Source organism: Paraburkholderia sp., from assembly GCF_050742655.1.
GTDB lineage: Bacteria > Pseudomonadota > Gammaproteobacteria > Burkholderiales > Burkholderiaceae > Paraburkholderia.
Window position 1 is genome coordinate 1 of sequence record NZ_JBOIGG010000018.1, and the last position, 109,263, is coordinate 109,263.

Here is a 109,263-nt window from a genome sequence, read left to right on the forward strand (position 1 = left end):
GCCAGGGGACCTGCGCAGGGCAGGTGCCGGGGCAGTCCAACAACTGTCGTCAATGGTCGGCGATGCTGAAGTACGACGCCGCGTCGTTCGGCGTGGCCGCGGCCTATGACGAACAGCGCGGCGGCGCCTCGGCGGCGGCGAACTTCTTCGACGGCGTGACGCCGTTCCCGCTGACAAGTGGCGCCGACAAGGACGTGCGCATGCAGCTGAACGGCTGGGCGAATGTGTTCGGCGTACATCTGGGTGGGGGCTGGCTCGGACGCATGGTCGAGGCCGACGCATCGGGCGGGCCCGACGTGCGCTCGAACATGTTCTACCTCGGCGCGTCGTATCCGATCACGCCGGCGTTCACGCTCGACGGCGAGGTCTACCGGATCACCAACCGCGAACAGGATGCGCGCGCGACGATGAGCACGCTGCGCGGCACGTACTCGCTGTCGAAGGCGACGGCGGTGTATCTGCAGGCCGCCTATCTGTCGAACAGCGCGCATGGCCGCTATACGGTCAGCTCCGGTGGCGGCGGCACCACGCCGAATGCAGGCGAAGGGCAGACCGGGGTGATGGCCGGTATCCGGCACCTGTTCTGATAGATGAGGGAGCTTCGAAGCTCACCGGGGCGAACCTGTTCCCGGCCATCTTTTGAAGAACCAATGCATGCGTCTATACAAGCCTCGTCGGCATTGCATGCATCGAGCCGGCGTGCCAACACTATGGAAAAGATATGACAGGGAATCCGGCAGTCAACGTTCAAACGTTCCTTAACGAGCATCGGTTCTCCAGGTTTCAATGGCTGATCTTCGCGATGTGTTTTGTCATTGTCCTGCTCGACGGATTCGATACGGCCGCGATCGGGTTCATTGCGCCGTCGTTGATCTCCGAATGGAACATCGGCAGGTCGGCGCTCGCGCCGGTTCTAAGCGCCGCGCTATTCGGGCTCGCATTCGGAGCGATTTTCGCCGGTCCGCTGTCCGATCGCCTTGGGCGTCGCGCGTTGCTGATTGCGTCGGTGGTGGTCTTCGGTGTTGCGTGCTTCGCGTCGGCCTTCTCCGCCGATCTCACGCAGCTGACCGCGCTGCGCTTCATCACCGGCCTCGGGCTCGGTGCCGCGATGCCGAATGCCGTTACGATCATGAGCGAGTTTTGCCCCGATCGCCGGCGCGCTACCGTGATCAACCTGATGTTTTGCGGCTTTCCGCTGGGCGCGGCATTCGGCGGATTTCTCGCGGCGTGGCTGATTCCGAACTTCGGCTGGCGGAGCGTCCTGTTGTTCGGCGGGACGATGCCTCTGCTGCTCGTCATCGTGCTGCTGGTTGCGCTTCCGGAGTCGGTTCGCTATCGGGTCGCGCATGCGCATCCCGTCGAAAAGATCCGCGCCACGTTGAGCCGCATCGATCGCAGTGCGGTCGACGCCGGTTCCTTCGTGATGACGGAGCAGGGTCACGTGGATTCGACGAAGAGCGATGTCGCGGTCGTGCTGTCGCGCAGGCATATCGTGGGATCGATCATGCTGTGGCTGGCGTACTTCATGGGGCTCGTGATTTTCTACTCGTCGATCAACTGGATGCCGATCCTGCTGAAGGAAGCAGGCTTGAGCGCGCAGCGCGCGACGCTGGTCTCAGCATTCTTTCCGCTCGGCGGCGTGGGCGCCGTGTTGTGCGGCGTGCTGATGGACCGATTCAATGCCGACCGGATCGTCGCGGTGTGCTACGGGTTGACCGCGATCAGCGTGTACCTGATCGGGCATGCGGTCGACAGTATCGGCTTGCTGATCCTCGCTGTGTTCGCTGCGGGCGTATTGATGAACACTGCGCAGTCATCGATGCCTGCGTTGGCAGCCGCGTTCTATCCGACCCGCGGTCGCGGCACAGGTGTTGCATGGATGCTCGGGATCGGCCGCTTCGGCGGGATCGGCGGATCGTTTCTGGTTGCTGAACTGGCCCGCCGGCATTTTTCGTTCGCGGGCATCTTCGCTGTTGTCGCCGTGGCCGGTGTGATCGCGTGCATCGCGTTGCTGGTCAAGCAGGGATTTTATCCGCGGCGCGACGTTTCCCAGATCAGCGGTGCGCTCCGCGACAACCAGGTCAAATGACAGGTTAGTCTTTCCGCGAACGTCCTTGTGAGAGGAGGTCTGTCTGGAGCGGTAAGCGGTTTCCAGTAGAGCAGGTGGTGCGCGATGCCGGAGCGGGCAAAACCGGATGCGGCGGTATCGGATCTAGTCCCACGGCTTCCCGCAACCTCCAGCTCAGGCACTATCCGGATTCTGCATATTGATTATCCGCGTTCGCGAGATGGCTCTTTCATTCAAGCGCTCATAGACTTCCAGTGGGCAATCGAACAATCGCATCTCCCGACAGATGGAAGCCCGTTTGCGCATGACCGTCTGGACCAGAAGTATTGATATTAATAAGTCATCCAGAATAAATAAAATTTATTTGGCATTGAATGTGTCGTTCTGGAAGACCGTCCTCGGGGTCGATTCTCGCGACAGCCTGACCACCTCGATTTTCAGTTCACTTTGGAGAGAGACAGTGAATTCACAAAGAACCTATCCGTTCGTACGTACTACTGCGGCCGGAATCGCACTGATGTGCGGAGCGACGCTCGCTTTCGGCCAGTCGGCATCCGGATTGCCAAAATGCGAGAGCCTCGTGTCGCTTTCTCCCTTGGCGAACAATCCTGCCGTGTACAGCGCAACGGCGGCAACGACGACGACAGCGGCTCCGAACTCGGTCGCCTACTGCATGGTCAACGTCGTATGGCGCGATCCTCGAGAAGTCGGTGCGACGGCGGGGTACGCGGCCGGCAAACCGCCGACCGTCGACACCTTCCAGACGATCCGCCTCGGCATTGCTTTGCCGCTCAATACGCAGACCGGCAATGCGGCCTGGGGTGGCCGGCTGATCATGACCGCAGGCGGTGGAGATCAGGGGAGCGTTCCGGATCTCAGCGACATGATCAACATGACGCCTCCGGAGATTGGCGGCGGCAGCGATTCAGGGCATGGCGATGCGAACAGCGGTGCCGGCGACAGCTACGGCATTATCCAGGGGCAGCGACTCAACTACGGCAAGATCAAGGACTGGGCGGGCGGCCGTGCGAATGGCGTCACGGTGAAGCTCGCCAAACAGCTCGCGGACGTTTACTACGGACGCGCGCCGAAACGCACGTACTGGAACGCATGCTCCGGCGGCGGCCACATGGGGTGGGCGCAGGTCGAAAACTATCCCGGCGAGTATGACGGCGCGCTGATCGGCGCACCCGCGCACAACTGGCAGGAGTTCCGCCTGGCGGATGGATGGGATGCCATCGTGCGGAGGAAAGTGGCGCAGCAGACCACGGCGATTACGCAGGCGCAAATGGACGCGGCCAACGCTGCCGCGAATACGGCGTGCGCGGCAAAGGACGGCGTCACGGTGAACGGCGTTGCGATCATGAACGATCCGCGAGCCTGCACGTGGAGTGCCACCAACAACATTTGCGGCGCCAAAGGCGCTCCGGCTGCTCCTGACTGCCTCAACAAGATCCAGGCGGCCGGCATCGATCTGGCCTGGGCCGGTCCGCACAACGGGTTCGGCAAGCGCATCTGGGGGCCTTACGATCGAGGTATCAATCACGGCGTAGCCACGGCATCGACGATGAGCACACCGCAAGTGCTGCACTACAACCACTTCGACGAGAATTTCGATATCAGCAATCTCTATCTCGACCAGCAGTCGATCAACCTCGCCGCAGCGGGAGGGGCCGATGTGAGAAAGGCAATCGTCTACGAGAACGAAGCTGTGCTGGGGTCCGTGCGAACCGCCGATTACATCGACGATAACGATCCATCTCGACTTGAAACCGCGCGCCGGAACGGCATGAAGATCATGGTCTATCACGGCTTGCAGGACCCGGCGATCCAGTTCCGCAACGACATCGATTTTTACATCCGCGTCGCTTCGTACTTTGCCAACGGCGGTGGCAACGGGTACGGGGCGCCAGGATTGAACTCCGCCGGCGGCAACACGCCGGATTTCGACAAACTCAAGTCGTGGTATCGCCTCTTCCTGGTTCCCAACGCCGGGCACTGCCCGACGGTACCCGAGGCGATGCCTGCACTGATCAACTGGGTTGAGAACGACGTCCCACCGGATTCACTGGTGGAACCCGCCGTGAGCGGCGCCAGTTCGACTGGTGGTGCGGCTGGCGGTAACGGCTCATTCGGTTCCGGTGGCACATCGATATTCGGTGGCGGCCCGACCACAACCATTCCGCTGCTCTGCCCGTTCCCGCAAAAGGCGATCTATCAGGGCGGAGCGACCGACGACGCAAGCAGCTATCGCTGCGGGGGCAATCTGCAGACTGCAGCTGTGATCTGCGATGGCCTGCGTACGGTGTACAAGCGCGAGAACGGGGACCAGGTTCAGTCCTATGGGAGCTATAACCCATCCATATGCGGGAAGTCGGGGAATTGACGGCAAATTCCTGTGCTAGCGGGGGCCGGTCGCCCCGCTAGCCGAGCCGCCAGTGCGCGGGCCAAGGCAACGCATACGCGCGATGCAGCCACACGTGCGCGCCGACGACCCACGCGGCACCCCACGACGCGCCCACGATCAGCAGATCGCAGCGTCCGCTATTCCACCAGTTCAGCGAATGACGTCCCGCGATCCACGGCACGCCGAGTGGATTCGGCCAGTCGGCGAGCAGGTGCATCAGGCCGCCGCATGCGAAGCCGAACGCCGCGGCGCCGAGCGGATGATGCGCGGCGTGCCACGACACGACGAGCAATACGAGCCAGCCGATACCCCAGTGCGTGACCGTGCGATGCGTGACCCACAGGCGGCGCGAGCGTGACCACCACGCGACTTCGAGCCAGTCGGGCGCGGTCGCGCCCGCGACGCCGGCGACGAACGCCAGCAGCGCATATAGATGGAATGGGCCGCCCGCGCCCGCCTGTTGCACGAGCGCGGCGCCGATCACGCCGGCGGCCCAGCCGGTCGCGTGATGCGCGTGGCTGGAAGCCATATCGCAGAGAATGAAGTTAAACGCGGTCAGGCGCGGTCAGGTCGCGCAGCGCGCGATGTCGAAGCGCATTTCCTCTTCGGGGGGATCGTCCGGTGCGCCGTCCGGATGTACGACCTTGATCACCGTGCCGCCATGCGACGGCGTCAGCCAGACGTAGTAGGAGCTGTGCGAGCGCGAACCGATCGAGAGCGTGGTGACGCCGTTTTCATTCGACGTCTGTACACGCGACAGACGATCGCCGAGACAGCTCGCGATGTCGTCGGGTTGACGAGCCGACGACACGTACACCAGCGGCGGCAGCGAGGCCGCTTCCTGCGGCGGCAGCACAGGCGACGAACCGCAGGCGGCGAGAACAACGGCGGGAGCAAGCAGGAGGAATCGTTTCATCATCGGACGTCGGCTGGCGGCCGCGAACGGGGTTCGGTGCAGCGGCGCATGCGTGCGGCGCGCGACGAAAACGCATGCGCACCTCGCGAAGCCACTGAATTTCCGGACGCCGTCTGCAGCGCGAATTCTGTCATTCGGTCGGCCGAACGATGCGCACGGACGCGCGTCGCGGCGAAGAGGCCGGCTTGCGCGCGCACGACGCGAGAAGCGTGCGCGATGGCAGGACGGCTGACGGGCAGTATACCCGCGCGATCCGCAACCGATTCGCACAGAAAACTTTAGCAACAAAAAAACGCGTGCACGACACAAGGTCGTGCACGCGTGGCTTCTTCCTGCAAGATCCGAACCGGTCAGAGACGTGCGGACCGGTTCACATCGCCAATTAGAAGCGGTGACGCAGGCCCACAGCCACGGCCGTCTGGTTCGCGGTCGACGAAGGCGTCAGCGTGTTGATCGACGCGACGTTCGCACCGAAGTTGCCGAGTTCGCCCGACGCGTGCTGGTACACGCCTTCGAGGTACACGTCGGTCCGCTTGCTGAGCGAGTAGTCGCCCTGCAGCGAAACCGTGTGCCACTTCGGATCGCCCGAACCGTTCGAGCCCGACACCTTGCCGTTCGTGAACGTGTACGCGGCCGCGAGGCTCAGTGCCGGCGTCAGTGCGTAACGGCCGTTCACTTCGTAGTTGTCCAGGTGCAGGTTGGTGCCCGAGAGGCCGCCGATGAACGTGCCACCGACGTTGGCGCTCTGCAGGTTGTCGAGCTGCGTATGCGTGTACACGAGGCCGACCGTCGCCGGGCCGTACGTGTAGTTAGCACCGATGCCATACGTGCGCTGCAGTTGCGCCGCGAGCTGCGCGCTGCCGTCGCCCGACGACACCGCGCCGCCGGTGTTGCTGCTGCCCGAGTTGTTCAGCTGCAGGTAGGCGGCGGCGACGCTGAACGGTCCGTTGTCATACGACGCGCCTGCGCTCCATGCGCGGTTGTTCGAGAACTGACCCGCAGCGTTGCTGAAGCCATACAGGCCGCCGAAGCGCAGGCCCGCATAGTTCGTGCTCGTGTACTTGACCGCGTTCTTGATCGAGAACGAGTTGTCGAGGTTGTCGTTGTCGAACGGGTGAGCGGCGAGGTTGTTACCGTAGCCCGAACCGGCTGCCGACAGCGGCGCCAGATAGTCGACGACCGAGTCGTACTGACGACCGAGCGTCAGCGTGCCGAAGCGGTCGCTTTGCAGACCGACGTAGGCCTGACGGTTGAAGATCGTGTTGTCTTCCGAGAATTTTCCGTTGTTCAGGTTGAAGCCGCTTTCCAACGTGAAGATCGCGTGCAGACCGCCACCGAGATCTTCGTTGCCGCGCAGGCCGAAGTACGTGTTCGATACCGAGCCGCTGCCTTGCTGGTAGTTGCTGTGGCCGCCCTGGTTGTTCGAATAGACCAGGCCGGCGTCGAGCGTGCCGTACAGCGTCACGCTGCTCTGTGCGTGCGCGGCGGCTGCGAAGCTGCCCAGAATGCCCGCGACGATAAGGGTTTTTTTCATATTTCCAACTCCGAGAACAGTGCATGGGGAATCGCACTCCAGCGCATACCGCGGGTGCCGCCGGTTGCCTGACGATTCGGAGCGAAGTGTATTCTTAACAGACCAATCTTTAATCTCGAGTTGCGCAACAATGCATTCCGCTATTGGGAATAGCTGGATTGAAAGTCGTAAACCCCGATGAATAAAGAGATTTCCGTATTGCCTCCCGGAGTGAATGGCGGCTGTCAATGAAAGCGTTGTTGCGGCCTCGCGACGCTCGTGGGAGTTCCTCAACGGACAAGGCGCACCGGTTACGGATCATTACCTGAATTCAGGCCATTTTAAGCAAGTCACTGTTCCTGTTTATGAGGTCGAAGATAGTGTGTCGACGCACTACAATTCGTCTTGCCCCTTTGACCAAGGGTGGTCTTTTTTCATCTTTGATACGCGGCTTTCGAGCCGCGTTTTTTTATGCGCAATTAAAGATGTCTTATAAGTTCACTATAAATTCTCCAATAACAATGCAATAGATTTTTTCGGAAAACGGAATGAACGCCGCGACAGGCCGCGAGGTCCTGGCCGATCGTCAGAGGGGACGGGCGCGCATCGCTGCGCGGGTAGAATGACCGGTTTGCATACCTGCGATACCTTTTACGCGAGCTAGCCGGATGACCGACAAACCCGACACTTCTGACACGCCCCACGAGACCCCCGACGAGCAGTTCGACGCGCGCCTGTGGCGCACCAACGGCTGGACCGCACGCGTGATCAAGAACGAAGACGACGATGGCTGGGCCGTCGAGATGATCAAGGACGGCGAAGCCGAGCCCGCGCTCGTCGGCCCGTGGACGATGGGCCGCGACAAGAAGAACCCGAAGCCGCTCGATACGTCGGCGTTCAACACGCTGGTCAAGACCGCATCGGAAGTGCTGCGGCGTCACGAGCAGCAGCGGCACGCACAGTTGCACAAACGCGTGACCGTCGATTCGCCCGACGGCGAGATCGTCGTCACGCTCGACATCGTGCCCGACGAGGACGATCCCTACGCGCTGCTGACCGCTTTCGACGCGCTGGGCGAGCAGCTCGCGCAGGCGAAGGTGTCGGCCGGTTTCAAGCTTGCGCGTGCCAATGCCGAGGCATGGGTGGAGGGCGGTTTCGGTCGGCCGAGGTGATGTCTGGATGAGGTCCGGATGACGGGTTGCCAATGGCATCCCGGCTGAAATATTAATAAAGCCTGTCAATATACTTTCATATTCATTTCATAGAATCCTCGCGTCATAGCGGCGCGAGCGAAGAGTCATGTCGTCTCCGGCCCGGGCCGGCTATGCGCGTACCCCACACGCAAACCATAACCCCGGACTCGACCCATGGCAGAGCAGCTCGACCCTTCCCGCCGCAAGGCCCTGAAAATCCTCGTCGGCGCGCCGATGCTGCCGCTCGGCTTCGCTTCGTCGGCGCTGCTCGCCGGCTGCGGCGGCAGTGACGACCTGAACCCGACGACGCTCGTGAAACCGGTCGCGAACTTCACCGCGGCGGCGTTTGCCGCGATGGCCGCGCCGACGCTCGCCGACCCGGCCGCGATGGCGCGGACGTCGGTCGCATCGTCGCTGACCGCGCAGTTCAGCGACGGCAGCAGCCGCACGTGGAAGCTCGCGTACCAGCCGTTCTTCGTCACCGGCGACAGGGTGGCGGACACGAAGGGCGGCACGATCCTCGCCGGTGGCTATTTCGATATCTCGAACCAGCCGATCGTCGATCGCTCGGTGGCGGGTAACGAGCGCCAGTTCTTCTCCGACTGTCCGGACGGCAGCTCGCTGATCCGGCTCGACCAGCCGACCGTAAAAGGCGTGAAGGGCAACACGGTGTTCGCGGTCGTGCAATTCGAATACGCGACGCGCGACCAGAGCCTTGCATCGATGTACGGCCAGTTGCCGTCGCCGATCGCGGTGCTCACGCTCGATCAGGATCCGGCCACCGGCAAGCTGACGCTCGTCAGCTATTCGAACGTCGATACGTCGAGCGCGCATGGGTTGTGGATCACGTGCGGCGCAAGTCTGTCGCCGTGGAACACGCATCTGTCGAGCGAGGAGTACGAGCCGGACGCGACGACCGTCGCGACCAGCAGCCAGTTCAAGGGCTTCAGCCGCAACCTGTACGGCGACGAGACGAAGGCGAACCCCTATCACTACGGCCATCTGCCCGAAGTGACGGTGAATCCCGACGGCACCGGCACGATCCGCAAGCACTATTGCCTCGGCCGCATCTCGCACGAGCTCGTGCAGGTGATGCCCGACCGGCGCACCGTGCTGATGGGCGACGACGCGACCAATGGCGGCCTCTTCATGTTCATCGCGGATCGCGAAGCCGATCTGTCGGCGGGCACGCTGTACGTCGCGAAGTGGACGCAGACGGCGTCGGCGGGCGCGGGCGCCGCGACGCTGTCGTGGATCAACCTCGGCCACGCGACCAGCGACGAAATCGAAGCGCTCGCGAACAGCCTCACCGCGGCCGACATCCTCGACGTCGCGACGAAAGACCCGGTGGACGCGAGCTACACGAAGATCAACTTCAACGGCACGTTCAACTGGATTCGCATCAAGCCCGGCATGACGAAGGCGGCCACGTTCCTCGAGACGCATCGCTACGCGGCGCTCGCGGGCGGCAGCATGGGCTTCACGAAGCTCGAAGGCACGACGGTCAATGCGAAGGACAAGGTGCTGTATTCGGCGATGTCGCGGATCGAGAAGTCGATGGTGCGCGGCAATGCCGCATCGACCGATGTCGCCGTCGACAAGACGATCAACGCGGGCGCCGTGTACGCGCTGAACCTGACCGGCGGCCAGCGCGACCGGGCCGGCACGGCGATCGCGAGCGACTGGGTGCCGGTGGACATGAGCGCGCCGGCGGCGCTCGTCGGCGAGGACCTCGCATCGGCGGACGCGCTCGGCAACACCGCGAACGCCGGGAAGATCGCGAACCCCGACAACCTCAAGTATTCGGAGAAGCTGCGCACGCTGTTCATCGGCGAGGACAGTGGGATGCACGTGAACAACTTCCTGTGGGCGTATCACGTCGACACGAAGACGCTCGCACGCGTGCTGTCGTGCCCGGCCGGCGCGGAATCGACGGGGCTGCATGCCGTCGACGAGATCAACGGCTGGACGTATGTGATGAGCAACTTCCAGCACGTCGGCGACTGGGAAAGCCCGTTGCACGACAAGGTGAAGGCGACGCTCGATCCGCTCGTGCGTGCGAACTACAAGGATCGCTTTGGCGCGTCGGTCGGCTATCTGACCGCCGATCCGTCGGGGCTCAAGCTGTGAGACGCACGAGGTGCACGTGACCGTTTGACCGATGGATTCATCGCGTGGCACTTTGATGGCGGGGGGCCCTGCCGCCGCCCCTCTACGGAGGGGTTTTTTTCGTCCGTAGCGGGCGCTGGCTTTTTAGAACCGGCGGCGGCACGTGCGGCGCTATGCCGCGCAACGACGCATGCGCAGACCTAGTTGCGCTTGCAGAAGATCGCCGTGACGAATGGCGCGACATGATGAACGATCGCAGTGCTGCCGGCCTGGGTGACGGCGGCCTGCACTTTCTCCGTACCGCCGAATACGACCGCGCCGTACGCGGATTGCGCGACAGGTTCGCCGTCGCCGGTGCGGAACATCGGGTCGTCTTTCTCGTATCCGACGATCGCCACAACGCTGAACCCGTACGCGGTCAGATCGGCGCCTTTCGCGGGGCTGAATGCGTTGATCGAATTGCTCTCGACCCGGTTCGGCGCGGGGTCGATTAACTGCTGCGCGGCGAGGTCGGCGATGAAGCGATGAGCCGACTCATTGCACGCGAGCGGGTCGTCCAGCGCAGTGGCGCGGGCGCTGAGCGGAGCGGCAACGAACAGCGCGACGAATAACGGGAGAAGAACGCTTTTCATAAGGGTTCGGCGACACGTTCGCCGCAACGGTGCATCGGAAAAACGGCACTGTACCTGCGTTCTGGACTTTGTGCTTTCTTTCCGTTTTGTGCCAAAGGTCGGTCCCGGTTTTGCGACAGAGTTTTTGCGAAAAAACACGCGGGCAAAACAGCAAGATCTTACAAACCCGTATATATTTCCGCGTTATGACTTCACGACCGCAATCCCCAAAGAACGTTCCTGCGCCCAGAACATGGGATGCTCGCGTTGCCCGTCGGCTGGTCACGCCGCTGGTCGACACCTGGATCACGCCGAACCATCTGACCACCGTCCGTCTCGCGATCGGACTCGCCGGCGCGCTGTGTCTTGCGCGCGGTGGCTTCGCGTGGACCAATGTCGGCACACTGCTGATCGTTCTCTCGAATTTCGTTGACCACACCGACGGCGAGCTCGCGCGTATCAGCGGGAAATCGAGCCGCATCGGTCATTTTTACGATCTCGCGTGCGATGCGATCGTCACGGTGCTGCTGTTCGTGGGCTTCGGTTTCGCAGTGGCCGCATCGGGCGGATCAAGCAGCATCGCGGTGTCGCCGGTGCTGATGGGCGGCGTCGCGGGCGTCGCGGTCGCGTTGATTTTCTTCCTTCGGATGCGCATCGAGGACAAGGAAGGCAAGACCGGAACGAAGCAGGCGTTCGCCATCGGCTTCGAGACAGAAGACGTGCTGTATCTGCTGCCGATCGTCACGCTGACGGGCGGCATCGTACCGTTCCTCGTGGCCGCCGCGATCGGCGCGCCGCTGTTCGCCGTATGGGTCGCGGTGGACTACTTCCGCGTGATGCGCCGCGTGCAATCTGCTGTGCAGCCCGGTAAGGAAGCCAGCCAGGCGTGGGTGGGCCGATGAGTACACCCGTCGACGCACCTGTCGCGTCGGACGCGACCCGCGCAATGCCGACCGGCCTCCCGCCGCATCCTTCCGTTTCCGCTCCCAGCCCCGATCCCGACCGCGCGGTAGCCGGTCGCACGCGCCAGTTCGACAACCCGCAGCTGCGCAAGGCGTTCGTCGATCAGGGCGCGTTCCTGTATCTGGAAGACTTCCTCGCGCCCGACGTCACCGCGCAGCTGGCGCAGAGTGCCCGCGCGCTGCTCGGCGAGGTCAACCGCAATTACCTGCCGGGCCACAAGCAGGGCGGCAGCGTGAGCCGTCATACGATCGACCGGCTCGCGCCGTTCATCGCGCAGCTGTATCGCTCGAAAGAGCTGATCGGCTGGCTCGAGCAGATGTCCGGCGACCGCCTTCAGCTATCGCCCGCCGACGACCCGCATGCGTACGCGCTCTACTACTACACGCGGCCGGGCGATCACATCGGCTGGCATTACGACACGTCGTACTACGACGGCCGCCGCTACACGCTGCTGCTCGGCGTGATCGACGAATCGTCGTGCCGCCTCGACTACGAACTGCATACGCGCAACCCCGACGTCGCCGACCTGCCGGGCTCGGTGCAGATTCCACCCGGCGGTCTCGTGTTCTTCGACGGCGACAAGCTGCGTCACCGCATCTCGCCGGCCGGCGAGAACGAAATGCGCGTGTCGCTGACGTTCGAGTACGTCACCGATCCGAACATGCGGCCGTGGCGGCGCTTCATCTCGAACATGAAGGACGCGATTGCGTACTTCGGCTTCCGTCAGGTGTTCCGCCAGTTGATGAAGCGCAGCGGGGATTCCGCGTGACCCGCGCCGCCATGGTCCTGCTGTCGATCGGAGCAGCGCTGTTCGTCGCGCTGCTCGCGTGGCAGGGACTCGGCTCGGTCACGTCGACGCTGTTCGCCGCCGGCTGGGGCCTCGCGCTCGTTGCCGCGTTCCACGTGGTGCCGCTGGTGCTCGACGCCAGGGCGATTTCCGTGCTGTTCGACCGGCGTCGCGATGGCGTGACCGAACGCGATGCGCTGGTCGCGCGATGGATCGGCGAATCGGTGAACAGCCTGCTGCCCGCCGGACAGATCGGCGGTCCGGTCGTGATGGTGCGCCAGCTCGCGCAGCGCGGCATGCGCATGCGCGACGCGGCGGCCGCGATTACCGTCAGCACCACGCTGCAGGCGCTCGCACAAATACTCTTCGCGCTGCTCGGCCTCGGCCTGTTCGGTGCGTACGCGGCGCACGGCGCGCTGCAGGATCTGCGCACCGCGGCGATCGTCGCGACGGGGGTGCTCGGCGGGATGATCGTGATGTTCTACATCGCGCAGCGGCGCGGTCTGTTCGGGAGGATGCTGCGCGTCGTGTCGAAGATATTCGGCAAGCGCGACTGGTCGTCGCTGACGACCCGCGCCGACGCCGTCGATGCCGCCGTGCACGATCTGTATCGCAATCGCGCGCGCGTGGCCGCGAGTTTCGCGTTGAGCCTGGCGGGCTGGATCGTCGGTACCGTCGAAGTGTGGCTCGCGCTGCGTTTTCTCGGCCACCCGGTCGACTGGATCGACGCGCTGCTGCTCGAAAGCGTCGGTCAGGCGATCCGCGGCGCGGCGTTCGCGATTCCCGGTTCGCTCGGCGTGCAGGAGGGCGGCTATCTGTTGCTCGCGCCGCTCGTGGGCCTGCCGCCGGATGCGGCGCTCGCGCTGTCGCTCGCGAAGCGCGCACGCGAATTGTTGCTCGGCCTGCCGGGCCTGCTCTATCTTCACTTCAGCGAACGAAGCTGGCAACGGCGGCGCGCGACACGCGTGCCGGCCGTCGACTGATACTTTTAAAAGGACCGCCCATGCGCGCCATCATTCTTGCAGCGGGTCTCGGCCTGCGTCTCCAGCAGCCGGCGGGCGAGCAGTTTCCGAAATGCCTGCTGCGCTTCGACGGCATGACGCTGCTCGAACGCCATCTGCAGATGCTCGACGCCGCCGGTGTCGACGACGTCGTGCTCGCACTCGGCTTCCAGCCCGAAACCGTCGAGAAGGAACTGCAGCGGATCAACTGGCCGCACAAGGTCGAGATCGTGCTGAATCCGCGCTTCGACCTCGGCAGCGTGCTGACCGTGCACACCGTCGCCGATGCGCTGACGCGCGGCGGCGACGTGCTGCTGATGGACGCCGACGTGCTGTACGACGAACGCATCCTGAGCGCGCTCGTAGCGGGTGAGACGACCAACCGTCTGCTGATCGACCGCGACTTCGAAACCGGCGACGAACCGGTCAAGCTGTGCCTGAAGGATGGCGTGCCGGTCGAACTGCGCAAGCAGCTGGCGGTGAATCTCGAGTACGACACGATCGGCGAATCGGTGGGTTTCTTCCGCTTTCGCGAAGAAACCGCGCGCCGCTTCGCGCAGATCGTCGCGGGCTACATCGACAGCGGCCGCGCGAACCTGCCGCACGAAGAAGCGGTGCGCGACCTGCTGCTCGAGCGCAGCCAGGTGTTCGATACCGCCGACGTGACCGGCGCGCCGTGGATCGAGATCGACTTCCAGAACGACGTCGATCGCGCGACCCGCGAAATCCTGCCGCAGCTGCAACCGATCGTCAGCGCGTCGCGCTGAAGCGGGGTTGAGTTGTACTGCGTGGGATGGTTGTTGAAGTCGCCTGATCTGTTCTAATCCTTTCTGATCGTCCAGCGTTGCCTCGCTACACCAGTCGAGGCGACGCTGGTCTTCTCATACTGGCGGCCCTGTCAGGCCGTCTTCCTCGCTCCGATGCCGCTTGCCCTTGGCGCTTTTATCGTCCCCCTGATCGTCGCGTGCGCGATGTTCATGGAGAACGTCGACTCCACCGTCCTCGTCACGTCGCTTCCGGTACTTGCTCGCGATCTCGGACAAGACCCGATCACGCTGAAGCTCGCCATCACTGCGTACGTGATCGGCCTCGGGGTGTTCATTCCGGTGTGCGGCTGGGTCGCCGACCGCTTCGGTTCGCGTACCGTGTTCCGCACCGCGATCGGCGTCTTCATCGCCGGCTCGCTGATGTGCGCGGCGTCGGGATCGCTCGGCATGTTCATCTTCGCGCGCTTCGTGCAGGGCATCGGCGGTGCGATGATGGTGCCGGTGGGCCGCATCATCATCTTTCGCTCGGTGCCGAAGTCGGACTTCATCCGCGCGGTGAACTACCTGACGGTGCCCGCACTGCTCGGGCCGGTCGTGGGGCCGCCGCTCGGCGGTTTCATCACGACCTATCTGCACTGGCGCCTGATTTTCTTCATCAACATTCCGATCGGCGTGCTCGGCATCTGGCTCGCGAACAAGTACATCGCGAACGTGCGCGAAGCGCACCCTGGCCCGCTCGACTGGATCGGCTTCGTGCTGTCGGCGGGCGGCGCGTCGCTGTTCATGCTGGGGCTGTCGCTCGTCGGCGGCGAGCTGATCTCGAACGCGTGGTCGGTCGGCATGTGCGCGGTGGGCGCTGTGCTGCTCGTGCTGTACTGGTGGTACGCACAGCAGGTGGAACGGCCGGTGCTCGATCTGCGCCTGCTGCGCATTCCGAGTTTTCACGCGAGCGTCGCGGGTGGTTCGCTGTTTCGCATCGGCCTGGGCGCGGTACCGTTCCTGCTGCCGCTCGCTTTGCAGGAAGGGCTCGGGATGACCGCGTTCACGTCCGGGTCGATTACCTGCGCGTCGGCGTTCGGCTCGATGTTCATGAAGGGCATCGCGCAGCGCGTGCTGCATCGCTACGGCTTTCGCTCGGTGCTGATGGTCAACGCGGTCTTCGCGGGCGCGGCGATCGCGGTGTATGGACTGTTCTTTCCGGGCACGCCGCACTGGCTGATCTGGTGTGTCGTGCTGCTCGGCGGCTTCTTTCCATCGCTGCAGTTCACGAGCCTGAATTCGCTCGCGTATGCGGATATCCCAAGCGCGGATGTCGGACGCGCGACCAGCGTCTCGAGTGTGATCCAGCAGATTTCGCTCGGCCTTGGCGTGACGATCGCGGGCATCGTGCTGCAGCTGTCGCGCGATCTGCATGGGCATACGACGGTTGCCCAGTCGGATTTCTGGCCCGCCTTTCTCGTCGTGGGCCTGTTCGCGATCGCATCGATTCCGGTGACTGCGCGGCTGCCGCACGACGCCGGCGACGAACTCGCGCGCGGTGGCCGCAGCAGCGGTGCTAGCAGGGCCGCGCACTGACGCGCTGAAGCCTGGATGGTTGCCGGATCGGCTGGTCAGTCGTATAGCGAGCCCAGCGGGTCCGCCGAGTCCAGCGACTCGTGTTGCACGACCGATTCGGCACGATTCCGACCACGCTCTTTCGCGTGATAGAGCGCACGGTCCGCCGTTTCGACGATCTGATGCGGAGCCTGCATGTCGGGCGCTCCCGATACCGCGATCCCGATGCTCACCGTCACGAAATTGCCCAACGACGTTTCATTGCGGATGCGGAGCACGCTGACCGCTTCCAGCATGTTGTCGGCGACGACCTGTGCATAGTCCGCGTAGGCTGCCGGCATGATTGCCGCGAATTCCTCGCCTCCGTAGCGCGCGAGCAGGTTGCCGCGCGGCAGCATCGATTGCAATGCGCCCGCCACTGCAACGAGACACTGGTCCCCCGCCGGGTGGCCGTAGCGGTCGTTGAGTTGCTTGAAGTAGTCGATATCGATCAGAAGCAGGCTCAGCGGTACCTGATCGCGAACCGCGCGTTCCCATTCGATGGCCAGCGTCTGGTCGAAGCAGCGACGGTTGGCCGTTTGGGTTAGCGCATCGGTGAGCGCCATTTCCTCGAGGATGTCCCGGGCCCGGCTCAACGCCTGCTGAGTCTCGAAGAGCCGGCTTTGCAGCGCCGTCGTTCGCAACATGTACACGAGCAGCGCGGTGAAAACGCCGACGACGCCGATCTCGAAATGATCGTGTATCAACACGACGCTCAATATGAGCAGGGCGATCGTATAGAAGACCGAGGTACCGTTTTCGATGACGACGGCGAGAGGCCGCTTGTTCTCCGCGGCGTTGGCGTCGATCTGTTGCGCCGGCCGCATCAGGCACGCGATGCCCAGTAAAAGAAACGGCACGTCGACGATGATGTCGAGCACGATGCGACCGCCGGAAGAAGTGGCCGCCCAGTTGTTGTAGACAGCGGCGATGACGGCGTAGATCCACAGATAGCCGCACAGGATCACGTAGAAGGCGCGGTCCTTTCCGCGCGGCTGAACCAGCAGACGCAACGTTGCCGCGATCGCGAGAACGACGTTCTCGACGTTATAGGTCAGCACCAGCGACGAGACCGGGATCGGCTCGAGCGCATGGTCGGAAAACGGCGCAACCGAAAAGATGACCATGTACGCGAGGTAGCCGGTCAAAACGGCCTGGGCTGCGTCGATCCACACGAAGAACGGGATCTGCCGTTCATTGGGGCCGAACGAAATGGCGAGGAGTATCGGCACGCCATAGAGGAAGAAGCTGAAATCGGAGAACCACGTCACATTCGGCGGAAGCTGCTGGACCAGATCCTCCCACGCGCTGAGCGCAATGCCGCAGATCCACAGGAACATGCCGGCGCCGAGCAGCACCCACAATGTCCGCGATTGTCGTTCTTCCGCGCGGGCGCGCCAGCAGCAGCCCGCCAGTGCCAGCGATGGCGCAAGCACCAGAAAGAGATAGCTCACTGAAGTTGCCGACGAGCGAAGCGTCGCGATGCAGATCGCGTGCGCACCCAGAAACAACAACGCGAGCAATGCGAGCCGGGTCGGCTTTGGCGAGCTGCGCAAGGTCTCCCCCGAGGCTTGAGCGAGGCAGGTGAAAGCCATCATGGGCCGGATGGCGGGTCGGTTTCCCGTGCCTTGTGGATACCGTCGATATCGACGTATCTTAGCTGACCGCACACGAAGCGAAAGCCTGGAAGCGATCGGGTGGGTCAGGGTACCGGGCGAGGACCTCGCGCGCAGCCGGATTTTGACAATCCATAATCGTGCCCACTCATCATGAGGGAGCCTTCATGCAACGACGCCGTTTCTTCGCTTCGCTCGGTCTTCTGACAACCGCCGTGTCCACGAAAAGCATGCAGGCCGACGCGGCGCGGCCCCTGCATGAATCGACTTCACCCGAGACCGCGGCCGGCGCACTGCGCCACTACCTGACCCGGATCGCCGCGCTCGATCGCCGTGGCCCGCGGTTGAACAGCATCATCGAACTGAATCCCGATGCATCGGCGATTGCCCGTACGCTCGACGCGGAACGCCGCGCGGGGCAGGTGCGCGGACCGCTGCACGGCGCGATCGTCGTCGTGAAAGACAACATCGCGACCGGCGACCGCATGTCGACGAGCGCGGGCTCGCTGGCGCTCGACGGCGTGCACGCGACGCGCGATGCGGCACTGATCGGTCGACTGCGCGACGCCGGCGTCGTGATCGCGGGCAAGACGAATCTGAGCGAATGGGCGAACATCCGCTCGACCCATGCGACGAGCGGGTGGAGCGCGCGCGGCGGCCTCACGCGTAACCCGTATGCGCTCGACCGCAACACGAGCGGCTCGAGTTCGGGCTCGGCGGTCGCCGTCGCCGCAGGTCTCGCCGACATGGCGGTCGGCACCGAGACCGACGGATCGATCGTGTCGCCCGCGTCGATCAATGGTGTGGTCGGACTCAAGCCGACGGTCGGCCGCGTCAGCCGCGATGGCGTCGTGCCGATCTCGCACACGCAGGACACAGCGGGGCCGATTGCGCGCACGGTGACCGATGCCGCGCGACTGCTGCAGGCGCTGGCCGGCACGGACCCGCGCGATCCCGCGACGCTCGATGCGCCCGCCCCCGACGACTACGTGGCCGCGCTCGATCCGCACGCGTTGCGCGGCGCGCGGATCGGCGTAGCGCGCCAGTTTTTCACGGGCCGCGACGAAGTCGACCGGCAGATCGAGCGTGCGCTCGCGCAACTCGTCGTGCTCGGTGCCGAACTCGTCGATCCGGTCGACCTGCCCAAGGTGCACTACGACACCGACGAGCATGTGGTGCTGCTGGTTGAGTTCAAGCACAATCTGCCGCTGTGGCTCGGGACGTTTGCGCCTCATGCCCCGGTCCGCACGCTCGCCGACGTGATCGCGTTCAACGACGCGCATCGCGGGCAGGAGATGCCGTACTTCGGTCAGGAGCTGTTCACGGAGGCGCAGGCGCTCGGCGGTCTCGACAGCGACGCCTATCTGAAGGCGCTCGCGGCATGCCGCAAAGGAGCGCGCGATGACGGCCTGGCACGCGTGCTGCGCGACGACCGGCTCGATGCGATCGTCGCGCCGACGGGCGGCACCGCATGGCTGACCGATATCCTCAGAGGCGACGGCGGCGGCGACGACGGATTTTCGACGCCTGCCGCGGTCGCTGGTTATCCGCATCTGACCGTGCCGGCCGGCACAGTGCGCGGTTTGCCGATCGGGGTGTCGTTCGTCGGCGCCCCGTGGAGCGAAGCGCGGCTGCTCGCGCTCGGCTATGCGTTCGAGCAGGCGACGCAATGGCGCAGCGAGCCGCGCTTTATCGCACGCACTGCGATGCCGCCGTTAGTGGGCTGAGGTTAAGGCCGAAGCCGTCAACCTCAAACCGCTTCGCGCACCGCGCGCAGAAACTGCCGCGTGCGTTCATGCTCCGGCGCCGAGAAGAACTGCTGCGGCGCCCCCTGCTCGATGATCTTGCCCTGCGAGAAAAAGCACACGCGGTCCGCGAATTCGCGCGCGAAGCCCATCTGGTGCGTGACCATCAGCATGGTCAGGTTGTGCTCGGCGCCGAGCCGGCGAATCACGTTCAGCACCTCGCCGCACAGTTCGGGGTCGAGCGCCGACGTTACTTCGTCGAACAGCATCACCTTCGGCCGCATCGCGAGCGCACGCGCGATCGCAACGCGCTGCTGCTGCCCGCCCGACAGTTGCGACGGATAGTGATTGCACTTGTCCTCGAGCCCGACAAGCGACAGCAGTTCGCGCGCGCGTTCGTTCGCCTCCTTGCGTGTGAGGCCGAGCACGCGCATCGGTGCCTCGATCGTGTTCGCGAGCGCGGTCATGTGCGGGAACAGGTTGAAGCTCTGGAACACCATGCCGATCTTGCTACGCACGCGTCGCAGGTGTGCGGCTGACGCGGGCACCAGCGTGCCGTTCTTCATCATGTGCGTGAGCGGTTCGCCGTCGACGTCGATGTGTCCGCCGGTCAGCGGATCGAGCGTCATCAGTACGCGCAGCAGCGTCGACTTGCCGGAGCCGCTCGGTCCGATGATCGCCACCTTTTCGTTCGGTGCGATCTCGAGGTCGAGCTCGTCGAGCACCGTCAGCGCGCCGTAGCGTTTCGTCACGCCGCTGAAGCGCACCATCGGAGCAGATGATGCATCTGCGGCAGCGCCGAAGGCAGGTACAGGATCTCGCTTCATCGGGGGCTCCATCACGGGGGATTCGGTAGGGCGGTCAGGTGAAGTCATGGCAGTCTCAGACCGATTTCGAGGCGCCGCACGAGCTGCGCGAACGTCACGCTGATGACGAGAAAGAACAGCCCCGCGAGCGTAATCGGCTCGAGATAACGGAACGTCTCGGAGCCGATGTTCTTCGCCTGCTGCATCAACTCGACGACGGTGATCGCCGACAGCACCGGCGTGTCCTTGAACATCGCGACAAGGTAGTTGCCGAGCGCGGGAATCATCGGGCGGATCGCCTGCGGCAGGATCACGCCGCTATACGTGCGCCAGGGCGACAGCGACAGCGCGCAGGCTGCTTCCCACTGACCGCGCGCGACACCGTTCAGCCCCGCGCGATAGACCTCGGACGTGTAGCACGCGTAGTGCACCGCGATGCCGACTGTGCCCGCCGCCAGCGCGGACATCGTGACGCCGTACAGCGGCATCACGTAGAACAGCACGTACACCTGGATCAGCAGCGGCGTGCTGCGCACGAACTCGACGAAGAAGCCGACCGCCCGAGCAAGCGGTTTTATCGGACTGCGCCGCAGTATCGCGAGCGCGAGGCCGAGCACCAGCGCGATCGCGAAGCCGACCAGCGTGATCAGAATCGTGTACACCGACGCGCGCAGCAGGTCGGGCAGGATGTGCAGCGCGTAGGGCACGTCGAAGAAATGGTTCATCGCGCGGCCCTCCGTGCGGAATCGCCCGATATGCCATGCGCGACGCGCCGCTCGAAATGGCGCATCACCGTGGCGAGAATCTGCGCGAGCACGAAATAGATGACGAGCGTGAGCGCAAAAATCTCGGCGGTCTTGAAGGTCGCCTCGTCGAGCTGGCGCGCACGGAACGTCAGGTCCGACAGCGTGATCAGCGACACGAGCGACGTGCCCTTCAGCAGTTCGATCATCAGGTTCGTCGCGGGCGGCAGCGCGTTGATCATCGCCTGCGGCAGGATGATGCGGCGCATCCGCGTGAGCGGCGACAGGTTTAGCGCAAGCGCCGCTTCGAACTGGCCGCCGGGCACCGAGCGCAACGCGCCGCGCAGGATCTCCGAACCATAGGCGCCGTAGTGCAGACCAAGCCCGACGATCGCGACGGTGAACGGCGTGAGTTCGACCCGGAACGGCGGCAGCGGCAGCACGAAGAACAACCAGAACAGCTGCACGAGCAGCGATGTGCCGCGAAACACCTCCACATACACGTTGCCGATCCAGTGCAGCGGCGTCCACGGCGCGAGCCTCGCCGCCGTCGCGACGAACGCCATCGCGATCGCGATCAGCGTGCCGCACACCGCGATCTCGATCGTGACGAGCGTGCCTTGCAGCAGCAGCGGAAACAGTTCTTGCATGGCGGCTCCCTGCTTTCAGATGAAGACGCCGACCCGAGGCCGACGCATACGGCTTACTTCCCGCAGATCTCCGCAGCCGTCTTCGTCGTCACGTTCGACTTGTCGAAGCCGAATGGCCCGACCGTCTGCAGATGATCCGGCGTGCCGAGCCACGCATGCAATTGCTTGTTCACCGCGTCACGCAGATCGGTGTCTTCCGGGCGGAATGCAAGCGCGCCGTAACCCGTGTGCTTCGGATCGTCGGTGAAACTGCCGATCGCTTCGATCTGGTCCGCGTCCTTCGACGCAAGGCCCTTCATCGTCAGCGCCGTGCCGGCCGCGGCGTCGGCGCGATGCGCGCGTACCGCCTGCAATTGCGCGGTCGTGTCGGGCACCTGCATCAGCTGCGCATCTTTCACGCCTGCTTCGCGCGAGTAGCCGAGTTCGACCGCGCCAGCCATCACCGCGAGCTTTACGTCAGGCTGCTTTGCCACGTCGGCGTAGCTGTGCAGATTTTTCGGGTTGCCTTTGAGCACCAGCAGCGTGTCCTGGATCTGGTACTGCGGATCGGCGAACGCGACCTGCTTGCAGCGCTCGGGCGTCACGTACATGCCGGCGGCGATCACGTCGAAGCGGCCCGCGCGTAAACCCGGAATCAGCGAGCCCCATTCGGTCAGCACCGCGTCGACCTTCTTCACGCCGAGCTTCGCGAAAATCTTGCGCGAGATTTCCGGCGATTCGCCGGTCACCTTGCCGTCGGGCGTCGTGTACGCGAACGGTGTTTCGTTCGCGTAGCCGATACGGACTTCACCGGTGCGCTGGATGCGCTGCAGCGTGGTTTCCGCCGCAGCGGGCAGGGTGAACAGGGCCGCCGCCGCTGCCGCGAGGCAGAAGGCGCCGGACATGGCGGTCGTGCGCGTCGATATCATGTCGATCCCGTGTCGTGGCAGGTGGATGGCGCAGCGCATTACGCGCCGCCCGCAGGCGAAATACCGTCGCAACACGCCGCGCGCGGATGTCGTGGCACACCGCCATGAACGCAGCATACAAAGCCATATTTTTGTTTCGAATTGATCTAGGACAATAATTTTCCCGTACCGTTTTGCCGCACTATAAACGCCGGACATGGGAGGTACCCGGTGATCGAGCAGTGGCGAGACGCGGTGCGCGCGGTACACGGCGCCGAATCGAAATACAAGCGGTTGGTGAAAGCGATCGCGGGCGACATCGAAAGCGGGGTGCTGCGCTCGGGCGCGCGGCTGCCGCCGCAGCGCGACGTCGCGGCCGAGCTGTCGATCAGCGTGCAGACCGTCACGAACGCGTACAAGGAACTTGAAAGGCAAGGGCTGATCCGCTGCGAAGTGGGGCGCGGCAGCTTCGTCGCCGCGCGCGTCACCGAAACGATGTCGAACTACATGCTCGACACCGCCGAGCGTTCGGTGGTCGATTTTTCGATCGCGCGGATCATCCACACCGCGGAGCACGACGCGATGTGGCGTAAGGTCTGTGCGTCGCTCGCCGCGCTCGACGACCAGCCGTGGATCCGCGCGTTTCGCCCGATCGCGGGCTTCGAGCATCATCGGCAGGCGGGTATCGCGTGGCTCGCATCGCTTGGCATGCCCGCGTCGCCCGACACGCTGCTGGTGACGAACGGCGCCGCGCACGGCATCTTCCTCGCGCTGGCGTCGCTGGTCGGCCCCGGCGATACCGTGCTGTGCGAAAGCCTCACGGACCACGGCGTGATCGGCTCGGCGAACGTGCTCGGCTTTACGCTGAAAGGGCTGGAGATCGACGAGTTCGGCATCCACCCCGAGCACTTCGAAGAGATGTGCGACAGCGAGCGGATCACCGCGCTCGTCTGCACGCCGACGCTGAACAATCCGACCGTCGCGCTGATGCCCGATTCGCGCCGCCGCGCGATCGCGCGGATCGCCGAGCGCTACGGCGTCTATGTGATCGAGGACGACGTGTACGGCCCGCTCGTCGCTTCAGGTGGCAAATCCGGCGGCAACTCAGGTGGCCATTCCGCCGGCAAGTCCGCGGCGCCCATTTCGAGCCTGATTCCGGAGCTGTCGTTCTACTGCACGAGCATGACGAAGTCGGTGCTGACCGGCCTGCGCATCGGCTATATGACCACGCCGCGCCGCCTCGCGCTGCGCGCCGAGAGCGTGCTGCGTGTCAGCAGCTGGATGGCGACGTCGCCGATGGCCGAAGTCGCGACCCGCTGGATCGTCGACGGCACCGCCGCGCGGCTCGTCGAAGTGCAGCGTGAACGGCTCGAGAAGCGCCAGGCGGTGCTGCAGCAGGTACTCGGTACGCACGTGCTGGGCGCGCATCCACATGCACTGTCCGCGTGGCTGCGCGTGCCGGATCACTGGCAGGCCGACCGGCTCGTGCGCGAGCTGCGCAACCGCGACATCGCGGTGACGTCGCCGGACCCGTTCCTCGTGCGTGGCGCCGAGCGGCCGAACGCGGTCCGCGTGTGCGTCGGGGCGGAGGTCGGCGAGGACGTCTACCGCGAAGCGCTCGAGACGATGCGCGACGTGTTCGACCAGTACCCACAGGTGCACGATTTCAACTGAGTCGGCGTAGGTCGATCTGAAATGAACTAGGACAATAAAAAACATTTTTTAGGACATTAGACTGGGCCGCATCGAAACACGGAAACGTTGGAGTGCCGATGCGGACCCGGTAACGGACGACCCGCCGCGGCCCCGCTGGTTCACGCCGCCCTGCGCAGGTCCCGCCATGTCCGAACTCTCGCTTGTCGATGTCTACCATGCTCGCCGCCGCATCGAAGGCCGGGTCTGCCGGACGCCGCTCGTCGAATCGCCCGCGCTGTCCGCCCTCGCGCATACCCCCGTCTATCTGAAACTCGAAACCGTGCAGCCAACCGGCAGCTTCAAGCTGCGCGGCGCGACCAACGCGCTCGCGCTGCTCGCAGAAGAACGCGGCGTGCGCGTCGTCACTGCATCGACCGGCAACCACGGCCGCGCGGTCGCCCATGCGGCGCGCGCGTTGGGCCTCGAGGCGACGGTATGCATGTCGTCGCTGGTGCCGGGCAACAAGGTCGACGCGGTACGCGGGCTCGGCGCGCGCGTGCGGATCGTCGGGCGCAGCCAGGACGACGCGGAGCGCGAGGCGCTGCGTCTCGTGCACGAAGAGGGCTACGCGTACGTGCCGCCATTCGACGATCTGCGCGTGATCGCCGGCCAGGCGACGATCGGCCTCGAGATCGTCGAGGCGCTGCCGGACGTCGCGAACATCGTCGTGCCGTTGTCGGGTGGAGGGCTGTTCGCAGGTGTCGCGTTCGCGGCGAAGCGCGTGAACCAGGGCATCGGTATGACCGGCGTGACGATGGCGCGCGGCGCTGCGATGCACGCGAGCCTCGCGGCCGGCAAGCCGGTGCTGATCGAAGAACAGGAGTCGCTCGCGGATTCGCTCGGCGGCGGCATCGGCCTCGACAACCGCCATACGTTCGCGATGACGCGCGAGCTTGCCGACGAAATCGTGCTGCTCGACGAGGCGTCGATCGCGCGCGGCATCGTGCATGCGTACCGGCACGAACGGCTGGTCGTCGAAGGTGCGGCGGCGGTCGGCATCGCCGCGTTGCTCGACGGCGCGCTGCCCGTGCAGCGGCTGCAGCGCGGACCGCTGGTGCTCGTCGTCACCGGCGCGAACATCGATACCGATCAGCATCGCCGTCTCGTCGACGCGGCTTAACGTGACATGAGGTGACGCGACATGAAAGCCCGACCCACGAACATCGACCACTCATGAACCCAGTGATTCTTCTCGGCGAAGCACAGCTTCGCGAACTCGTGCCTCTCGATCTCGCGGCCATCGACCAGGTGGAAGCCGCGTTCGTTGCGCTCGCGACGGAAGCAGTCGCGATGCCGCCGATCCTGCGCCTCGACCTGCCCGCACAGCGCGGCGAGGTCGACGTGAAGACCGCGTGGCTGCCGCGCTTCGACAGCTTCGCGATCAAGGTCAGCCCCGGCTTCTTCGACAACCCGTCGCTCGGACTGCCGAGTCTCAACGGGCTGATGCTCGTGCTGTCCGCGAAAACCGGCCTCACCGAGGCGGTGTTGCTCGACAACGGCTACCTGACATCGGTGCGGACCGCGGCGGCGGGCGCGGTCGCTGCGCGCACGCTCGCGAGGGCCGCGACGCCGCACGTCGCGATCCTCGGTGCGGGCGAGCAGGCGCGGCTGCAACTGCAGGCGCTGACGCTCGTGCGCCGCATCGAGCGCGTGAGCGTATGGGCGCGGCGACGCGAAGAGGCCGAGCGTTTCGCGGCCGACGTGAGCGCGTGTTTCGATCTGCGCTGCGACGTTGCGGCCGATCCGCATCGCGCGCTCGCCGACGCAGACCTCGCGGTGACGACCACACCGTCGACGACACCGCTGATCGACGCCGCCGATCTGCATCCGGGCCTGCACATCACCGCGATGGGATCGGACGCGGAGCACAAGAACGAAATCGCGCCGGCCGCGCTCGCGGCCGTGCGCTACATCGCCGATCGCGTGCAGCAGACGCGCGTGCTCGGCGAACTGCATCACGCGATCGAGGCGGGCGTGGTGCGTGCCGACGCGTCGTTCGCCGAGCTGGGCCAGGTGATCGCCAGGCAGCGGCTAGGCCGTGAGCGCGACACCGATATCACGCTGTGCGACCTGACCGGCACCGGCGCGCAGGACACCGCAATCGCGACGTTCGCGCTCGCGCGGGCACGCGCCGCGCAGGCGGGAACGTTTTTTATCAACGATGCGAAGACGCCAGGGTAAGGGGCGGGGAGACGAAAGATGGGGACGATGCCAGACACTTCACAGCACTACCGTGCGGCGCCGACGGTACGCCTGCCATTCGAACGCGCCGAGTACGCGGCGCGGATCGCCAGAACGCGGCAGGCGATGCAGGCCGCGAATCTCGACCTGCTGATCGTGACCGATCCGACCAACATGGCGTGGCTGACCGGCTACGACGGCTGGTCGTTCTATGTGCATCAATGCGTGCTGCTCGCGCTCGACGGCGAACCGGTGTGGTTCGGCCGCGGTCAGGACGCGAACGGCGCGCGGCGCACGGTGTTCATGCAGCACGAGCAGATCGTCGGCTACCCGGATCACTACGTACAGTCGACCGAGCGCCATCCGATGGACTACCTCGCGCGCGAAGTGGTCGAGGCGCGCGGCTGGCAGGCGCGCCGCATCGGCGTCGAGATGGACAACTACTACTTCAGCGCGGCCGCGTACGCGTCGCTGCAGCGCAATCTGCCGAACGCGCAGTGGCGCGATGCGACCGCGCTCGTCAACTGGCAGCGCGCGGTGAAGTCGCCGCGCGAGATCGAGTACATGCGCGTCGCGGCACGGATCGTTGAGAAGATGCACGCGCGCATCGTGGAGCGGATCGAGCCGGGCATGCGCAAGAATGATCTGGTCGCGGACATCTATGCGACGGGGATTACCGGCGTCGACGGCCATGGCGGCGACTATCCGGCGATCGTGCCGTTGCTGCCGACCGGCGCCGACGCCTCGGCGCCGCATCTGACCTGGGACGACACGCCGTTCGCAGCGAACGCGGGGACGTTCTTCGAAATCGCGGGCTGCTTCAAGCGTTATCACTGCCCGCAGTCGCGTACGGTCTATCTCGGCAAACCGCCGCAGCATTTCATCGATGCGGAGCGCGCGGTGGTCGAAGGGATCGAAGCCGGGCTCGCGGCCGCGAAGCCGGGTAATACCTGCGAAGACATCGCGAATGCGTTCTTCGCGGTGCTGCGCAAGTCGGGCATCGAGAAGGACAGCCGCTGCGGCTATCCGATCGGCGCGAGCTATCCGCCGGACTGGGGTGAGCGCACGATGAGCCTGCGTCCGGGCGACCGGACCGTGCTGCAGCCGGGCATGACGTTCCACTTCATGCCGGGAATATGGCTCGACGACTGGGGGCTCGAGATCACCGAAAGCATCCTGATTACCGACACTGGCGTCGAGACGTTCTGCAACACGCCGCGCAAGCTGTTCGTGAAGGAGTAGGGCGCATGCGGGCTTCCCCGATCACGCCGACCGTCGACTTCGACGTGGACGGCGAACAGCACGGCTTCCTGAAGCTGCCGCACTCGCACGACGGTTCCGCGTGGGGCGCGGTGATGATTCCGGTCACCGTGATTCGCCGTGGCGACGGGCCGACGGTTCTGCTCACCGGCGGCAATCACGGCGACGAATACGAAGGACCGATCGCACTGTCGAAGCTCGCGGCGACGCTGCGAGCGAGCGACGTGAACGGCCGCGTGATCGCCGTGCCGTTCATGAACTATCCGGCGTTTCGCGCGGGCAGCCGCACGTCGCCGATCGACAGCGGCAATCTGAACCGCAGCTTTCCGGGACGTCCGGACGGCACCGTGACCGACAGGATCGCCGACTATTTCCAGCGCTATCTGCTGCCGCTCGCGGACTACGTGCTCGATCTGCATGCGGGCGGGCGCACACTCGATTTCGTGCCGTTCGCCGCGATCCATGTATTGCCCGACGCGGCGCAACAGGCGCGCTGCGAAGCGGCGATGCGCGCGTTCGGCGCGCCGTATTCGATGCGGATGCTCGAACTGGACAGCGTCGGTCTGTTCGATACCGCGGTCGAGGAGGCGGGCAAGGTGTTCGTGTCGACCGAACTCGGCGGCGGCGGCACGGCGACGGTCGCGAGTGTCGCGATCGCGCTGCGCGGTGTGTATGGAGTGCTCGCGCATGCGGGCGTGCTTGCGGCGAATGCGAATGTAGTTGCCGATACGGATGCATCCCGCACAACAACGCTGCTCGACATGCCCGACGGCACTTGCTACACGACGAGCGAACACGACGGCCTGCTCGAGCTATGCAAGGATCTCGGCGACATCGTCGAGCAAGGCGACGTGATCGCGCGCGTGTACGACATGACGCGCACCGGTGCGCCGCCGGTCCAATATCGCGCGCGTCGCGGTGGCCTGCTGGCCGCGCGGCATTTCCCTGGCCTGGTGAAGATCGGTGACACGGTCGCGGTGGTGGCCGACGTCGTCGAGCACGGTATTCCGGTTCCGATTCTGCAAACGGCCGCCGGATGACGCGATGAAACTCGACCGCTACGACCTCGCGATCCTGCGCATCCTCGTGCGTGACGGGCGCATCACGAAGTCGCGGCTCGCGGAAGAGGTGAACCTGTCGATCTCGCCGGCGTGGGCGCGCGTGAAGCGCCTCGAGGACAACGGCGTGATCCGCGGCTATCGTGCGGACGTCGACTGGGCGGACGTGTTCAAGGGTAGCCGGATCGTCGTCGAGGTGACGCTCGCGCGGCACACCGCGCACGATCTGCGGCGTTTCGAGGAACGCGTCGTGGCTGCACCGGAAGTCGTGCAGTGCCACGCGACCGGCGGTGGCGTCGACTATGTGCTGCATGTGCTGTCGCGCGATATCGATCACTACCAGCGCTTCATCGATTCGCTGCTGACCGCTGAACTCGGCATCGAGCGGTATTTCACGTACATCGTGACGAAGGTGGTCAAGCAGGGGCCCGAAGGACCGCCGGACTGGGTGAACAATACGAGCAACGCGCTGTAACGGGGCTGCACGAAAAAGCGCATCCTGCCCACACGCAATTCAGAAAAAAGCCACAGCCGTGGCGATCCGAACCGAAAATTTCACGAGACCTTCGCCCGTACAGTGACATTCGGTGCTCACGAATTCAGGAGAGAGTCATGTTGCTGGGTCATCCGGTGCTGTTCAAATCGCTGTGCTATGTGGACGGGCACTGGGTACACAGCGACAGCGCATCGACGGTCGCCGTGCAGAACCCGGCCGACCAGGAAGTAATCGGCCACGTTCCGATGCTCGAAGCGCCGCAGATCGAAGAAGCGGTCGGTGCCGCGCAGCGCGCGTTCGATACATGGCGCTGGGCGTCGGTCGCGCAGCGCGCGGCGCTACTGCTGCGCTGGCACGAACTCGTGCTGCGTCACCAGAACGATCTGGCGGGCATCCTGTCGCTCGAACAGGGCAAGCCGCTCGCCGAAGCGCGCGGCGAGATCGCATACGGCGCGAGCTTCATCGAATGGTTCGCGCACGAAGGACGGCGCCTGTACGGCCGCACGATTCCCACGCATATCGACGGCGCACACCTCGGCACGCTGATCGAGCCGGCCGGTGTCGCCGCGCTGATCACGCCGTGGAATTTTCCATCCGCGATGATCACGCGCAAGGCCGCGGCTGCGCTTGCAGCGGGCTGCACGGTGGTCGTGAAGCCCGCGCACGAAACGCCGTTTTCGGCGCTCGCGCTCGCACAGCTCGCCGAGGAAGCGGGCTTCCCGGCGGGCGTGTTCAACGTCGTGCTCGGCGAACCGCAGATGGCGATGGAAACGCTCGTGCGCGATCCGCGCGTGCGTACCGTGAGCTTCACCGGTTCGACCCGCGTCGGCACGCTCGTGATGCAGACGGCGGCGCAGGCGGGCATCAAGAAGACCGCGCTCGAACTGGGCGGCAACGCGCCGTTCATCGTCGCGGCGGACGCCGATCTCGACGAAGCGGTGCGCGTCGCGGTCGCGGCGAAGTTCCAGACGTCGGGGCAGGACTGCTGTGCGGCGAATCGCGTCCTCGTCGCGCGGCCGTTGTACGAGCCGTTCGTCGAACGTTACAGCGACGCGGTGCGCGCGCTGCGTGTCGGCGCGGCGTTCGAAGGCGCAATCGACGTTGGCCCATTGATGCATCAGAGCGCATTCGATGCGACCGTCGCGCGGGTCGACGATGCGCGCCGCAAGGGCGCGCGCATCACCGTGGGCGGCGCGCCGCATTCGCGCGGCGGCTGGTTCTTCGAGCCGACCGTGATCGCCGATGCGGCGCCCGGCATGCGCGTGTACGACGAGGAGAATTTCGCGCCGATCTCCGCCGTGTCGCCGTTCGACACGCTCGACGAAGCGATCGATCGCGCGAACGACACCGAGCACGGCCTCGCCGCCTACCTGTGCTCGCGCGATCTGAGCACCGTGTTCCAGACGATCCGCCGGCTGGCGTTCGCGATGGTGTCGGTGAACGGCGCGAAGTTTACCGGCGCGCCGGTGCCGTTCGGCGGCATGAAGGCGTCGGGGCTTGGTCGCGAAGGGGGTGCCGAAGGCTTCGAGCCGTTCGTCGAGACGCGGTACTTCTGTCTCGGCGAGCTTGGTTTGCCGGTCGCCGCTGCGTGATCCCGATACATGAACTTGCTGCACAACCCAATGCAACATCACGTTCCAGAGAGAGGACCATCATGACCCAACTCGACCAGCTGTTCGCCGCGGACCGCGCGCACTTCATGCATCCGTCGACGCACGCGCACGACCACGCGAGCGGCGCATTGCCGGGGCGCATCGTCACCGGCGCGAAGGGCATCCGCATCGAGGACCATCAAGGCAAGTCGTACATCGATGCGTTCGCGGGGCTCTACTGCGTGAACATCGGCTACGGCCGCACCGAGGTCGCCGAAGCGATCTACGAACAGGCGAAGAAGCTCGCTTACTACCACACGTACGTTGGCCACTCGACCGATACGATCATCGGGCTGTCGTCGCGGATCATCGACTGGGCGCCGGCCGGCATGAAGAAGGTCTACTACGGGATGTCCGGTTCGGACGCGAACGAAACGCAGATCAAGCTCGTCTGGTACTACAACAACGTACTGGGCCGCCCGAACAAAAAGAAGATCCTCTCGCGGCAACGCGGTTATCACGGCTCGGGCATCGTCACGGGCAGCCTCACGGGTCTGCCGAGTTTTCATCAGTGCTTCGATCTGCCGATCGAACGCGTGAAGCACACGGTGTGTCCGCACTGGTATCGCCACGCGCCGGCCGGCATGAACGAAGCGCAGTTCGTGGCGTACTGCGTCGACGAACTCGAGAAGCTGATCGCGCAGGAAGGCGCGGACACGATCGCCGCGTTCATCGCGGAGCCGGTGATGGGCACGGGCGGTATCCTGCCACCGCCGGCCGGCTACTGGCCCGCGATCCAGGCAGTGCTGAAGCGCCACGACATCCTGCTGATCAGCGATGAAGTGGTGTGCGGCTTCGGCCGGCTCGGCTCGAAGATGGGCGCGCAGCACTACGGCATCGAGCCGGATCTCGTGACGGTCGCGAAGGGGCTGACGAGCGCGTATGCGCCGCTGTCCGGCGTGATCGTCGGCGAACGCGTGTGGGATGTGATCGACCGGGGTTCGCAGGAACTTGGACCGATGGGTCACGGCTGGACCTATTCGGGCCACCCGATCTGCGCGGCGGCTGCGCTTGCGAACCTCGACATTCTCGAACGCGAAAACCTCACGCAAAACGCGGCCGATACCGGCGCGTATCTGCTGCAGCAATTGCATACGGCGTTCGATGGTCATCCGCTCGTCGGCGAAGTGCGCGGCGCGGGCATGCTCGCGGCGCTCGAGTTCATGGCCGACCGCGACGAACGCCGGCCGTTCGATGCAACGTTGAAGGTCGGGCCGCGCGTGTCGGCTGCCGCGTTGCAGCGCGGACTGATTGCACGTGCGATGCCGCACGGCGACATCCTCGGCTTCGCACCGCCGCTCGTCACGTCGCGTGCCGACGTCGACGAGATCGTGCGGCTCGCGCGCGAAGCCGTCGATGAAGTCGCGGGTCGGGTGCTCGCGTAGGCGGCCTCCGCATAACGCGAAACTCGCGTGAACACACGCGCCGCTGCATGCCATCAGGGCATGCAGCGGCTTCGCAAAAGGGCAGTTGGCGTGTTATAAGCCCAAGACAGACTTTTTGTACTATCAGAGGAACTGTCATGGGGGACACCCAATGAAATTAATCGAAAAAAGCAAGCTGTCCGCTGCCGCTCTCGCAACTGTCGCGCTCGTCTCCATTTCAGCGGGCTTCATCGAATCCGCGCCGGCCTACGCCAGGGCGCCGTCGAAGCCGCAACCCGCCATTCTCAATGCCTCCGCGGTCGCGGTCGCGGACGAGTACAGTGCCGATGCCGCCGGGCAGATCTTCGAGGAAGGCGGCAACGCCGTCGATGCCGCGGTCGCGATCGCCTTCACGCTTGCGGTGACCTATCCCGAAGCGGGCAACATCGGCGGTGGCGGTTTCATGACGCTGTACGTCGACGGTAAGCCGTACTTCATCGATTATCGCGAGCGCGCGCCGATCGCCGCGACGAAGAACATGTACCTCGACGACCAGGGCAACGTCGTCAAGGGCAAGAGTCTCTTCGGGTATTACGCGGTCGGCGTGCCGGGCACGGTGGCCGGCATGTGGGAAGCACAGCATCGTTTCGGCAAGCTGAAGTGGAAGCAGGTGCTCGCGCCGGCGATCAAATACGCGAACGACGGTTTCGAGGTCGACGAGCAGCTGGACAAGCGGCGCCAGGCCGCGTCGAAGGAGTTCGCCGGCAAGACCAACTTCGACACGTACTTCGGCTCGATGAAGCAGGGCACGACATTCACGCAGCCCGATCTCGCCGCGGTGCTGACGCGCATTGCGAACTACGGCGCGAGGGATTTCTACCAGGGCAAGACCGCCGACCTGATCGCCGCGTCGATGCGCGGCCATGGCCTCATCACGAAGCAGGATCTGCAGCAGTACAAGGCCGTGTGGCGCCAGCCGATCCAGGCGAACTGGAACGGCTATGACGTGATCACCGCGCCGCCTCCGAGCTCGGGCGGCATCGGCCTCGTGCAGCTGCTGCAGATGAAGGCCGATCTCGCACCGGACTTCAAGGGCGTCGGCCTGAATTCGGCGCAGTACGTGCACCTGATCGCCGAGATCGAGAAGCGCGTGTTCGCGGATCGCGCGCAATACCTCGGCGACCCGGATTTCTACAAGGTGCCGATCGAGCAGCTGACCGATCCGGCGTACCTCGCGAAGCGCGCCGCGGAAGTGAACCCGGACAAGCCGTCCGATACGAAGAGCGTGCAGCCGGGTCTCGGCACGTCGATGCCGGAGAAGGCGGAAACCACGCACTTCTCGGTGGTCGACAAGTGGGGTAACGCGGTGTCGAACACGTACACGATCAACGGCTACTTCGGCTCGGGCGTCGTCGCCGAAGGCACCGGCATCGTGCTGAACGACGAGATGGACGACTTCTCCGCGAAGCCGGGCGTCGCGAACATGTTCGGCGTGGTGGGCAGCGATGCGAACTCGATCGAACCGAAGAAGCGTCCGCTGTCGTCGATGAGCCCGACCATCCTGACGAAGGACGGCAAGGTGTCGCTCGTGATCGGCACGCCGGGCGGCTCGCGCATCTTCACGTCGATCTTCCAGGTGATCAACAACGTCTACGACTTCAACATGCCGCTGGATAGCGCGGTTGCCGAGATGCGCTTCCATCACCAGCTGTTGCCGCCGAATACGATCTTCTGGGAGCCGTACCACCCGATCACCGGCGAACTCGCGCAGCAGATCGAAGCGAAAGGCTATGTGCTGAAGGGGCAGGACTTCAGCGGCGACATCCAGGCGATCAAGATCAATGGTGATACGCCGGTTGCGGTCGCGGATCCGCGCGGTCGTGGCGTTGCGCGGCTGATCCCGTAACGCTGTAACGAGGTCACGCTGCAATGAAAAGGCGTCCCGCGCGGGACGCCTTTCTTTTTGGGCGGTTTTTAGCTCACGCCTGTTCGCTCGGCGTCACCGTGAGGTCGAGCCGCTGTGCACCGCGCAGCACGGTCACGGCGACGGGCCGGTCGATCCGCGACGCGTCGAGTGTGCGCTGCAGACCGTCGACGCCATCGATCGACTGCTCATCGACCGCCACGATGCGGTCGCCCGTCTGCAGACCGCCGGCCGCGGCCGGGCTGCCCTTGACGACTTCCATCACGTGCACGCCGCTCGCCGCGGTCAGGCCGAAGTAGCGCTGCACGCGTCGCGAGATTGGCGTCGTGGTACCCGCGACGCCGATGTACGCGCGCCGCACGTGACCGTGCGCAAAGAGCTGCATGATCACCCACTTCGCGGTGTCGATTGCCGTGGCGAAGCAGATGGCCTGCGCGCCCGGAATGATCGCGGTGTTCACACCGATCACCTGACCCGCCGAATTGATCAGCGGACCGCCGGAATTGCCGGGATTCAGCGCGGCGTCGGTCTGGATCACGTCGTAGATCATGCGGCCGGAATTCGAGCGCAGCGAACGGCCGAGCGCGGAGATCACACCGGTCGTCACCGTCTGCGCGAGGCCGAGTGGATTGCCGACCGCGATCGCGATCTGGCCGACCTGCAATTTGCCCGATTCGCCGAGCTCGACATGCGGCAACGGTTCTGCCGAGCCGATCCGCAGCACCGCGAGGTCGCTGTCCGGATCGTCGCCGACCAGGTCGGCGTCGTAGGTCGCGCCTTCGGCGAGCGTCACGCGGATGTGCGTCGCGCCGTGCACGACGTGGCTGTTGGTCAGCAGGTAGCCATCGGGCGTGAACAGGAAGCCCGAGCCGGTGCCGCCGCGCGCGCCGCGGCCGTTCGCATTCCCTGGTGGGCGGCGCTCGACGGCGATGTAGGCGACGGCCTGGCGTACGCGCTCCAGCGCGCCGATGACGGTGCGGGAGTACTGGTCGAGCAGGGCGGCGTCGCTGGCCGGGCTCGGCTCGAGGGCCGTGGCGCCAGCCGCACCGGCCGCACCGGCGAGCGGTAAATCGTCAATGAAACGGGGACGGCTTCCCATGGCGAAGCTCCGATAAACGGGATCGCAGATGCGGGGCCGCAGGCGGGTTTTTCAAGAGCGGTCGGGTGCTGCATGACACGGCTGACCAAAGACCCTGTGTCATTTACCCGGCTGTCCGGGCATCGGTGCGGTCGCCTGCCTGCCGGCTTCCATGATTGCTCCTCCGCGGTAGATGGAGTCCCGGTCCGGTTCGTTCCACACGTACCAGAACAGACCGCCAAGACGTCCCTGCCGGAATAGCTGAAGAAAATAGGCACGCATTTCAGCTACGGTGCGGGCTCGGTCCTGATCCTGGGCGGAGGATGTCGCCGTACTCGGAAACCCCCATTCCGTCAGCCAGTAGGGCTTCGCGTTCCTAGGCGGAAAGATCGCTTGATCGAGCTGCGCGTTGCGCTGCGCGATGGCCGCTGTGTCTCCCGCCTTCACGACCGGGGGATAGTCATGGACTCCGTAACCGTCCACCAGCTTGTCGAGCCCGTGGGCGCGGAGATACGCATAGGTGGCCGGAATGGAGACGCCGTCCACCTGCAGGTCGTGCTGCCATTTACCGCCGGTGACCGCCGCCATCCCGGCCGAAATGATGGGTGCGCGCTTATTCAGCTTCGAGTGATCGCGCACGTCCTTCAGGGCAGCCAGGACTTTCAGATATTGAAGGAATCCTTGAGCGACCTTTTTGGCCTCCGGATCCCGGGAGAGATCTTCGAGCGTGAATGATTTCCCCTGGCCGGGTATCGGGAAATCGCCGTTGAAATCGGTCCAGTTGACCTCGTTGCCTAACTCCACTCCCGCCAGCACGACTCCTTTTTCGTCCAGCTTGTCGAAAACGGTCTGGTAGTAGGCTCGGGAAGCCACAGGATCGGCATAGGACAGGGGCATCGCGCTTCTCATGTGCCGTTTCTGGTCTGCGGGACGCAGCGGAGCATTGGGATAGAACTCGGCCCCGGTGACCAGAACCAGTCCGATGCCTTCGGACTGAAGATTCTTCGCCAGCGTCATGTTTTTTTCATCCGGCCTCAGCGAAGTGCGTACGAAGCGAACGCCTGATTGCTTCAATTGATCGACAATCGTCTGCTGGTCCGCGGCGCTGAAATTCTGGAAGCTGTTTACGTTGGTGCCCACATCACACTTCGCCTCCTGAGCCAAGGCTGGCTGCGATATTATGGTCAGGGCCAGGACGAAGAGCGGGTTCGTGAGACAGCGCACATTGAAAGCGCAGGGGAGCGGAAATCGAAAGAAACGAGCTGGAAATCCATGGGCCATCACGAGATTCCTCCCCCGGGTTTCTGAAACTGGCTAACTGGCTAGCGCGAGTATGACAAAGCTCCCGAGGTTGCGGCAGAAGTCCGCATTGAAGGATCGGTCAGGAACCAAAATTTCCCCGCGTTCACCTTTGAGAGCGGTTTGAATGCGCCAGGAAACGAGCGCTATGTCGTCGGGGCGCGAGATAACGACCTCTTGCTGAAGAAGGAAAAACCGCGTCGCAATGGAGCGTCGCTTTTCCAGGCAAAGAGCGAGATTAAAGCTGAGCGATCGATAGCGGCCGATCTGTGCTCTACGGCAATCGCCCGTAGCCGACCCTGACGGTCAGTTGGAATTCTCAAACGCGGTCGTCGAGCCGTGCAAAAACGATAGGGCAATCACACCATGTTCACTCCAGAGTTTTCGGCAAATGATGCAACGGAGTACGTTTTGGTCGCCAATCACTACATCGAGACGGAAGAAGCACTCCAGTTGAGCCTCGCGTTCGTCCGTGCCCGTGTCCGTTTCGGACGTCAACACATCCCCTCGCCAACCGCGAGGTTTGTGGCGTACTACGACGTCCGTGGGCAAAATATTGGAGACGATCTCGAAGCGTGCTTGACCACCGCTCTTCAGGACGTCGCAGCAGTTCGGGTGCGGCGATCATGAGTCTTCAACTGATAGTGCAATGTGGCAGCGTCGCCGACGTAGAGGCCATGCTGGCTACCACCGCTGAAGGCGGTGCCGAAGTATTCGCCATCGACGTGGACCGCGTTGGGATTTCCATCCCAACAAGGCTGCTTGACTCTGTCGGGGAAGAGGCAGTCCGAGCCGCGCTGAGACGCGTACGCGTCTATGACCTCTATGCTGGCGCCTGGACTGACGCCGCTTGACGAATCATCCGCTCGGCGACGCGTCTCCCGACGTCGAGAAATTTCACCACCTTTGGCTCGAGCGGCGGAATTTTTCACATTAAACGGCAGCCGCCGCCCTACGCCAGCCACTACTGCGACCGTGCCAACAGTCGCCCGCTATCTGCGGATCGCCGGCACAGCTGGTTGGTGGTACGTTTAGAAGGGTACGTTTCGAAGATCGCGGGCGGAGTCACAGACGTCGGCGTTAAATCGGGAGGACAGGCGATGCCAGACAATCTGCTTATCGGCGACGTTGCTCGCCGCACCGGTCGGAGTGTCCATACGATCCGCTGGTACGAGTCTCAGGGATTATTGCCCGGCGTCGTGCGCGACGATGGCGGTCGAAGACTCTACGGTCAACACCACGTCAGCTGGCTCGATCTGATGGACCGGTTGCGGCGTACCGGCATGTCGATCGCGCAGATGCGCGAGTACACGGCACTCGTCGAACAGGGCGCGGCTACGCTGAAGCAGCGCCGGGCGATGCTTGCTGCTCATCGGGCTCGCGTGCAGGAAACCATCGAGGCATGGACCGACGCACTCGCACTGATCGACGCCAAGGTCGAGTTTTATGACGAGTGGGTCGCCATCGGTCACCGGCCCGCAGTCGAGCCGCATCGGCGTCTGCGGACATCGATGCCGGCCGCAGGATAAGAGCGAAGCGTAGGGGGCCGGTCACTCGATCGACGGGTGTCGCCTTCATCGCAGTCAGGCTGTTACGGCGGGACCTCGACCTGGCGGCGGGGGCAGCACGCGATCGATCAGCGCTGTATCGCAGTATTCGGTGAGTTCCCGCAGCATTCCATCTTCGACGCGGATGACGAGACAGTACGTATTCGCGTACTGCTCTCCGGACAAGGTCGTGGCGTCGCCGTCGCACTGCACGACGACATGATCGCCGTCGGCGAGAATCCGGCTGGGGACGATGCGCGACGGCGCCTTGAACTGTGCATAGAGCGGTTCCAGCAGGCGCGCAATGACGTCTGCCTTGCCGTTGTAGGTGCCGGACCAGGCCGTGCTTCCGATGATGCGCCAGACAAAATCGTCCGCCATCGCGGCGCGGAACGGTCCGTGATCGCGCTGGGCGCGAGCGTCCATGATCCGTTGTACAAGGGCTTTGTTTTCAGAAGCAGACATTGCGTTTCTCCAGACAGGGGATACGCATACGTTACAAGCTGGAGTGCGCTCGAGGTCAAGGTGTACCTTGGGTAGAGCCCGATATCGCCGAAAGCGCCGATATCACCGATACGCTACGCGATAGCAGGATGCGGTCCTTGCGCTGTCGGTGGCGTCCGGCGCGAACTCAATCCGCAGGTGAGCGAACCGCAGGAAGATCCCTGAAGTACGACCGCAACGCATCGACGGCCGCGCGTACCTTCGCGGGTTGACCATCCTTGCGCGGTGTGACGAGTGTCACGGGGAGCGTCGGAAACGTCCACTTCGGCAGAACATGAACCAGATCGTGGCGCTTGAGCGAGCTCAGTGCCTCGATATACGAAAGGCGTGCTATCCCCAGCCCCTCCTCGCACATCTGTTGAACCGCAGGTTGCGTCGTACTGACGACGCGCACGCTGACGTGCACCGTTTGTTTCATCCGTTTCTCGGTGACGAGCGTCACGGGTATGACGGGCGTCGCACCATCCGAAGAACCGGCGGACCGCGCGGCCTCGACCTGCTGCTCGATGGCTATCCATTGATGGTCGCCTAACTCCTGCGGACTGCCCGGTGTGCCGTTGCGCGCCAGGTAGGCAGGAGACGCGCACATGATCGTTTCGAGGTCGCATAGCTTCTGGGCCGTCCACCCGGAGTCGGCCATCTTGCCTATCCGGATGGCGAGATCGACTCGCGCATCGATCAGATCGATCATCTCGTCGCTCACCAGCAGGCGCAGGCGTAGCTGTGGCCAGGTCGACAGGAGCGGCGCGAGCGCCGGCGCGATGTGAGGTCCAAGGCCTAATGGCGCGGCAATACGTAGCTCCCCGGTCGGCGCGTCCCGAGCCTGGGTCAATGAATCGGTTGCAGCCTTCCAGGACGCCATCAGTTGCAGGCAGTGGGAATAACACTGTTTGCCGTCTTCGGTGAGCGTCAGCTTGCGTGTGGAACGGTGCAGCAGCGTCACCCCGGACTGTCGTTCGAGCGCCTTGATGGTCTGGCTTACCGCCGAAGGCGTCATTCCCAGCCGCCGCGCCGCCGCGCTCATCGAACCGCGCGAGACCGTTTCTGCGAAAACCACCAGTTGGCGTAGGTCGTTCATCTTGAAGTAAGGCTTAAAAGAGATCGTAGTTTGCGGTGTATTTTAAAGTCGAAGTTTGATGGGTAGCATAGCTCGTCATGTTCACATTCAAGGAAGAACCATGAAAGTTGCGCTGATTGGATCGTCGGGCTTTGTCGGCAAGCATGTGCAGAAGGAGTTGCTTCACCGTGGGCATGAAGTCACGGTGCTGGTTCGAAAGAGCGGGGGCATCGAGCCGCAACCGGGCCTCAATGTCGTGACCGGTGACGCCTATTCGTCCGGGTCGGTCGCCGGCGCCGTGAAGGGCCACGATGCCGTCGTGTCTGCATTCAATCCGGGCTGGAACGACCCGGAACTGTTCGACAACTTCATCCGTGGCAACGAAGCGATCGTTCGGGGCGTCGAGGCCAGCGGCGTACGGCGTCTGGTGATCATCGGTGGCGCGGGCAGTCTTTTCGTCGCGCCCGGCGTCCAGCTCGTCGACACCGAGAGTTTCAATGAGCACGTCCCGGCGAACATCGTGCCCGGCGCAAGAGCAGCCCGGGACGCATTGAATACGATGCGCAGCAACACGACGCTGGACTGGACGTTCGTGAGTCCGCCGGCCTTCCTCGAAGAAGGCGAGCGGACCGGTACCTACCGTCTTGGCGAAGAGAACCTGCTGATGGATGGAGACAAACCGGCTGGTATCCCGGTAGCCGACCTAGCCGTGGCGGTCGTCGACGAGCTCGAAACGCCTCGCCACATCAAGGCGCGATTCACTGCTGCGCGCAAGGTGTGAGCTGGATCGACAGGGGCCCGGCCGTGGGCGAGTAACGCGAAATCTGCCCGATTCTCCAGGATTCGTGCAGAATTCTTCGAAACGTCGCGGCGGCGGATACGGCCCCGCCGGGAACGATTTATCCTGTGCGATGCGCCGCTGGGCGACCGTACGGTCCGATGCGGCGGCGCTGATCTAAGGAACGAGCATGCGAATCGACGACTTTCTTTCGGACATCGCGCAGCCTCCCCGGCCCGCCGACGGCGCGGACGAGCTCGAGGCGATGCAGGCAAAACTGGTCGCGTTGCTGGACCGTCTGACAGGCCCCTTCCTCGAAGGCACGATGCAAACGCCGATCCCCGGTGTCTGGATTCACCGGATCGCCCACCCCGGACCGCCGAACTATCACCTGCAGGTGCCGCTGTTCGCGGTGATCGCGCAGGGTTCGAAGCGCATGCTCGTCGGCGACGAGGCCTACGAGTACGACCGCTTCAATTATTTCGTGTCGACCGTCGAGTTGCCGGTCGCGGGGCAGGTGATCGTCGCCGATCCGGCGGAGCCGTACCTCGGCATGCGGCTCGACATCGACATGGACGCGGTGCGCGAACTGATCCGCGAGGAGATGGTGCGTCCGACCGACTCCAGCGATGCGCCGGTGGCACTGTCGGTGACGCGGCTCTCCGAGAACATTCTCGACCCGGTGTTGCGGTTGCTGCGGCTTCTCGAAACGCCGCAGGACATTCCGGTGCTCGCGCCGATGATCCAGCGCGAGATTCTCTACCGGCTGCTCGCGAACGGGCAGGGTGCGCGGCTGCGTCAGATCGCGCTGCAGGACACGCACACGCAGCGTATCGCGCGGGCGATCGAGACCATGCGGCGCGACTTCGCGCAATCGCTGCGCATGAACGATCTCGCGCGCGACGTCCACATGAGCGTGTCGTCGTTCCATCAGCACTTCAAGGCCGTGACGACGATGAGCCCGCTGCAGTACCAGAAGCAGCTGCGGCTGCACGAGGCGCGGCGCATCATCTTCGAGCGCGATACCGATGTCGCGCTGACCGCCCGGCTCGTCGGGTACGAGAGCGCATCGCAGTTCACGCGCGAATACGGGCGCCTCTTCGGTGCGCCGCCGCTGCGCGACCGGCGCCGCTGGTTGACCGAGCAGGTCGAGGTGGACTGAGCGTGGTATGGCCTGCGGCGCCCGATGTCGGCGCCGCAAGATCGCGCATGCGGTGCGCCTGCTCGCGGCGTTTTCGCTTCTTCTCCTGAATCGACCCATTGGGTCGACCCATTCCCGCGCCACAGGCCGGCGATTCGCAGCACTTCATACGCCTGCCTGCGGACGCCTTTAGAATGCCGGCTTCCGCCACTACCGTATCGCAGAGCCAGCACATGCAACAGATTGACGCCGCGCGCAGGACAGGCCTCGTATTGTTTGCCCTCGCCGTCGGCGGGTTCGCGATCGGCACGACCGAATTCGCGACGATGAGCATCCTGCCGCTGTTCGCGCAGGGGCTTGGTATCGACGCTCCCACCGCGGGCCACGTGATCAGCGCGTATGCGCTCGGCGTGGTCGTCGGTGCGCCAGCGCTCGCGGTGCTCGGCGCGCGCGTGGACCGCCGCCAGCTGCTGATCCTGCTAATGGGCCTGTTCGTGATCGGCAACGGTCTGAGCGCGCTGGCGCCCAACTACCAGTGGATGCTGGTGTTCCGTTTCATCAGCGGCCTGCCGCACGGTGCGTACTTCGGTGTCGCGGCGCTCGTCGCGACGTCGCTCGTGCCGGAGAACCGCCGCACGGTCGCGGTGGGGCGGATGTTTCTCGGGCTGACGTTCGCGACGATCGTCGGTGTGCCGCTCGCGAACTGGCTTGGTCATGCGATCGGCTGGCGCTGGAGCTTCGGCTTTGCCGCGCTGCTCGGCGTGCTGACGATGACCTGCGTGCGCTTCTTCGCACCATCGACGCCGGTCGCGAAAGACGCGAGCCCGCTGCGCGAACTCGGTGCGCTCGCGCGTCCGCAGGTGTGGCTCACGCTCGGCATCGGTGCGATCGGCTTCGGCGGACTGTTCGCCGTGTACACCTATCTCGCCGACATTCTCGCGTCGGTCACGCATGTGTCGGTCGCGTCGACGGCGCTGATCCTGAGCGTGTTCGGCGTCGGCCTGACGGCCGGCAATCTCATCATCCCCGTGTTCGCCGACCGCGCGCTGATGCGTACTGCCGGCTGGCTGCTCGTGTGGAGCGCCGTGACGCTGCTCGTGTTTCCATTCGCCGCGCACAACGTCTGGGCGCTGACGATCGATGTGTTCCTGATCGGCATCGGCGGCGCGCTCGGCACCGTGTTGCAGACGCGCTTGATGGACGTCGCCGAAGACGCACAGAGCCTCGCCGCAGCACTCAACCACTCCGCGTTCAACACGGCCAATGCGCTCGGTCCGTTCCTCGGCGGCCTCGCGATCGCGGGCGGCTACGGATGGACGTCGCCGGGCTGGGTCGGCGCGCTGCTCGCGGTGGGCGGCCTCGGTATCTGGTGGCTGTCGATCGTCGTGCAGCGTCGCACCGACGGCCGCGTGCTCACCGTTGAAACGCGCGAATACGCGGAAACCGACGGCGTCTGACCGTTCGCATCTTCCTCCCCAGGTTCTGGAGAATCGGGCAAGAAACAACGACGATCCGGCTACATCGCAGCGCGCTTTCGATACACGATAGGACCTGTTCCGGCGTGTGACCTCAAGGCTGCCGCGCCGGTCGCCCGGTATCGAAGCCGTGCATGCCGCACGCAGCACGGCAAGACGCGGCGGAGGAATCGACAGACGACGGACGGCGTGCGCGATTCCGACGCTCCGACGCACCGACGTCATCAACTGGAGGATGCGATGAAGCAACGTATGCTAGGTAAAGACCTGAAGGTGTCGGCGATTGGACTCGGCTGCATGGGTATGACGTGGGCGTACGGACAGCCCGGCGAGCGCAGCGCGATGATCAAGCTGATCCGCGATGCGCTCGAAAGCGGCGTGACCTTCTTCGACACGGCCGAAGTGTACGGCCCGCTGACGAACGAAGCGCTGCTCGGCGAAGCGCTCGCGCCGGTGCGCGACCGCGCGGTGATCGCGACGAAGTTCGGCTTCGAGCTCGACCCGGCCGGCGGCGCACGGCCGGTTGGACTGAACAGCCGGCCCGAGCATATCAAGGCCGTTGCAGACCAGGCGCTGCAGCGGCTGAGGACCGATCACATCGATCTGTTCTATCAGCATCGCGTGGATCCGCAGGTGCCGATCGAGGACGTGGCCGGTGCCGTCGGCGATCTGATCCGCGCGGGCAAGGTGCGGCACTTCGGTCTGTCGGAGGCGAGCGCGGACACGATTCGCCACGCGCATGCGGTGACGCCGGTCACGGTGCTGCAGTCCGAGTATTCGCTGTGGTCGCGCGAACTGGAGCAGAGCGTGTTTCCGACGCTCGAGGAACTGGACATCGGGCTCGTTGCGTACAGCCCGCTCGGCCGCGGTTTTCTGACGGGCGCGGTGACGGCCGACACGTCGTTCGAAGCCAACGATTTCCGCAACCGGCAGCCGCGTTTTTCGCCTGAGGCGCGCGAGCACAATCTGCGACTCGTCGATGCGCTCGCCGCGATTGCGACGACGAAGGGTTGCACGCCCGCGCAGATCGCGCTGGCATGGACGCTCACTGTACCGTGGATCGTGCCGATTCCGGGTACGCGCCGTCACGAGCGACTCGTAGAGAACATGGGCGCGGCAGATGTCGTGCTCGATAAAGACGATCTGCGGAAGATCGAAGACGTGCTGAAGACGTTCGAGGTGCAGGGCGGACGATATCTGGCGGCGGATCTTGCGTTGACGAATCGGTAGTTGGTATTTTGTCTGCCGATGTGGGGCTCGCTTGTGCGAGCCCCAGGCGACTATTCGTTCGATCCTCGATCCGGCATTCCGTTATGCCCGCCGATCGGTCTTGCTGGCCAGTCAGTCCAGCCATCCGTCCGCTTGAGTTCGCGCGCCTGGTTGAGCGGATACTTGATGCGATTATCGTCGCGCGGGCGTTCGCCGATCACCATCAGCCTGACTTCTGCGTTCGTGTTGTTGAGGAACGTGTGGCAGATGCCCGTGCCTGCCGGAAACGCCACTGAGTCGCCCTCGACAAGAGGATGCAGCACGCCGTCGATCCACACGTCGGGCGTGCCGTGCAGCACGTAGACGAATTCCTGCTCGGTGCTTTCGGCATGCGGATAAGAGGTGCGCCGGCCCGGCAACAGCCTCACGTGATGAATGCCGATCCGCGTGACGCCCAGCGCCTCCGACAGCGGTGCGTCGTAGCCCATCTGCTCGGGGTCGTCGCGATAGCCGTCCGCATCCGGTTTCTCCAGCTCGGTCCAGTGTTTGATGAAATCCGGTCTCTGCATCGCGTGTTCTTCTCCAGTTGGGTGCGTGGCTACAACTGCGCTTCGATAGCGGCCATGTCGATGATGGACCATACCTGCTGAATCTTTCCTTCCCGAAACTCGTAGAACACGTTCTCGGTGAACGAGACTTTCTTGCCGTCGACGGAGAGTCCGAGAAAGGTTCGTCTGGGCGTGCAGTCGAAGCGCAGACGGCTCGCGAGAACCGGCGGCTCGGACACGAGCAACTGGATATTGAAGTGGAGGTCGGGAATTTCGTGGAAGTCCTTCTCCAGCATTTCGCGGTAGCCCGACAAACCGATCTGTTTGTCGTTGTACTTCACGTCGTCGTGGACGAACTGTCCGAGCGTCGACCAGTCCTGCCGGTTCAGACAGGCCAGGTAGTTTCGATAGATCTGCGGGAGATCGGGTTCTTCCATGGGGGATTGTCCTCGCGATTCCATACGCTGTATGTACGACGCAGTGTAGGCCAATATGGACCGGGTGCGCTCGATCCGTTCTGCGCTTTGCTCAAAGGCGAACCCCTCTGGCAAAAACCTGTTGCCATGTTAAAACCCGCACCGATTTGCGCAATCCCGTCGGCCAGAATGGATCTTCGCGGACCAGCCGGTCGACTTGATCATGCGTTTCCGCGCTGACCAGCCATAGCCCTCCGGCTGCAGCGCCGTCCGCGTTTCTGAGCGGTCCCGCGTCCGTTATCATGGAAGCATTCCGCCCGAGAAAGTCCAGATGCGCCTGCATATGCTGACGACGTACCTCGTCCGCCTGTGTTGTGTGGTCTTCGAATAGAACCGCAAATAACATCGCCACGCTCCGTTGAATTGAGTGTGTTGAGATTAGGGCGGCGTTATCGCGGGCTCAAGCCGAATATCTGCCGACACGGTCTGCAAAAATGCACGCACTCGACTGGAACGATCTCCAATACGTCCTCGCTCTTGCCCGCGATGGGTCTCCCGCTGCGGTGGCGCGGCGTCTGAGTGTCGACCCGACGACCGTGGGTCGACGGATTCGCGCGGTCGAATCGGTGCTTGGCACGAAGCTGTTCGAACGCGATCCGCAGGGGCACATGCGCGCGACGGACGCCGGCGAAACCGTCATCCGCCGTGCCGAAGCAATTGAAGCGGAAGTCTGCAATCTGGATGTGGCAGTGAGAGAGGTCGATGCAACGGTCAGCGGTTCAGTGCGAATCACCACGGTCCCGATTCTCGTCAACCGCATCCTGGTTCCTGCGCTGCCGCCACTAATTGCACGGCATGCGGCGCTCAGGATCGAGCTTGTTGCGGACCCTCGCGATCTAAGTTTGCCGCGTCGCGATGCCGACATCGCCGTGCGACTCGCCAGACCCGGTGACGACACGGGCGAACGGATCCTTGCGCGAAAGATCGGCACGATCGCCTACGCCGCATACGCACCAGCTAGCGACCTCGACGATCCGCGCGCGTTGCCGTGGCTGACTTACGACGAGCGCATGAGTCATCTGCCGCAGGCAAAGTGGATTGCCGATATCGCCGAACGCGACGGCGGGTTGTCGACGGTTGCGGTCAACGACGCCGAGGCGCTTTTGCAGGCCGTTCAGGCAGGGCTCGGCCGTTCTCTTCTTCCTTGCATCGTGGCCGATCGCATGCCCGGCATCGTGCGTCTGCCGATGGAAAACGGTCCGGCATTCGAGCGTGAGGTCTGGACCTTGACGCATCCCGACCTTCGGCATCTCGCTCGCGTGTCGGTGGCGCTCGCATGGATCGAAACGAGTCTGACGAGCCCAGCCGATTAGCTGACGATGCGCCTGTTCTCTATCGCTCGCGTATGCAGGCACGCGGTTATGTCTTCGCCACCAGCAACTCTTCCGCGTTACCCGGCGGCCGCAACCCGTCGGACCGGCCCGCAAAGTAGCGCTGCGTCAGATCGGCCGCCGACACATGCCGCACTTCCGCAAAGCCCGCTTCGCGAGCCAGCGCGAGAATGTCCGGCGGCGTGAAGAAACTCAGGAACGGCGTCCCGCTCGCTCGCGCGCCTTTTTCCGCCATCTCGAGCCCGGGGCGTACTTCCGGGTCCGCCAGTTCCAGCGGCAGCAGGAACGTCATCGCGAGTATCGATCCTGACGCAAGAGACGATACCTCACGCAGCGCGGCTGCGTTTGCCTCGTTCGTCAGATACATGCTGACGCCCGTCGACACGACGATGGCCGGCTTGCTGCTGTCGAAGCCGGCGGTCACGAGTTTGTCGCGCCACGCTTCTCCCGCTTCGAAATCGACCGGCACGAAACGTAGCCAGTCCGGCACGCCGAAGCCGAGTTCGACCAGGCGCTGACGCTTCCAGGTTTGAGGCGCCGGCTGATCGACTTCGAAGATCTTCAGATGCGATGCGATCTCCGGCCGCCGCTGCGCGAAGCTGTCGAGACCCGCACCGAGGATCACGTATTGATTCAGCCCGTGGCCGGCCTGCTCGACGACCAGATCCTCGATGAAGCGCGCGCGGGCGACGATCGACGCCCGGAAAGGACGCGTGAACTGCGGATCCATATCGCCGCGTGCGCGCCAGTCTTCGTTCGGCGCCAGCAGCTCGAGGCCGATCCTGTCTTCCAGCACGTGCGGCGCGGCGTCGACCTCGACGTGCAGCGCACGCCATAACGCGACCCGCGCGGCCGTGGCTTCCGGTGCGATGTCTCGTTTGTCGTTCATGGTTTTTTGTCCGGTTGGTTCATCACGCCGAGGCGCTCAGTCGTTCCCATGCAGGCTCGCATTCAGCCCACCCCAGCGCGACGAGTCGGTGTAAAGCACTTCCACCGCGCCGGTCTGGCTGTTCCGGCGAAACAGCAGGCCCGACTGCCCGGACAACTGCCTCGCCGCGACGATGGTACCGTCGGGCAGCTTCACTTTGGTCCCTGCCGTTACGTAGAGACCGGCCTCGACGATGCATTCGTCGCCGAGCGAAATTCCTATTCCCGCGTTCGCGCCGAGCAGGCTGCGCTCGCCGATCGCGTTTCGCTGCTTCCCGCCGCCCGACAGCGTGCCCATGATCGACGAACCCGCGCCGACGTCGGAATTCTTGCCGACGGTTACACCCGGCGTCACGCGGCCTTCGACCATCGATTCGCCGAGCGTGCCTGCGTTGAAATTCACGAAGCCTTCATGCATCACGGTCGTGCCAGCCGCGAGGTGGGCACCGAGTCGCACGCGGTCCGCGTCGGCGATTCGCACGCCCTCGGGCACGACGTAATCCGTCATGCGCGGGAACCGGTCCACCGATGGCACAGTGAGGTGGTGATACTCGTACGCCACCCGCTCTCGCAGATCGTCGACGCTGGCCGGCAACACGGGTCCCGCGGAAGTCCATGCGATGTTGGGCAACAGGCCGAAGAGACCATCGAGGTTGATCTCGTTGGGTTTGACCGTACGCTCGGACAGCAGGTGCAGTCGCAGGTAAGCGTCTTCGGTGGACACGGGCGGGCTATCGAGCGATTCGATCGTCACGTCCACCACGTCGCCCGCGATCATGCCGACCTTCTCGGCGAGGCAACTACGCCTTTTCGGTTTACCCAATGCCGGAAACCAGACGTCGAGCGTCTTACCCGTGGCTACATCGCGATATCGGTGACCGCTTCGTTGAATTGTCATGGCAGCGTCCCTGGTGATGGTGCGGCAGTCCGGCAGGTGTCGCGAAATCATAGCGGACGATCGTTGCGACCGTCCGCTTCGTGCCTGCCATTTCTTTGCTGTAGTAAGGAACGCTCAGACCGTTACTTCATCGCGCCTGCTCCATGACCGGGTAGTCGATGTAGCCCTTCGGGCCGTCGGAATAAAACGTGTCGCGTTGCGGCGCATTGAGCGGTGCACCCGCAGCGAAGCGTTGCGGCAGATCCGGATTCGCGAGGTACGCGCTGCCGAAGACGGCGGCGTCGGCCTTGCGCTCCGCGACCAATGCCGCGCCGCTGTCGTGGTCGAGTCCGCCGCCGTGCAGCAGCGGGCCATCGAACAGCGGCCGCAGCAGCGCGCGGTAGTCGAACGCGCTGCGGGTCCGCGCGAGATGCAGATACGCGAGCTTCAGTGCACCGAGCCGCTGCACGAGGTACTGGAAGGTCTCTTGAGGCGCCGCGTCGATCACGCTATTGAAGCCCATTTCCGGCGCGATCTTGATGCCGATGCGATCGCTGCCCGCTTCGTCGATCATCGCGGCCAGCACTTCCATGATGAAGCGCGAGCGGTTCTCCAGCGAGCCGCCGTACGAATCGGTACGCTGGTTGGTCCCCGACGACAGGAACTGTTCCGGCAGATAGCCGGAGGCCGCATGCAGCTCGACGCCGTCGAAGCCCGCCTCCAGCGCGTGACGCGTCGCGCGACGATAGTCGTCGACGATGCCGGCGATCTCAGCCGTTGCGAGCGCGCGCGGCACGACGAAGTCCTGCGGTCCTGTCGCGGTGAACACCTGACCGTCGGCGGCGATCGCCGACGGTGCGACGGGCGTGGCGCCGTCCGGCAGCATGCTCGGGTGCGAGATGCGTCCGGTATGCATCAGCTGCAGGAAGATCAGGCCGCCCTGCGCGTGGACCGCGTCGGCGATCCGCTTCCATCCGTCGATCTGCGCCGCCGAGTGGATGCCCGGCGTGCGCACGTAGCCTTTGCCCATCGGCGACGGGAACACGCCTTCGGTGACGATCAGCCCGGCGTTCGCACGCTGTGCGTAGTACTGCGCGGCGAGCGCGGAAGGGACGCCGGTCGTGTCGTCGGCGCGCGAGCGCGTCATCGGTGCCATCACGAGGCGGTTGCGGAGCGTATGGCGACCGATACGCACGGTTTCGTAGAGAGGGTTCATGTCGATTCCTTGAATCGTTAAGGGGTATCGACACGATGAACTGATTCACTGACGGGATAAAGATCTACAATTGAATACACTGATCCATCAGTGGAGCAATCGACGTGGAACTGCTGAACTACATGCGTCTGTTCGTGGAGGTCGCGCGCACCCGGAGTTTTCGGCGGGCGGCGGACGCGCTGGACATGCCGAACTCGACGCTGTCGCGGCACATCGCGACGCTGGAGAAAACGATCGGCCTGCGGCTGCTGCATCGCTCGACGCGCAAGGTCGAGCTGACCGAAGCGGGCGAGGTGTATTTCAAGCGCTGCCAGAGCATCGTCGAGGAGGCGCGGATCGCGCACGAGTCGCTGCTCGAAGTGGCCGAGCGTCCGACCGGCACGCTGCGGGTATCGATGCCGGCGGATCTCGCCACCGGTTATCTCGCGCCGATCATCGCGGAGTTCGCGGTGGCGTATCCGCTGATCGCATTCGAGTTCGATCTGACGCCGCGCCGCATCGATCTGCAGGCAGAGCCGTTCGATCTCGCGATCCGCATGGGGCCGGCGCCCACTGCGCCATCGATGCTCATCGCGCGGCCGGTGGCGGCGCTGCCGCGGTATCTGTACGCGTCGCCGGCGTATCTGAAGCGCGCCGCGCCGCTCACGCATCCGAACGATCTCGACCGGCACGTGGTCTGCAGTGTGCAGGGCACGGCGCGGCCAGCCGATGCCGCAAGGACGTTCTATCGCGGCGGCGAGACGGTCGACGTCACGATCACGACGCGCTTCGCGATGAATAGCGTCGCGTTGAGCCGCGCGCTGGCGCTGCAAGGTGTGGGCATCGCGGTGCTGGACAACGTGCTCGCGCGTGACGACGTCGCGTTGGGCCGGCTCGTTCGTGTGCTGCCTGACTGGCGTCTCGCGCCGATCCAGGTGCACGCGATTACCGAAACGCGGTTGCTCCCGGCGAGGGCGCGGTTGTTTATTGAGTTTTTGAAGACGCGGTTGGGGGAGGGGTGACGGGGCGGTTCCGGCTTCGACTGCAAAAGCACCAACCTCACCCCCGACGTCTCCGTCCCCCTTCCTCGCCATCCATCCGAAGCCGCAGCCGCGGCGTCACGAAGTCCAGAAACGCGCGCAGTTTCAGCGGCAACGGCGCCTGTCCGCGATGCACGAGGTGGATCGGCAACGGTGCCGGTTCGAAGCGGTCGAGCACGACGCGCAGGCTCTTGTCGCGCACGGCGTCCGCGACCTGATACGACAGCACGCGCGTCAGCCCGACACCGAGCAGCGCAGCCGCGATGGCCGCGTCCGCGGTATTGACGACGAGCCGCGAATGAATCGACACCGTGAGCGCCGATTTACCCGACCCGAACCCCCACTCGCGCGCGGACTCGATGCCCTCGAACGTGATGCACCGATGCGCGGTCAGGTCGGCTGGCTTCGCCGGTGCGCGATGCCCGGTCAGATACGCGGGACTCGCGCACACCACCCGGCGGATCGTGCCGATACCGGTCGCGACCAGCGTGCTGTCGGGCAGCGTGCCGATGCGGATCGCGACGTCGACGTGCTCTTCCATCAGATGCATGAAGCGGTCCGCCAGCACGAGCCGGATGTCGATTTCCGGGTATGCCGCGAGAAACTCCGCGATAACCGGCACGACGTGCAGACGGCCGAACACGACTGGCGCCGTGACCACGAGATCGCCCTTCGGCGACGCGTATTCGCCCGTCGCCGCGCGCTCCGCTTCGCCGACCTCTTCGAGAATGCGTCGGCACGCGGCGACATACGATTGCCCGGTTTCGGTCAGCGCGAGCTGACGTGTCGTGCGATGAAGCAGACGCGTCTTCAGATGTGCTTCGAGTTCGCCGATCTTGCGGCTGACCGTCGCGAGCGGCATGCCCAGACGCCGCGCGGCCGCCGACAAACTACCCGCTTCGACGACGGCAATCAGCACGGACATCGACTCGAGTCGATCCATAGCATTCTCTCGTTGCGTGGAAGGATGATTCTCGATGGTGCTGGATTCTCTTTGAAAATGGAAGTGCGTATGGTTGGGGCTGTCGCAAACGAGCTTCATCCCGACTGGTCTTTTCAAAGGAAACCGCCATGCCCCGCATTCCCGCACCTGCCACGATCGCCGATGCACCCGCCGCGTCCCGCCCGTTGCTCGAGGCTGTCGAGCGGCAACTGGGCACCGTGCCCAATCTGTTTCGCCTGATCGGCGCGAGCCCGGCCGCGCTCGAAGGTCACATGGGTCTATCCGGCGCGCTCGGCAAGGGCACGCTGTCGTTGCAGACGCGCCAGCGGGTTGCCGTGGCGATCGCGGAATTTAACGGCTGTGACTACTGCCTGTCCGCTCACGCGTATCTCGCGAAGCATCTTGCGAAGATGGACGACACGGAGATCGCTGCGAGTCGCGATGGTCATTCGAGCGACCCCAAAGCGGAAGCGGCAGTGCGCTTTGCGCTCGCCGTCGCGCAGCAGCGCGGCCGTGTGGCCGACGCCGATCTCGATGCGGTTCGTGCGGCCGGCTACGACGATGCGCAGATCGTCGAAATCGTGCAGCACGTCGCGTTGAACACATGGACGAACTATCTCAACCTGGTCGCGCGGACCGACATCGATTTTCCGGTGCTGCACACGCGGCACGCTGCCTGAACGCGTGAAGGCTGCCACGCCGACGTGGCCGACGTGGCCGACGTGGCCGACGTGGCGATACTCCGCGAGGAGAACAGTGATGACAGACACCCTGATATTTCCCAGTGACGTAGCGTTCTCGCCGACCGTCAAGTCGATGCAACAGCGTCTCGGTTCGCGCGACGGCTACGCGCGGCTGGAGCAGGCCCACGGCTGGGAGACGCGTATCACGCCGGACCTCGCGGCATTTATCGCGCGGCAGACCAGCGTGTTCCTCGCGACCGCGAGCGACGACGGGCAGCCGTACATCCAGCACCGTGGCGGACCCGCGGGCTTCCTGCGGGTCCTCGACGACAGGACGATTGCCTTTGCCGATTTCGCCGGCAACCGGCAGTACATCACGCTGGGTAATCTCGCCGACAACCCGAAGGCCCATCTGTTTCTGATCGACTATGCGCAGCGCCGACGCGTCAAGATCTGGGGCGAAGCGCGCGCGGTGGAAGACGACGATGCACTCGTCGCATCGTTGATGCCGGCGGGCTACAAGGCGCGCGGAGAGCGGGCTATCGTTTTCACGGTGACGGCGTGGGACGCGAATTGTCCGCAGCACATTCCCCGTCGTTTCGAAGCGGCGGACGTCGCCGCGGCGCTGGACGAGCGGGACCGGCGCATCGCCGAACTGGAAGACGAGGTGCGTCAGCTGCGCGCGGCGGCGAGTAGTCGCGTGGAATCAAGAGTAAGCGGTCGATGAACGACGCCCTTACGTGATGCCTCTAACACCAGGCTGGCAATATCGGTCGATGATCTCGAACAGTCGAAGGCACGATGTAGCGAGGTACGGTTCAGGCACTGTGGCAACCCCGAGCAAAAGGCCGGGCAACGCCCAGGATGGAGTCGCGAACCACATCGACAAAGGCGATGGTGCCAGGCCAAAGGTCATCGCTTCCCGAACGATCTGCACGTCGGGCGCGCCGTCGGGGAGTCTGAGAAGTACTGCCAGGCCGGCCTTAACCCACTCTGCGTCGCGCATTCGTAACTGCTCGCATAGCGCGTCACGCTGGGCAGAATATAGACGCTTGAGCCGACGTACGCGCCGGATGTAGTGGCCGTCACGCATAAATTGAGCCGTGGCGAGTTGAATTACCGGTGAGGGTGCGGGCGCAAGCGTTGCGGCTACCTCGGAGAACGCGGTAGCCAGTTCGGCGGGCGCCACAACAAATCCAAGTCGCAACCCCGGGCTAACAGTCTTGCTGAAAGAACCTATGTGGATAACCCGTTTGCCCTTGTCCAGGGACGCCAGGGCGGGTGCTGCTCTGCCTTCCAGTTGTAGCTCGCTGAGGTAGTCATCTTCGATGATCCAGGCGTCGCTCGAGACCGCCCATTCAAGCAGCTGAAGCCGTCGCCTCAAAGACAGGGTCGAGCCCAGGGGAGCTTGTTGCCCAGGCGTCACGACGGCTAACGCGGCGTCTGCAGCGTTCTCGATTCCGTAGCCTACGTTGAGGCCTTCGGCGTCCACCGGTACAGGCACGATACTCAAACGAGCGAGCTCCAACCCCTTCCGGGTAAGAAGGAAACCGGGCTCTTCCATCCAGACCTTCTTACCTTCCAGACCTAACACTCGCAGGGCAAGGCCTAAGCCGGAGCTGTATCCCGAAGTGATAAACACCTGCTCCGGGAAGCAGTGGAGGTTTCTAGCGATGGAGAGATAGCCCGCAATCTCTCTGCGCAGCTCGAACTCCCCTCTAGGATCGGGATAGACCAGCGACGAGAAAGATCCCGTCTTCAATAGATTGGAAGAGCGTGCGCGCGCGAAAAGCTTTTCCGGTAGGCCCTCCAACGCAGGAATGCCGAGCTGAAAGATCGCTGGCCCAGCCATCATCTCCTGATAGGTTCTCATGAATGTTCCGGGCTGCGGCGCTTCTGGTTGAGCTGCCGCCGCGCGGGGCCGCGGCGCCACGCGGGTGCCCCTTGCTCCGAATGTTTCGATCATCTGAGAGTCGGATAGCCGCTCATACGCCGCTTGAACTGTACCGCGCGCCACACCAAGGTGCGCAGCCAGGTCCTGCCATGAGGGCAATCGGGTGCCAGGTGCGAGCAGGCCTGACTCGATTGCCCTGGTGATACTCGTGCGTATCTGTTCTGACAGGGGCAGCTTCGCTGTCCGGTCGAGGTGAATCTGCAGGTTTGAATCCATATTCTTGGTACACACAAAACAGGGGGATCTTGGTTCTTCTTTTCGTACCATCGATGGTCCAAGATGCGAAGGTCAAATGGAGAAACCCGACCATGATCATTCGTCCGATTCTGACTGGATTTTGCGCGACAGCTGCAATCTTCGCCAGCGCTAGCGCCGCAGCGCATGGGCCCGGCGACATTGTGAAGCCGAACTTTGAACAAACGATTCCCAATCTGCCGGGCAAATCACTCGTCGCTGTAGAAGTCGAGTATCCGCCAGGCGCTGCGTCGTTACCTCATGTGCACGCGAAGTCCGCCTTCATTTACGCGTACGTGGTATCGGGCGCAGTCGAATCAAAGGTCAACGATGGTGACGTGCACGTGTACCGCGCTGGCGAGAGCTGGTCCGAACCACCCGGCGCAAGTCATCCCGTCAGCCGGAACGCGAGCAAAACCCAACCTGCAAAGCTGTTGGCGGTATTCGTCGTTGACAGCAACGACAAAGAACTGACCACGCCAGTCAGGTAAAGACCATCCTGGAGCGCGAAAGCACGCTTGTACCTCAACCTATCCCTTCACCCACAGGAATGACCATGAGCAACGGAACCACCAGGAGCAATGCCGTCATCGAATGTATCGTGAGCCGCAGCGCCGCCAAGTATTACGACCCTGCCGCCACCTTGAGCGACGACCAGATTCGCGAGCTGGTAAGAATCGGTACGACTGCGCCGACATCCTTCCACTTGCAGAACTGGCGCTTCATCGCTGTGCGCACGCGTGAAGCCAAGGCCCGGCTGAAGCCGATTGCCTGGAATCAGCCCGCGATCACCGATGCGGCCGTTACCTTCATCGTCTGCGGTCAACTGGCCGATGCCAGCGTAATACCAGAACGCCTGGCTCCGCTGGTGGAAGCGGGCGTCATGCCGGCAACGATGGTGCCGGAATGGGAAATCCCCGCACGCGATCTATACATGGAGTACCCGCAGCGCCAGCGGGACGAGGCAGTACGCACCGGCACCTTCGGCGCGGCGGCGATGATCTATGCCGCCCGCTCGCTGGGCCTGGGTTCGACGCCGATGATCGGGTTCGATGCCGAAGCGGTGCACCGCGAGTTCGCGCTGAGCAAGAACGAAGTACCGGTCATGCTGTTGTCCATAGGGGCGGAGCGTCCGGGAAACTGGGCGCAGAAACCGCGCCGTCCGGTGACCGATGTGCTGGACCTCGTTTAACTTTTATTAGAACCTGCAACTGACGGAGAATGTGATGGCAAGAACTGCAGCGCTAAAGCCGGAGCAGGTGCCGGCCGATTCGAAACCGACTCTCGACGCATTCACCAGGAACATCGGGTTCACACCCAATATGATGGCGGCCTTTGCCCAGAGCCCGATCGCGTTCAACGCCTGGGCCACCCTGCTCGGGTCCTTGAGCAAGGCGCTCGACGTGAAGACGCGTGACAGCATCGGGCTCGCGGTCTCCGAAGTGAATGGCTGCAACTACTGCCTGACGGTTCACAGCATGACAGCCGAGCATATGGCAAAGTTGCCCGCCGATGAAATCATTCTCGCCCGGAAGGGCCATGCCACCGACCCGAAGCGGGACGCCGCCGTCCAGTTTGCGCGTAGAGTCATCGAGACGCGCGGAAAGGTCAGTGACGCCGATCTGAAAGCGGTCCGCGATGCCGGCCACACGGACGCGAACGCCATGGAGATCGTCGCGCTGGTGGCCATGTACTCGCTGACGAACTTTTTCAATAACGTGTTCGATCCCGTGCAGGACTTTCCGGCCGTTACGCCGGCTGGCTCGATCTGAACTCTATTCGCTCGTGTGCAAAAGAATTCGGCAGATGACGATATACCCCACACAAGGAGTTGGGCGATGAAGGCAATCATTGTGACGGAGCAGGCTGCGGGAACGGCCGGGATGAAGCTGACGGAGCGACCCGAGCCGCAGGCAGCGATAAACGACGTCGTCGTTCAGGTTCACGCGTCGGGGTTCACCGGGGATGAGCTGACGTGGCCCCCGACCTGGACCGATCGCCTCAACCGTGACCGGACACCGTCGATTCCAGGGCACGAGCTGGCCGGAGTGGTTACCGCCCTCGGCTATGGCACGACGGGGCTGTCAGTGGGCCAGCGGGTGTTCGGTCTCACGGACTGGACTCGCGACGGCACACTGGCCGAGTACACGGCCGTCGAGGCGCGCAACCTCGCGCCGCTGCCGGGCGACGTCGACTTCACGGTGGGCGCGAGCCTGCCGATGCCGGGCCTGACTGCGTGGCAGGGACTGTTCGGGCATGGTCGCCTTCGGGCGGGGCAGAGCGTCCTTGTGCACGGTGCGGCCGGCGTAGTCGGGTCGATGGTCACCCAGCTTGCGCGTGAGTACGGCGCCTACGTCATCGGTACCGGACGCGCTGCCAACCGTCAGACCGCGCTCGACTTCGGCGTGCAGGAGTTCGTCGACCTCGAGAACGACACCCTGGAAGACGTCGGCGGCGTCGATCTGGTTTTCGATGTCTTCGGCGGCGACATCGTGAAGCGGTCTGCGGGCCTGATTCGAGCCGGAGGAACGCTGGTGACTATCGCCGGGCCGACCGGGGCGCGGCCTGTCGATGGCCTCGTGGTCGACTTCGTTGTCGAGTCCGATCGCGCCCAGCTGGGTGAGATCGTCCAGCGGGTGCGAGACGGGCGACTGCGGACGAACATCGGCACCGTCGCGACCCTCGACGATGCCGTCGCCGCCTTCAACCCGACCGGGCGGATCAAGGGGAAGACGATCATCCGCGTTCGTCCGTGAGGACGCGAGGACCCGAGGAGGGCGAGCGGTTCTGCCCTCCTCGTGGATCATCGTTGCCCCTTTGGATCGTGGCCTCGCTCGTCGAAACGTGCAAAGCCAGCAAAGTCGACGCATACCGCTATCTGACCGAGTGATTCAAGGCGTTGCCTTACGCGCGAAGCGCCCAGATCACGCCGCGGCAGGCGGGGCACGTAGAATGGTGCGCACATCCCACCATCCCGTTCTCCCGATGCCGCTCATCACCGAAGTCACCGCGCAGCATGTCGATCGTTGGGCCGAGCACCTCGAGCGGATTTTCCTGGAATCTGGGCGGGAAGGCACGCCGTTGTTCTCCCCGTACGAGACGTCGCCCAGCGCATCGTCGCCCGAAGGACGCAGCCGCTACGAAAAGCGTTTCGCGTTGCCGGTGAAATCGCCGGGATGGGGGCGCGCGTGGACGATCGACGATGCCGACGGCCGCGCGATCGCGCACCTCGATCTCGTGGGCTCCGTCATCCCGTCGGAGATGCACCGCGCGACGCTCGGCATCGGCTGCGAGCGCGCCTTTTGCCGGCAGGGGTACGGCCGGGCGATGATGCGTCACGCGGTCGATTTCGTCGTGGACAACGGGATCGAATGGATCGATCTGCACGTGTTCAACGAGAACGACGTGGCGATTGCGTTGTACCGGTCGTTCGGTTTCGTCGAGACGGGCCGTTCCGTGGACCGGTTCCGTCTGCGCGGGCGCTCGGTGGACGACGTGACGATGAGCCTGCGTGTGTCGCCTTCGCAGAACGCGGCCGCATACGGGACCAACCCCCGGACCGAGCCCCGAATCAGAAGCGGTAACACGCCTGACACTACCCGTTAAGATAATCGTGGGTTGACGCCGCGCCGGACACGGCGCATTTCCCTATCCGTCGCCGAGGAGAATCGCGATGAACGAGCAGGATCCGAGACCCGATGCACTGCTGGACGAGCGGCGTCGCCGCTTCGAGGAAGATCTCGTCGATGCGTATGACGAAGAACTCGAGATGGAAGTCGACGACCGGCTGCTCGACGGGTCGGCCGGGCTCACACCCGAGGCTCGTGAGGCACGCAAACACTATTTCCGCGAACTGTTCCGGTTGCAGGGCGAACTCGTCAAGCTGCAGGACTGGATCGTCCATACCGGGCACCGGATGGTCGTGATCTTCGAAGGACGCGATGCGGCGGGCAAGGGCGGGGCGATCAAGCGCATCACGCAGCGGCTCAATCCGCGCGTGTGCCGGGTCGTCGCACTGCCTGCGCCGAGCAATCGCGAGCGTACACAGTGGTATTTCCAGCGTTATGCGACGCATCTGCCGGCCGGCGGCGAGATGGTGCTGTTCGACCGTAGCTGGTACAACCGCGCGGGCGTCGAGCGCGTGATGGGCTTTTGCAACGACGACGAATACGAAGAGTTTTTCCGCTCGGTGCCCGAGTTCGAAAAGATGCTCGTGCGCAGCGGCGTGCAGATTCTGAAGTACTGGTTTTCGATCACCGACGAAGAGCAGGAAATTCGCTTCCAGGCGCGCATTCACGATCCGCTTAAACAGTGGAAGCTGAGCCCGATGGACCTCGAAAGCCGGCGTCGCTGGGAAGCGTACACGCACGCGAAGGAAGTGATGCTGCAGCGCTCGCATATCCCGGAAGCGCCGTGGTGGGTCGTGCAGGCCGTCGACAAGAAGCGCGCGCGGCTGAACTGCATTCACCATCTGCTGAGCCAGGTGCCGTATCACGAGGTCGAGCACTCGCAGGTATCGCTGCCGGAGCGCGTGCATCACGAGGAATACATCCGCCAGCCGGTGCCGGCGAACATGATCGTTCCCGATATCTACAAATGATGTTCCACGCCGGCCCGCAGCCTCGCCGCGGGTCGGTGCGAAGCATCGCGCAAGACATGGCGGAAAAAAAGCAGCGCGGTCGAACCGCGCTGCCTGATCGCTGAAGCCGAAGCACCTTCAATTGCGCTGAAATCTCTTCAACCGGCAATCCTCTGCCGGTCGCACACCGGAAGTCAGAACACCTGACGGAACACCCAGTACAGCCCGCCCGCGAGTGCGATCGACACCGGCAGTGTCAGCACCCACGCGAGCACCAGGCTGCGCACCGTATTCCATTGCAGGCCCGAACCGTTCGCGGCCATCGTGCCCGCCACACCCGACGACAGCACGTGCGTCGTCGATACCGGCAGGCCGTACATGTCCGCTGCGCCGATGGTCACCATCGCGACCAGTTCGGCCGATGCGCCCTGGCCGTAGGTCAGATGCTGCTTGCCGATCTTCTCGCCGACCGTCACGACGATCCGCTTCCAGCCGACCATCGTGCCGAGGCCGAGCGCGATCGCGACGGCCACCTTCACCCACGTCGGAATGAACTTGGTCGCGTGGTCGGTCTGCTTCTTGAAGTTGTCGATCGCGGCCTGGTCTGCCGTCGAGAACGCCGGCTGCTTCGCCTTGTCGATCAGGCGAATCGCTTCTGACGCGACGTACATGTTGTTGCGCACGTTGTCGACGCTGGCCTGCGGTACGTTCGCCATCGAGCCCGATGCGCCAACCTGCTGGCCGATCTGTGCCGTCAGCTGCTGCAATGCGGGCAGCGTGGCCGGCGTCAGCTGGCGCGTCTGGACGAAGGTTTCGACGTCGCGGCGCGGATCCGTCGACGCCGGTGCGCCGTTCGTGTAGTGACCGAGTGCGCCCGCAGCCTGCTGCGCGACGGCGACGAAGGTCTGCGATTCGGCGGGCGTTACGGCCTTGTTCAGCGCGTACGCGGTAGGCACCGTGCCGATCAGGATCAGCATGATCAGGCCCATGCCCTTCTGGCCGTCGTTCGAACCGTGCGCGAACGACACGCCCGTGCAGGTGAGGATCAGCAGGCAGCGGATCCAGAACGGCGGCGGCTTGTTGCCGGTCGGCTCCGCGTACAGCGCGGGCACGCGTATGAGGGCCTTCATCACCACCAGCAGCAGCGCCGAGAGCAGGAAGCCGACGACCGGCGAGAACAGCAGCGACTTGCCGACGCCGAGCGCCTGGCCCCAGTCCACGCCGCTCGTGCCGGACGCGCCATGCAGCATCTGGTTCATCAGGCCGACGCCGATGATCGAGCCGATCAGCGTGTGCGAGCTCGACGACGGCAGGCCGAAGTACCAGGTGCCGAGATTCCAGATGATCGCGGCGATCAGCAGCGCGAACACCATCGAGAAGCCCGCGCCGCTGCCGACCTGCAGGATCAGCTCGACGGGCAGCAGTTGCAGGATGCCGAACGCGACCGCGCCGGTCGACGTCAGCACGCCGAGAAAATTCCACCCGCCGGACCAGACGACCGCGAGATTCGGCGTCAGCGAATGCGTGTAGATCACCGTGGCGACCGCGTTCGCGGTGTCGTGGAAGCCGTTCACGAATTCGAAGCCGAGCGCGATCAGCAGCGCGATGGCGAGCAGCAGATAGGGCAGCACCGACGATTGCCGTACCGGCGCGAGATCGTCAATCAGATGCGTCGCGCAGTAGATCGCACCGATGGCGATCACAACCAGGAAGATCAGCAGGCCGATGCTACGGCGACCGCTCGAGGCACTCGACTGGGGATACGAAAGTTCCGGCATGGACTTGTCTCTCGGTGAGGGCGCGGGAACTTACGATCGTCGTCGGGGCGTGTGTCGTGGAGATGACAAAGCGGTGTCAGATATGCCCCCTATGGGCGCGAGGTCATGAGGAGGCTGGCTGCGTGCGGCAGGGAGGCAGAGTCGGGAGTTGCCCCAGGTATCGTGGGAGACGCGGGAAACGCGGAAACGGGGCGTGAGGACGAGTGGAGGCGAATCGCGCCTTGCGAACCGGGGCAAATTCGACGCGAGGCGTTATCCCGTGAGCGCGCGGCGGACCATGTCGAGCAGCTTCGCGACCGGAAACGGTTTGCGCAAAAAGCCGTGGACCGTGACGCCAGGCGGCGACGCGATCGCGGACGTCATCACGACGGGAATGTCGGCAAACTGCGGTACGGATTGCAACGCTTTCACGAGGGCGACGCCGTCCATGCCCGGCATCATCCAGTCGGACACGACGACGTCGGGGCGCTCGCTACGCGCGGAGCGCATCGCGAGCGTCCCGTCGGCGGCGGTCCGCACGCGGTAACCCTCGCCTCTCAACAGCGTTTCCATCGCCTGCAGCAGATTGAGGTCGTCTTCGACGAGCAGTATCGTTGCCATTTTGTTTCCTGAACTTCAACGCGATGTAGCAATCCGTGTTCCACGTCGGCGAACGGCGAACTCGCTGCGGGGCGTTTGGTCTCATCGGCACGCATTTTCATTGGAGTCCCTATGCGTTCATTCCCAAGCCGTGGTCGTTTCGTTGCCGCTGCGCTGTGCGCGGCCGTGCTGTGTACGCTGCCGGGCGGTGCGGCATGGGCCGCGAGCTTCGACTGCGCGCAGGCGAAGCAGCCGGACGAGCGCGCGATCTGCGCGTCGCGCGTGCTGAGCGAGCAGGACGTCGAGATGGCGGTGCGCTACGAGATGCTGACCGGGCTCGTCGCGATGGGCACGCGCGGCGACATGCAGGAAGCGCAGCACGACTGGCTGCAACGGCGCGCCCGCTGCGGTGCGTCGCGTAGTTGCCTCGCCAGCGCGTACCGCGAGCGGATCGACGCCCTCAAGCAGCAGTACCAGCAATTAAAGAGCCGCGGTCCGTTCTAGGCGATTTCTTGCATCCGTCCTCGCACCCGGCGTGCCCGGGTTTTCTGATCGTCGATAATGCGCGTTGCATGCGCGCGCAGTTAGCGCGCGATTTCAACGGTGTCACGGAGAGTCGGGAAGCGCACGAGATGAAAACGAAAACGACATGGAAGGGGTTGCTGGGGGCATTGCTCGGGGTGCTGCTGGTCGCGGCGGGCACTGCCAGCACTGCAAACGCGAAGGATTGGTCGACGATCCGTTTCGGCGTCGACGCGAGCTATCCGCCGTTCGAATCGAAGGCCGCGGACGGCAAGCTGGTCGGTTTCGACATCGACGTCGGCAATGAGCTGTGCCGGCGCCTGAATGCGAAGTGCGTGTGGGTCGAGAACGCGTTCGACGGGATGATCCCCGGTCTGAAGGCCCGCAAGTTCGACGGCGTGCTGTCGACGATGTCGATGACGCCCGCGCGCGTCAAGCAGATCGCGTTCTCGTCGAAGCTGTTCCATGTGCCGACGCGTCTCGTCGCGAAGAAAGGCTCGAACATCGAGCCGACCGCGGATTCGCTCGCCGGCAAATCGGTCGGCGTCGAGCAGGGTTCGATGCAGGAAACCTATGCGAAGACCCACTGGGGCGCGAAGGGCGTGAACATCGTGTCGTACGCGGATCAGGACCAGGTGTACGCGGACCTGCTCGCCGGACGGCTCGACGCATCGCTGCAGAACGCGGTGCAGGCCGAGCGCGGCTTTCTGGAGACGTCGCGTGGCGCGCCGTACGCGTTCGCCGGTCCGACGCTCGAAGACAGCGCGATCTTCGGACCTGGCACTGGCATTGGACTGCGCAAGGAAGACACGGATCTGAAAGAAAAGCTCGACGCCGCGATTGCCGCGATGATCAAGGACGGCACCTACAAGCGCATCGCGGACAAGTATTTCGACTTCGACGTCTACGGCGGCTGATGCGTGCGTCGGTGGCGCGTCAGTAACGCTTGTACGGCAGGAATTTGCCGGACAGTACGACCTTGACGCGGTCACCTTTCGGATCGGCTTCGCGCTGGATGTCCATCGAGAAGTCGATCGCGCTCATGATGCCGTCGCCGAATTCCTCGTGGGTCAGCTCCTTGATCGTCGTGCCGTACACGTTGACGATCTCGTACCAGCGGTAGATCAGCGGATCGGTCGGCACGGCGGTCGGCAGCGAGCCTTTGTACGGCACGATCTGCAGCCACGCGACGGCCTCGTCGGACAGCCCGAAAATTTCGCCCGCCGTTTCGGCCTCGCTCTTGCTGAAGGTCATCTGGCCGAGGCACGCGGCCGTCGTCCATTCCTTGCTCTGGCCGATCCTGGCGGCGACGTCGGCCCACTTCAGGCCCTTCGCCACCTTGGCGGCGACGATCATCCGGGTCACTTCGTCACGACTCGATATCATGGTGCTCTCCGTCAAAAAGGAATGGCCGCGTGTGTCGCGCATGGGCGGACACACGGGTTGAGCCATTCTACGGACAGCAAAAATCGCGCGGGCAAGGGTGCGGGGGGAGTAGGGGTATTGCGTGCGCTGTCGCCTGTTGCGCCGACGGCGGCGCATCCGGCGCATGCGCGGTAACATCGCCCCTATTCACTGGAGACTGGAGGACGTGACGTGAGCGGAGCAACACAGGAAGCGGTGGGCGAGCGTTTTTCGATGGACGCGATGCGGTACGCAAAGACGATGACGTGGAAAGCGGTGGATGAGATCGCCGCGCGGATTCGTCCGGGTATGCGCGAGTCCGAAGCGAACGCACTCGGCCGGGACGTGCTCGCGGGTATCGGCATGGACCGGATCTGGCATCCGGTGAAGATCCGCTTCGGCGAGAACACGCTGAGAACATTCAAGGAGCCCTCGACGAGCGACCCGGTGCTCGCCGGGAACGATATTTTCTTCATCGATCTGGGCGTCGTGTGGGACGGCCACGAAGGCGATGCGGGCGCCACGTTCGTGGTCGGCGACGATGCCGGTATGCACGCCTGTGCGCAGGCCTGCAAGACCGTGTTCGACGAAGTCGAGCATCACTGGCGCACGACCGGCGCTGGCGGCAAGGCGCTATACGACTACGCGGCGGCGCGCGCCCAAGCGGCGGGCTGGCGGTTGAACGTAGACATCAAGGGACATCGCGTCAGCGATTTTCCGCACGCGGTTCACAAAGCGGGCAAGCTCGGCGACTACGATCCGCGTCCGGCCGAAGGGCTGTGGATTCTTGAAATCCAGATCGCGCATCGGGAGCGCCCGTTCGGCGCTTTCTACGAGGACCTGCTGCTGTAGCTTTGCCTCAGACGCTCTCACGCGCGTTCATGTGCGCGGCCACGCGATTTCCATGAACGCGGCGCACAGCGCTTCCATGCCGCGCGCGTCGTCTTCGTCGAAACGGTTCATCACTGGACTGTCGACGTCCCACACGCCCACGAGCGAGCCGTCGGCTGCGATCAGCGGCACCACGACTTCCGATTGCGATGCGGCATCGCACGCGATGTGCCCCGGGAACGCGTGCACGTCGCGCACCAGCTGGGTTGTGCGGCTCTGCGCGGCGGTGCCGCACACGCCGCGGCCCAGCGCGATGCGCACGCACGCGGGCTTGCCCTGAAACGGACCGACCACCAGTTCGCGGCCGTCGTGGAAATAGAAGCCGGCCCAGTTCAGATCGGGCAGCGAATGAAAGACCAGCGACGAAAAATTCGCCGCGTTGGCGATCCGATCGGGCTCGTCGGCGAGCAATGAACGGGCTTGCGCGACGAGTTCGGCGTAATGGTCGACTTTGGACAGCGACGGATTCTGGCTGGAGAGCGCGAACATGGATAAGGCGATCGAGGTGCCGGCGCGATGCCGGTCGGGACCGCAAGGATAACGCGTGCGCGATCTGGGCGCATGACGTGGCCCGACTGCCCACGCGCCGCCTAAAACACTTTCGCGAACGCCGGCACGCTCAGCACCGCGACGTAATAGCCCATGAACTGCACGCCGGTGTTGAACGCGAACACGCGTCCGAGCAGGCCGCCAAACAGTCCCACCGTGAGGATCACGGCCAGCCCGAGCCCTTGACCTTCCCAGACGCTGATCACGACGATGAGACCCGCGAAGGTCGCGATGATCGCTTCGTGGCTCAATCGGCGCGCGACGAACGAGGCCGCGCGATGCGCGTAGTTCATCGCGAGCGGATACGCGACGAGCGCGGCGAGCACGATCGCGAGCAGTCCGTAGCCGAGGAACTGTCCGCTCGACATCAACGTATGCAGGTTGTCGATGTGACCGGTCGCGGTGTCGACGGTGAAGCGCGGCGGCGCGTTGAACAACGGCGCCGCGGGACCGGCCGCGACGGGGCTCAACGGCAGGCCGAAGGCAATCAGCGGAATCAGCGCTTCGGCGATGTAGGTCGCTTCGGTGACGCCGTTGCGCGCGGCGATCACTGTGGTGAGTCTGTGATACGCGTGGCGGATGCGCGCGCCGACCAGTTCGCCCATCACGACTGTCATCGCGACCGGACTGAACACGAAGGTCGCACTCGAGATGGCCGCTGTCGCAACGGTCCACGTCGCCTGCTGACGGTCCAGCACCTTGAACGGATTGGGGAAGTAGCCCCGCCAGCCCTTGACGTCGGGGGCGAGCGAGAACGTTGCCGGTCCGCTGCGGCGCATGCGCGCACGCTCGACCGGCGAGAGAATCGCGAAGAGATCCGCGACGAGCGGCCCGATCGCGATGCCGAGAAAATAGCTCACGCTGAGCTTCACGCCGTATTTGCCGGTGAGCGCCTGCAGACCCACGATCAGGAAAACAAACGGGATCAGCAGCAGCACGCTGGCCCAGCGCCCTGCGGAAAGGTACGCAATGCCCAGCGCGGCGAACAGGAAGACCCACGGCGCGGCCTTCGCGATTGCGCCGCCGAACGGGGCGAGCAGAATCGCGAACAGCACCGCGAGCGGCAACGAGACGAACGCCGCGACGATCGCGCCTGAGATCATCTTGCGCAGCGCGATGTGCGGGACGCCGAGTGCGCGCAGCATCGTCGCCTGCGGCAATAGCGGTGCGGCCAGGGTGTCGCCGGGAATGCCGAGCAACGCCGTCGGGATCGCATGCGTCATGTGCTTCGCGACCGCACCAGCGAGGAAGAACGTAAAGACCCCGGCGGGCGGCACGCCGAGCAGTGCGACCAGCAGCGTGAGCGGAGCGATCGTCGTCGTCTCGTCGGTGCCGGAGACGAGGCCCACGCCGGCGAATACGACGGCGCCGAGCAGACCCATCGCGAACGCGGGGAAGAACGTATGGAGCAGGGCGTCCATCAGCGCGCTCCCGTTGGCAGATGCGGCGCAGCGGCGTGCGTCTCGTCGCGAGGTACACCGTCCGTGCCGGACGCCTCGAACGCGGCGAACAACTCGAGCAGGCCCAGTTCTTCCATCTCCGCTCTGGCGCTAGCGGGCGCGTCCGCGAGACGGCCGATGCCGCCCGCTTCGGCCGCGAGTTGCGCGAGGACGTTCATGCGCTCGGCTTCGTCGGCCGTATGCTCGACGACAGTTCGCTTCGGCTTGAAGAGGCGCGCGCAGATCGCGCCGGCGAGCAGGCAGCCGGCCAGTCCGACCAGCATCGCGTAGGCGCGCACGATCGCAGCGTCGTGCACGATGACCGCGAGCGCGCGCTGACCGGCCTCGAACGCACCGAGGCTGATCGCGACGCCCAGCGCGACCGACCACGCAAGATGATGCAGATCCACCGTGTCGCCCCATACCTCGACGAGCGTCGTCGGGTTCGTTGCTTCGCCGGCGGTTGTGGTTTGTGAGGCCTTAGGCGTGGCCTCGATGAAGTCATGCTTCATGTGTCTCCTCCAGTACTGGAGTTTTTATAGGGCGCCTTTGCACGGGCGCCTGCGTGGAATTTTTCAGCGGACTGTATCGCGTGGACCGGCGAGCAGCGTCATCGCGAAGTCGGTGCGCACGTCTTTCGCTGCGATCATTTTCTTCACGACCCAGTCGACGTCCGCGCCCGTTGCGCCCGCGACGAGCGCGATGTTGCGCGCGTGCAGCGCCATGTGGCCGCGCTGGATGCCTTCGGTCGCGAGCGCGCGCAGTGCGCCCATGTTTTGCGCGAGGCCGACCGCCGCGGCGATTTCTCCGAGTTCCTGTGCCGACGTCACGTCCAGGATTTTCAGTGCGAGACGCGCCAGCGGATGCGTCTTCGTCGCGCCGCCGACCAGACCGACCGGCATCGGCAGTTCGATCGTGCCGACGAGATCGCCGTTGTTGGCTCGCTCCCATGTCGTCAGCGAAGTGTATCGGCCGCTGCGGCTCGCGTACGCGTGCGCACCGGCCTCGACCGCGCGCCAGTCGTTGCCGGTCGCGACGAACACAGGATCGATGCCGTTCATGATGCCCTTGTTGTGCGTGGCCGCACGATACGGATCGGTGACGGCGAACTGATAGGCGTCGATCACACCGTCGATCACTTCGTCACCCGAATATTGGCTCGTCTTGAGCGTTTCGGGCGCATAGCGGACCTGCGCGCGCGCGAGCCGCAGATCGGCGAGATTGGACAGGATGCGCAAACGCACCTTGCCGCCGGTGATGTCCTCGATGCGCGGAGCCACGGTCTCCGCCATCGTGTTGACGGTGTTCGCACCCATCGCATCGCGCACGTCGACGATCAGATGCGCGACGACCATCGCCCCGCGCGCCGTGTCCGGAAAGACGTGCACCTCGATATCGCGGCAGCCGCCGCCGAGGCCGATCAGAACCTTGTCGCGGCTGTTCGCGAGTTCGATGAGTTCGTCCTTGTGCTTGAGGATCGAAAGCCGTGCGCCGTACGGATCGCTCACGTTGACGACCTGCACCTGCGCGCGCATCAGCGGTCCGGTGCTCGATGTGCGAAAGCCACCGGCTTCGCGTGCGAGCTTCGCCATGAACGAAGCGGCCGCGACGATCGACGGTTCCTCCACGGCCATCGGCACGATCACGTCGCGGCCGTTGATCTGGAAGTAGCCGGCAACGGCCAGCGGCAATTCGAACGTGCCGATGACGTTTTCGATCATGCCGTTGGCCGTTTCGAGCGACAGCGCGCCGGGCTTCGCGAGCTGCGCGACCTGGCTGTCGTCCAGACCGACCGCCTTGCCCAGATGAGCGAGCCGTTGTTCAGGCGAAAGCGAGCGGAAGTTCGGGAGCGCGGAATGGATGGGCATCGTTCGTCCTTGCATTGCGTGGCCGCTTGCGGCTGTCTATGGATGCACGAATAATAGGCATGCTGTACCCATTGAAAAGGCACAGTTGAGCCTGACAGCACGAGTGCTGTACCCCGGACAATTCCTTCACCTTGCGGAGCAGAAACGATGAATCTGCATGCCAAAGCCAGTCGGTCCGGCTCGATGGCGGACAATCTCGCCAGACAGATCGAAGAAGGCGTGCTGCCTGCGGGTTCGAAATTGCCGTCGATCAGGGAATATGCTGATGCGTCGGGCTGTTCGAAAAACACCGTCATCAGCGCGTTCGAAATGCTGACCGCGAATGGTCTGATCGAACCGCGGCGCGGCTCGGGTTTCTTCGTCGTGCGGCGCGTGCCGGCGGCAAGCGAAGTCGACGAATCGACGTCGCTCGATCGCGCGATGGACATCGTCTGGCTGATGCGCGAGCAGTTGCAGGTCAAGCCCGACGTGCTCAACCTGGGCGAAGGCTTTCCGCCAGTCGAATGGCTGGAAGAAACGCGCCTCGACCAGTACCACCAGCGCGTCGTGCGCACGGGCGTCGCATCGCTGTTCCGGTATGGCAGCCGCTTCGGCTATCTGCCGCTGCGGCAGTCGCTGCAACAGAAACTCGCGGGCTACGAGATCGACGCACCCACGTCGCAGATCGTGCTGACGAACGGCGCGAATCAGGCAATGGACATGGTCCTGCGCTACTTCGTGCGTGCCGGCGATACCGTGCTCGTCGACGATCCGGGTTATTACCCGCTATTCGGCAAACTGCGGTTGAGCGGCGCGAACATCGTCGGTGTGCCGCGCGAGGTGGATGGTCCGGACATCGCGCGTCTCGAGGAGCACATCGTCGCGCATCGGCCGAGGCTGTTCTTCACGCAGTCGGTCGGCCACAACCCGACGGCAACCGACACCAGCGCCGCAAAAGCGCACCGCATCCTGCAACTGGCCGAGGCATACGATCTGATGATTGTCGAGGACGATGCGCTCGCCGATCTGCGGCCACGCTCGCTCACGCGCATCGCCACACTCGATCAGCTGCGTCGCACGATCTATATCGGCAGTTTTTCGAAGTCGGTGTCCGCTGCATTGCGTGTGGGATTTCTCGCCTGCGAGGCGGCGCTCGCGAGTGATCTGGCCGACGTCAAGATGCTCACGCATGTGAGCAGTTCCGAATACTGCGAACGCACGCTCGATGCGATCGTCAGCGATGGACATTTTCTGCGCCACACGAATCATCTGCAGGAAAAGCTTCGGCGTGCGACCGGCGTCGCGCTGAATTCGCTGATGAAGCTGGGCGCGACGGTCTACAAGGAAAGCGAACAGAGTCTTTATCTGTGGGCCGCGCTGCCCGGATGGAGCGATTCGACGAAGCTCGCGAAGGCATTGATGGAGCACGGCGTGATTCTGGCGCCCGGCGCGGTGTTCTCGCCCAAGTCGGAGCAGCCGTCTCCGTGGTGCCGCTTTAACGTGGCGTATCTTGCGGACAAGCGGTTTGCACGCGCGCTGAATGCGCTGGCGTGAGCCGCGAAGCCGTTGCGCGAATGAACAGATAAACCCCACCCATTCGCGCGCGGGGATTACAGATGCTGCGACAGAAACTCGAGCGAGCGGCCATGCGCGAGCGCAGCCGCATGCTGGTTGTACATCTTCGGACGGCCCCAGCAATTGAAGCCGTGATCGGTGTTCGGGTAATCGAAGAAGGTCGCGTTGGACTTGCCCGCGAACGCTTCCTTGACGGCCGCGACGGCGGTCTGCGGAATGTGCTGGTCCTGCAGCGCGTAGTGGAACACGATCGGCATCGTCACGTCCTTCGCGACGTCGAGATACTGATCGATGCCGCCACCGTAATACGCGACGGCCGCATCCGCTTTCGTCAGTGCAGCGGCACGATACGCGAGCTGGCCGCCGAGGCAGAAGCCGACCACACCCGTCTTGCCCGTCACTTCGGGCTGCGTGCGCAGCGTCTTGATCGCGCTCGCGACGTCGTCGGCGGCTTTCACGAAATCCAGCTTCTGATAGAGGCCGAACGCCTTGCCCGAATCGGTTTCGCTGTACGTCAGGTCGACGCGCGGCTCGAGGCGCCAGAACACGTCCGGGGCGAGCACGACATAACCGGCGAGCGCGTACTGGTCGGCGACCGCGCGGATGTGTTCGTTGACGCCCCAGATTTCCTGAACCAGCACGATGCCGGGGCCGGTGCCTGCGGGCGGTAGCGACAGGTAGCCGGAGAAGGTCTTGCCGTCGTCGCTGTTGATGTCGATCCAGCGTGAGTTCATCGTGATCCTCGTCGAGTAGGGGGCTTGCGGAAGCGGCCGGCATACAAGGCATGCATGCATTACGCCGGCCAGGCGATCAAAACTGTCCGCGATAGTCGCATATCCGCGTGGCACGCGTATGGAAGCGCACGCGGGTGACAGCGTGCCGTAAGAGAGCCGCTACTTCTGCAACGCGGCGGGCCGCGGGCGCTTCTGCACACGCCGCGGTTTCGGCGGCACGCGCGGTGGCAGTGTGGACAGACGCATCATGTGACGCAGCGCGATCATCGCGCCGATCGCCTCGATGACGCCGGCCGGCACCCACATGATCAACCCGCCGAGACTCTGGTCGAGCGCGGGCGGCAGCGACGTGAACGCGCGGCCGCACAGCGTGAAGATCGGATAGAGATCCTGCGACGAGAACGTGATGATCGCGCCGACGAGAATCTGCGGCGTCATCGTGATCACCGGCGACAGCACGCGCAGACCGGGCCGCGTGCGGCTCGGCGGACTCGGCCGGTGGTCGAGCAGCATCCACCAGTACAGCAGGCCGCTTACCGCGACCGACCAGTTCATGAACGTATAGATGCGCCAGTCGAGCATCGCGACGAACTGCACCGGCGGAATCAGCCAGAACACCACTGACACGACGAACGCCGCCGAGATGAACGTCGGGTTCAGCACGACCGCGGCGATCGCGCGCGCGGGTCCGCTGCGCTGCGCGTGGCGCAGCGTCTGGCGCCAGCGCAGCGGCAATCCGGCGCGCAGCGCGCTGCCGGGATAGGCGGACATCATCACGAGCGGGGCGAGGTGATGCAGCACGAGATGCTGCAACCGGTGCATGAAGAACTGGTGTTCCGCGTAGTAGTCGAGCCGCGTGTGCAGCGCGATGTAGAACAGCACGAGGCCCGTCCAGAACGCGGCCTGCCGCACGGGACCGACGTGCGCGCGACGTGCGCCGCGTGCGTACAGCACGGCTGTGACGATGAAGACGATGACGAGCCCAGGCGAGGGCTCCCACGGATCGAGCAGGCGAAGCAGGAACATGACGAATCGAAAGGTGACGGTGCGGGTAATGCGGATGCGGATCCGCCGGATGTTAGCAGGGAAGCCCGTCGTGCGAAGCGCAGTCCGTCTCGCAAGACTGGCTCGTTAGACCGGCCCTTGCCATGCGGCTTCGATTGCCTTCAGCGCGCTCAGCACGATCGAACGGTTGAGCGCCGCGGCCAGTGTGCCGTCGCGTTCCTCGTACGCCTTGCAAAGCCGTTGATGATCGGCGCACGAGCGCTCGATCCGTCCCGGCAGCGATGTGCTCAAATGCCGCAGGCGATTGGTCCGCATCCGCATCGAGTCGAGTACTTCCTTGAAGATCGCGTTGCCGCAGACGCGCAGCTCCTCGTCACGGAACGCGACGTTGGCCCAGAAATAACCGTCGACATCGTGCTTTGCCGCCGCGTCGGCGAGACGCTGGTGCGCCTGCCACAGCGCGGCGATATCGGCGTCGGTGGCGCATTCGGCGATCGCGAGCGACACCTGCGCATACAGCACCGCGCGCAGGTGATATAGCTCGCGGACGGACTTCAGACTCACCGCCGACACGCGCGGCCGGCGCCTCGGCGACCAGTCGACCAAGCCTTCGCGGCTCAGCACGAACAGCGCTTCGCGCACCGGCGTGCGGCTGACCTTAAAGCGCTTCGCGAGATCGACCGAATTCAGGTCGTCGCCCGGCGCGAGCCGCCCTTCAATGATGCCGCGCGCGACCCAGTCCACGATTTCGGCGACCGGCGACGCGTCGTTTGCATCGCCATCCGCTCCTTCCTCATATCCGTCCATTTCTATCCCTTGCGGCGGGCATGTACTGCCCGGTTCCGGTCGCGGATTCTAGCAGGCGCCATATAGCCGCCCCGTGCTTCGAGTCAAACTGTCGACAGTTTAAGAGATTAATCTTGTTTAAACTCGAAAATATCGGATAGACTCTTCAAAAGTGTCGACACTAAGTCAAAGAACACCTCATTGCCACTCAGGAGACGCCATGTTTATCGAGAAGGAAATTGCCGACCCCGCCCGCACCGGCGCGAGCGTGTCGGCGCGGCTGGACCGATTACCCCCGACCCGTTATTTCCGTGGCCTCGTCGCGCGTATCGCGATCGGCGGCTGGTTCGAGTTCTATGAAATGTTCATGGCGGCCTACATCGCGCTCGGCCTGATCCACAGCGGCCTGTATCGCGCGACGACGGAAGGGCTGTTCGACGTGAACGGCTTCGCGAGCTTCCTCGGCTCGTTCTTCGCGGGGATGTTCGTCGGCACCGTCGCGCTCGGCGGCATCACCGACCGTCTCGGCCGGCGCGCGGTGTTCACCTTCGCGATGCTCGTCTATTCGGTCGCGACGTTCGCCGCAGCGTTCCAGCACGGCCCGCTTGCGATGGACTGCTGGCGCTTCGTCGCGGGTCTGGGCATCGGCGTGCAGCTGATTACCGTCGACACCTACATCTCCGAACTGACGCCGCACCACACGCGCGGCCGCTACATGGCGTTCAGCATTCTGGTGATCCTGACGTCCGTGCCCGTCGTCGCCGTGCTGTCGTACCTGCTCGTGCCGCATGTGGTGTTCGGTCTCGAAGGCTGGCGTTGGGTGATGATCATCGGCTCGGCGGGCGCGATCCTGATCTGGTTCATGCGCCGTGGACTGCCGGAGTCGCCGCGCTGGCTCGAAAGCAAAGGCCGGCATGACGAGGCGCGTGCGATCGTCGATGCGATCGAGCATCGCGTGATCACGGAAACCGGCAAGCCGCTCGAGCAACCGGTCGCGCACGCAGCCGCGCCGCAGGCTTCCGGCAACGTCTCGTTCGGCGAGATGTGGAAGGGGCCTTACCTGAAGCGCACCGTGATGCTGTCGTGCTTCAATTTCTGCCAGACCTTCGGCGTGTACGGCTTCGGTGCGTGGGTGCCGGTGCTGCTCTATACGAAGGGGATCACGCTCACGCATTCGCTGCTCTACACGATGGTGATCGCGTTCACGACGCCGCTTGGTGCAGTCGGCGCGATGCAGTGCGCGGAGCGCTTCCAGCGCAAGTGGCAACTGGTCGGCTGCGCGATTGTCGTGGCCGTCGCGGGCACGCTGTTCGGCATGGTCCGCGAACCGGTGCTGATCCTGCTGTTCGGCAGCGCCGTGACGATCGCGAACAACTGGCTGATCGGCATTTTCCACACGTATCAGGCGGAACTCTATCCGACGCGGATTCGCGCCCGCGCGGTTGGCTTCGTGTTCAGCTGGAGCCGCGTCAGTTCCATCTTCGTCGGTTTCTGGGTCGCCGCCCTGCTCAAGCATTTCGGCGTCCCGGCTGTGTTCGTGCTGATTTCATCGGCCATGTTCGTCATCGTCGTGATGGTCGGGGCTCTCGGTCCCCGTACCAACGGCATTCGTCTCGAGGAGTTGTCCCAATGAGTTCCATTGCCGCCGCGTTCGCGCACGGCCTCCATACGCTGGCGCAGCGACCCCTGTCCGCCGAGGTGGCGGCCGAGGCGCGCCGCTCCCTGATCAACGTGATCGGCACATCGATCGGCGCATCGAAACATCCGGGGGTCGACGCGATCCTCGCCGCCGCGCGCGAACTGGGCGCCGAGCCGGCCGTGCCGGTGCTGGGTCGCACCGAACTCGTCGACGTGCATTTCGCGGCACTCGCGACCGGCTTTGCCGGCCACCTCGACGATTTCGACGACACGCATCTCGCGACCGTCATCCATCCGGCCGCGTCGGTGCTTGCCGTGTTGAGCGCGCTCGCACCGTCGACGCAACCGACCGGTGCGCAGACGCTGACCGCGTTCGCACTCGGCTGCGAAGCGCAACTGCGGGTCGGCGTGTCGATCTCGCCGGAACACTACGATCGCGGCTGGCACATCACGGGCACCTGCGGCGTGATCGGCTGCGCGGTCGCGGCTTCGCTGCTGCTGGGTCTCGACGAGGCGACGCTCGCGCAGGCCGTGTCGATTGCCGCGTCGATGTTCGTCGGGCAACGCGAGGCGTTCGGCACGATGACCAAGCCGTATCACCCGGGCAAGGCGGCGGCCAACGGCATCGCGGCGGCGCGGCTCGCGCAGCAGGGACAGCGGGCGGTCGACGACGTGTTCGAAGCGTCGGGCGGCTATTCGCACTCGCTGTCGACGAAGGTCGATTTCGACCTGATGAACGGCGCGCTGGGCGAGCGCTGGGAACTGCTGGCGAACACCTACAAGCCGTACCCGTGCGGGATCGTCGCGCACCCGGCGATCGACGCGGGGCTCGCGCTGTCGACGAAGATCGACGACGCCACGTCGATCGAATCGATCACGCTGCGTTGCCATCCGTTGGTGCCGGAACTGATGGGCAATCCGCAGCCGAAGGACGGATTGCAGGCCCGCTTCAGCGCGATTCACGGTGTCGCTGCCGCGTTGTGCGACAAGCGCGTGGGCCTCGCGCAATACGAGGATGCACGCGTCGTGCAGGCGGACGTGTCGGCGGTTCGCGCGAAGACGAGGCTGGTGCCGGACGCGTCGGTGAATCGCGATGAGGTCTTCATCGAAGCGCGGCTCTCGGACGGCAGCACCGTCACGCATCACGTCGAGCATGCCCGCGGCAGCCTCGCGCGACCGCTGACCGAAACCGAACTGATGGACAAGGTGCGTTTGCTGATCGACCCGCAACTCGGCGACGGCACGACCGACCGGATTGCAGCAGCCGTGCTGGAGCTGGAATCGGCAGCCGATCCTTGCGCGCTGTTCGAACTTTGTTTCCCTTCGAAGGAATTGAATCATGCATGACACCGTTGCCCATTCCGCCGTTTCCGACGCGCTGGTGAAATTCGCTCTGGGCCGGGTGCCCGGGCAGGCCGACGCGGCGCTCGAGGCTGCGCGGCGTGCGGTCGCGCGTGCGCGCACCTTGGGCGCAGACGACGCGCACGAGGACGTCGCACGGCTGCTGCGCTCGCAAGGCTCGCCGCACGATGCGCGCGTGCAGGCGTGGACCCTCGGCGCCTTGCTGGCCGGCGACGCGCCGTCCTCGCCGGCAGCGGCCGTGGTTGCCGCGGCCGTGACGATGGGCGACCGGCTCGCCGCGACCGAAAAGCAGATTGCCGCCGCGGCCGCGATCGGTATCGAAGCGGCGGCGCGGGTGCAGCGCGCCGTCGACAGCAGCGAATATCGCGCGCGCTGGAATGTCGCGTCGTCGCTGGGCGTGCTGGGCGCGTCGCTGGCGGTCGCACGGCTGCTCGGGCTCGATGAAGACCGCACGCGGCATGCGCTCGGTGTCGCCGCGACCCAGGCCGCGGGTCTCGCGCGCAATGCGGGCGAAGCGATGGAAGCGGTCGAGATCGGCAAGGCCGCCGCCGATGCGATCGAGGCCGCGCTGATCGCGAAGCATGGCTTCACGAGTGCGCCGGCTTCGATCGATGGGCGGCGCGGGTTTGCTGCGCTGATGGCGTATCGGTTCGATGCGGGGGCGATTGTGGTTGGCGATGAGGCGGAGTGGGTGACGTCGGTTTAATCGTCGATCGTCGGCGGCGCTACCAGTCGTGAGCTTCGATGAACTCGAACACACGCTGCGCGACGATGCGGTACCCATCCGCTGTCAGATGGAGCCGATCAACTCTCAGCGAACCGGGCACGATGTCCGCTGCGCGATCGGCCTGATCGGCGGCGGACGTGTTCGCACGAGCGATCAGCGCAGCACGTATATCGATGAAGCGACCGGGAAAACGCGCGGCGAGTTGCTGGTTGAGCGCCGCGATCGTGCGGTATCGCTGGGTACCGCGGCCTTCGTCCGCGCCGTTCACGATCGATAGAACGATGAAGCGGCCGCGATCCACGCGCGCGGCCATGTTCGCGATGTTTTCAACCGTGTGGGCAGTCCCGTCCTCGTTGACGTCGTTGCGTCCGGCCCAGATCACGTTGATGTCGCCGCGGTAGTCGTCGACGATGAACGGGCTGTACCTTAATGACTGCCAGTACAGTCTTGCCGCACCGGGCCTCTCTGTCGCTGGTGGTGACGACGGGTATTTGAAACCATAGGGGTGCGGTTGAAGATGCTGCGCGCTGCGCTGGCATGCGATAGCTGACGATGGCTAGCGTGGAACCGCGGTTTTTAGACAGCGCGGATGGCAAATTCACTCCGGCAGATTGATTGATATTGGCATGGATAGGTGACGTCGTCGGAGTGATCATCGCCATGACATAAGCGTGAAATGCTTGTTCCTGCGCGAAATGTCTTTAGCCGCTCCGACCGCCCAGTCTTGCTGCAATGAAATTTGATGTTTCAGAGATCGAAGAAGGTCAAATGGTCTCTGTCGGTCACCCATCGCAAGACTTCCCAACTCTAATCGGTGCGATGCCCGGTGCCTGGATTGCCACAATCCTCGATTCAGCGACGAGACGTGTGCCACCCGGACGACGCTGAACCAGCGATGAACAGCAACGATATCGCCGGTGCCGCCTAACCCACACTTACGGAGCGAATCGATGAACCCGATTCCACAACAGTTCCTGATCTCAGGCACGGTCCTGTTCCTGCTCAGCCTGCTGATCGGCTTCGCTGAAGCGCGCTGAGATATTTCCCGGATTCAGGCTGAGATATTTCTGCGCACAAGCGCTTGCATCCCAAAGAACGCAATTACATCACGTAGAAGTGTGTGCCGGTTTTCACTCACCCGCCGCTAGAACAGCCCACCCGCCTGCGTCCCCGGTTCCCAGTTGGTGATCACCAGTTCCTGGCTTGTCGATGGGGCGCCCTGGGTGTTGTTCACGCTGTACTTGATGGACAAACCGAGCATGGAGAGCCCGTCGAACGCCCTGCGGATATCGGCGTGGTCGTTGATGCTCACCATCACTTTGCCTTTGCACGAACGCATCAATGCGGCCATCTGCTCGTAATTCCCGAACGGAAAGTCCACGCCGTAACCCTCCGTCTGCCAGTACGGGGGATCACAGTAAAAGAACGTGTGCGGCCGGTCGTAGCGCTCGATGCACTTGTCCCACGGCATGTTTTCGATATGGACGCCTGCGAGCCGGAGATGCGCGGCCGACAGGCTCTCCTCGATGCGTAGCAGGTTCACCGAAGGCGCGGTGGTTGCTGTGCCAAACGTCTGCCCGTCGACCTTGCCTCCGAACGCGTGTTGCTGCAGGTAGTAGAACCGGGCCGCACGCTGGATATCGGTGAGCGTTTCCGGGAGCGTCTGCTGGTGCCACTTGAACACCTGCCGGCTCGAAATCGCGTACTTGAATTGACGCACGAATTCTTCGAGGTGGTTTTGCACGACGCGATACAGGTTGACCAGTTCGCCGTTGATGTCGTTGATTACTTCGACGGGCGCCGGCATCGGACGCAGGAAGTAAAGCGCGGCACCGCCGCAGAACGGCTCGACATAGCATTCGTGTTGCGGAAACAGCGGAATGAGCTGATCGGCCAGACGGCGCTTACCGCCGAGCCACGGAATGATCGGAGTTGCCATAGGTGAAAGCCAGTTTCATATGTTGTACACTGGCCCGGCCTTCGCGAAGGTGGCAGGGCCTTGGCTTGTCACTGGCCGATTCAGTGTCAGGCGGCCGATGTGGGTGCTCTAACACCCATGCCGGTCGCCCTGTTTTACTTGCTGCAGTGAGGCAGCCTCACTCGCGACGTGTTCGTCAGCAGATCGGCAAGCCCATCCGGATCGAAGCGCCACGGTTCGCTGACACCGAGCGCTGCAGCGATCGCCTCCGAACAGAAGTACCGCCCTGGCTCGTTACCTACCGGGCGCAGCACGAAGCCGAATACCCCAAGCCAGTCGTACGACGCCCCCACGCGTGCAGCAAACCATGCGCGCACCGCGTCCGCGTCGCCTGGCGCTTCAACAAAATCCCAGTCTGCCGCCGGCAACCCGATCGACGCGATGCGAATGCCTGTACCGCGCAAGGCCGATGCACATTCGAACGTTCCGTCAGCGTTGGCTACGAGCACGGCCTCGACATGGCTATATGACCCGCGTAACCACCAACGGATCAGGCGATCAACGAATGCCCCACGCCCTTTGTAGAAAGCGAATTTCATCCGGTCAGCCCCAGACGATTGCCTGCACGGCCGCGATGGTGGTTGCTACCATCACTTGCGTGGCCAGCTGCTGGTTTTTCGTCTTCGTGGCGAGAATCGCGGCCATGCCGTCCTGGCCGACCTGCTGGATCTGCGTCGCAGTATGGCTGGCGAACGCCCATTGCCCACCGGCCTCGCACCAGAACACGGTTGTCCAATTTTCGGGAATACTCGGCATCAGCGAGGCGAGCACGGACGCAGACAGATTCTGCTGGTCGACGTCGTTTGCCGGATAGTTATGTGGCGAACCCAGCGCGCTCGACGTGAAACCCGCATAGATCGCTGACTGGCACGCTGTGGATAGCAACGCAATCTGTGCAGCCTGTGCCTTTGCAAGCAATGTTGCTGCCGGCGCTGAGGCAACCTGTCCGCTAGCGAGCACGCAGTCCTGCCATCTGGCGTACTGATCGGCTGTGCATGCAACCTCCCCCGTTGGTAACGGGTTCGGTGCCGATTCGGGAGAATCGTACTGAGCCGGCGAGAGAGGCGTTCCGTCGTCGTTGAAATCGATCGTGAAGTACATTCAAAGCCTCAGTTCGAAGGGGTGAACGTGTAGCCCAGGTTTATGCCGATGTTGAGCCAGCTACCGGTTGCGCCGTTGGATACAGTCGATCCACTGACGATGACTGTTTCTCCCGCAACGACTGACAGGCTCGCGAGGTTCATCATTGAAGTGGGGCAAGAGTCTGCACCTCTAGCCGAGCCAGACACGCTCCCGGTTATATTGACGGTGTTATTGACCGTGCCCGGCTGATTGGTGCCTCCCATGTTGGCGGCCTGGATGGCGAGAACAAAACCGTTCGATGGGGCGACAAACGATGCCAGGGATTTCGCAAACGTCGTCGCCGAGCCGGAGGTCGGTACACCGCTGTAGTAGACGTTCGCACTCTTGCCGTTGGTACGGCCCATTAACTGGCCTATGGTCGCTTCCTGCGAATAGAGCGAAGGCGTCGTGCCCTGTTCGAGCTTGATCCGGCGGAACGCGACGCCGCCGGCAGTGACTGTCGGTGCCGTATCGATGACCCGATGCACGACGACATGATCTGTGTTTGCAGGCGTCGTTCCAGACACCGCATAGCGTGTCCAGTTCGTTCCGTTCACCGCGATGGCCGACCCGAACCCGCCCAGTGAAACACCGGCCGAAGTGAATGCCTCCATGTAGACATACGCACGACCGACGGTAACGCCCAGGGCATAGAGGTCGGCCGATAGCGAAAGCGTCGTGTTCGGGAAAACCGGTATTGCACCCGACATGTCCTGCACGGTAGCGCCGTTAATCGCGGTCGCATTGTCCCAGAACGAGCCTTCCCCAAAATCACCTGTTAACCACTGGAAATTCGACGAAACCCATCCCACCGACCCAAACTCAGCCGATCCATTGAACAGCAGGTTCGGGTTGTTGACCGCATTGATTTTGCCGGCAGTCTGCAGCCCATCGACGGGCAGGCCGAGATTCGCCACGGCCTGTCCGCGCCACGCTGCAGGCTTCGCGTGCTGGTCGACCGTGCCCGAGACGTATTGCGGGTGTGGATCGGCAGCGGCGACGTGCGCGTTGATGCCGTTGATCACCGCATCGTTCACGAGCTGCTGCGCAGCGGCGTCGAGCGGCTGGATTACCACCGACACATTCTGCGAGGGCAACTGCGCGTAACCGACCGTGATGGTCGACGTGTACGGGACACCCGGCGTGCGCACGACCAGCGCCTGTGTCGGGTCGGTCGTACTCCATACGCCGAACACGACACCATCGCCGATCAGGCCGATCTCGGTAACGGAATACGCCGCTGCCGGATCGACGTTAAAGAGCGCACTGACCGTCAGTTGCCCCGGTGCGGGCTGCGTTGCAGAGAAGATTGGCTGCCGCTCGATCTCCGTCGTGAGCGCCTTCGCAGTGTGGTCGAGCGCCTGGGTGCCGGAACCGAGCGCGAGCGCGGTGAACTGCACATCCATGCTCTGCTGCGCAGCGTTCACGAGCGCCACGCGGCCGGCGTCGGTCAGGGTCAGCGTAATGGTTCGTTGCGTCATGCGAAGTCTGCTCCTATGGTCTGCTGTTCGGCACCGCCTGCGATCGTCGCGGCCGGTAAGGTGAAGACGATTGCGTCGGCGTCGAAAACGGCACTGATCCGGGTGCCGGCCGCGCCGCTGGCCACCAGCGTCACGCCGGTGCCGAGCGCGATCGCCGCGCTCGTGCTGGAGAGGCCGAACGCACTACGCGCGTTTTTCCAGAAATTGACGACACGGGCAATCTGCCCCCAGCGGGCAGCGTCGAGTGGTGGTGCATCGACCGGCTGGTCGAGCACGTCGGCGGTGATCGTGAAGGTGTACGGCGCGCCCTGTGGTGTGGTCGTGAACCACTCAACGATCGAGGCATTCACGCCGAGAATCGCGAGTACACGACTTACCGAATATGGCGTGCCGCGAATGCGGTGCAGCGCGATCGCTTCCTTGAGCAGCGCACGCTGCTGCGCCTCGGTCGTGGCCAGATTCCAGCCCGCATCGCCGAGCATGCGAAACTGCTCGGCAAGCGACGGCAACGCCGAGACCGGCACGGTATCGAAGTCGTATACGACGAGCGGCGTGAGATCGATCGATGAGATGCGTGCGGCCACCGCTTCGAGCGCACGGCAGCTGAGATCACGCGCGAGAGGTGGCGGTAGCAAAGTCGGATTGACGAAACCGGTCACGTCAGCCATCGGTCGTTCCCGCGATGGTGATGTTCACACCCGTGCAGTGCCCCCACTGCGATTCGTCGAGCACCTGATCGGCTGCAGGCTGGATCAGGTTGACCTTGTAGACGCCATACGCGGACGGCCCGTTGAGCACGCCGATGATCTGCTCGCGCACTATGTCGAGCCCGAGCGTTGTCTCGCGCGCCGTGACGTAGCTGCTCGCGGCCGTGTTGGCCTGGGCGAGTGCTGTGGTTCCGTCCGCGTCAGAAAGCAGCGTGAGCTGCGCCTCGATCTGATAGTCCACCTCGACAACGTCCTGCACCTGCACGAAGTCAGTGGCCGGGCGACGGTTCTTCGGATTGCAGGCGGCCAGCACCTGATCCTTGAGTGGCTGCGACGCTGGTCCCGTACTGGTGAGGACATACAGGAACACACAACCGGGCGGCACCTGATTCGCCGAGGTAAGCTGGCCGTTGACAAGCGCCAGTTGCGGATAAACCACCTTGACGTCGACAATCGCCGCGCTAACCGAGCGCGCCCAATAGATGTATGAGTCGGACGGCCCCGCCGTCGAGAAGCTCTCCGGAGCGAGCACGATACGCTCGCGATAGGGATCGTCCTCTTCGTCGTCGGTGCCGTTGGCAGTCGTGTCGACATTCTGCGCAGCCGTGATGTTCAGACCGTTGACGACGCCAATCAGGCCGTTGATCTGGCCTGCGACGAAGCCATTGCCTGCCGTGCCGGCGACGGTGCACGACGCAGTGCCCTGTGCACTCGTCGCGCCAGATGCCACGTCGATGTCAGCCGAGGTCGAAAACAAGACATCGGTGCCGACCTGCGTGCCCGCCGGTATCACGGCCGCGACGGTGGTCGAATCGAAAACGAACTGCAGCGTACAGGTCGCGGGCTGCGCCTCAATACGCGGCGTGTCGACGTTCTCGCCCAGCATGTCCAGCACGGGTGCGCGCGAATAGCGAACCAGGTTCAGCTTCGCTGCATCCTGAATTGCCTGCCGCAGCAGACCCTCGCGGTAAGCGAAGGTATTGATCAGAAGGCGTTCGAGCTGTGCTGGAAACAGGGTCTTGCCGGTCAGCCCCTCGTACATGGCCACCATGTCGGCCGTGACCTGTGCAGGGTCGCGATCGATGAAGTTTGGTTCGGGCAGCTGGTTGTCGAGCAGGCTTGTCATGAGAGCTTGCCGAACGCGAGACTGGTCACAATGGGCTGGCCGTTATAGCTAGCCACCGGTTGCCACGTCACCGGCACGAGCAGCTGGCCCATAGCCGAATACTGGGCATTGACCTTCAGCACGTTCGCACGCGGCTCCCATCGCGTAAGCGCGCGCTGCACCTCGCGCGCGATACGCGGCCGTGCGGCCGACAGTGGCCAGTCGATGTACTGGTCGAGGTTGGCGCCGAAATCGGGCCGATGCGGGTCGCTGCCGCGCGGCGTGTGCAGGATGATGTCGATGCACTGCCCGATGTCGTCGAGATCCGTCACGACCAGACCGAGGCGGTCGGCGAGCAGTCCCGACGATGCAGCCGTTGCAGCGGCCGACAGCGCGGGCTGAAAGAACTGCGAAGTGATAGTGGCGATGTTTGACGGCTGCATGTCGCCAAGTGTCGCCTCGCGCGAGGCGCGCAGCCCATTAAAGCTCTTGAGTGACGGGATTGCGTCAGATCGACGGCAGCGCGGCGCTGGTGCGGCCGTTCATGGAGTCGGTATGCCCATGTCCGGTGAGACTGATATCGCCCGCGATGACATCGTCCTGCGCCTTGACGCTGCCCGGAATAGTGGTGCTTGCGCCTGCGGCCCCACCAATGCCACCCTCGAACATCGAGGCACCCTTGACCCGTAGATTGCCGTCGATCACGGTTTCAGTTGCCTTAACCGTCGTCGTACCGCCCGACGTAAGGCTCGCGTCGCCCGTCACATTGACCTGCGCATCGCCGCCGATCGTGATCTTTGCCGCACCCATCGACGTGATGTCGAGCTCGCCCGTCGAGCGGTCATAGCTGAACCCGCCTCCGTCCTTGAACGTCCAGCCGAACCGGTCGGCCGACGCCCAGGGGACGGCGTCGGCCGACGAATAGATTGCACCGAGTACCGCGCCGTCTTCGAGGTATTCGTCCATGATGCAGCGTACGTGCTCACCGACGTCAAGCATCCAGTACGCCTTGTCTTCGAGCGTCTTCGGATAGCAGACGGTCAGCCAGCCGCTCTCGACACCGACGTCGGCGAAGCTGACCTTCACGCTGCCGCTGTACATGTCGATGTCGCTGACGATGCCGGTCTTGAATTTAACGCCGCCCGTGGCCGGCCCGTCGTCACTGCGCACCATCGCTCGCCTCCCGTACCCGCTTGGTTTCGACCGAAGTCTTGTAGCCGGCATCGCGCGAGAACGTGTGCGTCGACTGCGTGATGCTGTACTTGCCGCCCACCTTGCCAAAGCCGGTCACCGTCACATTGACGCCAGCGGCCAGCTTCGTGTTGCCATCGACATCGAGCGTCATCTGCGTCTGATCGTCGTTCGCCCGCTCCAGCGCGGCCTGGGCTTTCAGGTTCGCCTGCGTATCGTTCTCGGCACGCACGTTGAGGTTCAGCTCGTCGACACTGTAGTGATCGTAGGTCGAGAGCGTCGAGGACGGATCGACGCTGCGTTTTTTATGAAGCCGCCTGGTCCGCGCGTTGTGATAGCTGACCGTGCTCGCCACATAAATCTCGTGGACCTTGTCGTGGAAGTGATAGTGCTCGATGTCCTGCCGGGTGATCGTCATGACAGACGCAGACGATTTCAGATCGCTGCGCTTGTAGAACGTCATCACGTTGCCGCGTACCGAAAACTCGTAACCGTATTCACGTGCGACGCGATCGAGAAACGCGAGATCGGTCTCGAACGCCTGCGTCACACGCGTGATGCGGATCGTCTCGATCTTCCCCTTCAGGGTCAGTTTGTTGCGCTGGGCGACGGTAGCGGCGATCGCGCCGAGCGTCGTGTTCTCATAGGCGCGCCCACGCCGCGATCGCACCGCGCGCTTCACGCCTGCGCCGAGCGCCTTGACGGTCACCACATCGGGCGGACCTTCGAGCTCGATCTCGTCGATCTCGAAGTCCCCGCACGGCAACAGCTTCTGACCGGCATAGCCGATCGACACAGTCAGCACGTCACCGAAGCCGGGATACCACGCGTTCTGCCAGCGCAGCTCGCTGTCCTGCAGACGGATCTCGACCGAGTCCGCAGCACCGCCAACCCGGTCGGTGTAGGTCAGACTGATCAGATTCGGCGCGATTGCCGTCGTGATGTCTTTCTGCTTGTACAGCACCGTTACGGTGCCGTGTGGGACGAGGATGAATGGTGTGTCGGTCGACGTCGACGGGGTGGTCAGATCGCTCATGGGGTGGCTACTGTTTCCAGGGCGGCAGATCGCTCGCGGCCTGCTGCGCGGTCTGCTGGTCGAGCGTGAGGATCGGAATCAACAGCACCGTGCCGGCCGGCAGCGTGGTGCTGATATTCGCGGCGGGATTCGCTTCAATGATTGGCCCATAGCCGTACGGATCGCCGTAGTAGTTCCACGCGATGGTGTCCCACCGCTCGCCGTCGATCGTCACGTGCCGGATGGCCTGGATGGTCGATGGCATGTCAGTTCCTCGTAACAGGCGCGGTGGCCGGACGCTGCATCGGCGCAGCCGTGACAGTGCCTGGCGGATTCATCGTGCCGGAGGCGGTGCGCTGCTGGGCGGCAACCGGTGCCTGGCTTGCCGGCTGTGTGACTGGTGCCGGTGGCACGACGTATTCCTTCAGGTCGACCGTCGCCTCCAGGCAGATCAGCGTGCCGTCGTCGAACGTCCAGCGGGTGGTCAGCGTGCAGCTCGTGACGACGAACGTGCCTTGATAGTCACCGTTCGCCTTGAACAGGGGTGCGGCGGCATGGGACGCGAGCAGCTGCTGCAGCTTCTGCAGTTCCGCTTCCGGATCGCAGTACGCGACGTGCAGCATCAGACGCCATGTGAGTTCGTCGAGCGCATCGCCTACCCACTGCAGGCGTGGCTTGCCTTCGAGCAGCTTGTGCTCGGCGAAGTCCGCGCTCATGCGCCGCTCATTGCCGTCGACATAGGCGAGGACCGCGAACGACACATCGCCAAGCAGCATGTACGGCGCGGTGTCGACCTGCGACTGCAGCAGGTCGTTCAGCGCCTGGTCGACGATTGCATTGACGTTGCCGATACCAAAGCCGCGCGAGATGGCGCCGGTGCCGATCGACAGAGGATCGAGTGCCATGATTACCCTCCGAACCCGACGCGCCGGCGCGACGCGAGATAGCGGTCCATCTGCTTTTCGAACTCGGCGGCCGAGGTTCGCAGCGCCGTGCTCACCTGATTGCCCGTGTCCGCACCCGCACTCACATGCACGGTCGGCGAGAAGTGAATGACGACACCCGGCTGCGGCACGCCACTGCCGTTTGCGCGGGCGTCTGCAGAGCCTGCAGGGATGGAACGCCGTGCGGTGGCCAGCGCCCCGTCGATCGCAGCAGATGACAGACGGCCCGTGGCGCCGCGCACGGCCGCGAGGCGGTTGAGAATGCCGATCTCCGTTCCCTGTCCGATGTTCTCACCAAAGCCCATGAAGACGCGGCTGGGCGAGTGGATGCCGAGCGTGCCCGCAAACCATCCCTTGATGTTCTCGCCGAGCTGCGTCACCGCGCCACGTGCGGCCGAGAGGCGGCTCGCGATGCCGTTCACGAGACCGTCGATGATCGACGCACCGAGATGGAGGAACTTCGTGTCCAGCGACAGGATCTGCGCGGTAAGTCGCGCAACCCATTGCAGCGCGCCCGCGATCGCGGTGCCGACCCGCAGCCCGAAATCGCGCGCTGCATTGCCGCCTGCATTGACCGGCTGCAGCAGCGCGACGAACCAGCGCCACAACGCCTGTGCAGCCATGACGATCGGTTGGAACAGCGGTGCGAGCGGTGACAGGATGGCCGCCGTCATCATGCCCAACGGGCGCAGCGCACGCAGGACTGTCATGAAGGCACTGCCGAACTGCACGAGCGCCGGGCGAAGAATGGCCCACGCAGGCGCAAAGCCGGTCTTCAGGCCATCCCACAGCCCGCTCGCGAACGCCTTGATCGGAGTCCAGTAACGCCATACGAGGAACGCGACGGCAGCGATCGCAGCAGTGATCCAGCCGATACCTGGAATCGCCAGCAATGCGATGCCGACCGATCGCAGGCCCGTGACGAGCACCGGAAGCGCAGAGCCGAGTCCACGTGCACCCGATGCCATTAGCGAGAACCCCGCACCGCCAATCCTGCCTAGTAGCATGATTGGACCGCTCGCTACCTTCGCAAAGAGACCGGCGGTCAGCAGCAGCGAGCCAAAGATCGTCAGTGCAAAACCGAGACCTCCGACGATCAGTGTGGTCCACTTCGCGAAAGTCTGGTGGTGGCCGAGCCACTCGCGCGATAGTGCAACGGCTTCCCCGAGGCGCAGGATCATCGGCTCCAGCCATCGCGCGGCAGGTTCAACCATCGTGCCGAGGGCGTTGCTGATGTTCGACGAGAATGTTGTCCAGACATTCTTGAATGACTCCATTGTCTGCTTCGTGCGCTGATCCATGCTGGCCTGATCAGCCATGCGGCGCAATGCATCGTGATAGCCCGCCATCCCTTTCTGCGCGAGCAGCTCGGCCACGCGTCCGGCCTCGACGCCGAACACGCCACCGAAGACGTCGAGCACCATGCGATCGCCGCCAACCGCTTTCAGGCGACTGCGGGCACTTTCGAGCTGCGCGATCATGTCCTCGACGCTCTTCAACTGCCCGTGCTTGTCGAAGAAATCGAACTTGACGCCCGCGCGTCTCAGGTCATTGCGTGCGATGCCTCTGGCGCCCCGGCCTGCAGTCGCGATCGTCTCCGGTCCTTTCGACAGTCGCGTGAGGAACATCGAAAAGTTTGTACCGAAGCTGCTGCCCTGGAAATTCCAGCCCGCGCCCATGCCCTGAATCGCGAGCAGCTTCTGCGCGTTGTCGAGACCGGTGAGGCCGAGCATGTTCAGTGTCGGTGCGGAATAGGCGCTCGCATAGCGCAGCTCTTCGGGCGAGATGCCGAACGCGAAGCGTGCGCGCTGGATGAGGTCGGCCATGCGAGGCAGCTCGCTACCTGCGAGGCCATACGCTTCACGCAGGCGTGCGACCATCAAGCCTGCTTCGTCGCCGGGCATCTTGAGCACGACCGAGAGGTTGGCTGCGGCGTCGTATGCGCCGCTCAGCATCTGTTGCATCGAGACGCCGGCACTCTTCAGTGCGGTGCCGACTTCCGCCACCTGAGCGGTTGTCATCGGCAGCCGGGCGTCGATCTCGAAGACCTTCTGACGCAGCTGCTCGAACCCTGCGCCAACCTGTCCGGTCTTGTCGAGTGTGGAAACCTTCAGATCATTCATCGCCGAGTCCATCTCGATGAACGCTTCGATGGGCTTCTCCGCAAGGTGTTTGAACTCTTCGCCGAGCGCAAGCGACGCACCGCCCATCGCTGTGAGCCGGCCAGAGACGCGATCCATCGCGGCGCCCAAGCGCTGCATCGCGTTGGCGCCCGTCGCGCTGGTCTGGTTCAGCGTGGAGCCGAACTGGCGCAGCGGCGAGCTCGCGTTGTCGATCAGACTGAGCAGGACGCCCAGCTCGAAGAGGTTGGCCATGCGGGCGTCCTGTCGTGCCACCTGGAAGTGATAAGGCGGCGAGTTTTACTGTGTCGTTACTGCGGTGCTACGTCGGCCATTACGAATGGTGAGTGACGGCATCGATCTGTTCGCCTGCCGTCCCGCACCAGTCCAGCAGCTCGTCGGTCGTCAGATCGTCGATCTCACTGGGCTGGAAGCGGAACCACCGGGCCAGCAATCCCGCCAGCTGCTGCAGCTCCCTGATCGTCACCCATGATCCGACGAAAAAAGGCGTTCATCTTCATGAAGTCGCCGAGATCGATGTCGTCGAAATCCTCGGGCGTGAGCTTCTCCTCGGTCATCAGCGCCATCAGCACGATCTGCTGTGCTGCCGGATCTGTCTCGGTGCGCTGCGCCTGCTTCAGATGCCGCACCTTGGGACGGTGCAGGTGCACGACGGCAAGCTCCCGGCCGTCCGCCAGTTTCACAGGGAATTCCAGTGCGAATTTTTCAGCGTGAGTGATGTTCGTGCCGCTCATGGATCAGCCTCCGATATTCAGTCGATACGTGGCGAGCTGGTCGACGCCGCCCACCTTGAAGATGTTGGCGAGCACGTCGAGCTCGAACACGTCGGCGCCGGCCACCTGCTGCTTCACATACGTGCAGGTGAACTCCGACTGGAAGTCTGCGTTGTCCTTCGGCTTGAAGGAACCGAGCGGCAGCTTCTTCATCGTGATCGTGAGGAACGTCACGAGCGACACCTGCGAGGTGCGCCCCTGACTGTTGTACGTGTCGATCGACGATCGGCATTGAAGCGACACGGGCAGGAACGGGTTGCCGAACGCGAGCCACACGTCCGGGTAATAGCTGTTCCATTTGATCTTGCCTTCCAGCTTGTCGAAGCCGGTCGGCAGCATGATCGTGCCCACCATGCCGAGTGCCTTGTGCTCGGTTTCGAGCGCCGACAGATCCGGCAGATCGACCTGTTCGGACCTGCCGAGCAGACTGTTGCCGTTCATGTACAGATTCGCGTTGGTGACGCGGTTGAGCGTGATACCGGCCATGTCAGGAGCCTCCCGAAGTGCTACCTGAGGTGCCGCCTGACGTGCTGCCGGTCAGCGTGCTCAGATAGTTGATGTTGATCTGCGCCTGGTACGTGATGCGCTCTGCGGGCGGCGGCGGCATGAAGTCATACGAAAACACGATGTGACCGCCTTCGAGCTCGGTCACCGGATTCTTCGTCGGGTCATACCACGCCCGGCCACCCAGAATCGCCCCGTCGCCGCCCAGCTTGCGCATGAAACCGTTGGCCGATTCGAGCACCGTATCGATCCACGCATTGCTGATCGACCCGTCCGTGTACTGCAGCGTGAAGTACTCGAGGCTTTCCTCGATGATGTCGGCCGTGCGACGCACGCAGATGAACTGCGTGGGTTGCGTCGACGCGGGATAGGCCGACGAGCGGTTGCCCCATAGACGCAAACCTGTGCCGTAGGAACTGAACACTGTGACGATGCCGGCCGCGTTGAGCTGGTTCGCTTCGCAGTTCGGATCGTTCACCATCGACGTGATCGGCCGCTCGGTGCCGACGATACCCTGAATGGCCACGTTCGACGGCGACCACCAGTAGCCCTTTTCCTGATCCTGCTTCGACTGGATGCCGGCCGCGCGCGCCGACAGCGGACGCAGCACGTTCGCGTTGCTCGCGGTATCGAACACGCTCACATACGGATAGAGCAGCACGGTGCGCTCATCCGATACATCGAAGTTGATCGTTCCGGCCGGCCCGCGAGCAGAGATCGCCTGCGGTACGGTCAGGCCGCCCGGAGCATCGGAGAACTGCATCGCGCGAATGTTGTTGGCGATGACCGTGAGCGCGGCCGACACCGATGCCTGCGTCGACCACGCCGGTGCCACTAGCAGCTTCGCGAAGTAACCGTAAAGCGAATAGCCGTCCTTGAACAGCTGCATGCCCGTGCGCAATCCGGCTGCGTTGATACCGCCGATGATGTCGGCCGGCGTCACCTTCGTCGGATCGGCGTAGCTATAGTCTGCGGTCAGTTGTGCGAGCGGCGCGATCGCGCCACCTGCTACGCGCGACACGATGCCGTTCAGCGGGTCGATCGTGTAGTCGATGTCCTTCTTGTAGGTGGTATTGCCGTCCTTGCTCTTCACGTCATACGGCAACGACATGACGACGCCCGGATGCGTGAGCGTCGAGGTGTCGGTCGCATCGAACGCGATCGCTTCAGCTGCCGCTGCGCTGTTGTGCACGAGCGGATCGAGCACGTTGATCACCTGCACGACGGTCGGCTTCTGGTCGAAGACGTCCTGCAGCGCGCTGCGGATGGTGAACCCGGCAGCGTCAGGACCGAACTGCGCGAAATCCGTGTCGGCGGACACGAGCGTGAGCTGGTTCGGCGTGCCGCCGGCAGCAGTGCCGACGAGACCGACAACGGCGGTTTTAACGAGGGTGACCTGGACGCCACCGACTGTGGTTTCGATCGTCTCGACGCCATGCAGAAAACTTGCGGGCATGTCTTACGCTCCTTTGCTCTTGGTAGCAGGCGCGGTGGCGGTCGCAGAAGCCGCCGCAGCAGCATCCGCTGGGGCGTCCGATGCGGACGGCTGCACAACCGTGGGTGCCGCTGCTGGAACCGGCGCCACGTTCACGGCGTCGGGCTGCAGCGACAGACGTTTTAGTGCCACGAGCGTGCGGACCTCGGCGCAGTCCGGCAGCTCGACCGGTGCGCCGTGAAACAGCATCCTTTCGACGTGCGCACCATCAGAGGCGCGCAGCGTCAGCCCGGTCGTCGGGCCGCTGTAGATGTACGTGCTCATGTCGAGCTCTCCTGGTTGAACTGGAATTGCGTGATGAGCGGCCCATCCTGTCCGGGTTGAAGCCACGGCCCCGGTGCATCACTCACCGGCTGCAGGATCAACACCGGCACCGCGACGACAAGCGCATAGGCGAAGACACCTTCGGCGTAGTCGACGAAATCGTCACGCATGGCGAGTGTGACGCCCGACGATCCGGTGAGACGCTGGCCGCATATCGCGTTGCGTGCGCTCTCGACCATCTCGTAGGCGGCGCCCTGGTCTCGCAACGTGCGCGCCCGCAACGTGATCTCGAACTCCATCATCGCGTCGTAATGACCCGATGACGTGTCGTCGCTCGAATAGCGCGTGCCCTTGTAGATCGTGAACACGTCGCCCGCGCCTGTCAGGCGATACCCTTCCGAACGCGTTGGCCACGACTCGACCTTCAGCGATGGCCTGCTGTCGCCCGGTTTCGTGAAAGCCACCACGAGCTGCGCGAGCAGCCCGTCCTCGATCTGTCCGATCAGCGACATGGCAGGCGTCGACATTACCGGTGCCTCCGGCCGAACGTGTCGGGATGGCGCAACGAAGTGAACTCCGTCATGCCGGGCGACTGCGATACGTCGGGCGGGAATGTCGCCTGACCGGGCAGCAGCTTCGCGTTGATCTGTACGTCGCCTGTGCTCATAAGCCGCAGCATCCTGATCCAGCCGTCATAGCGACGCCGCGCGTCCTCGACGTCATCCTTCGGTCGCAGCGTCTGCAGGCCGTACACTGCGATGTCGCAGCAGGCCCGCACGAGCAGCGTGGGAACCGGAACCGGTGTACCCAGATCGATGTCGACGAGCGGCAGCACATACCGCACGCACAGATACCCGTCGATCTCAGCCGACGCGTCATCGAGTGCCGCCTGCAGGCGCGTCATATCGACGGCCTGATTGGTCTCGTCGGTGAGACTGATCAGGTCGCGTTCCAGATACCGCGCCTGCACGTCGGCCGTTGTCGCATAGCTCATGGTCTGCCGGTCGGCTCCGCGTTACTGGGTGGTTGAGCCGGTGTCGTCACCGGCGTCGTCCGGCACGATCTCGTCGACTTGGACCTCCGAGACAGACAGCCACGGATCGGACTTCAGCTTCTCGATCTGTGCCTTCGAGAGATCAGCAACCGCGATGTCGGTGGCCTTGCGGCCGAACACGCGGCCGATCGCGCGGTAGCTGTCCCGCCCTGTCGTCGGAACGATGCGCAGGGCGGGGATTTTCTTCGTTGCCATGTATGGGCTCCGTGAGGTTTTCTCGCGCCGCTTACGGTGCGAGGTACGGCGCGACGAGCACCGTAGCGGTGTTGTAGTAGGGGTTGGTCGCACCGTTCGCGAGACGCTGCGTCTTGATGACCTCGAACGCGTCGTTCTCCAGTTGCGGCGGCACGATGAGCAGCGACGGGTTGACGTTGAGAGCCGCACCCGCGTCAGACTTGATGCTCATCATCGAAGCCCGCGCAGCGGCGTAGCTGGCTGTCGTTAGCGCCTGACCGCTGCGCTGTGCGAGCTGCCACAGACCGAAGCCCACGTTCAGACGTGCGTCGACGCCGAAGAGCAACTCCTTCGCCATGAAGTTCCGGATGTCCTCGGGACGGTTCAGCGCGACGAAGTCATAGTCCTTGCGGAACTGCACGATTACCGGTTTGATCGCACGCGTGTTGTCGATCAGATACCAGCCGGGGCCGGCGCCGCCCTGATCGTTCGACACGGACACTTCCTTGCCCTGCAGGCCGACCGGGTGATCGGCCGAGAAGAACGGCTGACCGTCGTAGCACAGCGCAGTCTCGCCCTGCTTGAGCAGCGCATAGGCGAGCTGGTCGGGATGGCGTTTCGAATCCTGCCCGAGCTGCGAGAAGAGCGGCTTGTACACGCCGTACTGGTCGTCGTCGATCGAGTCGCGCGACACGCCGACCGTGTTCTCGTACGACTTGTTCCGGATCGAGAATCCGTGAATCGTGAGGTTCTGGAGCACGCGATCGCCGAGCCATTCGCGGAACTGGGTGGTCTGGCCGAGCCACGGATACACCGACTCGGACGTGGTCGACTCGGTGCGCATCCCGAACGTCTCCCACTGCGTGGGCGTCTGCTCGAACCACTGCGAGAAGACCTGATTGAAGGCGAGTGTGAGCGCCTCGTAATTTGCCTGATTGAGTTCCATGCCTTCCTCTATCCAGTTACCGGTTCAGATTTCGATCCAGACGTCGCCGTTCGGCTCGACGTCACGCACGGTGCCAGCGCTCGCGGCTGCTGCCGCTGCCTTGCTCACTGTCGAGTCGTCGAGCGCGTGCGCGGCGGTGCCGATATCGGCGGCGGTGTAGTTGTTCGGCGCAGCGTCGTTCGAGAAGCGAAAACAGCCGCGCCGGACCTTGACCGTGGTCGACCCGTCCGCGAGGCCGGCTGTATTCAGGCGCTGCTCGACGACGCCCGCGACGCGCTGCGTTGCCGCGCCCGTGCACGGTTCGACGAGACCGGTGGCGGTGTCGATCGCGGCAAGCGCGCCGACGTAGAACAGCGCGTTGCCTTTGGCCGCGTAGCTGAAGGTGACCGCTTCACGACGTACGGTGTCGCGATCGGAGGTTGCTGCCGTCATGGATGACTCCCTTCGGTTGCATTGAAATGGGCACGGCCCGATGCCGTGATGGATACGCTGCCGGGACTTGCCTGTTTGACGAGGCTGGTTTCCTTCAGGTCTGCGAGTACGGCCGCGACGTCGCAGCCCGCGTGCTCTGCGAGCGTCGAGACGCTCACGCTGGGGTTGCCTGGCGTATCGAGAAACGCGAGGTACAGCGCTTCCAGTACAGCCTGACAGGCGAGCCGGTGCGCCTCGATCCGTGCGTTCGGCATGTCAGCCTCCAAGACCCAACGCCTTCGCGTACTTCACGGGGTCGAGCCCCATGCGTTTCGCGATCGCAGTCTGGTCGGCGGACAATGCGGCGGTGCCGACGTCGCTACCGGCTGGCGGGGTGCCGCGCGACTGCATGCCGGCGAGTGCCGGCATCGGCTGCGCGACCTTCAGGTACGTCGAGAGCGCTGCGAGCGGCTGGGTCTCCCAGTACGCTTTCGTCGCGGGCAGGATGCGGCCGTCCGCGAGACCGGCGTCGAGCTGCTCGTTGCGCTCGCGGTCTTCGTGCTGGCGAGAGAGCTCGGCCACGCGGTTCTGCATGGCGGCGAACTGGTCCATCGGCACAAACTTCGCCGGGTCGGGTTGTCCCGTGCCGGGTTGTGCACTTGCTGCAGCGAGTGCAGTCCTCGTCGTCGACAGCTCGCTGCCGAGCGCGTGCAGATGTGCCGTGAGCGAGAAGCCGGTCGCGGCGGTTGCCGTCTCGCCGATCATTTCCTTCAGCTTGTCGAGCTGCGCCGAGATGTCCTCGGCCGTGGCGGTCACCGGAAGGTTGAGCATCCAGCGCAGGCGTTCGAGCAGTTCATCCATCGAATTCTCCGGAAGAGGTTGAGACGAGAGTGCGGCGATCGCGCTCGCGGCAACGGCATCCATGCCGTCGATCGCTGGTGTGTTGGTGAGCGCGATGTTGAAAAGCGAAAGCACGTTGCCGCTCTGTTTGTCGTACGTGAAGAGCGGCGACGTGTAGCGGTATTCGCGCGACTCGATCATCTGTCGCGCGGCCGGCGTCCACTCAATGCCGGTTGCCCATACGGCGCCGTCGCGAATCTCGATGGTGTGAAACCACCCGGCTGCCGGTGCGGGCTTGCCGTTCTCGACCGCGCGCAGTGTCTGGTGTTCGTAGTCGAAGCTCGTGTCCGTGCCACGCGAAGCGGCGGTCGCGGCCATGCGTGCGGCGATCTCGGGCGTCACGCGCCAGGCGCCGACGTCAGCGGGCCGGCCATCGTTCGCGCGGAACGTACCCAGCGGGAAAATCTGTGCACGTCCGGCGAGCGCCGCGTCGACATCGATCGCGCAGGCGGCAAAGCCGATGTTCGGCTGGGAGCGGGAAGAAGCGGCACGGGTGTTCATGCTGCCCATTCTGGCGAGCACGTTCCCGTTACCGGCATTAAAGGAATTTAGTTATTGATGGCGGGTGTCGCGAACCACGATGAAGGTTCTGCAATTCGCCAAAGAGGGTGCAGGAGGAGCGATGGAACAGCCGCTGGCAGGTCGCGGTGCATTTGAAGCGAGAGGACGCAGGGCGCAGTCTCAGGGTATCCCATGCGTGATCGTTCACGCAATCGGACGTGACTGGCCTCAGTGGGCTCGCGATGCCTGGATTTCAGGCTACGTGCGCAATGCGCCGTTCCATCTCGTCGAGAGTGGACTACGAAAGGCCGTGCGGGTGCCCGTTAAACGCGTTACGTCGGGCGCTTCGCCTGAGGTCGCGGCAACGGGTGCAGCAACTCCTTCCGCAGCCCTCTGAAGCGCTAAAGCAGATTTCCCTCAATTAACGTTTCTGGAGCAGGTCATGAAACCCTCGAAGCTTTTTCACTTTCTTCTGGCGGCAGCGTTGCCGATGTACATGGCCGATGATTCGCTGGCGGTGTCGGGCAGTGCTGCCGATCCCTCGAACCCGACCGATACGATGCAGGAGGTTGGCACGTCCGACACGGGGGAAGCTGGAGCCCAGCAGATCCTTTCGGCTACTGGCAGCGATGCGACGGCTGCGGTCGCGAACAGCACGTCGATGACCTTGACGGGCTCGGCCTCTGTAGTTGGTGTAACGACGACGAATGGTGATGTGGGGGAGCAGTCTTCGCCGCCCTTGTCTGGGGACGATGGTTCGGCTGATGCGGGAAACGGTGGCGGCGTTGCGTCGACTGCGGCCGACGCGTCCGCAAGCAACACCTCATCGTCTGCAGCGAGTGCATCGCCCGTCGACGGCACGTCGGGCACCGCAGGCGATCCCGGCGCCGACGTGCATCCGCACGCTGAAGCAACAGGCATCGTGTCGCGTCTGCGCACTGCGGTACAGAGTGCCGAAGCGGAAGTCGCCACCGCGCTCGAAGCTGAGTTCGCGCGACTCGAACAGTTGATCGAACTGCTCAAGCACCTGTAACGCGAGATCGTACATACCGGGTCGGCCGCGGACGCGCTGCGTTCCGCGGCCGTTGTCATTTGAAATCAGACATCCACGAAGCGCGGCAACCAGCCGTTCGATATCAATCGCGCTTCGATGTTGTGAGCGATCTCCAGGTGTGCGGGGTTATCGATCGAGAACACGTCGTCTGCGACGCTGATGATGATGGTGCCCAGCTGCTTGCCATCGGCGCCATGTACGGCAACCAGCTCGCCCGCTTCGGGTACATCTTTCGTCTTTAGTGCTCTCGCCAGATACAGCATCCAGCCCGCGCCTGGTTTGTCGGGAAAAGCCTGACGGTCGAAGTAACCATACGGTGCGACCGTCACGTATGACGCTGAGGTTGATGAAGCCAGTTCAGCGACGACATCAACCATACCTGCCTTCGCCAACGTCGACTCATCATTGAAGTCGATCTTGATCTCCTTCGGCGAATCGGCAGTGGAAATCAGATACTCCATCGATACAGACGCTTCGTCATCGTCGTTCCCGTCCCAAATGGAGACGTAATGGGCACGATCCCATGAGCCTGCGAACTCGGCCTGCAAAATAGATAACGCGTCGTCGGTAGGCGTCCAGTCGATGTCGAATACCTTATGCTGACGGGCCTCATCAAGTGTGTTGCCTGTGAGGTACCACGCTTTGAGACTGGGAACATGACCGTTAAGAACTCTCGCGATCTCGCCCAATTGCACGAGGCAGTCGACCAGCTTCCTCGGCGTCACATCAGGTGCCCGAAAAACAGTCAGGATTTCCATAGCTATCCAGTGGTGATTGACAGAACTCCCCTGCGCGCGAGGAACGATCTGAAATATGCATGGGTCAGCGGCGTCTGGAAGTAATACATCAGGCGCGTCGGCGGGTTGGCTTTGACAAGCGTTGCCCGAACTTCGATCTGTTCCTGAATGGTGACAAGCCCCGAGAACCATCTGTATGGCTTACCAGTTTTCGGATTGAAGAACTGATCGTAGTCTCCTTTGGCTTCCTGTAGCAGGCATTCCTCTGCATGAAAACCATCGAAGTCGACGCCAAGCCACTCCCATTCGTCGCTCCACTCGCACGCCTCAGTGTCGAATGCATATCCTGTGATGCGCGCCTGGTATTGGTACGCTGGCCAGTTCACGCCATGCCTCACGCGCAACTTCCGACCGGTTTGCTCAGGCGGACACTGATCGCATTTCTTCGTCGAGTTCGGGAGTGCACGCGGCACCGCCTCGGCTTTCGATTTCGAATCGCTCGCCGGTTTTGTCGTGTCTCCCGCGAGACTACCCGTTCCGGCTACTGCTGCTCCGCCCAGCAACGCGGTTCCAATAGTCGACAAGGCGGGACCCAATTCCACCGCTGCGCCCGCCAAGAGGGGAATCAGTGCTCCGGCCATGTGTCATGCCTCCTTTCAAACTATCTGGATGCTGAGAGCGCCACACTACCTCTCGCACGTAATCTTCGAACCGCTCATCTGGTGTACCCGCAGGCATCGTTATCCACCTTCGGAATGCGGGCTTCCGATAGAAGTCCGGCGCATATGCCTCGATCTTCAGAAACTGCGCCAGGTGTGTGCTCTCGGAAATTCCGAGCTCACGTGCGGCCTGGAACGCACGCCACAACCGCTGCGATAGCGCGGGATCAGCTCCCACGCGTGGATCGGCCTGCACAATATCGCGCTGGACGTCCGAGACGAAGTTACGGCCCTCGCCTTCGGCAAGACCGGCGAGCATGTTTTCAGTGAGCTCAAGCATTGGGGTGCACCTTCATCGCCTGACCGTCGAATTCCAGCCACCAGTCGAAAGTCGGAAAGAAGAAATCGAGGCGCTCACTGACGCCCAGGAGTGGCGCGAGATGTCGCATCACGCGTGTATCGTAGTAGCGCAGTAACGCTGTGCGCCCATCAGGCAATCGCGTATCGAGCCGTTCCTTCAATTCGGAAGCGAGATGGTTCATCGCATAAGCGCTGATCAACCAGTTCACGCCTTCAGGACCACTCGCCAGTCTGGCAAGTGCATCACGCGCCTCTGGCCCGAGATATTCATATGCGACGAGCCACGGCCCGGCGTCGGCCAGCGACGCGTCACGCGTGCCGTCGAACAACGCGATCGCACCGGACGGGTGACGCTCCAGCATGGGGGCATCCTCAAGCTCGGCGTAATGCAGGCCATCGAACAGGGCGTACAGATGAATCGGAATGGATATCTCTGACTGTCGTGCTGAGAAGTACGATTCGAGCACCATGGTCGTTATCCTCGAGCAATCATCGCCGCACCGTTGCGAGCCGCTGCGATCAGGCAGGACAAGCATAACGTCGACGAGGGTTCCGGCATCAACGAGGCGATTTCCAGCGGGCCGCCATTCTCGCTGAATCCCAGACCCGCAAGCTCGTGCGATTCATACTTCTCAAACATCGTGTCCTGCGACGCGATCATTGTCGGCGGCGTCGGACAGGCACATTCGCAAACGTCACCTTCGAACGCCGGCACCTTGTCCATCATCGTGCCGGGCCATCGCGGTCCACGTGCGGCGATCCTGCCTGTTGTCTTGCACACAGGGCAGGTGACGGTCGCGCCCACATATGTCAGCTCGCGGTCATAGCAATACGTCTTCTCGATACCGTTGACCACGACACCACCAGCCGATGAACGGTCTCCAATACGTAGAAAATTTCGCTGCATGATGCCTCCCTCGTTCAACTGCTATCGTGCCGCGCGCCACTTCGGTGGCTTGCCAGCATCGCCGGCAACGCACTCGCTAAGACCGCCCTTGTCGTTATGAACGGTCGAGCCGATGGGATAGGGCTTCGTGCGCCCCTGACATGTGCCTGCAGCAGACGGCGAATCCGTTGCTGTCACTAGGGGCGAAGCGGCGCTGACGTTCAACGGACTCGAATTGGCGTGCTGGATTTTATAAACGTACCCAAGGCCAACAAGTACGAACACTGCGGCGACGGCTGCAAATAACAGGCGATGCCGTAAGCCCCTCTGTTTTACGGGTACAGGCGATGGAGTCCGGTGATCGGCTTTGACCTGATCAAGCTCTTCCGTGAGATCGGCAATACGTTCTTTCAGCGACGTGATGACCGCATTGAGCTGATCTGAATTTCGCAGATCGACGACCTTATCGCCTCCCTCTGCGGCCTTAGCCTTGTGTTCCTCAATCTCGAAGAGAAGATCGTAGACCTTGTTGGCACGCAAAAAGTGTTTGGCCCGCATGACATCCTGGCTGATGACGCCAAGAATCTCGATGACCTCCCGGCGGCTCTTCCATTTCGGCAACCCGTATTTTGTTTCGAGTATGCCGGCACGTCGGCTCAGCTGCTGCTTTCTATCGTCGTCTAAGGGTTCGTCTCCCTCTGCATGGTGAAAGTTATTGATCTGCGTGAAATCGTGGCCCGCCACGTTGCCGGTAACGTCACCGGTATTCGCAGCCGACGACTGATCGGCAATGTGCGCTGTCTTGGCCTGGACAGCTTGTCCCGTAGGTTGTGTGAATTCTTGTTTCATGACGAGTGTTCCTACACTTTCTTTTTCCGTTCCTTCGAGAAAAAGCTAAGACCGGTTTGAGAGAGGCCCCCCTCGACGTTGAGCTGTTGCCCAACAGGGGCCTTGAATACCTGCTTTTGCTTCGAGCCGCTCTTTGACGGCTTTCCTCCTGCTGTAAGCGCTCCAATCGCTGCAACCTTAACTTCCAACGGAGCAGATCGGTAGAGCGCGAGCAACTCACGCTCGTCTTCCGTGGTGGTCGGTGCGAATCCAGATCCAGTTAGCAACCAGGCAGGGTCCGCATCGAACTCCTGCCAAAGCCCCACCAGCGCACGGGTGTCTGGCAATCGCTCTCCACGCTCCCACGTTCCTACCGTCTTGCGATCAACGCCGAGCTTTGCCGCGAAATCTGCCTGCGACAGATTTCCGCGCAAAGACTCGATGCGTTGTCCGATAGCCTCTAGATCCACCTGAAAAGACACCTAAACACCCCTTGACTATGGGAGATTGATCTCCCATACTTAACGCAAGCTATCACCTTAAGGAATTAACAAAAACCGTTCGTGCGGTTTTTGTCCCTGACCATGCACCCCGCCGATATCTCAGCCCAGCTTCGCAAGGCCGGCCACTCGCAAGCACGTATTGCTCGCGAGCTTGGTGTTTCCGAAACTGCCGTCCATCACGTCGTCTACGGTCGATCGAAATCCTGTCGAATCGCACGCCGTATCTGCGAACGCTCTGGGCTCGATCCCGAAACTGCGTGGCCGGGCCGCTATCCCGAGTTCCAGCTGAATCCGATCGGCCACGCGGAGGCAGCGTGATGCGTGATGCATGCATCCACGGTTTCCCCGTCAACGCTCCGCTGATCGGCGACTCCGCGCGTCATCAAGACGATCAGCCAGTTCGCATACGACGCCTCCGCTTGTCCAGTAATGCGGTGCGTTCCTTTGCCGGTCCAAGCCCCATCGGTGCAATGCGCCGGAAAACCTGGGGCCATCGATCACGCCTTCAATTTCGAGCTCCGCGATGAGATGCAGCAGCGTGTGTCCGATGCCATCAATGCGGGCCGACAGGCTGGTCAGATCGTCTTCGGTCATGTTCACAGTTCCTGCACTGGTTGCGATGACCGCATTTTCATCCCGTGCAAGTCGATTCTACCGTTTCGAATCAGAAATTTGTTTGGAAACGAAGCGAAAGGAGGTCTTCCAATGAGTCGCCGTAACTGGAATCGCATAGTTCCTACGTCACTGCCCCAGGCGTTCCGGCTCGGCAAGGACTATGCATCTGAGAAACGCAACCTGTCGGTCGAGCGGATCGCCGAGTTGATGGCGATCACCGACGACTCGCTATACAAGTACCAGGCGACGGGCCGCATGCCGGCCACGTTGATCCCCGTCTACGAAAACGTCTGCGGCGTCAATTTCGTATCGCGCTATCTCGCGGCGTCGAGCGGCAATCTCGTAATTCCCGTTCCGACCGGACGCACCGTCGCGCCCGTCGACGTCCGGGAACTGCAGACAGTGCTTAACGATGCTGTCGGCGCGATCCTCGATTTCGCAGTCGGTCGCCGCCAGGCCGACGAGACCCTCGCCGCAATTCATGCCGGCATGTGCGCGCTCGCCTGGCATCACGGCAATGTCGAACGTGCTGACCAACCCGATCTGGAGTTCACATGCAAGGAGTAACGGAAAAGCAGGACCGCCTGTCCACACGTCGCGCGATTCGCGCCATCTGGATTCTTCAGGGCCATGTCGTCGACGGCCTGCGCCTGAAAGCGATCGCAGAGCAACTCGCCACGAGCATGCCTAACGCGCTGCGCGATCTTGAGACGCTTGCGGAGGAAGGTGTTGCCGAGCGCATTCCCGGTCGCGAGGAGTGCTGGCGTCTCACGCCGAAGATCGTGCAGGTCTCGCGCGCGACGGCAGAGGAATTCGGACGGCACCGCGCGGCGATCGAAACTTTTGAGCAACGCTACAACCGGGAGTGACTGATATGGCTACACGCAAAAAAGCAATCACAAGTCGCGCCGATGCAACTGCGATCGTACAGGCCGAAGCACACATGAACATCGTGCAGCGGGAAGACGACGCACAGATCGCGCTGGCGCTGGAGAAGTACGGTTTCAAGGATTACACATTGGGACGCCTCGTTGCAGAAGGTTCCCTGCGTGCGAAACGATTCGTGGAAGACATCCTTGAGCTGGGCCGCATCGTCCTGACCTGTCGCGAACTGCCGCGCGGCATGTATGGCCACGCAATTGCGCAGATGGGCATCTCGCCCGACACCGCACGTCGCGTAGCCGGTGTCGCGCTCAAGTTCTGGAACAAGGAGCACCTGAAGCCACTGCTGTCACTGGATACCAGCAAGATCTACGAACTTGCTTTGCTCGACGACGCATCTCTCGACGCCATCGTAGAGGACGGTGCGATGCTCGACGAGTGCGACCGCATGTCGGTGTCCGAGCTGCGCGCTGCGTTTCGCGAATCACGCGCACAGATCGAAGCCAAGGACGCCGTCGCCGGTGAGAACCAGAAGACGATCCAGAAGCTGAAGGAGAAGCTCTCGCGATCGAAGCCGACACCGGAGTTCCTCGCGCAGGAAAATCTCGAAGAGCTTGGTAAGGAATCGGTGCAGTGTGTCGCGCGGATCTCGGCGGGCATGCGTGCGGCGCTTGGGACGGCGATGGCATCGATTGACACACATGGTGCCGACCGACACCTGGTCGAACAGTCGTGTGCGTCGGCGATCGGCAATATCTTTGCCGCGCTGCGCAGCCTCGCGGCCGATTTCGACATCACACCGCAGACGGCCGGCGTCAACATGAGCATCGAGGCCGACCCGAGCTGGGCGCATGTGAAGGCGACGATCTCGGACGGAAAGGCGAACGGGAACGGTCGTGGAAAACGCAACGCCTGAGGCCATCATGCCACCGAGCCCTCAGCAACAGGCGATCATTGCCGACTTCGCGCAGCGCATCGAGCTGGCGCCACGCGGCGGCAAGCGTGATCTCGTTCTCGCGCTCGCTACCGAACTGTGTGTGTCCCGGCCAACAGCGTACCGGTATCTCGATGCGCATGTCGTACGCGACCGTCAGCGTCGCAACGATGCAGGCACGCTTGCCCTCACGCGCGATGAGGCGCTAACCGTGTCGGCTGCGTTGATGGAGACGTTGAGCGGCCACGGCAAGCAGCGTGGCAAACTCACTGACCTCGTTGCGCAGCTGCGCACGGCTGGCCTGATCCGTGCCGAGCGCATCGATGCCGCGACGGGTGAGCTGGTCCTGCTCTCCGACTCCAGCATCGCACGTGCATTGCGAGCCTATCAGCTACATCCCGAGCAACTGCGCACGCCGACGCCGCACGTGCGCCTGTCCAGCCCGTATCCGAACTATTGCTGGCAGGTCGACGCGTCGATATGCGTCGTGTACTACCTGCCCGAAGGCGGTGTCGGGCTGTACGAACTGAAGGACGGTGTGCACTACAAGAACAAGCCTGAGAACCTGAAGGCCATCGAGGCGTTCCGCGTGATCCGCTATGTCGCTACCGACCACTGTTCGGACACGATTCGCTGGCGCTATTACCCGCACGCCGAGTCCGGCCAGCATACCGTGCGCTTTCTCGCATGGGCGATGGCGCAAAAGAAGGGCGATCCGTTCCACGGCGCGCCGCTCTACCTGATGGTCGATCCGGGCGCGACCGCAGCGAACCTCGTGAAGCGCTTCTGCAAGCGTCTGGAGATCGAACTGATCGTCAACAGGCCCGGTAACGCGCGGGCCAAGGGTAGCGTCGAGAAGGGACAGGACATCGTCGAAACGAAGTTCGAATCGGGCCTGAAATTCGTGCGCAACGAAGTGCGTTCGTTCGACGATCTCAACCACCTCGCCGATGTCTACCAGGCACATTTCAACTCGACGCGCGAACACTCGCGGCACGGTCTTGCCCGCTACGCGAAATGGATGGAGATCACGCCGGACCAGCTGCGTGTGACACCTGACGAAAACACGCTGCTCTCGCTCGCGACGAGCGAGCCGGAGAAGCGCCGTGTCGAGGGCGACATGACGGTGCGCTTCAGGAACCGCAGCTGGAACGTGATCGACGTGCCCGGTGTCACGCGCGGCGCATGGTTGAACGTGCACTGGCATCCGTTCCAGCGTGATACCGCGATGGCGGTGTTCGAGGACGCGGATGGCAGCGAAGTGCATATGCCGCTGCCGGAGATCCGCCGCGATCAGCACGGCTTCCCCGAGACCGCGATCCAGATCGGTACCGGTTACCACGCGCTCGCCGACACAGCACTCGAAACCAACCGCAAGGAAGTGCTCAAACGCTCCGCTGGCGAAGCGCGCATCACGGAGGCCGAAGCCGTGCGCAAGGGGCCGGGCTACGTGCCCCTCGGCGGGCAGTTCGATCCGTACAAGGCTGCGAAAGAAACGCCCGCGCCGACGTGGTTGCCACGTGCCGGCACGCGACTCGATGTCGACGTACCCGTTGTCGAAGCCCGCAGGCTGAGCGCCACGCAGGCTGCACTGCGGCTGCAGCAGCAGATCGGCGATGCATGGAAACCGGAGTACTTCGAATGGCTCTCGCGTCGCTATCCGGACGGCGTCGGCGAGGATCAGATCGCGCGCCTTGCCGACCAGTGGAATCCCGACCAGCCCACCAGACAGGAAGCAGCATGCTGAAACTCAACAGTGTCATCGACGACTACGGCCTGCGACGCGGCGACGTCGCGCGCGTCAGTGGCTTTTCGCGCACCGCGATCAGTCTGCTTGCCAATCACGCAACCTATCCGGCGCGTGTTGAGCGCGCAGCCGCCGAAGCGGCGGTTCGCGACGCACTCGTGTCCCTCGGCGTTCCGAAAACCGAGGCTGCCAGTGCGTTCGCACCGCACAAGAAAAAGGCGAAGACCCGCGCCAACGGGACTTCGCCGGTATCCCCCTCCCAACCCACAGATGAAAGCGAGGACCACCACATGTTAATACGGAAAGTCTCCCTCACACCGAACACGCTTGAGTTCTTCCGTCTCGGCCGTGATCCGTTCATGCCGCCCACCACGCGCAGCGAAGCCTTCATGGGTCGCGCGTTGCGCGTCGGCTACGAGCACATGATCACGAAGGCACGTTACGGTGGCTTCCTCGCGTTGATCGGCGAGTCCGGGGCCGGCAAGACGACGCTGAAAGACCTGCTGATCGAGGAACTGGCCGAGCGCGCCGAGGTGATCGTGATCGAGCCGTCCGTCATCGGCATGGAGGCGAACGATAACGCCGGCAAGACACTGAAGGCCACGCACATCGCCGAGGCGATCATGCGCGAGGTCGCGCCGTACGAGAAGCAGAAGCGTTCGCTGGAAGCGCGCAACATCCAGATCCGCGACGCGCTCGCGCGTGGCGTGAAAGACAACCCGAAGCGTCGCTACCTGCTGCTGATTGAAGAGGCGCATCGTCTGCCGGTGCCGACACTGCGGCACCTCAAGGGCTTCTACGAACTGAAGGCTGGCAGTCGCCAGCTACTGTCGATCCTGTTGCTCGGACAGCCGGAACTGGCACGCCGTCTCTCGCCGTTCGACATGGAAATCCGTGAGGTATGGCAGCGCTGCGAGATCGTGCGGCTCGAACCGCTCGACCGGCAGTTGCCGGACTACCTGAAGCACCGCCTCGGCAACGCCGCATCGGCCTTCGGTGCCGACGCAATCGACGCGCTCACTGCGCGGCTGACCCCGAAAGACCAGCCGCGTTCCTACCTGTATCCGCTTGCTGTCGACAACTGGTCGGCTGCAGCGATGAACCTCGCGGCGAAGATCGGCGCGCGCAAGATCGGCGCCGACACGATCGACGCGGCGTACCTCGAACTGGAGCGCGAATACCGCGCCTACTGAACCGGAGCCTTCATGCAACCTCAACTCAGACTGGTGGACGGCAGCATGGCGAAGCGACCGCATTGCGCACCGCTCGTCGAATCGATCGAGCCTCGCGTGCTGACCGGGAGCTTCACCGACAAGCTTGCGCTGGTCACGCGTGCCGAGCGCGAGTTGCGTTCGATCGGTATCCGCGTGCTCAGCGTGTCGTGGGACGAACCCGCCCTGCGCATCGAGCGCGATATGGCCGTGTCGCTGAAGCCCTTGCTCGACCGCATGCTGAAACTCAATTTTCGGGTCTGCAACGAAGACGGCTATGACGTCTGGGGGCACTTCTGCAACGTCGTCGTGTGCTGGAGCCAGCCGTTGTCCGCGCACCTGCCGGAGATCGTCGTGCCCGCTGTTCCACTCACCACCAGGGAGCAATGAATGTCAATGATCCAGGGGCCGACAATGGCCAATCCCGAAGCGTTCGATACAGTCGCAGACCTGCGCCGTGAACTGCACAAAGCAAACGATGCACTGTTCGGACAGTTCTTCGAGCTGGCGCGTTTCAACGATCTGGCAATCCAGATGACCGGCCTGATCAACGCCGTGCTGCTCGCTCACCTGCAGGGGAACAGCGACACGATCGGCCAGCTGCTGAACGAGTATCTGGCCACGCGTGAGCAGCTGCGCGAGAAGCTCCAGGAGCGTATCGAGAGCGATCGCATCCGCCACATGCATTAACACCTACGAGGATTTCACACCATGAGCAAGACAGAAACCATCCCGGCCGGCTACGTGAGGGACGCACGTGGCCGGCTCGTACCGCAGTCGATGGTGAAACCCATCGACCAGCTGCGCGATCAGACCATCGTGTCTCTCGTCGATCAGGCGAAGCAGCTGCAGGGGCGGCTCGCCGAGTTCAAGGCGCGCGCGTTCACCGACATCCAGGCGTTCGTCGAAGCCAGCAATGAACAGTACGGTGTCAGGGTCGGCGGCAGCAAGGGAAACATCTCGCTGATCTCCTTCAACGGTCGGTACAAGGTCGTGCGGCAGATCGCCGAACACATCCAGTTCGGCGAGCAGCTGCAGGCGGCGAAGGAGCTGATCGATGAATGCATCCGGTCGTGGACGGAAGGTTCGGACGACAAGGTCAAGGCACTGATCAACGAAGCGTTCCAGGTCGACAAGGAAGGCAATGTGAATACCGGCCGCGTGCTCGGCCTGCGCCGTCTGGCAATCGATGACGCGAGCTGGAATACCGCGATGCGCGCGATCGTTGACAGCATCCGCGTGACGGGCAGCAAGCCGTACATCCGTCTCTACGAGCGAGTGGGTGACGGCGAAGAGTACATGCCGATCAGTCTTGATCTCGCAGCCATCTAGATCCGGAGGAATGATGCGGGAGCTTTACCGTCGTGTCGTCGATTTCTGGCCGGTCCACGCGCATGCATGGGACGCAATCGACGAATGCAGCCGCCTGTCAGCGAGCGTCGCGGTGTCCCTGCTGCGCGGCCGCAGTTCGGGTGCAGGTCTGGCCGCTGCGATCGCCGACATGGAGGTGATCTGCGAGCGGCTTCGGATGATCGTCGGCGACGGTCTGGTGGATATCGAGAAGGTCGAGTCGCTGCAGCGTCTGCAGGGCCGTCTCGTTCAGGAAGAGCAACGGGTGGCTGCACTCGGTGAGCAATCCGGGGACGCGCCGTGATCAACCACATCATCATTATGGTGGGCGTCGTGTTCCTGCTCGTGCTGTGCTGGCGGGATCTGCGACGCTTCTTCAGGAGGCGGCGGTGATCGCGAAGTCGACCCTCGCAAAGATTCATGTCGCGAAGAAGCAGCTCGCGATGGACGAAGACAGCTATCGCGCGATGTTGCGCTCGGTCGGCGGCGTCGGGTCATCGCGTGATCTGACGCCGCTCGCGGCCTCGCGCGTGCTCCGTCATCTGGAGCGCTCCGGCTTCAAGCCGACCGGCAAAGCGGCCACTGGCGATCGACCCGCTGCAGACGATCCGCAGAGCAGCAAGATACGCGCACTCTGGCTTGACCTGCACGCGCGCGGCGTCGTGCGCAATTCGTCCGAGGCCGCGCTATGCGCGTACGTCAAACGGCAGACCGGTGTCGACACGCTTCAATGGCTCACGGCCGAGCAGGCCAGCCGGGTGATCGAAGCGATGAAGAAGTGGGTTGAACGCACCTGAAAGGGGTTTCGTATGACAGTCGCAGACCTGATCGAAGCGCTGAAATGCATGCCCGCGCATGCACCGGTCCTCGTCGAGCACGTCGAGTTCTCCCTCACCGACGATCCTGTTGTCGACGGGTTGCCGCTCACGCGTGCTCACGCTTGCGTCACCGGCATCGGTATGAAACACAATCACGTGATCCTCGACGCGACAGGAGGTATGCTGTGATGCACCTGGAGCCCATGCGCTTTCCGCCTGATTACCCCGAGCTGCTCGAACACATCGGGCAACTCGTCTATCGCGATCTCTGCGAACGTGGTGTCCATCCGGGAATAGCTGCCGACATGGCGCTGCTGGTTGGCGATTCGATCTGCACGGAGTTCGGTGGCACGCAGATCTACGTTCCGCGCGCGCTCACGTACAGGCTGTCGCAACGCGACGCGGAGATATTCCGCGAGTTCCGGGGCGACAATTTCCCGCAGCTCGCGCGCAAGTACGGGCTGTCCGAAATGCAGCTGCGCAACATCGTGCGCAAGGCCATCGAGATCGAGCGTCGACGGAGCCAGCCCGCGCTCTTCTGAGGCACGCTGCAACAGCGTGTCTTGATTCAACCGCTTTAATTACGTCCGGGCGTTGCCGTCCCCCAACATGACGGCATCCCCATTCACGCCCACGCGCGCGCCCGGACTATGCCCTCCTTCCCGTTCCGCGTTCACCTGACCGACAACTGGCGCCATCCGCTGCGCCTGACATCACTGCACCTGTCCGCGACGATGGCGCTCCTGTTCGGCGCTGGCCCGATCCTCGCGCAAACGTGGCGCGAGATTCCCGATGAGTGGAAGGCGTTGTTACCGTCGGGCTGGGCACACTGGATCGCGACTGGCGGCTTCGTGCTGATCATGGGCGGTCACTTCCTCCAGCTCTCACGAGCCGTGAAGACCGAGGCGCAGGCACAGGGAGACGGGAATGCTGCTCAGTGACATTCTCCGCGCCATCACATCGCTTTTCCGGCATGCGGCTGTTCCCGCTGTGGCGCCGGCATCAGGGTCCGCAACGATGCCCGCTGCAACGCCCGCGACGTTGTCGGCACCACCTGCGACACCCGCCCCGCAGACGCAGCGCGCAGCAGCCCCTCCAGTGGTTCCGGTGGTTCCCGTGAACGCGGAGCCCGCACTCGCACCCTGGCTTTCCCTCTGCCTGCCGCTTACCCGGCATTTCGAGTCATGCCAGCTGATCGCCTACTGTGATCCGGCGTCGCCCCGAGGCCAGGCCATGACACAGAGCGGCCTGTGGTCTGCGTACCTCGCCGATCGTTCGATCGGTGACCGGGCGGCCTATGCGTCGCTCGACGCGTCACCCTGGACCTGTGGCTGGGGCTCGACGGGCAACGACGTCACCCGTAACACCACCTGGACCCAGGCGCAGGCGGACGCGCGTCTGGTCAGCCAACTGCTGCTGGCTGGTGCCGCCGTTGACCGTCACGTCACTGTCGACATCACATCCGCGCAAAAGGCGGCGCTTGCCGATTTCGTGTTCAACGAGGGGGAAGGTCACTTCGCCTCGTCGACATTGCTGCACAGGCTGAACGCGAGTGACTTCGCCGGCGCGGCCAGTGAGTTCGTGCGATGGAATCTCGCGAACGGCAAGGTTCTCGATGGACTCAGCAAGCGGCGCGCAGCCGATCAACAACTCTTTACGGTGGGCTCATGGAACCCGTGACAGCAGAACCGGTGACGCCCCCGTGCCCGACCTGTAGCACGCCACTCGACCTTGTTACCGCAGATCCGGTGAGCGGGCGAGTCATCTACTACTGCCCGACCTGCGGGCAGAACTACACCCAGAGGTTGAAAACATCATGATGACCCTCATCAGTTTCGTCGCCGCACACTTTGGCACACTGCTCACCGTGTTCGGTGGCTTCGCGGCAGCCGCGCTCGTATGGTTTCACGGCCGCTCGACCGGTGTTAAGTCGCAGCAGCCGGTCATACAGGCTGCGCAGGCACAGGCAGCAGCCGCGCAGACGCAAACCGTCGACGCACTGGCCGATGCCCGCGCCAGCGCGACTGCGGTCGATGCAGTGAAGATCGAAGCGGCAGCGGAACAGTCGGCTGCCGCGCTTCCAGCCGACCAGCTCGACGCGCAGCTCGACAAGCTCGGCGCACTGCGCAAGGACTGATCATGCTGCGCGCAATCACGCTTTCCGCTGTTCTCTACGCATCGTTGCTGGCCGGCTGCGCCGCGTCCTGTCCGGTGCCTCCGCCACCGGTGCCGCACGTTGTCGATACCGGGTGCGACT

Annotated in this window: 123 protein-coding genes (1 of these 123 only partly in view); 61 read left to right on the forward strand and 62 right to left on the reverse strand. The window is 63.7% G+C overall.

Features of this window, described 5'->3' with window-relative positions; all coding sequences use genetic code 11:
* From ACREXZ_RS23195 to ACREXZ_RS23205, 3 genes are all read left to right on the forward strand, one after another.
* Positions 1–587 (forward strand): porin (locus tag ACREXZ_RS23195; RefSeq protein ID WP_431766452.1); only part of this gene is annotated, 587 nt, incomplete at its 5' end.
* A 134-nt stretch (positions 588–721) separates the two neighbouring features.
* Entirely contained in the window at positions 722–2,089 is a 1,368-nt protein-coding gene (locus tag ACREXZ_RS23200; RefSeq protein WP_431766453.1) for an MFS transporter, read from the forward strand.
* 283 nt (positions 2,090–2,372) lie between these two features.
* Positions 2,373–4,454 (forward strand): tannase/feruloyl esterase family alpha/beta hydrolase, encoded by a 2,082-nt coding sequence (locus ACREXZ_RS23205; RefSeq protein WP_431766454.1) that lies wholly within the window; start codon positions 2,373–2,375, stop codon positions 4,452–4,454.
* A gap of 37 nt (positions 4,455–4,491) precedes the next feature.
* On the opposite strand, the gene ACREXZ_RS23210 is transcribed toward ACREXZ_RS23205, so the two are convergent.
* The 3 genes from ACREXZ_RS23210 to ACREXZ_RS23220 form a co-directional block, all read right to left on the reverse strand.
* Positions 4,492–5,004 (reverse strand): metal-dependent hydrolase, encoded by a 513-nt coding sequence (locus ACREXZ_RS23210; RefSeq protein ID WP_431766455.1) that lies wholly within the window; start codon positions 5,002–5,004, stop codon positions 4,492–4,494.
* Between the two features lie 36 nt (positions 5,005–5,040).
* Complete coding sequence (locus tag ACREXZ_RS23215) at positions 5,041–5,394, reverse strand: sugar ABC transporter ATPase (RefSeq protein WP_431766456.1); 354 nt, start codon at positions 5,392–5,394, stop codon at positions 5,041–5,043.
* A 379-nt stretch (positions 5,395–5,773) separates the two neighbouring features.
* Positions 5,774–6,925: a porin gene (locus ACREXZ_RS23220; protein ID WP_431766457.1), complete on the reverse strand. Its 1,152-nt coding sequence runs from the start codon at positions 6,923–6,925 to the stop codon at positions 5,774–5,776.
* A gap of 647 nt (positions 6,926–7,572) precedes the next feature.
* On the opposite strand from ACREXZ_RS23220, the gene ACREXZ_RS23225 reads away from it, so the two are divergent.
* Together ACREXZ_RS23225 and ACREXZ_RS23230 are read left to right on the forward strand one after the other, a co-directional pair.
* Positions 7,573–8,076: a hypothetical protein gene (locus ACREXZ_RS23225; protein WP_431766458.1), complete on the forward strand. Its 504-nt coding sequence runs from the start codon at positions 7,573–7,575 to the stop codon at positions 8,074–8,076.
* A gap of 195 nt (positions 8,077–8,271) precedes the next feature.
* The gene (locus tag ACREXZ_RS23230) at positions 8,272–10,227 is read left to right on the forward strand and encodes a PhoX family protein (protein WP_431766459.1); all 1,956 of its coding nucleotides are present in this window, start codon (positions 8,272–8,274) and stop codon (positions 10,225–10,227) included.
* A 179-nt stretch (positions 10,228–10,406) separates the two neighbouring features.
* Here ACREXZ_RS23230 and ACREXZ_RS23235 read toward each other — a convergent pair whose 3' ends face one another.
* Complete coding sequence (locus ACREXZ_RS23235; RefSeq protein ID WP_431766460.1) at positions 10,407–10,838, reverse strand: hypothetical protein; 432 nt, start codon at positions 10,836–10,838, stop codon at positions 10,407–10,409.
* A gap of 185 nt (positions 10,839–11,023) precedes the next feature.
* Between ACREXZ_RS23235 and ACREXZ_RS23240 the strand changes: the two genes are divergently transcribed.
* The 5 genes from ACREXZ_RS23240 (at position 11,024) to ACREXZ_RS23260 (ending at position 15,910) form a co-directional block, all read left to right on the forward strand.
* On the forward strand, positions 11,024–11,719 hold the full coding sequence (locus tag ACREXZ_RS23240; protein WP_431766461.1) for a CDP-alcohol phosphatidyltransferase family protein: 696 nt from the start codon (positions 11,024–11,026) through the stop codon (positions 11,717–11,719).
* A 44-nt stretch (positions 11,720–11,763) separates the two neighbouring features.
* Positions 11,764–12,549, forward strand: coding sequence for a HalD/BesD family halogenase (locus tag ACREXZ_RS23245; protein WP_431766608.1), 786 nt, complete (start codon positions 11,764–11,766; stop codon positions 12,547–12,549).
* Entirely contained in the window at positions 12,546–13,550 is a 1,005-nt protein-coding gene (locus ACREXZ_RS23250; protein WP_431766462.1) for a flippase-like domain-containing protein, read from the forward strand. The genes ACREXZ_RS23245 and ACREXZ_RS23250 overlap by 4 nt, the downstream gene beginning before the upstream one ends.
* Positions 13,551–13,570: 20 nt before the next feature.
* The gene (locus ACREXZ_RS23255) at positions 13,571–14,335 is read left to right on the forward strand and encodes an NTP transferase domain-containing protein (protein WP_431766463.1); all 765 of its coding nucleotides are present in this window, start codon (positions 13,571–13,573) and stop codon (positions 14,333–14,335) included.
* Positions 14,336–14,488: 153 nt separating this feature from the next.
* Positions 14,489–15,910 (forward strand): MFS transporter, encoded by a 1,422-nt coding sequence (locus ACREXZ_RS23260; RefSeq protein ID WP_431766464.1) that lies wholly within the window; start codon positions 14,489–14,491, stop codon positions 15,908–15,910.
* Between the two features lie 35 nt (positions 15,911–15,945).
* On the opposite strand, the gene ACREXZ_RS23265 is transcribed toward ACREXZ_RS23260, so the two are convergent.
* Positions 15,946–17,484: a diguanylate cyclase domain-containing protein gene (locus ACREXZ_RS23265; protein ID WP_431766465.1), complete on the reverse strand. Its 1,539-nt coding sequence runs from the start codon at positions 17,482–17,484 to the stop codon at positions 15,946–15,948.
* A gap of 227 nt (positions 17,485–17,711) precedes the next feature.
* On the opposite strand from ACREXZ_RS23265, the gene ACREXZ_RS23270 reads away from it, so the two are divergent.
* Positions 17,712–19,271, forward strand: a complete 1,560-nt coding sequence (locus tag ACREXZ_RS23270; protein ID WP_431766466.1) for an amidase — start codon at positions 17,712–17,714, stop codon at positions 19,269–19,271.
* A gap of 23 nt (positions 19,272–19,294) precedes the next feature.
* On the opposite strand, the gene ehuA is transcribed toward ACREXZ_RS23270, so the two are convergent.
* From ehuA to ehuB, 4 genes are read right to left on the reverse strand one after another with little or no spacing between them, the layout of a single operon-like run.
* Entirely contained in the window at positions 19,295–20,116 is an 822-nt protein-coding gene (gene ehuA, locus ACREXZ_RS23275) for an ectoine/hydroxyectoine ABC transporter ATP-binding protein EhuA (protein ID WP_431766467.1), read from the reverse strand.
* 44 nt (positions 20,117–20,160) lie between these two features.
* The gene (ehuD, locus tag ACREXZ_RS23280; RefSeq protein ID WP_431766468.1) at positions 20,161–20,820 is read right to left on the reverse strand and encodes an ectoine/hydroxyectoine ABC transporter permease subunit EhuD; all 660 of its coding nucleotides are present in this window, start codon (positions 20,818–20,820) and stop codon (positions 20,161–20,163) included.
* Positions 20,817–21,488 carry an ectoine/hydroxyectoine ABC transporter permease subunit EhuC gene (gene ehuC, locus ACREXZ_RS23285; protein ID WP_431766469.1) on the reverse strand — a complete coding sequence of 224 codons (672 nt, stop codon included), beginning with the start codon at positions 21,486–21,488 and terminating at the stop codon, positions 20,817–20,819. Before ehuC ends, ehuD begins: the two co-directional genes overlap by 4 nt.
* A 53-nt stretch (positions 21,489–21,541) precedes the next feature.
* Entirely contained in the window at positions 21,542–22,372 is an 831-nt protein-coding gene (gene ehuB / locus ACREXZ_RS23290; RefSeq protein ID WP_431766470.1) for an ectoine/hydroxyectoine ABC transporter substrate-binding protein EhuB, read from the reverse strand.
* Here ehuB and ACREXZ_RS23295 point away from each other — a divergent pair.
* The 10 genes from ACREXZ_RS23295 to ggt all read left to right on the forward strand — a co-directional run bounded on the left by ACREXZ_RS23295 (position 22,371) and on the right by ggt (position 33,987).
* Positions 22,371–22,541 carry a hypothetical protein gene (locus ACREXZ_RS23295; protein WP_431766471.1) on the forward strand — a complete coding sequence of 57 codons (171 nt, stop codon included), beginning with the start codon at positions 22,371–22,373 and terminating at the stop codon, positions 22,539–22,541. The two genes, ehuB and ACREXZ_RS23295, sit on opposite strands and share 2 nt — an antisense overlap.
* A gap of 65 nt (positions 22,542–22,606) precedes the next feature.
* On the forward strand, positions 22,607–24,049 hold the full coding sequence (locus ACREXZ_RS23300; protein ID WP_431766472.1) for a PLP-dependent aminotransferase family protein: 1,443 nt from the start codon (positions 22,607–22,609) through the stop codon (positions 24,047–24,049).
* A 166-nt stretch (positions 24,050–24,215) separates the two neighbouring features.
* Positions 24,216–25,190, forward strand: a complete 975-nt coding sequence (gene eutB, locus ACREXZ_RS23305; protein ID WP_431766473.1) for a hydroxyectoine utilization dehydratase EutB — start codon at positions 24,216–24,218, stop codon at positions 25,188–25,190.
* 53 nt (positions 25,191–25,243) lie between these two features.
* Positions 25,244–26,251, forward strand: coding sequence for a cyclodeaminase (locus ACREXZ_RS23310; RefSeq protein WP_431766474.1), 1,008 nt, complete (start codon positions 25,244–25,246; stop codon positions 26,249–26,251).
* Positions 26,252–26,278: 27 nt separating this feature from the next.
* Complete coding sequence (gene doeA, locus ACREXZ_RS23315; RefSeq protein ID WP_431766475.1) at positions 26,279–27,493, forward strand: ectoine hydrolase DoeA; 1,215 nt, start codon at positions 26,279–26,281, stop codon at positions 27,491–27,493.
* Positions 27,494–27,498: 5 nt separating this feature from the next.
* The gene (doeB, locus tag ACREXZ_RS23320) at positions 27,499–28,551 is read left to right on the forward strand and encodes a N(2)-acetyl-L-2,4-diaminobutanoate deacetylase DoeB (RefSeq protein ID WP_431766476.1); all 1,053 of its coding nucleotides are present in this window, start codon (positions 27,499–27,501) and stop codon (positions 28,549–28,551) included.
* Positions 28,552–28,555: 4 nt separating this feature from the next.
* Positions 28,556–29,044, forward strand: coding sequence for an Lrp/AsnC family transcriptional regulator (locus ACREXZ_RS23325; RefSeq protein ID WP_431766477.1), 489 nt, complete (start codon positions 28,556–28,558; stop codon positions 29,042–29,044).
* 137 nt (positions 29,045–29,181) lie between these two features.
* Positions 29,182–30,657 (forward strand): NAD-dependent succinate-semialdehyde dehydrogenase, encoded by a 1,476-nt coding sequence (locus ACREXZ_RS23330; RefSeq protein ID WP_431766478.1) that lies wholly within the window; start codon positions 29,182–29,184, stop codon positions 30,655–30,657.
* Positions 30,658–30,719: 62 nt separating this feature from the next.
* On the forward strand, positions 30,720–32,102 hold the full coding sequence (locus tag ACREXZ_RS23335) for an aspartate aminotransferase family protein (RefSeq protein WP_431766479.1): 1,383 nt from the start codon (positions 30,720–30,722) through the stop codon (positions 32,100–32,102).
* Positions 32,103–32,253: 151 nt separating this feature from the next.
* Positions 32,254–33,987, forward strand: a complete 1,734-nt coding sequence (gene ggt / locus ACREXZ_RS23340) for a gamma-glutamyltransferase (RefSeq protein WP_431766480.1) — start codon at positions 32,254–32,256, stop codon at positions 33,985–33,987.
* Positions 33,988–34,060: 73 nt separating this feature from the next.
* Here ggt and ACREXZ_RS23345 read toward each other — a convergent pair whose 3' ends face one another.
* Together ACREXZ_RS23345 and ACREXZ_RS23350 are read right to left on the reverse strand one after the other, a co-directional pair.
* Positions 34,061–35,104: a S1C family serine protease gene (locus tag ACREXZ_RS23345; protein ID WP_431766481.1), complete on the reverse strand. Its 1,044-nt coding sequence runs from the start codon at positions 35,102–35,104 to the stop codon at positions 34,061–34,063.
* Positions 35,105–35,203: 99 nt separating this feature from the next.
* Entirely contained in the window at positions 35,204–36,364 is a 1,161-nt protein-coding gene (locus ACREXZ_RS23350; RefSeq protein WP_431766482.1) for a hypothetical protein, read from the reverse strand.
* Between the two features lie 1,118 nt (positions 36,365–37,482).
* Between ACREXZ_RS23350 and ACREXZ_RS23355 the strand changes: the two genes are divergently transcribed.
* Complete coding sequence (locus ACREXZ_RS23355; protein WP_431766483.1) at positions 37,483–37,911, forward strand: MerR family transcriptional regulator; 429 nt, start codon at positions 37,483–37,485, stop codon at positions 37,909–37,911.
* 54 nt (positions 37,912–37,965) lie between these two features.
* Here the strand turns inward: ACREXZ_RS23355 and ACREXZ_RS23360 are convergent, their stop codons facing one another.
* Both ACREXZ_RS23360 and ACREXZ_RS23365 read right to left on the reverse strand, forming a co-directional pair.
* Positions 37,966–38,394 carry a nuclear transport factor 2 family protein gene (locus tag ACREXZ_RS23360; RefSeq protein WP_431766484.1) on the reverse strand — a complete coding sequence of 143 codons (429 nt, stop codon included), beginning with the start codon at positions 38,392–38,394 and terminating at the stop codon, positions 37,966–37,968.
* Between the two features lie 166 nt (positions 38,395–38,560).
* A complete protein-coding gene (locus ACREXZ_RS23365) occupies positions 38,561–39,511 on the reverse strand; it encodes a LysR family transcriptional regulator (protein ID WP_431766485.1) in 951 nt (316 codons plus the stop codon).
* 100 nt (positions 39,512–39,611) lie between these two features.
* Here ACREXZ_RS23365 and ACREXZ_RS23370 point away from each other — a divergent pair, with 100 nt between their 5' ends.
* From ACREXZ_RS23370 to ACREXZ_RS23385, 4 genes are all read left to right on the forward strand, one after another.
* Positions 39,612–40,271 carry an NAD(P)-dependent oxidoreductase gene (locus tag ACREXZ_RS23370; RefSeq protein ID WP_431766486.1) on the forward strand — a complete coding sequence of 220 codons (660 nt, stop codon included), beginning with the start codon at positions 39,612–39,614 and terminating at the stop codon, positions 40,269–40,271.
* 187 nt (positions 40,272–40,458) lie between these two features.
* Complete coding sequence (locus ACREXZ_RS23375) at positions 40,459–41,430, forward strand: AraC family transcriptional regulator N-terminal domain-containing protein (protein ID WP_431766487.1); 972 nt, start codon at positions 40,459–40,461, stop codon at positions 41,428–41,430.
* A 212-nt stretch (positions 41,431–41,642) separates the two neighbouring features.
* On the forward strand, positions 41,643–42,866 hold the full coding sequence (locus ACREXZ_RS23380) for an MFS transporter (protein ID WP_431766488.1): 1,224 nt from the start codon (positions 41,643–41,645) through the stop codon (positions 42,864–42,866).
* Positions 42,867–43,124: 258 nt separating this feature from the next.
* Positions 43,125–44,114 (forward strand): aldo/keto reductase, encoded by a 990-nt coding sequence (locus tag ACREXZ_RS23385; protein WP_431766489.1) that lies wholly within the window; start codon positions 43,125–43,127, stop codon positions 44,112–44,114.
* A gap of 50 nt (positions 44,115–44,164) precedes the next feature.
* Here ACREXZ_RS23385 and ACREXZ_RS23390 read toward each other — a convergent pair whose 3' ends face one another.
* The 3 genes from ACREXZ_RS23390 to ACREXZ_RS23400 form a co-directional block, all read right to left on the reverse strand.
* Positions 44,165–44,662: a cupin domain-containing protein gene (locus tag ACREXZ_RS23390; RefSeq protein WP_431766490.1), complete on the reverse strand. Its 498-nt coding sequence runs from the start codon at positions 44,660–44,662 to the stop codon at positions 44,165–44,167.
* Between the two features lie 29 nt (positions 44,663–44,691).
* Positions 44,692–45,078, reverse strand: coding sequence for an ester cyclase (locus tag ACREXZ_RS23395; RefSeq protein WP_431766491.1), 387 nt, complete (start codon positions 45,076–45,078; stop codon positions 44,692–44,694).
* 91 nt (positions 45,079–45,169) lie between these two features.
* Positions 45,170–45,463 (reverse strand): YciI family protein, encoded by a 294-nt coding sequence (locus tag ACREXZ_RS23400; RefSeq protein ID WP_431766492.1) that lies wholly within the window; start codon positions 45,461–45,463, stop codon positions 45,170–45,172.
* A gap of 88 nt (positions 45,464–45,551) precedes the next feature.
* On the opposite strand from ACREXZ_RS23400, the gene ACREXZ_RS23405 reads away from it, so the two are divergent.
* Positions 45,552–46,430 (forward strand): LysR family transcriptional regulator, encoded by an 879-nt coding sequence (locus ACREXZ_RS23405; protein ID WP_431766493.1) that lies wholly within the window; start codon positions 45,552–45,554, stop codon positions 46,428–46,430.
* 46 nt (positions 46,431–46,476) lie between these two features.
* Here ACREXZ_RS23405 and ACREXZ_RS23410 read toward each other — a convergent pair whose 3' ends face one another.
* From ACREXZ_RS23410 to ACREXZ_RS23420, 3 genes are all read right to left on the reverse strand, one after another.
* On the reverse strand, positions 46,477–47,337 hold the full coding sequence (locus ACREXZ_RS23410) for a class I SAM-dependent methyltransferase (protein ID WP_431766494.1): 861 nt from the start codon (positions 47,335–47,337) through the stop codon (positions 46,477–46,479).
* Positions 47,338–47,373: 36 nt separating this feature from the next.
* Positions 47,374–48,273, reverse strand: a complete 900-nt coding sequence (locus tag ACREXZ_RS23415) for a DapH/DapD/GlmU-related protein (protein WP_431766495.1) — start codon at positions 48,271–48,273, stop codon at positions 47,374–47,376.
* A 127-nt stretch (positions 48,274–48,400) separates the two neighbouring features.
* Positions 48,401–49,468, reverse strand: a complete 1,068-nt coding sequence (locus tag ACREXZ_RS23420; RefSeq protein WP_431766496.1) for an alkene reductase — start codon at positions 49,466–49,468, stop codon at positions 48,401–48,403.
* Positions 49,469–49,572: 104 nt separating this feature from the next.
* Between ACREXZ_RS23420 and ACREXZ_RS23425 the strand changes: the two genes are divergently transcribed.
* On the forward strand, positions 49,573–50,469 hold the full coding sequence (locus tag ACREXZ_RS23425) for a LysR family transcriptional regulator (RefSeq protein WP_431766497.1): 897 nt from the start codon (positions 49,573–49,575) through the stop codon (positions 50,467–50,469).
* Positions 50,470–50,506: 37 nt separating this feature from the next.
* Here the strand turns inward: ACREXZ_RS23425 and ACREXZ_RS23430 are convergent, their stop codons facing one another.
* Entirely contained in the window at positions 50,507–51,430 is a 924-nt protein-coding gene (locus ACREXZ_RS23430) for a LysR family transcriptional regulator (protein WP_431766498.1), read from the reverse strand.
* A gap of 128 nt (positions 51,431–51,558) precedes the next feature.
* Here ACREXZ_RS23430 and ACREXZ_RS23435 point away from each other — a divergent pair, with 128 nt between their 5' ends.
* Together ACREXZ_RS23435 and ACREXZ_RS23440 are read left to right on the forward strand one after the other, a co-directional pair.
* Complete coding sequence (locus tag ACREXZ_RS23435; RefSeq protein ID WP_431766499.1) at positions 51,559–52,110, forward strand: carboxymuconolactone decarboxylase family protein; 552 nt, start codon at positions 51,559–51,561, stop codon at positions 52,108–52,110.
* A 79-nt stretch (positions 52,111–52,189) separates the two neighbouring features.
* Positions 52,190–52,840 (forward strand): pyridoxamine 5'-phosphate oxidase family protein, encoded by a 651-nt coding sequence (locus ACREXZ_RS23440; RefSeq protein WP_431766500.1) that lies wholly within the window; start codon positions 52,190–52,192, stop codon positions 52,838–52,840.
* A gap of 9 nt (positions 52,841–52,849) precedes the next feature.
* On the opposite strand, the gene ACREXZ_RS23445 is transcribed toward ACREXZ_RS23440, so the two are convergent.
* The gene (locus ACREXZ_RS23445; RefSeq protein ID WP_431766501.1) at positions 52,850–54,283 is read right to left on the reverse strand and encodes a PLP-dependent aminotransferase family protein; all 1,434 of its coding nucleotides are present in this window, start codon (positions 54,281–54,283) and stop codon (positions 52,850–52,852) included.
* Between the two features lie 92 nt (positions 54,284–54,375).
* Here ACREXZ_RS23445 and ACREXZ_RS23450 point away from each other — a divergent pair, with 92 nt between their 5' ends.
* The 6 genes from ACREXZ_RS23450 (at position 54,376) to ppk2 (ending at position 58,901) form a co-directional block, all read left to right on the forward strand.
* On the forward strand, positions 54,376–54,792 hold the full coding sequence (locus ACREXZ_RS23450; RefSeq protein WP_431766502.1) for a cupin domain-containing protein: 417 nt from the start codon (positions 54,376–54,378) through the stop codon (positions 54,790–54,792).
* Positions 54,793–54,857: 65 nt separating this feature from the next.
* Positions 54,858–55,493 carry a nitroreductase family protein gene (locus ACREXZ_RS23455; RefSeq protein WP_431766503.1) on the forward strand — a complete coding sequence of 212 codons (636 nt, stop codon included), beginning with the start codon at positions 54,858–54,860 and terminating at the stop codon, positions 55,491–55,493.
* A 34-nt stretch (positions 55,494–55,527) separates the two neighbouring features.
* Positions 55,528–56,073 carry a carboxymuconolactone decarboxylase family protein gene (locus tag ACREXZ_RS23460; RefSeq protein WP_431766504.1) on the forward strand — a complete coding sequence of 182 codons (546 nt, stop codon included), beginning with the start codon at positions 55,528–55,530 and terminating at the stop codon, positions 56,071–56,073.
* A gap of 66 nt (positions 56,074–56,139) precedes the next feature.
* On the forward strand, positions 56,140–57,057 hold the full coding sequence (locus ACREXZ_RS23465; RefSeq protein ID WP_431766505.1) for an NADP-dependent oxidoreductase: 918 nt from the start codon (positions 56,140–56,142) through the stop codon (positions 57,055–57,057).
* An 88-nt stretch (positions 57,058–57,145) separates the two neighbouring features.
* Positions 57,146–57,907 (forward strand): GNAT family N-acetyltransferase, encoded by a 762-nt coding sequence (locus ACREXZ_RS23470; protein WP_431766506.1) that lies wholly within the window; start codon positions 57,146–57,148, stop codon positions 57,905–57,907.
* A 67-nt stretch (positions 57,908–57,974) separates the two neighbouring features.
* Positions 57,975–58,901, forward strand: a complete 927-nt coding sequence (gene ppk2, locus ACREXZ_RS23475; RefSeq protein WP_431766507.1) for a polyphosphate kinase 2 — start codon at positions 57,975–57,977, stop codon at positions 58,899–58,901.
* 173 nt (positions 58,902–59,074) lie between these two features.
* On the opposite strand, the gene ACREXZ_RS23480 is transcribed toward ppk2, so the two are convergent.
* The gene (locus tag ACREXZ_RS23480; protein WP_431766508.1) at positions 59,075–60,658 is read right to left on the reverse strand and encodes an inorganic phosphate transporter; all 1,584 of its coding nucleotides are present in this window, start codon (positions 60,656–60,658) and stop codon (positions 59,075–59,077) included.
* 252 nt (positions 60,659–60,910) lie between these two features.
* Positions 60,911–61,258, reverse strand: a complete 348-nt coding sequence (locus tag ACREXZ_RS23485) for a response regulator (RefSeq protein WP_431766509.1) — start codon at positions 61,256–61,258, stop codon at positions 60,911–60,913.
* A 111-nt stretch (positions 61,259–61,369) separates the two neighbouring features.
* Here ACREXZ_RS23485 and ACREXZ_RS23490 point away from each other — a divergent pair, with 111 nt between their 5' ends.
* Positions 61,370–61,741, forward strand: a complete 372-nt coding sequence (locus tag ACREXZ_RS23490; protein WP_431766510.1) for a lysozyme inhibitor LprI family protein — start codon at positions 61,370–61,372, stop codon at positions 61,739–61,741.
* A gap of 128 nt (positions 61,742–61,869) precedes the next feature.
* Positions 61,870–62,676, forward strand: a complete 807-nt coding sequence (locus tag ACREXZ_RS23495; protein WP_431766511.1) for an ABC transporter substrate-binding protein — start codon at positions 61,870–61,872, stop codon at positions 62,674–62,676.
* 19 nt (positions 62,677–62,695) lie between these two features.
* Here the strand turns inward: ACREXZ_RS23495 and cynS are convergent, their stop codons facing one another.
* The gene (gene cynS / locus ACREXZ_RS23500; RefSeq protein ID WP_431766512.1) at positions 62,696–63,145 is read right to left on the reverse strand and encodes a cyanase; all 450 of its coding nucleotides are present in this window, start codon (positions 63,143–63,145) and stop codon (positions 62,696–62,698) included.
* 252 nt (positions 63,146–63,397) lie between these two features.
* On the opposite strand from cynS, the gene ACREXZ_RS23505 reads away from it, so the two are divergent.
* Positions 63,398–64,015: a M24 family metallopeptidase gene (locus tag ACREXZ_RS23505; RefSeq protein WP_431766609.1), complete on the forward strand. Its 618-nt coding sequence runs from the start codon at positions 63,398–63,400 to the stop codon at positions 64,013–64,015.
* A 27-nt stretch (positions 64,016–64,042) separates the two neighbouring features.
* Here the strand turns inward: ACREXZ_RS23505 and ACREXZ_RS23510 are convergent, their stop codons facing one another.
* The 4 genes from ACREXZ_RS23510 to ACREXZ_RS23525 form a co-directional block, all read right to left on the reverse strand.
* Positions 64,043–64,543 (reverse strand): GAF domain-containing protein, encoded by a 501-nt coding sequence (locus tag ACREXZ_RS23510; RefSeq protein ID WP_431766513.1) that lies wholly within the window; start codon positions 64,541–64,543, stop codon positions 64,043–64,045.
* Between the two features lie 101 nt (positions 64,544–64,644).
* Positions 64,645–66,024, reverse strand: a complete 1,380-nt coding sequence (locus ACREXZ_RS23515) for a tripartite tricarboxylate transporter permease (protein ID WP_431766514.1) — start codon at positions 66,022–66,024, stop codon at positions 64,645–64,647.
* Positions 66,024–66,554 (reverse strand): hypothetical protein, encoded by a 531-nt coding sequence (locus ACREXZ_RS23520; RefSeq protein ID WP_431766515.1) that lies wholly within the window; start codon positions 66,552–66,554, stop codon positions 66,024–66,026. Before ACREXZ_RS23520 ends, ACREXZ_RS23515 begins: the two co-directional genes overlap by 1 nt.
* 63 nt (positions 66,555–66,617) lie before the next feature.
* Positions 66,618–67,910 (reverse strand): hydroxymethylglutaryl-CoA reductase, degradative, encoded by a 1,293-nt coding sequence (locus ACREXZ_RS23525; protein ID WP_431766516.1) that lies wholly within the window; start codon positions 67,908–67,910, stop codon positions 66,618–66,620.
* A 147-nt stretch (positions 67,911–68,057) separates the two neighbouring features.
* Between ACREXZ_RS23525 and ACREXZ_RS23530 the strand changes: the two genes are divergently transcribed.
* On the forward strand, positions 68,058–69,443 hold the full coding sequence (locus ACREXZ_RS23530; RefSeq protein WP_431766517.1) for a PLP-dependent aminotransferase family protein: 1,386 nt from the start codon (positions 68,058–68,060) through the stop codon (positions 69,441–69,443).
* 56 nt (positions 69,444–69,499) lie between these two features.
* On the opposite strand, the gene ACREXZ_RS23535 is transcribed toward ACREXZ_RS23530, so the two are convergent.
* The 3 genes from ACREXZ_RS23535 to ACREXZ_RS23545 all read right to left on the reverse strand — a co-directional run bounded on the left by ACREXZ_RS23535 (position 69,500) and on the right by ACREXZ_RS23545 (position 72,010).
* Positions 69,500–70,198 (reverse strand): dienelactone hydrolase family protein, encoded by a 699-nt coding sequence (locus tag ACREXZ_RS23535; protein ID WP_431766518.1) that lies wholly within the window; start codon positions 70,196–70,198, stop codon positions 69,500–69,502.
* Positions 70,199–70,357: 159 nt separating this feature from the next.
* Positions 70,358–71,224: a cytochrome c oxidase assembly protein gene (locus ACREXZ_RS23540; RefSeq protein ID WP_431766519.1), complete on the reverse strand. Its 867-nt coding sequence runs from the start codon at positions 71,222–71,224 to the stop codon at positions 70,358–70,360.
* A 105-nt stretch (positions 71,225–71,329) separates the two neighbouring features.
* A complete protein-coding gene (locus tag ACREXZ_RS23545) occupies positions 71,330–72,010 on the reverse strand; it encodes a GntR family transcriptional regulator (protein WP_431766520.1) in 681 nt (226 codons plus the stop codon).
* Between the two features lie 199 nt (positions 72,011–72,209).
* Between ACREXZ_RS23545 and ACREXZ_RS23550 the strand changes: the two genes are divergently transcribed.
* Genes ACREXZ_RS23550 through ACREXZ_RS23560 form a run of 3 tightly spaced genes read left to right on the forward strand, consistent with a single transcriptional unit; the run spans position 72,210 to position 75,695 of the window.
* Positions 72,210–73,622 (forward strand): MFS transporter, encoded by a 1,413-nt coding sequence (locus tag ACREXZ_RS23550; protein WP_431766521.1) that lies wholly within the window; start codon positions 72,210–72,212, stop codon positions 73,620–73,622.
* Complete coding sequence (locus ACREXZ_RS23555) at positions 73,619–74,974, forward strand: MmgE/PrpD family protein (protein ID WP_431766522.1); 1,356 nt, start codon at positions 73,619–73,621, stop codon at positions 74,972–74,974. Before ACREXZ_RS23550 ends, ACREXZ_RS23555 begins: the two co-directional genes overlap by 4 nt.
* Entirely contained in the window at positions 74,967–75,695 is a 729-nt protein-coding gene (locus tag ACREXZ_RS23560) for an MmgE/PrpD family protein (RefSeq protein WP_431766523.1), read from the forward strand. The genes ACREXZ_RS23555 and ACREXZ_RS23560 overlap by 8 nt, the downstream gene beginning before the upstream one ends.
* A gap of 19 nt (positions 75,696–75,714) precedes the next feature.
* On the opposite strand, the gene ACREXZ_RS23565 is transcribed toward ACREXZ_RS23560, so the two are convergent.
* From ACREXZ_RS23565 to ACREXZ_RS23680, 24 genes are all read right to left on the reverse strand, one after another.
* Complete coding sequence (locus ACREXZ_RS23565; RefSeq protein ID WP_431766524.1) at positions 75,715–76,098, reverse strand: hypothetical protein; 384 nt, start codon at positions 76,096–76,098, stop codon at positions 75,715–75,717.
* A gap of 762 nt (positions 76,099–76,860) precedes the next feature.
* On the reverse strand, positions 76,861–77,655 hold the full coding sequence (locus ACREXZ_RS23570; protein ID WP_431766525.1) for a DNA adenine methylase: 795 nt from the start codon (positions 77,653–77,655) through the stop codon (positions 76,861–76,863).
* Positions 77,656–77,789: 134 nt separating this feature from the next.
* Positions 77,790–78,098, reverse strand: coding sequence for a hypothetical protein (locus ACREXZ_RS23575; protein WP_431766526.1), 309 nt, complete (start codon positions 78,096–78,098; stop codon positions 77,790–77,792).
* Positions 78,099–78,237: 139 nt separating this feature from the next.
* Complete coding sequence (locus ACREXZ_RS23580; RefSeq protein WP_431766527.1) at positions 78,238–78,795, reverse strand: hypothetical protein; 558 nt, start codon at positions 78,793–78,795, stop codon at positions 78,238–78,240.
* An 8-nt stretch (positions 78,796–78,803) separates the two neighbouring features.
* The gene (locus tag ACREXZ_RS23585) at positions 78,804–80,216 is read right to left on the reverse strand and encodes a hypothetical protein (RefSeq protein WP_431766528.1); all 1,413 of its coding nucleotides are present in this window, start codon (positions 80,214–80,216) and stop codon (positions 78,804–78,806) included.
* Positions 80,217–80,293: 77 nt separating this feature from the next.
* Positions 80,294–80,965, reverse strand: coding sequence for a phage tail protein I (locus tag ACREXZ_RS23590; RefSeq protein WP_431766529.1), 672 nt, complete (start codon positions 80,963–80,965; stop codon positions 80,294–80,296).
* On the reverse strand, positions 80,958–82,130 hold the full coding sequence (locus ACREXZ_RS23595; RefSeq protein ID WP_431766530.1) for a baseplate assembly protein: 1,173 nt from the start codon (positions 82,128–82,130) through the stop codon (positions 80,958–80,960). Before ACREXZ_RS23595 ends, ACREXZ_RS23590 begins: the two co-directional genes overlap by 8 nt.
* Positions 82,127–82,552, reverse strand: coding sequence for a GPW/gp25 family protein (locus ACREXZ_RS23600; protein ID WP_431766531.1), 426 nt, complete (start codon positions 82,550–82,552; stop codon positions 82,127–82,129). The genes ACREXZ_RS23595 and ACREXZ_RS23600 overlap by 4 nt, the downstream gene beginning before the upstream one ends.
* A gap of 64 nt (positions 82,553–82,616) precedes the next feature.
* Positions 82,617–83,282: a phage baseplate assembly protein V gene (locus ACREXZ_RS23605; RefSeq protein WP_431766532.1), complete on the reverse strand. Its 666-nt coding sequence runs from the start codon at positions 83,280–83,282 to the stop codon at positions 82,617–82,619.
* Positions 83,269–84,336, reverse strand: a complete 1,068-nt coding sequence (locus tag ACREXZ_RS23610; RefSeq protein ID WP_431766533.1) for a phage late control D family protein — start codon at positions 84,334–84,336, stop codon at positions 83,269–83,271. The genes ACREXZ_RS23605 and ACREXZ_RS23610 overlap by 14 nt, the downstream gene beginning before the upstream one ends.
* 7 nt (positions 84,337–84,343) lie before the next feature.
* Positions 84,344–84,580 (reverse strand): tail protein X, encoded by a 237-nt coding sequence (locus ACREXZ_RS23615; RefSeq protein ID WP_431766534.1) that lies wholly within the window; start codon positions 84,578–84,580, stop codon positions 84,344–84,346.
* A 1-nt stretch (position 84,581) separates the two neighbouring features.
* A complete protein-coding gene (locus ACREXZ_RS23620; RefSeq protein WP_431766535.1) occupies positions 84,582–85,220 on the reverse strand; it encodes a phage tail protein in 639 nt (212 codons plus the stop codon).
* Between the two features lie 2 nt (positions 85,221–85,222).
* The gene (locus ACREXZ_RS23625; RefSeq protein WP_431766536.1) at positions 85,223–87,634 is read right to left on the reverse strand and encodes a phage tail tape measure protein; all 2,412 of its coding nucleotides are present in this window, start codon (positions 87,632–87,634) and stop codon (positions 85,223–85,225) included.
* Positions 87,635–87,798: 164 nt separating this feature from the next.
* Complete coding sequence (locus ACREXZ_RS23630; RefSeq protein WP_431766537.1) at positions 87,799–88,134, reverse strand: phage tail assembly protein; 336 nt, start codon at positions 88,132–88,134, stop codon at positions 87,799–87,801.
* A 3-nt stretch (positions 88,135–88,137) separates the two neighbouring features.
* On the reverse strand, positions 88,138–88,659 hold the full coding sequence (locus ACREXZ_RS23635; RefSeq protein ID WP_431766538.1) for a phage major tail tube protein: 522 nt from the start codon (positions 88,657–88,659) through the stop codon (positions 88,138–88,140).
* Position 88,660: 1 nt separating this feature from the next.
* A complete protein-coding gene (locus ACREXZ_RS23640; RefSeq protein WP_431766539.1) occupies positions 88,661–90,133 on the reverse strand; it encodes a phage tail sheath family protein in 1,473 nt (490 codons plus the stop codon).
* Between the two features lie 3 nt (positions 90,134–90,136).
* The gene (locus ACREXZ_RS23645) at positions 90,137–90,436 is read right to left on the reverse strand and encodes a hypothetical protein (RefSeq protein WP_431766540.1); all 300 of its coding nucleotides are present in this window, start codon (positions 90,434–90,436) and stop codon (positions 90,137–90,139) included.
* Entirely contained in the window at positions 90,433–90,963 is a 531-nt protein-coding gene (locus tag ACREXZ_RS23650; RefSeq protein ID WP_431766541.1) for a Gp37 family protein, read from the reverse strand. Before ACREXZ_RS23650 ends, ACREXZ_RS23645 begins: the two co-directional genes overlap by 4 nt.
* Positions 90,963–91,430, reverse strand: coding sequence for a gp436 family protein (locus tag ACREXZ_RS23655; RefSeq protein ID WP_431766542.1), 468 nt, complete (start codon positions 91,428–91,430; stop codon positions 90,963–90,965). The genes ACREXZ_RS23650 and ACREXZ_RS23655 overlap by 1 nt, the downstream gene beginning before the upstream one ends.
* A gap of 21 nt (positions 91,431–91,451) precedes the next feature.
* Positions 91,452–91,685, reverse strand: a complete 234-nt coding sequence (locus tag ACREXZ_RS23660; RefSeq protein WP_431766543.1) for a hypothetical protein — start codon at positions 91,683–91,685, stop codon at positions 91,452–91,454.
* A 31-nt stretch (positions 91,686–91,716) separates the two neighbouring features.
* The gene (locus ACREXZ_RS23665) at positions 91,717–92,610 is read right to left on the reverse strand and encodes a Mu-like prophage major head subunit gpT family protein (RefSeq protein ID WP_431766544.1); all 894 of its coding nucleotides are present in this window, start codon (positions 92,608–92,610) and stop codon (positions 91,717–91,719) included.
* A gap of 24 nt (positions 92,611–92,634) precedes the next feature.
* On the reverse strand, positions 92,635–93,042 hold the full coding sequence (locus ACREXZ_RS23670) for a hypothetical protein (RefSeq protein WP_431766545.1): 408 nt from the start codon (positions 93,040–93,042) through the stop codon (positions 92,635–92,637).
* Positions 93,039–93,296 (reverse strand): hypothetical protein, encoded by a 258-nt coding sequence (locus ACREXZ_RS23675; protein ID WP_431766546.1) that lies wholly within the window; start codon positions 93,294–93,296, stop codon positions 93,039–93,041. Before ACREXZ_RS23675 ends, ACREXZ_RS23670 begins: the two co-directional genes overlap by 4 nt.
* 1 nt (position 93,297) lies before the next feature.
* Positions 93,298–94,422 carry a phage protease gene (locus ACREXZ_RS23680; RefSeq protein ID WP_431766547.1) on the reverse strand — a complete coding sequence of 375 codons (1,125 nt, stop codon included), beginning with the start codon at positions 94,420–94,422 and terminating at the stop codon, positions 93,298–93,300.
* A gap of 442 nt (positions 94,423–94,864) precedes the next feature.
* On the opposite strand from ACREXZ_RS23680, the gene ACREXZ_RS23685 reads away from it, so the two are divergent.
* Positions 94,865–95,455 carry a hypothetical protein gene (locus tag ACREXZ_RS23685; RefSeq protein ID WP_431766548.1) on the forward strand — a complete coding sequence of 197 codons (591 nt, stop codon included), beginning with the start codon at positions 94,865–94,867 and terminating at the stop codon, positions 95,453–95,455.
* Between the two features lie 65 nt (positions 95,456–95,520).
* Here ACREXZ_RS23685 and ACREXZ_RS23690 read toward each other — a convergent pair whose 3' ends face one another.
* From ACREXZ_RS23690 to ACREXZ_RS23715, 6 genes are all read right to left on the reverse strand, one after another.
* The gene (locus ACREXZ_RS23690; RefSeq protein ID WP_431766549.1) at positions 95,521–96,234 is read right to left on the reverse strand and encodes an Imm52 family immunity protein; all 714 of its coding nucleotides are present in this window, start codon (positions 96,232–96,234) and stop codon (positions 95,521–95,523) included.
* 2 nt (positions 96,235–96,236) lie between these two features.
* Positions 96,237–96,854 carry a restriction endonuclease fold toxin 5 domain-containing protein gene (locus ACREXZ_RS23695; RefSeq protein WP_431766550.1) on the reverse strand — a complete coding sequence of 206 codons (618 nt, stop codon included), beginning with the start codon at positions 96,852–96,854 and terminating at the stop codon, positions 96,237–96,239.
* Positions 96,855–97,204: 350 nt separating this feature from the next.
* Complete coding sequence (locus ACREXZ_RS23700) at positions 97,205–97,702, reverse strand: DUF4123 domain-containing protein (RefSeq protein WP_431766551.1); 498 nt, start codon at positions 97,700–97,702, stop codon at positions 97,205–97,207.
* A 5-nt stretch (positions 97,703–97,707) separates the two neighbouring features.
* On the reverse strand, positions 97,708–98,139 hold the full coding sequence (locus ACREXZ_RS23705; protein WP_431766552.1) for a PAAR domain-containing protein: 432 nt from the start codon (positions 98,137–98,139) through the stop codon (positions 97,708–97,710).
* Positions 98,140–98,160: 21 nt separating this feature from the next.
* Positions 98,161–98,967 (reverse strand): hypothetical protein, encoded by an 807-nt coding sequence (locus ACREXZ_RS23710; RefSeq protein ID WP_431766553.1) that lies wholly within the window; start codon positions 98,965–98,967, stop codon positions 98,161–98,163.
* Positions 98,968–98,978: 11 nt separating this feature from the next.
* Positions 98,979–99,428, reverse strand: a complete 450-nt coding sequence (locus ACREXZ_RS23715; protein WP_431766554.1) for a helix-turn-helix domain-containing protein — start codon at positions 99,426–99,428, stop codon at positions 98,979–98,981.
* 102 nt (positions 99,429–99,530) lie between these two features.
* Between ACREXZ_RS23715 and ACREXZ_RS23720 the strand changes: the two genes are divergently transcribed.
* Positions 99,531–99,767 carry a helix-turn-helix domain-containing protein gene (locus ACREXZ_RS23720; protein ID WP_431766610.1) on the forward strand — a complete coding sequence of 79 codons (237 nt, stop codon included), beginning with the start codon at positions 99,531–99,533 and terminating at the stop codon, positions 99,765–99,767.
* A 30-nt stretch (positions 99,768–99,797) separates the two neighbouring features.
* Here ACREXZ_RS23720 and ACREXZ_RS23725 read toward each other — a convergent pair whose 3' ends face one another.
* Positions 99,798–100,043, reverse strand: a complete 246-nt coding sequence (locus ACREXZ_RS23725) for a hypothetical protein (RefSeq protein WP_431766555.1) — start codon at positions 100,041–100,043, stop codon at positions 99,798–99,800.
* Positions 100,044–100,154: 111 nt separating this feature from the next.
* Between ACREXZ_RS23725 and ACREXZ_RS23730 the strand changes: the two genes are divergently transcribed.
* The 16 genes from ACREXZ_RS23730 to ACREXZ_RS23805 all read left to right on the forward strand — a co-directional run.
* Positions 100,155–100,631 carry a hypothetical protein gene (locus tag ACREXZ_RS23730; RefSeq protein ID WP_431766556.1) on the forward strand — a complete coding sequence of 159 codons (477 nt, stop codon included), beginning with the start codon at positions 100,155–100,157 and terminating at the stop codon, positions 100,629–100,631.
* On the forward strand, positions 100,619–100,933 hold the full coding sequence (locus ACREXZ_RS23735; RefSeq protein WP_431766557.1) for a hypothetical protein: 315 nt from the start codon (positions 100,619–100,621) through the stop codon (positions 100,931–100,933). Before ACREXZ_RS23730 ends, ACREXZ_RS23735 begins: the two co-directional genes overlap by 13 nt.
* A 5-nt stretch (positions 100,934–100,938) precedes the next feature.
* Positions 100,939–101,862 (forward strand): hypothetical protein, encoded by a 924-nt coding sequence (locus ACREXZ_RS23740; RefSeq protein ID WP_431766558.1) that lies wholly within the window; start codon positions 100,939–100,941, stop codon positions 101,860–101,862.
* A gap of 7 nt (positions 101,863–101,869) precedes the next feature.
* Complete coding sequence (locus ACREXZ_RS23745; RefSeq protein ID WP_431766559.1) at positions 101,870–103,627, forward strand: integrase; 1,758 nt, start codon at positions 101,870–101,872, stop codon at positions 103,625–103,627.
* On the forward strand, positions 103,621–104,820 hold the full coding sequence (locus ACREXZ_RS23750) for an ExeA family protein (protein WP_431766560.1): 1,200 nt from the start codon (positions 103,621–103,623) through the stop codon (positions 104,818–104,820). Before ACREXZ_RS23745 ends, ACREXZ_RS23750 begins: the two co-directional genes overlap by 7 nt.
* A 12-nt stretch (positions 104,821–104,832) precedes the next feature.
* Positions 104,833–105,228, forward strand: a complete 396-nt coding sequence (locus ACREXZ_RS23755; RefSeq protein WP_431766561.1) for a hypothetical protein — start codon at positions 104,833–104,835, stop codon at positions 105,226–105,228.
* A complete protein-coding gene (locus tag ACREXZ_RS23760) occupies positions 105,229–105,528 on the forward strand; it encodes a hypothetical protein (protein ID WP_431766562.1) in 300 nt (99 codons plus the stop codon).
* A 21-nt stretch (positions 105,529–105,549) separates the two neighbouring features.
* Positions 105,550–106,170, forward strand: a complete 621-nt coding sequence (locus ACREXZ_RS23765) for a DUF3164 family protein (RefSeq protein ID WP_431766563.1) — start codon at positions 105,550–105,552, stop codon at positions 106,168–106,170.
* 10 nt (positions 106,171–106,180) lie between these two features.
* Positions 106,181–106,492 carry a hypothetical protein gene (locus ACREXZ_RS23770; protein ID WP_431766564.1) on the forward strand — a complete coding sequence of 104 codons (312 nt, stop codon included), beginning with the start codon at positions 106,181–106,183 and terminating at the stop codon, positions 106,490–106,492.
* A gap of 85 nt (positions 106,493–106,577) precedes the next feature.
* Positions 106,578–106,985, forward strand: a complete 408-nt coding sequence (locus tag ACREXZ_RS23775) for a gp16 family protein (RefSeq protein WP_431766565.1) — start codon at positions 106,578–106,580, stop codon at positions 106,983–106,985.
* A gap of 12 nt (positions 106,986–106,997) precedes the next feature.
* Positions 106,998–107,195 carry a hypothetical protein gene (locus tag ACREXZ_RS23780; RefSeq protein WP_431766566.1) on the forward strand — a complete coding sequence of 66 codons (198 nt, stop codon included), beginning with the start codon at positions 106,998–107,000 and terminating at the stop codon, positions 107,193–107,195.
* 14 nt (positions 107,196–107,209) lie between these two features.
* Complete coding sequence (locus ACREXZ_RS23785) at positions 107,210–107,548, forward strand: Mor transcription activator family protein (protein ID WP_431766567.1); 339 nt, start codon at positions 107,210–107,212, stop codon at positions 107,546–107,548.
* Between the two features lie 108 nt (positions 107,549–107,656).
* Positions 107,657–107,947 carry a hypothetical protein gene (locus ACREXZ_RS23790; protein WP_431766568.1) on the forward strand — a complete coding sequence of 97 codons (291 nt, stop codon included), beginning with the start codon at positions 107,657–107,659 and terminating at the stop codon, positions 107,945–107,947.
* Positions 107,948–108,239: 292 nt separating this feature from the next.
* Positions 108,240–108,686, forward strand: a complete 447-nt coding sequence (locus ACREXZ_RS23795) for a lysozyme (protein WP_431766569.1) — start codon at positions 108,240–108,242, stop codon at positions 108,684–108,686.
* Between the two features lie 136 nt (positions 108,687–108,822).
* Entirely contained in the window at positions 108,823–109,143 is a 321-nt protein-coding gene (locus tag ACREXZ_RS23800) for a hypothetical protein (protein ID WP_431766570.1), read from the forward strand.
* Positions 109,144–109,145: 2 nt separating this feature from the next.
* Positions 109,146–109,263, forward strand: the 5' portion of a protein-coding gene (locus ACREXZ_RS23805) for a hypothetical protein (RefSeq protein ID WP_431766571.1). 131 nt of this gene lie beyond the right edge of the window; only the first 118 of its 249 coding nucleotides appear in the window; it begins with the start codon at positions 109,146–109,148; its stop codon lies off the right edge, out of view.

Coding starts and splice junctions, on each gene's coding strand:
- ACREXZ_RS23200 (WP_431766453.1), top strand. CDS start 722: ATGACAGGGAATCCGGCAGTCAACGTTCAAACGTTCCTTAACGAGCAT.
- ACREXZ_RS23205 (WP_431766454.1), top strand. CDS start 2,373: ATGACCGTCTGGACCAGAAGTATTGATATTAATAAGTCATCCAGAATA.
- ACREXZ_RS23210 (WP_431766455.1), bottom strand. CDS start 5,004: ATGGCTTCCAGCCACGCGCATCACGCGACCGGCTGGGCCGCCGGCGTG.
- ACREXZ_RS23215 (WP_431766456.1), bottom strand. CDS start 5,394: ATGATGAAACGATTCCTCCTGCTTGCTCCCGCCGTTGTTCTCGCCGCC.
- ACREXZ_RS23220 (WP_431766457.1), bottom strand. CDS start 6,925: ATGAAAAAAACCCTTATCGTCGCGGGCATTCTGGGCAGCTTCGCAGCC.
- ACREXZ_RS23225 (WP_431766458.1), top strand. CDS start 7,573: ATGACCGACAAACCCGACACTTCTGACACGCCCCACGAGACCCCCGAC.
- ACREXZ_RS23230 (WP_431766459.1), top strand. CDS start 8,272: ATGGCAGAGCAGCTCGACCCTTCCCGCCGCAAGGCCCTGAAAATCCTC.
- ACREXZ_RS23235 (WP_431766460.1), bottom strand. CDS start 10,838: ATGAAAAGCGTTCTTCTCCCGTTATTCGTCGCGCTGTTCGTTGCCGCT.
- ACREXZ_RS23240 (WP_431766461.1), top strand. CDS start 11,024: ATGACTTCACGACCGCAATCCCCAAAGAACGTTCCTGCGCCCAGAACA.
- ACREXZ_RS23245 (WP_431766608.1), top strand. CDS start 11,764: ATGCCGACCGGCCTCCCGCCGCATCCTTCCGTTTCCGCTCCCAGCCCC.
- ACREXZ_RS23255 (WP_431766463.1), top strand. CDS start 13,571: ATGCGCGCCATCATTCTTGCAGCGGGTCTCGGCCTGCGTCTCCAGCAG.
- ACREXZ_RS23260 (WP_431766464.1), top strand. CDS start 14,489: ATGCCGCTTGCCCTTGGCGCTTTTATCGTCCCCCTGATCGTCGCGTGC.
- ACREXZ_RS23270 (WP_431766466.1), top strand. CDS start 17,712: ATGCAACGACGCCGTTTCTTCGCTTCGCTCGGTCTTCTGACAACCGCC.
- ehuA (WP_431766467.1), bottom strand. CDS start 20,116: ATGAAGCGAGATCCTGTACCTGCCTTCGGCGCTGCCGCAGATGCATCA.
- ehuD (WP_431766468.1), bottom strand. CDS start 20,820: ATGAACCATTTCTTCGACGTGCCCTACGCGCTGCACATCCTGCCCGAC.
- ehuC (WP_431766469.1), bottom strand. CDS start 21,488: ATGCAAGAACTGTTTCCGCTGCTGCTGCAAGGCACGCTCGTCACGATC.
- ACREXZ_RS23295 (WP_431766471.1), top strand. CDS start 22,371: ATGGCGGTCGTGCGCGTCGATATCATGTCGATCCCGTGTCGTGGCAGG.
- ehuB (WP_431766470.1), bottom strand. CDS start 22,372: ATGTCCGGCGCCTTCTGCCTCGCGGCAGCGGCGGCGGCCCTGTTCACC.
- eutB (WP_431766473.1), top strand. CDS start 24,216: ATGTCCGAACTCTCGCTTGTCGATGTCTACCATGCTCGCCGCCGCATC.
- ACREXZ_RS23310 (WP_431766474.1), top strand. CDS start 25,244: ATGAACCCAGTGATTCTTCTCGGCGAAGCACAGCTTCGCGAACTCGTG.
- doeA (WP_431766475.1), top strand. CDS start 26,279: ATGCCAGACACTTCACAGCACTACCGTGCGGCGCCGACGGTACGCCTG.
- doeB (WP_431766476.1), top strand. CDS start 27,499: ATGCGGGCTTCCCCGATCACGCCGACCGTCGACTTCGACGTGGACGGC.
- ACREXZ_RS23325 (WP_431766477.1), top strand. CDS start 28,556: ATGAAACTCGACCGCTACGACCTCGCGATCCTGCGCATCCTCGTGCGT.
- ACREXZ_RS23330 (WP_431766478.1), top strand. CDS start 29,182: ATGTTGCTGGGTCATCCGGTGCTGTTCAAATCGCTGTGCTATGTGGAC.
- ACREXZ_RS23335 (WP_431766479.1), top strand. CDS start 30,720: ATGACCCAACTCGACCAGCTGTTCGCCGCGGACCGCGCGCACTTCATG.
- ggt (WP_431766480.1), top strand. CDS start 32,254: ATGAAATTAATCGAAAAAAGCAAGCTGTCCGCTGCCGCTCTCGCAACT.
- ACREXZ_RS23345 (WP_431766481.1), bottom strand. CDS start 35,104: ATGGGAAGCCGTCCCCGTTTCATTGACGATTTACCGCTCGCCGGTGCG.
- ACREXZ_RS23350 (WP_431766482.1), bottom strand. CDS start 36,364: ATGGCCCATGGATTTCCAGCTCGTTTCTTTCGATTTCCGCTCCCCTGC.
- ACREXZ_RS23355 (WP_431766483.1), top strand. CDS start 37,483: ATGCCAGACAATCTGCTTATCGGCGACGTTGCTCGCCGCACCGGTCGG.
- ACREXZ_RS23360 (WP_431766484.1), bottom strand. CDS start 38,394: ATGTCTGCTTCTGAAAACAAAGCCCTTGTACAACGGATCATGGACGCT.
- ACREXZ_RS23365 (WP_431766485.1), bottom strand. CDS start 39,511: ATGAACGACCTACGCCAACTGGTGGTTTTCGCAGAAACGGTCTCGCGC.
- ACREXZ_RS23370 (WP_431766486.1), top strand. CDS start 39,612: ATGAAAGTTGCGCTGATTGGATCGTCGGGCTTTGTCGGCAAGCATGTG.
- ACREXZ_RS23375 (WP_431766487.1), top strand. CDS start 40,459: ATGCGAATCGACGACTTTCTTTCGGACATCGCGCAGCCTCCCCGGCCC.
- ACREXZ_RS23380 (WP_431766488.1), top strand. CDS start 41,643: ATGCAACAGATTGACGCCGCGCGCAGGACAGGCCTCGTATTGTTTGCC.
- ACREXZ_RS23385 (WP_431766489.1), top strand. CDS start 43,125: ATGAAGCAACGTATGCTAGGTAAAGACCTGAAGGTGTCGGCGATTGGA.
- ACREXZ_RS23390 (WP_431766490.1), bottom strand. CDS start 44,662: ATGCAGAGACCGGATTTCATCAAACACTGGACCGAGCTGGAGAAACCG.
- ACREXZ_RS23395 (WP_431766491.1), bottom strand. CDS start 45,078: ATGGAAGAACCCGATCTCCCGCAGATCTATCGAAACTACCTGGCCTGT.
- ACREXZ_RS23400 (WP_431766492.1), bottom strand. CDS start 45,463: ATGTTATTTGCGGTTCTATTCGAAGACCACACAACACAGGCGGACGAG.
- ACREXZ_RS23405 (WP_431766493.1), top strand. CDS start 45,552: ATGCACGCACTCGACTGGAACGATCTCCAATACGTCCTCGCTCTTGCC.
- ACREXZ_RS23410 (WP_431766494.1), bottom strand. CDS start 47,337: ATGAACGACAAACGAGACATCGCACCGGAAGCCACGGCCGCGCGGGTC.
- ACREXZ_RS23415 (WP_431766495.1), bottom strand. CDS start 48,273: ATGACAATTCAACGAAGCGGTCACCGATATCGCGATGTAGCCACGGGT.
- ACREXZ_RS23420 (WP_431766496.1), bottom strand. CDS start 49,468: ATGAACCCTCTCTACGAAACCGTGCGTATCGGTCGCCATACGCTCCGC.
- ACREXZ_RS23430 (WP_431766498.1), bottom strand. CDS start 51,430: ATGGATCGACTCGAGTCGATGTCCGTGCTGATTGCCGTCGTCGAAGCG.
- ACREXZ_RS23435 (WP_431766499.1), top strand. CDS start 51,559: ATGCCCCGCATTCCCGCACCTGCCACGATCGCCGATGCACCCGCCGCG.
- ACREXZ_RS23440 (WP_431766500.1), top strand. CDS start 52,190: ATGACAGACACCCTGATATTTCCCAGTGACGTAGCGTTCTCGCCGACC.
- ACREXZ_RS23445 (WP_431766501.1), bottom strand. CDS start 54,283: ATGGATTCAAACCTGCAGATTCACCTCGACCGGACAGCGAAGCTGCCC.
- ACREXZ_RS23450 (WP_431766502.1), top strand. CDS start 54,376: ATGATCATTCGTCCGATTCTGACTGGATTTTGCGCGACAGCTGCAATC.
- ACREXZ_RS23455 (WP_431766503.1), top strand. CDS start 54,858: ATGAGCAACGGAACCACCAGGAGCAATGCCGTCATCGAATGTATCGTG.
- ACREXZ_RS23460 (WP_431766504.1), top strand. CDS start 55,528: ATGGCAAGAACTGCAGCGCTAAAGCCGGAGCAGGTGCCGGCCGATTCG.
- ACREXZ_RS23465 (WP_431766505.1), top strand. CDS start 56,140: ATGAAGGCAATCATTGTGACGGAGCAGGCTGCGGGAACGGCCGGGATG.
- ppk2 (WP_431766507.1), top strand. CDS start 57,975: ATGAACGAGCAGGATCCGAGACCCGATGCACTGCTGGACGAGCGGCGT.
- ACREXZ_RS23480 (WP_431766508.1), bottom strand. CDS start 60,658: ATGCCGGAACTTTCGTATCCCCAGTCGAGTGCCTCGAGCGGTCGCCGT.
- ACREXZ_RS23485 (WP_431766509.1), bottom strand. CDS start 61,258: ATGGCAACGATACTGCTCGTCGAAGACGACCTCAATCTGCTGCAGGCG.
- ACREXZ_RS23490 (WP_431766510.1), top strand. CDS start 61,370: ATGCGTTCATTCCCAAGCCGTGGTCGTTTCGTTGCCGCTGCGCTGTGC.
- ACREXZ_RS23495 (WP_431766511.1), top strand. CDS start 61,870: ATGAAAACGAAAACGACATGGAAGGGGTTGCTGGGGGCATTGCTCGGG.
- cynS (WP_431766512.1), bottom strand. CDS start 63,145: ATGATATCGAGTCGTGACGAAGTGACCCGGATGATCGTCGCCGCCAAG.
- ACREXZ_RS23505 (WP_431766609.1), top strand. CDS start 63,398: ATGGACGCGATGCGGTACGCAAAGACGATGACGTGGAAAGCGGTGGAT.
- ACREXZ_RS23510 (WP_431766513.1), bottom strand. CDS start 64,543: ATGTTCGCGCTCTCCAGCCAGAATCCGTCGCTGTCCAAAGTCGACCAT.
- ACREXZ_RS23515 (WP_431766514.1), bottom strand. CDS start 66,024: ATGGACGCCCTGCTCCATACGTTCTTCCCCGCGTTCGCGATGGGTCTG.
- ACREXZ_RS23520 (WP_431766515.1), bottom strand. CDS start 66,554: ATGAAGCATGACTTCATCGAGGCCACGCCTAAGGCCTCACAAACCACA.
- ACREXZ_RS23525 (WP_431766516.1), bottom strand. CDS start 67,910: ATGCCCATCCATTCCGCGCTCCCGAACTTCCGCTCGCTTTCGCCTGAA.
- ACREXZ_RS23530 (WP_431766517.1), top strand. CDS start 68,058: ATGAATCTGCATGCCAAAGCCAGTCGGTCCGGCTCGATGGCGGACAAT.
- ACREXZ_RS23535 (WP_431766518.1), bottom strand. CDS start 70,198: ATGAACTCACGCTGGATCGACATCAACAGCGACGACGGCAAGACCTTC.
- ACREXZ_RS23540 (WP_431766519.1), bottom strand. CDS start 71,224: ATGTTCCTGCTTCGCCTGCTCGATCCGTGGGAGCCCTCGCCTGGGCTC.
- ACREXZ_RS23545 (WP_431766520.1), bottom strand. CDS start 72,010: ATGGACGGATATGAGGAAGGAGCGGATGGCGATGCAAACGACGCGTCG.
- ACREXZ_RS23550 (WP_431766521.1), top strand. CDS start 72,210: ATGTTTATCGAGAAGGAAATTGCCGACCCCGCCCGCACCGGCGCGAGC.
- ACREXZ_RS23555 (WP_431766522.1), top strand. CDS start 73,619: ATGAGTTCCATTGCCGCCGCGTTCGCGCACGGCCTCCATACGCTGGCG.
- ACREXZ_RS23560 (WP_431766523.1), top strand. CDS start 74,967: ATGCATGACACCGTTGCCCATTCCGCCGTTTCCGACGCGCTGGTGAAA.
- ACREXZ_RS23570 (WP_431766525.1), bottom strand. CDS start 77,655: ATGGCAACTCCGATCATTCCGTGGCTCGGCGGTAAGCGCCGTCTGGCC.
- ACREXZ_RS23580 (WP_431766527.1), bottom strand. CDS start 78,795: ATGTACTTCACGATCGATTTCAACGACGACGGAACGCCTCTCTCGCCG.
- ACREXZ_RS23590 (WP_431766529.1), bottom strand. CDS start 80,965: ATGGCTGACGTGACCGGTTTCGTCAATCCGACTTTGCTACCGCCACCT.
- ACREXZ_RS23595 (WP_431766530.1), bottom strand. CDS start 82,130: ATGACAAGCCTGCTCGACAACCAGCTGCCCGAACCAAACTTCATCGAT.
- ACREXZ_RS23600 (WP_431766531.1), bottom strand. CDS start 82,552: ATGCAGCCGTCAAACATCGCCACTATCACTTCGCAGTTCTTTCAGCCC.
- ACREXZ_RS23605 (WP_431766532.1), bottom strand. CDS start 83,282: ATGGTGCGCAGTGACGACGGGCCGGCCACGGGCGGCGTTAAATTCAAG.
- ACREXZ_RS23610 (WP_431766533.1), bottom strand. CDS start 84,336: ATGAGCGATCTGACCACCCCGTCGACGTCGACCGACACACCATTCATC.
- ACREXZ_RS23615 (WP_431766534.1), bottom strand. CDS start 84,580: ATGCCATCGACCATCCAGGCCATCCGGCACGTGACGATCGACGGCGAG.
- ACREXZ_RS23620 (WP_431766535.1), bottom strand. CDS start 85,220: ATGGCACTCGATCCTCTGTCGATCGGCACCGGCGCCATCTCGCGCGGC.
- ACREXZ_RS23625 (WP_431766536.1), bottom strand. CDS start 87,634: ATGGCCAACCTCTTCGAGCTGGGCGTCCTGCTCAGTCTGATCGACAAC.
- ACREXZ_RS23630 (WP_431766537.1), bottom strand. CDS start 88,134: ATGAGCGGCACGAACATCACTCACGCTGAAAAATTCGCACTGGAATTC.
- ACREXZ_RS23635 (WP_431766538.1), bottom strand. CDS start 88,659: ATGGCCGGTATCACGCTCAACCGCGTCACCAACGCGAATCTGTACATG.
- ACREXZ_RS23640 (WP_431766539.1), bottom strand. CDS start 90,133: ATGCCCGCAAGTTTTCTGCATGGCGTCGAGACGATCGAAACCACAGTC.
- ACREXZ_RS23645 (WP_431766540.1), bottom strand. CDS start 90,436: ATGAGCACGTACATCTACAGCGGCCCGACGACCGGGCTGACGCTGCGC.
- ACREXZ_RS23650 (WP_431766541.1), bottom strand. CDS start 90,963: ATGTCGACGCCTGCCATGTCGCTGATCGGACAGATCGAGGACGGGCTG.
- ACREXZ_RS23655 (WP_431766542.1), bottom strand. CDS start 91,430: ATGAGCTATGCGACAACGGCCGACGTGCAGGCGCGGTATCTGGAACGC.
- ACREXZ_RS23660 (WP_431766543.1), bottom strand. CDS start 91,685: ATGGCAACGAAGAAAATCCCCGCCCTGCGCATCGTTCCGACGACAGGG.
- ACREXZ_RS23665 (WP_431766544.1), bottom strand. CDS start 92,610: ATGGAACTCAATCAGGCAAATTACGAGGCGCTCACACTCGCCTTCAAT.
- ACREXZ_RS23670 (WP_431766545.1), bottom strand. CDS start 93,042: ATGACGGCAGCAACCTCCGATCGCGACACCGTACGTCGTGAAGCGGTC.
- ACREXZ_RS23675 (WP_431766546.1), bottom strand. CDS start 93,296: ATGCCGAACGCACGGATCGAGGCGCACCGGCTCGCCTGTCAGGCTGTA.
- ACREXZ_RS23680 (WP_431766547.1), bottom strand. CDS start 94,422: ATGAACACCCGTGCCGCTTCTTCCCGCTCCCAGCCGAACATCGGCTTT.
- ACREXZ_RS23685 (WP_431766548.1), top strand. CDS start 94,865: ATGAAACCCTCGAAGCTTTTTCACTTTCTTCTGGCGGCAGCGTTGCCG.
- ACREXZ_RS23690 (WP_431766549.1), bottom strand. CDS start 96,234: ATGGAAATCCTGACTGTTTTTCGGGCACCTGATGTGACGCCGAGGAAG.
- ACREXZ_RS23695 (WP_431766550.1), bottom strand. CDS start 96,854: ATGGCCGGAGCACTGATTCCCCTCTTGGCGGGCGCAGCGGTGGAATTG.
- ACREXZ_RS23700 (WP_431766551.1), bottom strand. CDS start 97,702: ATGGTGCTCGAATCGTACTTCTCAGCACGACAGTCAGAGATATCCATT.
- ACREXZ_RS23705 (WP_431766552.1), bottom strand. CDS start 98,139: ATGCAGCGAAATTTTCTACGTATTGGAGACCGTTCATCGGCTGGTGGT.
- ACREXZ_RS23710 (WP_431766553.1), bottom strand. CDS start 98,967: ATGAAACAAGAATTCACACAACCTACGGGACAAGCTGTCCAGGCCAAG.
- ACREXZ_RS23720 (WP_431766610.1), top strand. CDS start 99,531: ATGCACCCCGCCGATATCTCAGCCCAGCTTCGCAAGGCCGGCCACTCG.
- ACREXZ_RS23725 (WP_431766555.1), bottom strand. CDS start 100,043: ATGACCGAAGACGATCTGACCAGCCTGTCGGCCCGCATTGATGGCATC.
- ACREXZ_RS23730 (WP_431766556.1), top strand. CDS start 100,155: ATGAGTCGCCGTAACTGGAATCGCATAGTTCCTACGTCACTGCCCCAG.
- ACREXZ_RS23735 (WP_431766557.1), top strand. CDS start 100,619: ATGCAAGGAGTAACGGAAAAGCAGGACCGCCTGTCCACACGTCGCGCG.
- ACREXZ_RS23740 (WP_431766558.1), top strand. CDS start 100,939: ATGGCTACACGCAAAAAAGCAATCACAAGTCGCGCCGATGCAACTGCG.
- ACREXZ_RS23745 (WP_431766559.1), top strand. CDS start 101,870: ATGCCACCGAGCCCTCAGCAACAGGCGATCATTGCCGACTTCGCGCAG.
- ACREXZ_RS23750 (WP_431766560.1), top strand. CDS start 103,621: ATGCTGAAACTCAACAGTGTCATCGACGACTACGGCCTGCGACGCGGC.
- ACREXZ_RS23755 (WP_431766561.1), top strand. CDS start 104,833: ATGCAACCTCAACTCAGACTGGTGGACGGCAGCATGGCGAAGCGACCG.
- ACREXZ_RS23760 (WP_431766562.1), top strand. CDS start 105,229: ATGTCAATGATCCAGGGGCCGACAATGGCCAATCCCGAAGCGTTCGAT.
- ACREXZ_RS23765 (WP_431766563.1), top strand. CDS start 105,550: ATGAGCAAGACAGAAACCATCCCGGCCGGCTACGTGAGGGACGCACGT.
- ACREXZ_RS23770 (WP_431766564.1), top strand. CDS start 106,181: ATGATGCGGGAGCTTTACCGTCGTGTCGTCGATTTCTGGCCGGTCCAC.
- ACREXZ_RS23780 (WP_431766566.1), top strand. CDS start 106,998: ATGACAGTCGCAGACCTGATCGAAGCGCTGAAATGCATGCCCGCGCAT.
- ACREXZ_RS23785 (WP_431766567.1), top strand. CDS start 107,210: ATGCGCTTTCCGCCTGATTACCCCGAGCTGCTCGAACACATCGGGCAA.
- ACREXZ_RS23790 (WP_431766568.1), top strand. CDS start 107,657: ATGCCCTCCTTCCCGTTCCGCGTTCACCTGACCGACAACTGGCGCCAT.
- ACREXZ_RS23795 (WP_431766569.1), top strand. CDS start 108,240: ATGACACAGAGCGGCCTGTGGTCTGCGTACCTCGCCGATCGTTCGATC.
- ACREXZ_RS23800 (WP_431766570.1), top strand. CDS start 108,823: ATGATGACCCTCATCAGTTTCGTCGCCGCACACTTTGGCACACTGCTC.